Origin of the sequence: Collimonas rhizosphaerae, from assembly GCF_038896935.1 — a bacterium.
In the GTDB taxonomy this organism is placed as follows: Bacteria; Pseudomonadota; Gammaproteobacteria; order Burkholderiales; family Burkholderiaceae_D; genus Collimonas; species Collimonas rhizosphaerae.
Genome location: NZ_JBANDC010000008.1, coordinates 115,343 through 230,685, shown reverse-complemented (window position 1 = coordinate 230,685; position 115,343 = coordinate 115,343). Strand labels below are relative to the sequence as shown.

General features: G+C 59.0%; 103 protein-coding genes and 1 pseudogene (2 of these 104 running past the window's edge). 34 read left to right on the top strand and 70 right to left on the bottom strand.

Annotated features, from left to right (window positions below):
- Positions 1 to 564: the 3' portion of a LysR family transcriptional regulator gene (locus tag V8G57_RS13675; protein ID WP_342829860.1), read on the top strand. The gene continues 327 nt to the left of window position 1, outside the view; the window shows 564 of its 891 coding nt (coding positions 328-891); its start codon lies beyond the left edge, outside the window; it ends in the stop codon at positions 562 to 564.
- 46 nt (positions 565 to 610) lie between these two features.
- Here V8G57_RS13675 and V8G57_RS13670 read toward each other — a convergent pair whose 3' ends face one another.
- Complete coding sequence (locus V8G57_RS13670) at positions 611 to 1,465, bottom strand: helix-turn-helix domain-containing protein (RefSeq protein WP_092396106.1); 855 nt, start codon at positions 1,463 to 1,465, stop codon at positions 611 to 613.
- A gap of 138 nt (positions 1,466 to 1,603) precedes the next feature.
- On the opposite strand from V8G57_RS13670, the gene V8G57_RS13665 reads away from it, so the two are divergent.
- Entirely contained in the window at positions 1,604 to 2,560 is a 957-nt protein-coding gene (locus V8G57_RS13665) for a phytanoyl-CoA dioxygenase family protein (RefSeq protein ID WP_342829859.1), read from the top strand.
- Between the two features lie 15 nt (positions 2,561 to 2,575).
- Here the strand turns inward: V8G57_RS13665 and V8G57_RS13660 are convergent, their stop codons facing one another.
- From V8G57_RS13660 to gabT, 7 genes are all read right to left on the bottom strand, one after another.
- Positions 2,576 to 3,745: an MFS transporter gene (locus V8G57_RS13660; RefSeq protein ID WP_092396110.1), complete on the bottom strand. Its 1,170-nt coding sequence runs from the start codon at positions 3,743 to 3,745 to the stop codon at positions 2,576 to 2,578.
- Between the two features lie 243 nt (positions 3,746 to 3,988).
- On the bottom strand, positions 3,989 to 5,443 hold the full coding sequence (gene gabD, locus V8G57_RS13655; protein WP_342829857.1) for an NADP-dependent succinate-semialdehyde dehydrogenase: 1,455 nt from the start codon (positions 5,441 to 5,443) through the stop codon (positions 3,989 to 3,991).
- A 78-nt stretch (positions 5,444 to 5,521) separates the two neighbouring features.
- A complete protein-coding gene (locus tag V8G57_RS13650; RefSeq protein WP_092395785.1) occupies positions 5,522 to 6,355 on the bottom strand; it encodes an ABC transporter permease in 834 nt (277 codons plus the stop codon).
- A gap of 4 nt (positions 6,356 to 6,359) precedes the next feature.
- On the bottom strand, positions 6,360 to 7,649 hold the full coding sequence (locus V8G57_RS13645; RefSeq protein ID WP_342829854.1) for an ABC transporter permease: 1,290 nt from the start codon (positions 7,647 to 7,649) through the stop codon (positions 6,360 to 6,362).
- 83 nt (positions 7,650 to 7,732) lie between these two features.
- Positions 7,733 to 8,773 (bottom strand): ABC transporter substrate-binding protein, encoded by a 1,041-nt coding sequence (locus tag V8G57_RS13640; protein WP_092395787.1) that lies wholly within the window; start codon positions 8,771 to 8,773, stop codon positions 7,733 to 7,735.
- Positions 8,774 to 8,826: 53 nt separating this feature from the next.
- Positions 8,827 to 9,960: an ABC transporter ATP-binding protein gene (locus tag V8G57_RS13635; RefSeq protein WP_371326569.1), complete on the bottom strand. Its 1,134-nt coding sequence runs from the start codon at positions 9,958 to 9,960 to the stop codon at positions 8,827 to 8,829.
- A gap of 110 nt (positions 9,961 to 10,070) precedes the next feature.
- A complete protein-coding gene (gabT, locus tag V8G57_RS13630) occupies positions 10,071 to 11,393 on the bottom strand; it encodes a 4-aminobutyrate--2-oxoglutarate transaminase (RefSeq protein WP_342829853.1) in 1,323 nt (440 codons plus the stop codon).
- 107 nt (positions 11,394 to 11,500) lie between these two features.
- On the opposite strand from gabT, the gene pdxR reads away from it, so the two are divergent.
- A complete protein-coding gene (gene pdxR / locus V8G57_RS13625; protein ID WP_342829852.1) occupies positions 11,501 to 13,009 on the top strand; it encodes a MocR-like pyridoxine biosynthesis transcription factor PdxR in 1,509 nt (502 codons plus the stop codon).
- 20 nt (positions 13,010 to 13,029) lie between these two features.
- Positions 13,030 to 13,803, top strand: coding sequence for a transporter substrate-binding domain-containing protein (locus tag V8G57_RS13620; RefSeq protein WP_342829851.1), 774 nt, complete (start codon positions 13,030 to 13,032; stop codon positions 13,801 to 13,803).
- A gap of 21 nt (positions 13,804 to 13,824) precedes the next feature.
- Here V8G57_RS13620 and V8G57_RS13615 read toward each other — a convergent pair whose 3' ends face one another.
- From V8G57_RS13615 to V8G57_RS13490, 26 genes are all read right to left on the bottom strand, one after another.
- Positions 13,825 to 14,640, bottom strand: a complete 816-nt coding sequence (locus V8G57_RS13615; protein WP_254785007.1) for an SGNH/GDSL hydrolase family protein — start codon at positions 14,638 to 14,640, stop codon at positions 13,825 to 13,827.
- Positions 14,641 to 14,736: 96 nt separating this feature from the next.
- Entirely contained in the window at positions 14,737 to 15,543 is an 807-nt protein-coding gene (locus V8G57_RS13610) for a PPK2 family polyphosphate kinase (protein ID WP_342829850.1), read from the bottom strand.
- A 45-nt stretch (positions 15,544 to 15,588) separates the two neighbouring features.
- Complete coding sequence (locus V8G57_RS13605) at positions 15,589 to 16,029, bottom strand: CoA-binding protein (protein ID WP_144742529.1); 441 nt, start codon at positions 16,027 to 16,029, stop codon at positions 15,589 to 15,591.
- Between the two features lie 132 nt (positions 16,030 to 16,161).
- The gene (locus V8G57_RS13600) at positions 16,162 to 16,932 is read right to left on the bottom strand and encodes a basic amino acid ABC transporter substrate-binding protein (protein ID WP_342829847.1); all 771 of its coding nucleotides are present in this window, start codon (positions 16,930 to 16,932) and stop codon (positions 16,162 to 16,164) included.
- Positions 16,933 to 17,113: 181 nt separating this feature from the next.
- On the bottom strand, positions 17,114 to 17,539 hold the full coding sequence (locus tag V8G57_RS13595; RefSeq protein WP_041743818.1) for a F0F1 ATP synthase subunit epsilon: 426 nt from the start codon (positions 17,537 to 17,539) through the stop codon (positions 17,114 to 17,116).
- 80 nt (positions 17,540 to 17,619) lie between these two features.
- A complete protein-coding gene (atpD, locus tag V8G57_RS13590; RefSeq protein WP_092354792.1) occupies positions 17,620 to 19,020 on the bottom strand; it encodes a F0F1 ATP synthase subunit beta in 1,401 nt (466 codons plus the stop codon).
- Between the two features lie 50 nt (positions 19,021 to 19,070).
- Positions 19,071 to 19,943, bottom strand: coding sequence for a F0F1 ATP synthase subunit gamma (gene atpG / locus V8G57_RS13585; protein ID WP_092395801.1), 873 nt, complete (start codon positions 19,941 to 19,943; stop codon positions 19,071 to 19,073).
- Between the two features lie 17 nt (positions 19,944 to 19,960).
- Positions 19,961 to 21,502: a F0F1 ATP synthase subunit alpha gene (gene atpA, locus V8G57_RS13580; protein WP_092395803.1), complete on the bottom strand. Its 1,542-nt coding sequence runs from the start codon at positions 21,500 to 21,502 to the stop codon at positions 19,961 to 19,963.
- Between the two features lie 52 nt (positions 21,503 to 21,554).
- Positions 21,555 to 22,094: a F0F1 ATP synthase subunit delta gene (locus tag V8G57_RS13575; protein WP_092395805.1), complete on the bottom strand. Its 540-nt coding sequence runs from the start codon at positions 22,092 to 22,094 to the stop codon at positions 21,555 to 21,557.
- A 2-nt stretch (positions 22,095 to 22,096) separates the two neighbouring features.
- Entirely contained in the window at positions 22,097 to 22,567 is a 471-nt protein-coding gene (locus V8G57_RS13570; protein ID WP_092395807.1) for a F0F1 ATP synthase subunit B, read from the bottom strand.
- 66 nt (positions 22,568 to 22,633) lie between these two features.
- Entirely contained in the window at positions 22,634 to 22,879 is a 246-nt protein-coding gene (atpE, locus tag V8G57_RS13565; RefSeq protein WP_011872763.1) for a F0F1 ATP synthase subunit C, read from the bottom strand.
- Positions 22,880 to 22,970: 91 nt separating this feature from the next.
- A complete protein-coding gene (gene atpB, locus V8G57_RS13560) occupies positions 22,971 to 23,795 on the bottom strand; it encodes a F0F1 ATP synthase subunit A (protein ID WP_092395809.1) in 825 nt (274 codons plus the stop codon).
- The gene (locus V8G57_RS13555) at positions 23,792 to 24,136 is read right to left on the bottom strand and encodes an ATP synthase subunit I (protein WP_092395811.1); all 345 of its coding nucleotides are present in this window, start codon (positions 24,134 to 24,136) and stop codon (positions 23,792 to 23,794) included. Before V8G57_RS13555 ends, atpB begins: the two co-directional genes overlap by 4 nt.
- Positions 24,137 to 24,428: 292 nt before the next feature.
- The gene (locus V8G57_RS13550) at positions 24,429 to 25,325 is read right to left on the bottom strand and encodes a ParB/RepB/Spo0J family partition protein (RefSeq protein WP_092395813.1); all 897 of its coding nucleotides are present in this window, start codon (positions 25,323 to 25,325) and stop codon (positions 24,429 to 24,431) included.
- 123 nt (positions 25,326 to 25,448) lie between these two features.
- Positions 25,449 to 26,219, bottom strand: a complete 771-nt coding sequence (locus tag V8G57_RS13545; protein ID WP_092395815.1) for a ParA family protein — start codon at positions 26,217 to 26,219, stop codon at positions 25,449 to 25,451.
- Positions 26,220 to 26,240: 21 nt separating this feature from the next.
- Positions 26,241 to 26,876, bottom strand: a complete 636-nt coding sequence (gene leuE, locus V8G57_RS13540; protein WP_092395817.1) for a leucine efflux protein LeuE — start codon at positions 26,874 to 26,876, stop codon at positions 26,241 to 26,243.
- 19 nt (positions 26,877 to 26,895) lie between these two features.
- Positions 26,896 to 27,567 (bottom strand): 16S rRNA (guanine(527)-N(7))-methyltransferase RsmG, encoded by a 672-nt coding sequence (rsmG, locus tag V8G57_RS13535; RefSeq protein WP_342829846.1) that lies wholly within the window; start codon positions 27,565 to 27,567, stop codon positions 26,896 to 26,898.
- 69 nt (positions 27,568 to 27,636) lie between these two features.
- Positions 27,637 to 29,562: a tRNA uridine-5-carboxymethylaminomethyl(34) synthesis enzyme MnmG gene (gene mnmG / locus V8G57_RS13530; RefSeq protein WP_342829845.1), complete on the bottom strand. Its 1,926-nt coding sequence runs from the start codon at positions 29,560 to 29,562 to the stop codon at positions 27,637 to 27,639.
- A 199-nt stretch (positions 29,563 to 29,761) separates the two neighbouring features.
- On the bottom strand, positions 29,762 to 30,535 hold the full coding sequence (locus V8G57_RS13525) for a sulfite exporter TauE/SafE family protein (RefSeq protein ID WP_342829844.1): 774 nt from the start codon (positions 30,533 to 30,535) through the stop codon (positions 29,762 to 29,764).
- A 259-nt stretch (positions 30,536 to 30,794) separates the two neighbouring features.
- Entirely contained in the window at positions 30,795 to 31,766 is a 972-nt protein-coding gene (locus V8G57_RS13520) for a branched-chain amino acid ABC transporter permease (RefSeq protein ID WP_092396120.1), read from the bottom strand.
- A gap of 17 nt (positions 31,767 to 31,783) precedes the next feature.
- Complete coding sequence (locus tag V8G57_RS13515) at positions 31,784 to 32,668, bottom strand: ABC transporter permease subunit (RefSeq protein ID WP_144742540.1); 885 nt, start codon at positions 32,666 to 32,668, stop codon at positions 31,784 to 31,786.
- Positions 32,669 to 32,815: 147 nt separating this feature from the next.
- On the bottom strand, positions 32,816 to 34,024 hold the full coding sequence (locus V8G57_RS13510) for an ABC transporter substrate-binding protein (RefSeq protein WP_342829906.1): 1,209 nt from the start codon (positions 34,022 to 34,024) through the stop codon (positions 32,816 to 32,818).
- Between the two features lie 79 nt (positions 34,025 to 34,103).
- Entirely contained in the window at positions 34,104 to 34,853 is a 750-nt protein-coding gene (locus tag V8G57_RS13505; RefSeq protein ID WP_342829842.1) for an ABC transporter ATP-binding protein, read from the bottom strand.
- Positions 34,853 to 35,623 (bottom strand): ABC transporter ATP-binding protein, encoded by a 771-nt coding sequence (locus tag V8G57_RS13500; protein ID WP_342829841.1) that lies wholly within the window; start codon positions 35,621 to 35,623, stop codon positions 34,853 to 34,855. The genes V8G57_RS13505 and V8G57_RS13500 overlap by 1 nt, the downstream gene beginning before the upstream one ends.
- A gap of 201 nt (positions 35,624 to 35,824) precedes the next feature.
- Positions 35,825 to 37,453: a GMC family oxidoreductase gene (locus tag V8G57_RS13495; protein ID WP_342829840.1), complete on the bottom strand. Its 1,629-nt coding sequence runs from the start codon at positions 37,451 to 37,453 to the stop codon at positions 35,825 to 35,827.
- Positions 37,454 to 37,612: 159 nt separating this feature from the next.
- Positions 37,613 to 39,151 (bottom strand): CoA-acylating methylmalonate-semialdehyde dehydrogenase, encoded by a 1,539-nt coding sequence (locus tag V8G57_RS13490; protein ID WP_342829839.1) that lies wholly within the window; start codon positions 39,149 to 39,151, stop codon positions 37,613 to 37,615.
- A gap of 140 nt (positions 39,152 to 39,291) precedes the next feature.
- Between V8G57_RS13490 and V8G57_RS13485 the strand changes: the two genes are divergently transcribed.
- Together V8G57_RS13485 and V8G57_RS13480 are read left to right on the top strand one after the other, a co-directional pair.
- Positions 39,292 to 40,179, top strand: a complete 888-nt coding sequence (locus V8G57_RS13485) for a LysR family transcriptional regulator (RefSeq protein WP_342829838.1) — start codon at positions 39,292 to 39,294, stop codon at positions 40,177 to 40,179.
- Between the two features lie 823 nt (positions 40,180 to 41,002).
- Positions 41,003 to 42,304 carry an aspartate carbamoyltransferase gene (locus V8G57_RS13480; protein WP_342829837.1) on the top strand — a complete coding sequence of 434 codons (1,302 nt, stop codon included), beginning with the start codon at positions 41,003 to 41,005 and terminating at the stop codon, positions 42,302 to 42,304.
- 83 nt (positions 42,305 to 42,387) lie between these two features.
- Here V8G57_RS13480 and V8G57_RS13475 read toward each other — a convergent pair whose 3' ends face one another.
- On the bottom strand, positions 42,388 to 44,427 hold the full coding sequence (locus V8G57_RS13475) for an AsmA family protein (protein WP_342829835.1): 2,040 nt from the start codon (positions 44,425 to 44,427) through the stop codon (positions 42,388 to 42,390).
- A 247-nt stretch (positions 44,428 to 44,674) separates the two neighbouring features.
- On the opposite strand from V8G57_RS13475, the gene V8G57_RS13470 reads away from it, so the two are divergent.
- On the top strand, positions 44,675 to 46,681 hold the full coding sequence (locus V8G57_RS13470) for a DUF3300 domain-containing protein (protein WP_342829834.1): 2,007 nt from the start codon (positions 44,675 to 44,677) through the stop codon (positions 46,679 to 46,681).
- A gap of 125 nt (positions 46,682 to 46,806) precedes the next feature.
- Here the strand turns inward: V8G57_RS13470 and putA are convergent, their stop codons facing one another.
- Positions 46,807 to 50,487 (bottom strand): trifunctional transcriptional regulator/proline dehydrogenase/L-glutamate gamma-semialdehyde dehydrogenase, encoded by a 3,681-nt coding sequence (gene putA, locus V8G57_RS13465; RefSeq protein ID WP_342829905.1) that lies wholly within the window; start codon positions 50,485 to 50,487, stop codon positions 46,807 to 46,809.
- 250 nt (positions 50,488 to 50,737) lie between these two features.
- On the opposite strand from putA, the gene V8G57_RS13460 reads away from it, so the two are divergent.
- Complete coding sequence (locus V8G57_RS13460; protein ID WP_014008389.1) at positions 50,738 to 51,196, top strand: Lrp/AsnC ligand binding domain-containing protein; 459 nt, start codon at positions 50,738 to 50,740, stop codon at positions 51,194 to 51,196.
- A gap of 277 nt (positions 51,197 to 51,473) precedes the next feature.
- Entirely contained in the window at positions 51,474 to 53,195 is a 1,722-nt protein-coding gene (locus tag V8G57_RS13455; protein ID WP_342829833.1) for an alkaline phosphatase family protein, read from the top strand.
- Positions 53,196 to 53,214: 19 nt separating this feature from the next.
- Here V8G57_RS13455 and gntR read toward each other — a convergent pair whose 3' ends face one another.
- Positions 53,215 to 54,249 (bottom strand): HTH-type transcriptional regulator GntR, encoded by a 1,035-nt coding sequence (gene gntR, locus V8G57_RS13450; protein WP_092395845.1) that lies wholly within the window; start codon positions 54,247 to 54,249, stop codon positions 53,215 to 53,217.
- Positions 54,250 to 54,612: 363 nt separating this feature from the next.
- Between gntR and gntK the strand changes: the two genes are divergently transcribed.
- Positions 54,613 to 56,166 (top strand): gluconokinase, encoded by a 1,554-nt coding sequence (gene gntK, locus V8G57_RS13445; RefSeq protein ID WP_342829831.1) that lies wholly within the window; start codon positions 54,613 to 54,615, stop codon positions 56,164 to 56,166.
- Here gntK and V8G57_RS13440 read toward each other — a convergent pair whose 3' ends face one another.
- Entirely contained in the window at positions 56,167 to 57,132 is a 966-nt protein-coding gene (locus tag V8G57_RS13440) for a LysR family transcriptional regulator (protein ID WP_092395849.1), read from the bottom strand.
- 390 nt (positions 57,133 to 57,522) lie between these two features.
- Here V8G57_RS13440 and V8G57_RS13435 point away from each other — a divergent pair, with 390 nt between their 5' ends.
- On the top strand, positions 57,523 to 57,840 hold the full coding sequence (locus V8G57_RS13435) for a hypothetical protein (protein WP_342829830.1): 318 nt from the start codon (positions 57,523 to 57,525) through the stop codon (positions 57,838 to 57,840).
- 301 nt (positions 57,841 to 58,141) lie between these two features.
- On the opposite strand, the gene V8G57_RS13430 is transcribed toward V8G57_RS13435, so the two are convergent.
- A complete protein-coding gene (locus V8G57_RS13430; RefSeq protein WP_342829829.1) occupies positions 58,142 to 60,001 on the bottom strand; it encodes a phosphoenolpyruvate carboxykinase (GTP) in 1,860 nt (619 codons plus the stop codon).
- A gap of 430 nt (positions 60,002 to 60,431) precedes the next feature.
- Between V8G57_RS13430 and V8G57_RS13425 the strand changes: the two genes are divergently transcribed.
- Positions 60,432 to 61,424, top strand: a complete 993-nt coding sequence (locus tag V8G57_RS13425) for a D-2-hydroxyacid dehydrogenase family protein (RefSeq protein ID WP_342829828.1) — start codon at positions 60,432 to 60,434, stop codon at positions 61,422 to 61,424.
- Positions 61,425 to 61,428: 4 nt separating this feature from the next.
- Here the strand turns inward: V8G57_RS13425 and V8G57_RS13420 are convergent, their stop codons facing one another.
- The gene (locus tag V8G57_RS13420) at positions 61,429 to 62,184 is read right to left on the bottom strand and encodes an L-asparaginase (RefSeq protein WP_342829827.1); all 756 of its coding nucleotides are present in this window, start codon (positions 62,182 to 62,184) and stop codon (positions 61,429 to 61,431) included.
- A 154-nt stretch (positions 62,185 to 62,338) separates the two neighbouring features.
- Between V8G57_RS13420 and V8G57_RS13415 the strand changes: the two genes are divergently transcribed.
- From V8G57_RS13415 to V8G57_RS13400, 4 genes are read left to right on the top strand one after another with little or no spacing between them, the layout of a single operon-like run.
- Positions 62,339 to 62,953 carry a sorbitol dehydrogenase family protein gene (locus tag V8G57_RS13415; RefSeq protein ID WP_342829826.1) on the top strand — a complete coding sequence of 205 codons (615 nt, stop codon included), beginning with the start codon at positions 62,339 to 62,341 and terminating at the stop codon, positions 62,951 to 62,953.
- A gap of 2 nt (positions 62,954 to 62,955) precedes the next feature.
- Positions 62,956 to 64,557: a GMC family oxidoreductase gene (locus V8G57_RS13410; protein WP_092395859.1), complete on the top strand. Its 1,602-nt coding sequence runs from the start codon at positions 62,956 to 62,958 to the stop codon at positions 64,555 to 64,557.
- Positions 64,554 to 66,029 carry a c-type cytochrome gene (locus tag V8G57_RS13405; RefSeq protein WP_342829825.1) on the top strand — a complete coding sequence of 492 codons (1,476 nt, stop codon included), beginning with the start codon at positions 64,554 to 64,556 and terminating at the stop codon, positions 66,027 to 66,029. Before V8G57_RS13410 ends, V8G57_RS13405 begins: the two co-directional genes overlap by 4 nt.
- A gap of 12 nt (positions 66,030 to 66,041) precedes the next feature.
- On the top strand, positions 66,042 to 66,527 hold the full coding sequence (locus tag V8G57_RS13400) for an asparaginase domain-containing protein (RefSeq protein WP_092395861.1): 486 nt from the start codon (positions 66,042 to 66,044) through the stop codon (positions 66,525 to 66,527).
- 65 nt (positions 66,528 to 66,592) lie between these two features.
- On the opposite strand, the gene V8G57_RS13395 is transcribed toward V8G57_RS13400, so the two are convergent.
- The 6 genes from V8G57_RS13395 to V8G57_RS13370 all read right to left on the bottom strand — a co-directional run bounded on the left by V8G57_RS13395 (position 66,593) and on the right by V8G57_RS13370 (position 75,390).
- Positions 66,593 to 68,797, bottom strand: coding sequence for a M3 family metallopeptidase (locus tag V8G57_RS13395; protein WP_342829824.1), 2,205 nt, complete (start codon positions 68,795 to 68,797; stop codon positions 66,593 to 66,595).
- Between the two features lie 197 nt (positions 68,798 to 68,994).
- Positions 68,995 to 70,071, bottom strand: coding sequence for a porin (locus V8G57_RS13390; RefSeq protein ID WP_342829823.1), 1,077 nt, complete (start codon positions 70,069 to 70,071; stop codon positions 68,995 to 68,997).
- A gap of 118 nt (positions 70,072 to 70,189) precedes the next feature.
- Positions 70,190 to 71,281: an ABC transporter ATP-binding protein gene (locus V8G57_RS13385; RefSeq protein WP_342829822.1), complete on the bottom strand. Its 1,092-nt coding sequence runs from the start codon at positions 71,279 to 71,281 to the stop codon at positions 70,190 to 70,192.
- Between the two features lie 27 nt (positions 71,282 to 71,308).
- Positions 71,309 to 73,114 (bottom strand): ABC transporter permease, encoded by a 1,806-nt coding sequence (locus V8G57_RS13380; RefSeq protein WP_342829820.1) that lies wholly within the window; start codon positions 73,112 to 73,114, stop codon positions 71,309 to 71,311.
- Between the two features lie 73 nt (positions 73,115 to 73,187).
- Positions 73,188 to 74,288: an ABC transporter substrate-binding protein gene (locus V8G57_RS13375; protein ID WP_342829818.1), complete on the bottom strand. Its 1,101-nt coding sequence runs from the start codon at positions 74,286 to 74,288 to the stop codon at positions 73,188 to 73,190.
- A gap of 133 nt (positions 74,289 to 74,421) precedes the next feature.
- On the bottom strand, positions 74,422 to 75,390 hold the full coding sequence (locus V8G57_RS13370; RefSeq protein WP_092395871.1) for a Bug family tripartite tricarboxylate transporter substrate binding protein: 969 nt from the start codon (positions 75,388 to 75,390) through the stop codon (positions 74,422 to 74,424).
- A 198-nt stretch (positions 75,391 to 75,588) separates the two neighbouring features.
- On the opposite strand from V8G57_RS13370, the gene V8G57_RS13365 reads away from it, so the two are divergent.
- The 6 genes from V8G57_RS13365 to V8G57_RS13340 all read left to right on the top strand — a co-directional run bounded on the left by V8G57_RS13365 (position 75,589) and on the right by V8G57_RS13340 (position 81,151).
- On the top strand, positions 75,589 to 76,272 hold the full coding sequence (locus V8G57_RS13365; RefSeq protein WP_092395873.1) for a response regulator: 684 nt from the start codon (positions 75,589 to 75,591) through the stop codon (positions 76,270 to 76,272).
- Positions 76,269 to 77,771 carry a sensor histidine kinase N-terminal domain-containing protein gene (locus V8G57_RS13360; protein ID WP_342829817.1) on the top strand — a complete coding sequence of 501 codons (1,503 nt, stop codon included), beginning with the start codon at positions 76,269 to 76,271 and terminating at the stop codon, positions 77,769 to 77,771. Before V8G57_RS13365 ends, V8G57_RS13360 begins: the two co-directional genes overlap by 4 nt.
- 78 nt (positions 77,772 to 77,849) lie before the next feature.
- Entirely contained in the window at positions 77,850 to 78,161 is a 312-nt protein-coding gene (locus V8G57_RS13355) for a metal-sensitive transcriptional regulator (protein WP_342829816.1), read from the top strand.
- Between the two features lie 95 nt (positions 78,162 to 78,256).
- Positions 78,257 to 78,799, top strand: a complete 543-nt coding sequence (pilV, locus tag V8G57_RS13350) for a type IV pilus modification protein PilV (protein ID WP_342829815.1) — start codon at positions 78,257 to 78,259, stop codon at positions 78,797 to 78,799.
- The gene (locus tag V8G57_RS13345; protein WP_342829814.1) at positions 78,796 to 79,311 is read left to right on the top strand and encodes a pilus assembly PilX family protein; all 516 of its coding nucleotides are present in this window, start codon (positions 78,796 to 78,798) and stop codon (positions 79,309 to 79,311) included. The genes pilV and V8G57_RS13345 overlap by 4 nt, the downstream gene beginning before the upstream one ends.
- A 10-nt stretch (positions 79,312 to 79,321) precedes the next feature.
- The gene (locus V8G57_RS13340; protein ID WP_342829813.1) at positions 79,322 to 81,151 is read left to right on the top strand and encodes a pilus assembly protein; all 1,830 of its coding nucleotides are present in this window, start codon (positions 79,322 to 79,324) and stop codon (positions 81,149 to 81,151) included.
- A gap of 37 nt (positions 81,152 to 81,188) precedes the next feature.
- On the opposite strand, the gene V8G57_RS13335 is transcribed toward V8G57_RS13340, so the two are convergent.
- The 7 genes from V8G57_RS13335 to V8G57_RS13305 all read right to left on the bottom strand — a co-directional run bounded on the left by V8G57_RS13335 (position 81,189) and on the right by V8G57_RS13305 (position 88,179).
- Entirely contained in the window at positions 81,189 to 81,506 is a 318-nt protein-coding gene (locus V8G57_RS13335; protein WP_092395886.1) for a hypothetical protein, read from the bottom strand.
- Positions 81,507 to 81,723: 217 nt separating this feature from the next.
- Positions 81,724 to 82,746 carry a hypothetical protein gene (locus V8G57_RS13330; protein ID WP_342829812.1) on the bottom strand — a complete coding sequence of 341 codons (1,023 nt, stop codon included), beginning with the start codon at positions 82,744 to 82,746 and terminating at the stop codon, positions 81,724 to 81,726.
- 30 nt (positions 82,747 to 82,776) lie between these two features.
- A complete protein-coding gene (locus V8G57_RS13325) occupies positions 82,777 to 83,268 on the bottom strand; it encodes a hypothetical protein (protein WP_342829811.1) in 492 nt (163 codons plus the stop codon).
- 29 nt (positions 83,269 to 83,297) lie between these two features.
- A complete protein-coding gene (locus V8G57_RS13320) occupies positions 83,298 to 83,960 on the bottom strand; it encodes a hypothetical protein (protein WP_342829810.1) in 663 nt (220 codons plus the stop codon).
- A 2-nt stretch (positions 83,961 to 83,962) separates the two neighbouring features.
- Positions 83,963 to 84,580: a DUF4150 domain-containing protein gene (locus V8G57_RS13315; RefSeq protein WP_092395894.1), complete on the bottom strand. Its 618-nt coding sequence runs from the start codon at positions 84,578 to 84,580 to the stop codon at positions 83,963 to 83,965.
- Positions 84,573 to 86,051, bottom strand: a complete 1,479-nt coding sequence (locus V8G57_RS13310) for a DUF2169 family type VI secretion system accessory protein (protein WP_342829809.1) — start codon at positions 86,049 to 86,051, stop codon at positions 84,573 to 84,575. The genes V8G57_RS13315 and V8G57_RS13310 overlap by 8 nt, the downstream gene beginning before the upstream one ends.
- 13 nt (positions 86,052 to 86,064) lie before the next feature.
- On the bottom strand, positions 86,065 to 88,179 hold the full coding sequence (locus tag V8G57_RS13305) for a type VI secretion system Vgr family protein (RefSeq protein ID WP_342829808.1): 2,115 nt from the start codon (positions 88,177 to 88,179) through the stop codon (positions 86,065 to 86,067).
- 236 nt (positions 88,180 to 88,415) lie between these two features.
- Between V8G57_RS13305 and V8G57_RS13300 the strand changes: the two genes are divergently transcribed.
- The 3 genes from V8G57_RS13300 to V8G57_RS13290 all read left to right on the top strand — a co-directional run bounded on the left by V8G57_RS13300 (position 88,416) and on the right by V8G57_RS13290 (position 90,241).
- Positions 88,416 to 89,285 carry a hypothetical protein gene (locus V8G57_RS13300; protein WP_342829807.1) on the top strand — a complete coding sequence of 290 codons (870 nt, stop codon included), beginning with the start codon at positions 88,416 to 88,418 and terminating at the stop codon, positions 89,283 to 89,285.
- An 11-nt stretch (positions 89,286 to 89,296) separates the two neighbouring features.
- Positions 89,297 to 89,677: a hypothetical protein gene (locus tag V8G57_RS13295; protein WP_342829806.1), complete on the top strand. Its 381-nt coding sequence runs from the start codon at positions 89,297 to 89,299 to the stop codon at positions 89,675 to 89,677.
- A 126-nt stretch (positions 89,678 to 89,803) separates the two neighbouring features.
- Positions 89,804 to 90,241, top strand: a complete 438-nt coding sequence (locus V8G57_RS13290; RefSeq protein ID WP_342829805.1) for a pilin — start codon at positions 89,804 to 89,806, stop codon at positions 90,239 to 90,241.
- Between the two features lie 578 nt (positions 90,242 to 90,819).
- On the opposite strand, the gene V8G57_RS13285 is transcribed toward V8G57_RS13290, so the two are convergent.
- From V8G57_RS13285 to V8G57_RS13275, 3 genes are all read right to left on the bottom strand, one after another.
- Positions 90,820 to 91,044 carry a hypothetical protein gene (locus tag V8G57_RS13285; RefSeq protein ID WP_342829804.1) on the bottom strand — a complete coding sequence of 75 codons (225 nt, stop codon included), beginning with the start codon at positions 91,042 to 91,044 and terminating at the stop codon, positions 90,820 to 90,822.
- A gap of 214 nt (positions 91,045 to 91,258) precedes the next feature.
- Positions 91,259 to 91,396, bottom strand: coding sequence for a hypothetical protein (locus V8G57_RS13280; RefSeq protein ID WP_342829803.1), 138 nt, complete (start codon positions 91,394 to 91,396; stop codon positions 91,259 to 91,261).
- A 45-nt stretch (positions 91,397 to 91,441) separates the two neighbouring features.
- Positions 91,442 to 92,110 carry a DUF2076 domain-containing protein gene (locus V8G57_RS13275; protein WP_342829802.1) on the bottom strand — a complete coding sequence of 223 codons (669 nt, stop codon included), beginning with the start codon at positions 92,108 to 92,110 and terminating at the stop codon, positions 91,442 to 91,444.
- 280 nt (positions 92,111 to 92,390) lie between these two features.
- On the opposite strand from V8G57_RS13275, the gene V8G57_RS13270 reads away from it, so the two are divergent.
- The gene (locus tag V8G57_RS13270; protein WP_144740739.1) at positions 92,391 to 92,597 is read left to right on the top strand and encodes a hypothetical protein; all 207 of its coding nucleotides are present in this window, start codon (positions 92,391 to 92,393) and stop codon (positions 92,595 to 92,597) included.
- A 135-nt stretch (positions 92,598 to 92,732) separates the two neighbouring features.
- On the opposite strand, the gene V8G57_RS13265 is transcribed toward V8G57_RS13270, so the two are convergent.
- Positions 92,733 to 92,930, bottom strand: coding sequence for a hypothetical protein (locus tag V8G57_RS13265; protein ID WP_342829801.1), 198 nt, complete (start codon positions 92,928 to 92,930; stop codon positions 92,733 to 92,735).
- Between the two features lie 322 nt (positions 92,931 to 93,252).
- On the opposite strand from V8G57_RS13265, the gene V8G57_RS13260 reads away from it, so the two are divergent.
- The gene (locus V8G57_RS13260) at positions 93,253 to 94,611 is read left to right on the top strand and encodes a hypothetical protein (protein ID WP_342829800.1); all 1,359 of its coding nucleotides are present in this window, start codon (positions 93,253 to 93,255) and stop codon (positions 94,609 to 94,611) included.
- A 604-nt stretch (positions 94,612 to 95,215) separates the two neighbouring features.
- Here the strand turns inward: V8G57_RS13260 and V8G57_RS13255 are convergent.
- From V8G57_RS13255 to rpmH, 7 genes are all read right to left on the bottom strand, one after another.
- Positions 95,216 to 95,704, bottom strand: coding sequence for a hypothetical protein (locus V8G57_RS13255; protein ID WP_342829799.1), 489 nt, complete (start codon positions 95,702 to 95,704; stop codon positions 95,216 to 95,218).
- A 114-nt stretch (positions 95,705 to 95,818) separates the two neighbouring features.
- The gene (locus V8G57_RS13250; RefSeq protein WP_342829798.1) at positions 95,819 to 96,082 is read right to left on the bottom strand and encodes a hypothetical protein; all 264 of its coding nucleotides are present in this window, start codon (positions 96,080 to 96,082) and stop codon (positions 95,819 to 95,821) included.
- A 139-nt stretch (positions 96,083 to 96,221) separates the two neighbouring features.
- Positions 96,222 to 97,619, bottom strand: coding sequence for a tRNA uridine-5-carboxymethylaminomethyl(34) synthesis GTPase MnmE (mnmE, locus tag V8G57_RS13245; protein WP_342829797.1), 1,398 nt, complete (start codon positions 97,617 to 97,619; stop codon positions 96,222 to 96,224).
- Between the two features lie 116 nt (positions 97,620 to 97,735).
- Entirely contained in the window at positions 97,736 to 99,415 is a 1,680-nt protein-coding gene (yidC, locus tag V8G57_RS13240; protein WP_342829796.1) for a membrane protein insertase YidC, read from the bottom strand.
- A gap of 19 nt (positions 99,416 to 99,434) precedes the next feature.
- Positions 99,435 to 99,719: a membrane protein insertion efficiency factor YidD gene (gene yidD, locus V8G57_RS13235; protein ID WP_342829795.1), complete on the bottom strand. Its 285-nt coding sequence runs from the start codon at positions 99,717 to 99,719 to the stop codon at positions 99,435 to 99,437.
- Positions 99,720 to 99,816: 97 nt separating this feature from the next.
- Positions 99,817 to 100,218, bottom strand: coding sequence for a ribonuclease P protein component (locus tag V8G57_RS13230; protein ID WP_256381567.1), 402 nt, complete (start codon positions 100,216 to 100,218; stop codon positions 99,817 to 99,819).
- 28 nt (positions 100,219 to 100,246) lie between these two features.
- On the bottom strand, positions 100,247 to 100,381 hold the full coding sequence (gene rpmH / locus V8G57_RS13225; protein ID WP_061535510.1) for a 50S ribosomal protein L34: 135 nt from the start codon (positions 100,379 to 100,381) through the stop codon (positions 100,247 to 100,249).
- A 447-nt stretch (positions 100,382 to 100,828) separates the two neighbouring features.
- Between rpmH and dnaA the strand changes: the two genes are divergently transcribed.
- From dnaA to V8G57_RS13200, 5 genes are all read left to right on the top strand, one after another.
- Positions 100,829 to 102,268 carry a chromosomal replication initiator protein DnaA gene (dnaA, locus tag V8G57_RS13220; RefSeq protein ID WP_342829793.1) on the top strand — a complete coding sequence of 480 codons (1,440 nt, stop codon included), beginning with the start codon at positions 100,829 to 100,831 and terminating at the stop codon, positions 102,266 to 102,268.
- A 293-nt stretch (positions 102,269 to 102,561) separates the two neighbouring features.
- Positions 102,562 to 103,668 carry a DNA polymerase III subunit beta gene (dnaN, locus tag V8G57_RS13215; RefSeq protein ID WP_092395924.1) on the top strand — a complete coding sequence of 369 codons (1,107 nt, stop codon included), beginning with the start codon at positions 102,562 to 102,564 and terminating at the stop codon, positions 103,666 to 103,668.
- A 113-nt stretch (positions 103,669 to 103,781) separates the two neighbouring features.
- Positions 103,782 to 106,265 carry a DNA topoisomerase (ATP-hydrolyzing) subunit B gene (gene gyrB / locus V8G57_RS13210; RefSeq protein ID WP_342829792.1) on the top strand — a complete coding sequence of 828 codons (2,484 nt, stop codon included), beginning with the start codon at positions 103,782 to 103,784 and terminating at the stop codon, positions 106,263 to 106,265.
- A 157-nt stretch (positions 106,266 to 106,422) separates the two neighbouring features.
- Entirely contained in the window at positions 106,423 to 106,860 is a 438-nt protein-coding gene (locus tag V8G57_RS13205; protein ID WP_342829791.1) for a very short patch repair endonuclease, read from the top strand.
- A 76-nt stretch (positions 106,861 to 106,936) separates the two neighbouring features.
- Complete coding sequence (locus V8G57_RS13200; RefSeq protein ID WP_342829790.1) at positions 106,937 to 108,097, top strand: phospholipase D family protein; 1,161 nt, start codon at positions 106,937 to 106,939, stop codon at positions 108,095 to 108,097.
- 487 nt (positions 108,098 to 108,584) lie between these two features.
- On the opposite strand, the gene V8G57_RS13195 is transcribed toward V8G57_RS13200, so the two are convergent.
- From V8G57_RS13195 to V8G57_RS13180, 4 genes are all read right to left on the bottom strand, one after another.
- Positions 108,585 to 109,916, bottom strand: coding sequence for a DNA cytosine methyltransferase (locus V8G57_RS13195; protein ID WP_342829789.1), 1,332 nt, complete (start codon positions 109,914 to 109,916; stop codon positions 108,585 to 108,587).
- A gap of 1 nt (position 109,917) precedes the next feature.
- Positions 109,918 to 111,186 (bottom strand): DNA cytosine methyltransferase, encoded by a 1,269-nt coding sequence (locus tag V8G57_RS13190; RefSeq protein WP_342829788.1) that lies wholly within the window; start codon positions 111,184 to 111,186, stop codon positions 109,918 to 109,920.
- Between the two features lie 318 nt (positions 111,187 to 111,504).
- Complete coding sequence (locus V8G57_RS13185; RefSeq protein ID WP_342829787.1) at positions 111,505 to 111,630, bottom strand: hypothetical protein; 126 nt, start codon at positions 111,628 to 111,630, stop codon at positions 111,505 to 111,507.
- Positions 111,631 to 111,780: 150 nt separating this feature from the next.
- Positions 111,781 to 112,563, bottom strand: a complete 783-nt coding sequence (locus tag V8G57_RS13180) for an SDR family NAD(P)-dependent oxidoreductase (protein ID WP_342829786.1) — start codon at positions 112,561 to 112,563, stop codon at positions 111,781 to 111,783.
- Positions 112,564 to 112,701: 138 nt separating this feature from the next.
- Between V8G57_RS13180 and V8G57_RS13175 the strand changes: the two genes are divergently transcribed.
- Complete coding sequence (locus tag V8G57_RS13175) at positions 112,702 to 113,037, top strand: helix-turn-helix domain-containing protein (protein WP_342829785.1); 336 nt, start codon at positions 112,702 to 112,704, stop codon at positions 113,035 to 113,037.
- 69 nt (positions 113,038 to 113,106) lie between these two features.
- Here the strand turns inward: V8G57_RS13175 and V8G57_RS13170 are convergent.
- Positions 113,107 to 113,668: pseudogene (locus V8G57_RS13170) on the bottom strand (helix-turn-helix domain-containing protein); the annotation flags it as partial.
- 194 nt (positions 113,669 to 113,862) lie between these two features.
- Here V8G57_RS13170 and V8G57_RS13165 point away from each other — a divergent pair.
- Complete coding sequence (locus V8G57_RS13165) at positions 113,863 to 114,714, top strand: restriction endonuclease (protein ID WP_342829784.1); 852 nt, start codon at positions 113,863 to 113,865, stop codon at positions 114,712 to 114,714.
- 254 nt (positions 114,715 to 114,968) lie between these two features.
- On the opposite strand, the gene V8G57_RS13160 is transcribed toward V8G57_RS13165, so the two are convergent.
- Positions 114,969 to 115,343, bottom strand: the 3' portion of a protein-coding gene (locus tag V8G57_RS13160) for an ATP-binding protein (RefSeq protein ID WP_342829783.1). Its footprint extends 186 nt past the window's final position; 375 of the gene's 561 nt are visible here — the last part of the coding sequence; the start codon falls outside the window, past its right edge; the stop codon is at positions 114,969 to 114,971.

The following is a 115,343-nucleotide window of genomic DNA, read 5'->3' as shown; positions in this document are numbered from 1 at the left end:
TGCGCGGAGCTGGAACGGCGTTTCCCGCAGCTGCAGCTGGAATTGTTCCGCCCCACCAGCATCGACGCCACCGACCTGATGCGGCGCGGCTTGCTGGATATTGCCATTGCAGTCACGGTCGATCCCATGCCCAGCGACTTCAACGCCTGCTCGCTGGGCCAGCTGCAATTCGTGCCGGTGGCGGCAGCCGGCCATGCGCTGAGCCGCCTGCCGCAAGTGCATAACGGCGACCTGGCGCAGCACCGGCAATTGCTGGCTTCCAGCCGCGACGGCGGCGACGCATCCATCTTCGGCCGCTACAGCGAAATCATGTGGCGCATCGAAAGCCCGGAATTGCTGCTGGACCTGCTCAGGCGCGGCATGGGCTGGGCCTTCCTGCCGCAGCACGCAATGCAGGAAAACGGCGTGCGCGAGGGCTTGAAAATCCTGGCGCATGAATACCAGGAGCCGGCTTTCCTGAAAAGCGTCGACCTGATCTGGAGCAAGCAGGAGCAGCAAAGCGAAGCTGCGCGCTGGCTTAGCAGCGATCTCGAATGGGCTCGCTCAGCGATACCCGCCGGCTAGATTCATGAACATGAAGTAAGTGCCTGCACTCAGCCATAGATAGCTGTTATCTGTATCTTTGCTTGAATTCGCGTGGGCTGACACCCTTGGCCGCGCGGAACTGGCGGTTGAAATGGGCCAGGTTGCGGTAGCCCGCTTCCTGCGCAATCACCCCTATCGCCTTGTCGGTCTGGATCAGTTGCTGGCAGGCGCTGCCTATCCGCAGCTGGGCCAGGTAAGCGGTTACCGTCAGCTGCGTGTGGCGCTTGAAGAAGCGGTGGAAAGCCCCTACCGACAGCGCCGCGCGCTCGGCCAGCAGCTCTACCGGCAGCGCCGCCTGGAAATGGGCGTGCATATAGTCCAGCACCCGTCCCATGCGCTGGCGCTGCGTATCCACCGCGATCGCGGCGGAAGCCACCGAAGCCAGCGGCTGCGCCAGTTCGTCTTGCGCCAGCAGCAGCAACAACTCCAGCAAGATGGGCAAGCGCTGCGCCGGCGCCAGTTTTTCCATGCGCAGCATGAGCGGCCTGGCGCGGGCCGCGGTGGCGGCGGAAAACTGCAATCCCCTGTCGGCCCGCTTGCCCAGCTGCAGCAGGCCGGCCAGTTCTGGCAAGCTGGTTTGCAGCTGGACCAGCCAGTCGCGCGAAAACCAGACCACCACCGCCAGCATCTGCTGCGCCGGCGCGATCCGCTCGCTGGCCGACCAGGTGTGCGGCAGGTTCGGCCCCAGCAATATCAGGTCGCCATCGCCGAAATCGGCCAGATGGTCGCCTACGTAACGCTGGCCGCGCGCGTTCAAGGTCAGGGTCAGCTCGAACTCTGGATGGTAATGCCAGAGAAACGGCAACTCGGGCAATTCGCGCCACAACAGCTGCCAGGAATGGCCGGGAGACAGGGTAAGGTGCTCATATTGCGGTCGCATTCTGACCTTCCGATGGATAATTACATCAGGATAGTATCAATAAGCGGCAGTTGCGGCGAAATCGGCTGGCGTCCGACGGCAGAGAATCGAGCTGCAATCAAACCAGGCCCAGCCGACAACACCAACCCGGAGACCTTCATGAACCAGCCTTACGCTGCCGCCAAGCAACCTCTCAGCAATCCATCCGTGCTCTACCCCGACCAGGAGCAGCTGCGCGACATACGGAAAACCCTGCCGCTGCGGGTATTGTCGGCCGCCGATTTCCAGCACTGGCAAACCTATGGCTACGTCATCGTCAAGCAGGCTGTCAGCGCCGAACAGGTACAGCGCACGGTCGATTTTTTGTGGGAGTTCCAGGAGCTGGACCGCAACGCGCCCGACACCTGGAACCGCGCGCAACTGCGCGACCATGAAATGAAAGAGCTGAACGGCTCCGGCATGGTCGAGGCTTATCACCACCAGGCGTTCTGGGACAACCGCCAGACGCCGCGCATGGTCGACGCCTTCGTCGACATCTGGGACCGCGAAGACCTGTGGGTAACCATAGACCGCGCCAACCTGAACACGCCGAACCAGGGCGCGCGGCGTTTCGGCGGCTTCATCCACTGGGATGCCGACACCTCGCTGGAGCCGCTGCCGGTGAATGTGCAGGGCGTGCTGGCGTTATCGGATACGACGCCGGAAAGCGGCGGTTTTCAATGTATTCCTGAGCTGTTCAAACATTTCGCCGAGTGGCGCAAGACTGCGCCCAAGGATCGCAACCCGTGGCGCCCGGATGTGGAATCGCTGCCTTGGCAAGTGCGGTTCGTACCGATGCAGGCGGGCGACCTGCTGATTTTCAACAGCCTGCTGGCGCACGGCATCCGCCCCAACACCTCGGCCGACCAGGTGCGGCTGGCGCAGTACATCGCGTTTACGCCAGCGCGCGAGGAAGAAGCAGAATTGAGAAATTGGCGGGTAGCAAGCTGGACGCAGCGGACGCCGCCGGACAGCTACGCCTTTCCCGGCGACCCGCGCGAATGGGAGAAGACCCGCTATCCCTTGGCGCAGCTGAGCGAGCTGGGCGAGAAGATCCTGGGCAAGAAACCCTGGTAAGAACAGGGCCGGCGCTTATTCGCTAGGGGTCATCGCCAGGCCGTTGTTGCGCTCGATCGAAGCCGACCACAAGGTCAAACCCAGCGCCGCGACCACTACCACCACGCCGACGTAAGGCAAGGTGGTCAGCTGGAAGCCGGCGCTGATCGCCATGCCGCCGAACCAGGCGCCGCTCGCATTGCCGAGGTTGAAAGCGCCCTGGTTCAGGGTCGAAGCCAGGTTAGGCGCGGCGCTGGCGCGTTCCACCACCAGCATCTGCAGCGGCGGCACGATCGCAAACGCCAGCACGCCCCAGATGAAGATCGTGATCACCGCCGGCAGCGGCGTGCGCATGGTCAGGGTGAATACCGTCAAGACGATCGCCAGCGCCACCAGGAACCAGATCAGCGACTGCATCAGGCGCCAGTCGGCCAGCTTGCCGCCAAGCGCGCTGCCGACTGTCAGGCCGAGGCCGAACACCAGCAGCACCAGCGTCACGGCATGCGGCGTCAGCCCGGTGACGTCTTCCAGGATCGGCGTGATGTAGGTGAATACCGAAAACAGGCTGGCCGACGCCAGTGCGCTGATCGCCAGCACCATCAGTACCTGCTTGTCCTTGAGCACCGCGAATTCCTGCAGCAGGCTGGTCTTTTGCATCTCGATTTTCTTCGGCAGCCACAGCGCCAGCGCAATCGCCGCCAGCACCCCGATCACGGTCACCGCCCAGAACGTCGAGCGCCAGCCCAGCTGTTGCCCGAGGGCGGTGCCGAACGGCACGCCCAGCACATTGGCCAGGGTCAGGCCGGCAAACATCAGGGCGATCGCCTGCGCGCGCCGGTTCGGCGCCACCAGTCCGGCCGCCACCACCGAGCCGATGCCGAAAAATGCGCCGTGGCAAAACGCTGTCACCACGCGCGCCAGCATCAGCACCACATAATTCGGCGACAAGGCGCACAGCACATTGCCGATGATGAACAGGCCGATCAGGCTCAGCAGCGCCGTCCGGCGCGGCATGTTGGCGGTGGCGATGGCCACGATCGGCGCCCCTATCGTCACGCCCAGCGCATAACCGGTCACCAGCATGCCCGCCGCCGGGATCGTCACCCCCAGGTCGCGTGCGACATCGGGCAGCAAGCCCATGATGACGAACTCCGTCGTACCGATGCCGAAAGCGGCAACAGCAAGGGCAAACAGGGGCAAAGACAGCATGATGATCGTCCGGAAATGGAACCGCCGAACAGCAGGAAAGCGCGGCGGTCAAAGGCGCGCACCGGGGCCATGGTGCGAAGCAACATTATATCAACGGCGATTTATTTGTGTTAGCGCTACCAGATTCCGGCCTCAAAATGCGGCTGCCGGTTGGGAAAGTGTTGGATTTTTGCGAAACGCCGTGCCTGGGAGGCACGGCTTGCTGGGCGCAAATGCATGCAAGGCGACGCGCGGGTAACGTCAGATCCCGCCCATGCACAGGTACTTGATCACCTGGTAATCTTCGATCCCGTATTTCGACCCCTCACGCCCCAGGCCCGATTGCTTGACGCCGCCGAACGGCGCCACTTCATTCGAGATCAGGCCGGTATTGATGCCGACCATGCCGCTTTCCAGGCCCTCGGCGACGCGCCAGATGCGGCCGATATCGCGCGAATAGAAATAGCTGGCAAGGCCGAATTCGGTGTCGTTGGCCAGCGCCAGCACTTCGTCGTCAGTCTTGAAGCGGAACAGCGGCGCCATCGGACCGAAAGTCTCTTCGCGCGCCACCATCATGTCGGAAGTCACATCGGCCAGCACGGTCGGTTCGAAGAAACTCTGGCCGAGTGCATGGCGCTTGCCGCCGGCCAGGATGCGCGCGCCTTTCGCCACCGCATCAGCGATATGCTGCTCGACCTTGGCGACCGCCTTCTGGTCGATCAGGGGACCTTGCGTGACGCCCTCTTGCTGGCCGTTGCCGACCTTCAGCTTAGCCACCGCGGCCACCAGTTTTTCAGCGAATGCATCGTAGATGCCATCCTGCACATACAAGCGGTTGGCGCAGACGCAGGTCTGGCCGGCGTTACGGTATTTGGAGGCCATTGCGCCTTCGACGGCGGCATCCAGGTCGGCGTCGTCGAACACGATGAACGGCGCATTGCCGCCCAGCTCCAGCGACAGTTTCTTGATAGTGGCCGCGCATTGTTCCATCAGCAAACGGCCGACGCCGGTAGAACCGGTAAAGGTGAGCTTGCGCACCACCGGGTTGCTGGTCATTTCGGCGCCGATTTCACGGGCAGAGCCGGTCACCACGCTGAACACGCCGGCCGGGATGCCTGCGCGCTCGGCCAGCACCGCCAGCGCCAGCGCCGAGAACGGCGTCGATTCGGCCGGCTTGAGCACCATGGTGCAGCCGGCGGCCAGCGCCGGACCGGCTTTGCGGGTGATCATCGCGGCCGGGAAATTCCATGGCGTGATCGCCGCGCAAACGCCGATCGGCTCTTTCACCACCACGATCCGCGAACTCGGCGACGGCGATGGAATGGTGTCGCCGCCGGCGCGCTTGCCCTCTTCCGCGAACCATTCGATGAACGATGCGGCGTAGGCGATTTCCCCTTTGGCTTCAGCCAGCGGCTTGCCTTGCTCGACCGTCATGATCAGCGCCAGGTCGTCCAGATTGGCCAGCATCAGGTCGTTCCATTTGCGCAGCACGATGCTGCGTTCCTTGGCGGTCTTGCGCCGCCACTGGCGCCAGGCTTCGTTGGCTGCGGCGATCGCGCGCCTGGTTTCGGCGGCGCCCATCAGCGGCACGCTGCCGATGGTTTCGCCGGTGGCCGGATTGGTCACGGGATGCATGGCGCCGCTGTCGGCGCCGCACCACTCGCCGTTGACATAGGCTTGCTGGCGGAACAATGAGGGATCTTTTAATTGCATCATGGGGTGACTCCTATGAACATTGAAGACACGCATACCAGGTTGCGATATGCGTGCTGAGAAGCAGTGCTCTGCAAGCGGCTAGAATTTGGCGAGCGCCTTGTTGCGTCCGCGTATCCATTCCAGCACCAGCAGCAGGCAGGTGGAAAACACGATCAGGATGGTGGCCAGCGCAGCGATGGTCGGGCTGATGTTTTCCTTGATGCCGGTAAACATCTGGCGTGGCAAGGTGGCTTGGCCGGGGCCGGCTACAAACAAGGTTACCACTACATCGTCGAACGAGGTGGCGAAGGCGAACAAGGCGCCGGAAATCAGGCCCGGCGCAATCACCGGCAAGGTAATCCGGAAAAAAGTGGAGAGCGGATTGGCGCCCAGGCTGAGGCTGGCGCGCACCAGGTTCTGGTTGAAACCTTGCAGCGTCGCCAGCACCGTGGTCACCACGAAAGGCGCGCCGAGCGCCGCATGCGCCAGGATCAGGCCGGTATAACTGTCGGACAAGCCGATCTGCGCAAAGAACAGATACACGCCGACGCCCACCACCACCACCGGCACCACCATCGGCGAGATCAGCACCGCCATCAGCAAACCCTTGCCGTGGAAATCCGCCTTGTTCAGGCCGACCGCCGCCAGGGTGCCGAGTATGGTTGCCAGCACGGTCGCCAACGGCGCCACGATGAAGCTGTTTTTCGCGGCGCTGACCCATTCTTCCGAATGCACCAGGTTCTGGTACCAGCGCATCGAAAAACCGTGGATCGGATACACCAGGAAAGTGCTGTCGCTGAACGACAGCGGAATGATCACCAGGATCGGCAGCAGCAGGAACAGCAGCACCAGCAGGTTGAAGCCGCGCGAAAAGAAAAACCAGGCGCGTTCGGCCAGCGAGACGTAAGGAGGAAATTGTGGAAGCAGTTTCATTTTCTTATCCCATCGCCACGTCGTTTTTGGTGAAGCGGCGGTACACGCCGTACAGCACCAGCGTCGCGGCAAACAGCAACGCGCCCAGCGCACACGCCATGCCCCAGTTGATGGTGACATTGGTGAAATAAGCGATGTAATAGCTCACCATCTGCTCATTCGGCCCGCCCAGCAGCGCCGGCGTAATGTAGTAGCCGACCGACAGGATGAACACCAGCAAGGCGCCGGCGCCGATGCCAGGATAGGTTTGCGGCACATACACGCGCCAGAACGCGGCGAACGGATGGCTGCCGAGCGACACCGCGGCGCGCAGGTAGGTTGGCGGTATGGCCTTCATCACGCTATACAGCGGCAGGATCATGAACGGCAGCAGGATGTGGGTCATGGCGATATACACGCCTATGCGGTTGAACAGCAGTTCCAGCGGCGCCTGCGTCAGGCCGGTCGCCATCAGCGACTTGTTGACCAGGCCTTCCGACTGCAGCAATACGATCCAGGCCGCGACCCGCACCAGGATCGAGGTCCAGAACGGAATCAGCACCAGGATCATGAACAGGTTGGCGCGCCGTTCCGACATGGCCGACAGCCAGTACGCCAGCGGATAACCGAGCACCAGGCAAGCCAGCGTGGCGACCAGTCCCATCCAGAACGTGCGGCCGAAAATCTTCTGGTATACCGATGCGCTTGGATCGGCTTTTTCGATATGGCCGAACGCGTCCTGCTTCAGGTCCAGCGCCGCCAGCAGGTAGTACGGCGAATATGGCGCGCCGTTCTTGGCGATCGCCTGCCAGTACGGCAGCTGGCTCCATTGCTCATCGATGTCGATCAGCGCCTGCTTGATTTGCGCAGGCGGCAACGGTTTGCCGTCGGCATCCAGCAAAGGCAAGGCGCGCGCGGTTTTCATGATGATGGAACGGGCGCCCGAGATTTCCGAATTGAGGCGGCGCGCCAGCGAGCCGGCCGAACTGTCTTCCCTGGCGCGCAGCAGGTCGCTGGCGAGGCCGGCGTAGGCGGCGTCCGGCGGCGCGCTCTTGCGGTCCCAGTTGCTCAGCGCGGCCACGGTATGCGGCAGCGTGGCGGCGACTTCCGGATTTTCCACAGCGCGCTTGAGCAGCATCGCGATCGGCACCAGGAAAGTCAGCAGCAGGAAAATCGCCAGCGGCGCGATCAGCGCCAGTGCAGCGGCGCGCTTGCGGAACTGGGCCTGGCGCAACTCACGCCTGAGCTGGGAATTCTGCGGTGATGCGGGCGGCGTCATGACAGGACTGACGCCGGCAGATGCAATAGAAGTCATGGTGTTCCGGGTGCGCTAGATGATGAATTGCAAAGAACCGCCGCAAGCCGTGGACAACACAGCTTGCGGCCATGCCAGTCTGCTTACTTGGCGGCCCAGGCCGTGAAACGCTGCTCCAGTTCTTCACCATGGTCGGTCCAGAACGACAGGCTCAGTTGCAAGGCGTCCTTGGCATTGGTCGGCGAGGTCGGCAGGTTAGCCAGCGTTTTCGGATCGAGCAGCTTGAGCGCCTGGTTGTTCACCGGACCGTAGGAGATATTGCTGGCGTAAGCCTTTTGCGAATCCGGCTTGCTGGCGAAGGCAATGAATTTCTCGGCGTCGGCCTTGTTCGGCGTGCCCTTTGGAATCACCCAGAAATCAAGCGTGTAGATGCTGCCGATCCAGCTCACCTTCAGATTCTTGCCTTCCCGTTGCGCGGCGTCGATACGGCCGTTGAATGCGGTCGACATCACGACATCGCCCGCCACCAGGAATTGCGGCGGCTGGGCGCCGGCTTCCCACCACTGGATATTCGGCTTGAGCTCATCCAGCTTCTTGAAGGCGCGGTCGACGCCGGCTTTGGTGCCGAGCAGCTTGTAGACGTCTTTCGGCGCCACGCCATCGGCCATCAGCGCAAATTCCAGCGTGTACTCGGCGCCCTTCTTCATGGCGCGCTTGCCGGGGAATTTCTTGGTGTCCCAGAAATCGGCCCAGGTTTTCGGCGCGGTCTTGAGCTTGTCGGCATCGTAGGCCAGCACGGTCGACCAGACGAAAGCGCCGACGCCGCATTCATGGATGGCGGCAGGGCTGAAATCGGCCTTGTTGCCGATCTTGCTGAAGTCGATCTTTTCCAGCAAGCCTTCTTCGCAGGCGCGGCCGATATCGCCGGCATCCACTTCCACTACATCCCAGCTGACCTTCTTGGCTTCGACCATGGCTTTGACCTTGGCCAGCTCGCCGTTGAATTCGACGACCGTGATCTTGTCGCCGCTAGCCTTGGCGTAGGGATCGATGTAGGCCACTTTTTGCGCCGCGCCGTTGGCGCCGCCGAAATTGACCACCGTCAGGGCTGCCGCCTGCGCCATGCCTACTGCAGCCAACGCCAGTACAACGCTGCTAAAAACAGGTTTGAATATCGACTTCATCACGTCTCCTCGGGATTTAAAAAAAAGCAAATGCGAACAAGTGCGGAAAATTTTCAAATGAAAATGCGCAGGTGCTTGGGATCTATGTCCAATGCAACCTCTGTACCTTCGTACAACCCGGCCAGCGCCGGATCGTTCAGGGAAAGCTTGACGAAACAGTCGTCCTGCTGCGGGATTGCGCAGCGCACCCGCACGTGATCGCCGAAATAGATCAGACTGCTGACGCTGACGCGCAAAGCCTGTTCCGGCGCATCGGCCAGCGGCAGCAGGTGGATCCGTTCCGGCCGGATGCAGGCGACCACCTGCCGGCCGACGCCGGCGTCGTTGGCGTTGAGCCCGCTCAGCAAACCGCCATGCGGCAAACGCACCGTGCCGTTGGCGCCTTCGCTGGCCGCCAGCACGCCGTTGAAACGGTTGTTGTCGCCGATGAAACCGGCCACGAACTGGTTTTCGGGATATTCGTAGAGACGGTCGACCACCGCCAGCTGCTGGATGATGCCCTGGTCGAACACGGCGACGCGGTCTGACATGGTCAGCGCTTCGCTCTGGTCATGGGTGACGTAGACAAAGGTCACGCCGAGCCGCTTGTGCAGGGCTTTCAGTTCGAGCTGCATATGTTCGCGCAGCTGCTTGTCGAGCGCGCCCAGCGGCTCGTCCATCAGCACCAGCTTGGGATCGAACACCAGCGCCCGCGCCAGCGCGATGCGCTGCTGCTGGCCGCCGGACAGCTGGGCCGGATAACGGTCGCCGAACTTGCCCATCTGCACCATGTCCAGCGCTTTCTTGACCTTGCCGGCCCGTTCGCTGCCGCTGATGTTGCGCACCCGCAGCGGATAGGCGACGTTTTGCGCCACGGTCATGTGCGGGAACAGCGCATAGTTCTGGAACACCATGCCGATGTTGCGTTTATGCGGCGGCACCTTGTTGAGCAGCTGGCCGTCCAGGCGGATTTCGCCGCCGGTGGGGAATTCGAAGCCGGCCAGCATCATCAGGCAGGTGGTCTTGCCGGAACCGGACGGCCCGAGCAAGGTCAGGAACTCGCCGCGCTGGATATCCAGGTTGAGGTCCTTGACCACCAGGTTCTCGCCGTCGTAGGTTTTCTTGACGCCGGAAAACTGCACCAGGATATCCGGCGCGCCTGGCTTATCGGCAACTTCCTTGGACACCAAGGGCAAGTGGGTGGCGATATTTTCTTGCTTCAACTCATTCTCCCGACAAGTTTCAACCTAGAATTAAACGAAAGATAAACAGCGCTCATAGGGCTTTTCAGGCCCAAATGAGCGGTCAACTGCCGAATCTAGGTTTTAGCGGCTGCAACAGTGCGCATCGATGCGCTCAGGATGGCCAGCGCCTCATCCATCAAGTTATCCTCTATGGTCAGCGGAAACAAGAAGCGGATCGCATTACTGTAGACCCCGCAGCTCAACAACAGCAAGCCGTTTTTGAGCGCCTCGGCCTGGACCTTCTTGGTGAACTCGGCATCCGGCAGGCGCGTGCCGGGCTGCAGGAATTCCACCGCCACCATCGCCCCCAGGCCGCGGATGTCGGCAATCTGCGGGATCTCGGCACGCAAGCCTTCCAGTACCTGTTTCAGCTTGGCGCCCAGCAAGTTGGCGCGCTCCACCAGTTTTTCTTCTTCGATCACATCCAGCACGGCCAGCGCGGAAGCCACTGCCAGCGGATTGCCGGCGTAAGTGCCGCCCAGGCCGCCAGGCGCCGCCGCATCCATGATCTCGGCGCGGCCGCACACAGCCGACAGCGGCATGCCGCCGGCCAGGCTCTTGGCCATCGTCATCAGGTCCGGGATCACGCCGGAATGCTCTACCGCGAACAGCTTGCCGGTGCGGGCAAAACCGGTCTGCACTTCGTCCACCACCAGCAGGATGCCATGCTCGTCGCACAAGGCGCGCAGCGCCTGCATCAAGGCCGGCGGCGCAGCGTAGAAACCACCCTCGCCCTGCACCGGCTCCAGGATGATGGCGGCGACCCGCTTGGGATCGACGTCGGCCTTGAACAGCGCCTGCAGTGCGGCCAGCGAACTCTCGACGCTGACGCCATGCAATTCCATCGGGAACGGCACATGGTAGACCTCGGCCGGGAACGGGCCGAAACCGACCTTGTACGGCACCACTTTGCCGGTCAGCGCCATGCCCATCATGGTGCGGCCGTGGAACGCGCCGGAAAACGCAATCACGGCGCTGCGGCCGGTGGCGGCGCGGGCGATCTTGACGGCGTTCTCTACTGCTTCGGCGCCGGTCGAGAAGAAGGTGGTTTTTTTGGCATGGCCGCCAGGCGTGATGGCGTTGATGCGCTCGGCTAGTTCGACATAGCTGGCATAAGGCACGATCTGGTAGGCGGTATGGGTGAACTTGCCGAGCTGTTCCTGGATCGCCGCGACCAGTTTCGGATGGCGATGGCCGGTGTTGAGGACGGCGATGCCGGCCGCGAAATCGATGAAGCGGCGGTTTTCCACATCCCAGATTTCGGCATTCAAGGCATGCGAGGCGTAGAAATCGCACATGACGCCGACGCCGCGCGGCGTGGCGGCATTTTTCCGTTGATGCAGTGCAGCGTTGGTGGTTGCCGCTGCCGCGGCTGCGTGGTATCCGTCGTTTTTCATCTTGGCTCCTAGAATCGATATGCGTTTTTTGTACAAGCTTTGATGCATACTAAGGCCGAGCTGGATCTATAATATAGTGCCACTTTCAGTTTTCTAATGGAGCCACTTTGCGCATCGCCTCGCTCACCGATTTTTTGCTGATGCGCATGGAACGCGGCGTCGACGGCGCCAAGGCGGCCAAAGGGACAGGCGCGCCGCTCAACCGGCAGATCTACCAGGCCATCCGCGAAGCCATCCTGTCGCAGCTGCTGCCATCCGGCTGGCAACTGCCGTCTTCGCGCGACCTGGCGCGCGAACTGGCCATATCGCGCAATACCGTGACCTATGCCTACGAACAGCTGATCGCCGAGGGTTACCTGGAAACCCGCGCCGGCGCCGGCACCTTCATCGCCGACACCACGCCCGACCAGATTCCCGAAGTCCGCCTGAACACCCCGCCGCTGACCGACCCCAGCGGCCAGTCGGAACTGTCGGCCCATGGCGCGGCGCTGATCCGGCAAGCCGGCGTCAGCGATTTGCAGTGGGGCGCGTTCATGCCGGGCGTGCCGGACGTCACCCTGTTCCCGAACAAGATCTGGAGCCGCCTGCAAAACAAGCACTGGCGCCGTTCGCGCGCCGAGCTGCTGACCTACGGCGACGCCGGCGGCTACCTGCCGCTGCGCGAAGCGGTTGCCGAATACCTGCGCATCGCGCGTTCGGTCAACTGCAACGCCAGCCAGGTGATCATCACCACCGGCATCCACCAGTCGCTGGACATCGTGGTCAAGCTGCTGGGCGAGCATGGCGACAGCGCCTGGGTCGAAGATCCTTGCTACTGGGGCACACGCAGCGTGCTCAACTCGCTTGGCATCAAGCCGGTGGCGATCCCGGTCGACGCCGAAGGCATGCGCATGCGCCTGGCCAACCTGCGCCAGCCGCCGCGTTTCATCTGCGCCACGCCGTCGCACCAGTATCCGCTGGGCATGGTGATGAGCTTGTCGCGGCGGCGCATGCTGCTGGAATATGCAGCGACCCGCAAGGTCTGGATCATCGAAGACGACTACGACAGCGAATTCCGCTACGGCAGCCGGCCGCTGGCGTCCTTGCAGGGCATGGATACCGACGACCGCGTGCTGTACATGGGCACCTTCAGCAAGACCATGTTTCCCAGCCTGCGCATCGGTTTCATGGTGGTGCCGGAATCGCTGGCGCCGGCGTTTGCGACCGGCGTCTCCGAGCTGTATCGCGGCAGCCAGGTTTTCATGCAGGCGATCATGGCCGATTTCATGACCGAAGGCCATTTTGCCTCGCACATCCGGCGCATGCGGGTCTTGTATGCGGAGCGCCTGCACCTGCTGCAGGCTGCGATCGAACGGCATTTCGGCGACCGCATCACGCTCACCGGCGGCGAAGCCGGCCTGCACCTGGCGCTGGGCTTGCCGCCGCAATGCGACGACCTGGCCATCAGCCGCGCCGCGCGCGCCGAGGGAATCGTGGCGCGGCCGCTATCGCGCTATTTCATGAACGCCGGCGCCAGGCACCAGGGTTTGCTGCTGGGTTATGCCTGCGTGCCGAATGAACAGATCGCACCGGCTTTCGACAAGCTGGCGGCGATCATAAAAACCCACTGGAAATGATTTTTAACCAAGGAGATTGCATGAAGACGTTGATTTTCTCGCTGGTGCTGGCGCTAGCCGCAACAGCCACCTCGGCCTCCGCCCAGACCGCGCCGTCGCGGCTCGACGAAGTCGTCAAATCCGGCAGCCTGCGGGTGTGCATGACCGGCGACTACAAGCCGTTCACGTTTTTCAAGAGCGACAACAGTTTCGAAGGCATCGATGTCGACCTGGCGCGCTCGCTGGCCAAGGCGCTCGGGGTCGAAGCGCGCTTCGTCAAGACCAGCTGGACCAACCTGACCAGCGACTTCCTGGAGAAATGCGATATCGCCATGGGCGGCGTATCGGTGACGCTTGAGCGGCAAAAGAAAGTCTCGTTTTCGGCCCCGCACATGGTGGATGGCAAAGCGGCGATCGCGCGTTGCGCCGACGCCGCAAAATTCCAGTCGCTGGCGGCGATCGACCAGCCGGCCACGCGCGCCATCGTCAACCCGGGCGGCACCAATGAACGATTCGCCCGCGCCAACTACAAGCAGGCGCAGCTGATCCTGCACCCGGACAATGTCACCATCTTCGACCAGATCGTGCAGGGCAAGGCCGACGTGATGGTGACCGACGCCAGCGAAACCCTGTGGCAGGCCAAGCTGCATCCGCAGCTATGCGCGATCCGTCCGGACCAGCCGCTGCAATTCTCGGAAAAGGCGTTCATGCTGCCGCGCGGCGATGTGCCGTTCAAGGAATTCGTCGACACCTGGATGCACCAGCTGAAAGCAACCGGCGACTACGACCGGGTGCTCAACCAGTGGCTCAAGTAAGCCGTACAGGAAGTCGCCGGCTCAGCCCTGCTTGCTGGCCGCCTGCTGCGCGGCCAGCTTGCTCTTCTTGATCGATTTCAAATGGGCCGCGACAGCGGTCGCCAGCTGGCGCGCCCACAGGGAGACGCCGCTGGCGGACGGATGATAGCCGTCGGACGCCATCAGGGCGTGGTCGTTGATGTCGATCAGGATAGGCACCCGCGTTACCCGCAGCTGGCCGAGGTCTGCCGGCAGCTCGGCAATCAGCTGTTCCACCGTTTCATCCAGCGCCTTGGCTTTCAAGCCAAGCACATAGCGCAGGGGTTCCGGCAGCGCCGGGAAGGCGTGGATGGGCGGAATCCCGGAAATCACGATCAGGCGCGGGTCCAGGTGCGCCTGCAGGTCGCGCATCAGCTGCAGCAGCTCGGCCCGGTAGCGGTTGCAGGAGCGGAATGCGGTGGTGTCGTTGACGCCGAACGCAATCAGCACGATATCCACCTTTTGCGAGGCCACCTGGGGCAGCATGGTCTTGACGGCGTCGCTCAGGGTGGCGCCGTTTTCGCCGACCGCCTGCCAGGTCACGGTACGCTGCAAGCGCATCGCCAGCGCAGCGGCAAACTGACCGGTGATCGCTTCGTAATGGGTGGCGACGCCGACTCCAGCCACCGGCGACTCGCCGATCGTCAGCAAAGCCAGCGGCCGTTGCGGCGGCTCCGTGCTGCCGGCGATCTGGGCCTGGCCGATGGTCGGTCCCATCGCTTCCGGCAGGCGTGGCGTAATGCGGCGCGTGCGACGGCCTTGTATGAGCAGCCATGGCAAGAGCGGTAATGCGATCAGTTCCGGCAACCAGCGGCGCACGTCATGTCTCCTTCATTTTTGCTAACGTCACGGATCAAACTGTTTATATGATTTTTTCTTAACAGCAAACAATTATAGTGGTTGCCGCCGTTAAATTCATTCTATCTTCAAGCCTTTTAATTCAGGTTTGGCGGGCGGCGGCTTCAGTTTCAGGTCAGTCAGGGTTTCCAGCAGGATGCTGGCGATCGCCAGGTTGCGGTGCGTCTTGGAATTGGCCGGGATCACATACCAGGGCGCGTGGTCGGCATCGGTGGCATCGATCGCCTTGCCAAACAATACCTGGTATTTGTCCCAGCTTTTGCGCTCTTCCAAGTCTTGCATGTCGAATTTCCAGTGCTTGGCCGGATCGTCGATGCGTTCCTGCAAGCGGTTGCGCTGCTCGTCTTTGGAAATGTGCAACAGGCACTTGATGATGGTGGTGCCGGTTTCCGCCAGCATTCTCTCGAAATCGCGGATCTGGGCATAGCGGCGTTCGCATTCGTCCTCGTCGATCCAGTCGTGCACGCGGGTGATCAGCACGTCTTCATAGTGGCTGCGGTTGAAGACCACGATCTCGCCCTGCTGCGGCACCTGCTGGTGCACCCGCCACAGATAGTCGTGGGCGCGCTCGATGGTGCTGGGGGCCTTGAAGTTGGCAATCTGGATGCCTTGCGGATTGATCAGGTTGAACACCCCTTTTACGGTGCCGTCCTTGCCGCTGGTGTCGGTACCCTGCAGCACCACCAGCACCTTGTGCTCCTGCGCGGCGTACAGCATTTCCTGCAGCACGGCGATTTCCACCGCCAGCGCCGCTACCTGCTCCCGGTCCTTGAGCTTGTCGCCGCTGGAGAGCGGTTTCTGTTCGGCGTCGGCATCCTTGATATTGGTCTGCTTGCCGGCACGGAATTGCTTGCATGCTTTCATTGTTCTCTCCGATATCCCTTGCCGGGACGATATGGCGGTTGCTGCTTACAGGATGCCGTGCAGGTTTCCCAGCGCATGTTCGATCTTGATGCAGCTATCCATTTCCACCTGCATGCCGTTGGCGCGCGCCTTGGCGGCTGCCGCTTCGTTGACGATGCCGAGCTGCATCCAGACACAGCGGGCGTCGATCATGATCGCTTCGCCGACGATAGGCGGAATATCTTCCGCCTTGCGGAAACAGTCGACGATGTCGATCTTCAGCTGGTCTGCGGCCAGTGCTTTCGCCGCGTCGTACAGGTTTGCGTAGCAAGGCTCGCCGAGGATGTGAGCGCCAGCATGCGTGGGATTGACCGGGATGATCCGGTAACCGCGCTCCTGCATGTAGCGGGCTACGCCATAGCTTGGCCGGTCCGGTTTGGAAGAAAGGCCGACGATGGCGATGATCGGGTTGGCAGGATTGGACACAGGAGCGGATGTGGTTGGCATGGGTTCGGATATCTACTTGTCGACGTAAGGGAAATCCTCGTGAGCTTGAGAATCTTTCTGTGATATTACCGCGAGAACCCGCTGTTCTGCCAGCGAGCGCAAGGCGGGCTGCGCGCCCGCCCTGCCCCAGGCTTACTTGGAGAAATAGCTGGCGTAGATCTTGTCGTAGCTGCCGTTGCCGTGCAGGGCTTTCAGCGCGCTGTTGATCTTGGCCATCAGCGCGGTATCGGCCGGCCTTACCGCGATGCCATAGTATTCTTTTTCAAACTTGTCGCTTTCGATCAGCTTGAAGCCCTTGTCCTTGTTGAATTTCAGGTGATTCTCTACCGCGCCGTTGTCGCCCACCGCGGCGTCGACCCCGCCGTTATCCACTTCGTTCAGCAGCAGCGGCAGGCTTTCGAAGCGCACCAGGGCGTTGTTGTTCTTGCCTAGCATTTTCTGCATGATGGTGTCGGCGCTGGTGCCGGCGGTGACGCCGACCCGGTTCGCCTGCTTCAGGTCGTCCGGGCTGCTGATCTGTTTGCCGGGCGCCACCAGGATCACCTGCTTGGCCTCGAAATACGGATCGGAAAACAGTATGCTTTGCTTGCGCTCATCGGTAATCGTGACGCCGGAAGCGATGATGTCGATGTCGGCGTTGGCCAGGGTGGAGAAAATTCCTTCCCACGGCGTATTCACCCAGACGATCTTGATGCCCGCCTGGTCCGCTACCGCCTGCATGATGTCGGCGTCGAAGCCGACGATCTTGCCGCTGGTATCTATGGAGCCGAACGGGGCGAACGCGGCGTTCATGCCGACCCGGTAAACCTTAGGAGTGGGAGCCGTGTCGGCTGGCCTCTCGCAGGCGCACAGGCCGATTGCCAGCAGAGCGGCGGTCAGAAAATGCAGCAGCCGGATTTTCATTTGTCGTCTCCATTTATGCGCGCAACGGGGACCTGCGCTTTTCATCCATCTTAGTGGAAGATCAGCGGCGGCGTCATTAAAAACGCGATGACAAATGATAAAGACTGTTGCTGCAGGCAACAAAAAAGCAGCCGAAGCTGCTTTTTCTGGTTGCCATCCGAATTAACGGCGTTTTACCGGATCAACGTCCTTTTTGACGCAATTTCGCAATCGCTGCCAGTTGCGCAATCGCTGCCGACAACTCGGACTGTGCTTTTGCGTAATCGATCAGGGATTCTTTATTGGTCAACGCTTCTTCGGCACGGCGCTTGGCTTCGCTAGCCTTCGCTTCGTCCAGGTCGGCGCCGCGGATGGCCGTGTCAGCCAGAACGGTAACGTGATTCGGCTGCACTTCCAGCAAACCGCCGGCAACGAACACGAACTCGTCCTGCGCCTGGCCTGCCACCTTGATCCGTACCGCGCCCGGCTTGATGCGCGTGATCAGCGGGGTGTGACGAGGATAAATCCCCAGCTCGCCCGACTCGCCCGGCAACGCGACGAATTCGGCTTCGCCGGAGAAGATCATCTCTTCCGCGGAAACAACGTCTACGTGAATAGTGTTTGCCATCTTAAACCCTTTGTTGTCCATGAAGTCACTAACGGAAAGCGCCGGAGCCGCTCAGCTGCGGCGGCTCCGGCGCTTGCCGGTTAGCCGATCTTCTTGGCCTTTTCGATTGCTTCTTCGATCGTGCCGACCATGTAGAACGCTTGTTCCGGCAGGTGATCGAGTTCGCCGCTGGCGATCATCTTGAAGCCCTTGATCGTGTCCTTCAGCGAAACGTATTTACCTGGCGAACCGGTAAACACTTCAGCAACGTGGAAAGGCTGCGACAGGAAACGCTGCATCTTACGTGCACGCGCCACCAGCAGCTTGTCTTCCGGAGCCAGTTCGTCCATGCCCAGAATCGCGATGATGTCGCGCAATTCCTTGTAGCGTTGCAAGATGCCTTGCACAGCGCGGGCAGTTTCGTAGTGCTCCTGGCCGACCACTTGCGGATCCAGCTGGCGCGAAGTCGAGTCGAGCGGATCAACCGCAGGGTAGATACCCAGCGAAGCGATGTCACGCGACAACACAACGGTGGAGTCCAAGTGAGCAAACGTGGTTGCAGGCGACGGGTCGGTCAAGTCATCCGCAGGAACGTAGACGGCCTGGATCGATGTGATCGAACCGGTTTTTGTCGATGTGATACGTTCTTGCAGCTGGCCCATTTCCGAAGCCAGCGTTGGCTGGTAACCCACGGCGGAAGGCATACGGCCCAGCAGCGCGGAAACTTCGGTACCGGCCAGTGTGTAGCGGTAGATGTTATCGACGAAGAACAGCACGTCCTTGCCTTCATCGCGGAAACCTTCAGCGATGGTCAGGCCGGTCAGCGCAACGCGCAGACGGTTGCCTGGCGGTTCATTCATCTGGCCGTAGACCATGGCGACCTTAGATTTTTCCGGATGTTCCAGATCAACCACTTTAGCGTCAGCCATTTCGTGATAGAAGTCGTTACCCTCGCGAGTACGCTCACCGACACCGGCAAACACGGACAAGCCGCTGTGCGCCTTGGCGATGTTGTTGATCAGTTCCATCATGTTCACGGTCTTGCCCACACCCGCGCCGCCGAACAGGCCAACTTTACCGCCCTTGGCGAACGGGCAAACCAGGTCGATAACCTTGATGCCGGTTTCCAGCAGTTCTTGCGATGGCGACAGTTCGTCGTACGCAGGAGCCTTGCGGTGGATAGAGGCAGTGGTTTCGTGGCTTACCGGACCGCATTCGTCGATCGGGTTGCCCAGCACGTCCATGATGCGGCCCAGTGTTGCTTTACCGGTCGGCACCATGATTGGCTGGCCTGTGTTCTTGATTGTCATGCCGCGGCGCAAACCGTCGGATGTACCCAGCGCAATGGTGCGGACTACGCCGTCACCCAGCTGTTGTTGTACTTCCAGCGTCAGTTCCGAGCCATCCATCTTCAAGGCGTCGTAAATCTTAGGCATCGCGTCACGTGGGAATTCAACGTCCACCACAGCGCCGATACACTGAACGATTTTGCCATCAGCCATTTTCGTTCCTTCAATATATAAAAATAAGTTTCTGTTAAGCGCGTAGCGCGCTAGACGGCAGCCGCACCGGCAACGATTTCCGAGAGTTCTTTGGTAATCGCAGCTTGACGCGTCTTGTTGTAGACCAGTTTCAGTTCGCCGATCACGTTACCCGCGTTGTCGCTGGCCGACTTCATCGCCACCATGCGCGCCGACTGCTCGGACGCCATGTTTTCTGCGACAGCCTGATAAATCAGCGCTTCCACGTAACGCACCAGCAATTCATCGATGACGCTTTGCACATCCGGCTCGTAAATGTAGTCCCAGGAATGCGAACCTTTTTTATCAGCCTCAAGACGATCGCTCGACAGCGGCAGCAGTTGCTGCAGCATCGGCTCTTGCTTCATCGTGTTGATGAACTTGGTGTACACCAGATAAACCGCGTCCAGGCGACCTTCCTGGTAAGCATCGAGCAGTACCTTGACCGGCCCGATCAGCTTGTCCAGATGCGGCGTATCGCCCAGCTGCACGGCATGCGCAACGACCTTGGCGCCGATCCGGTTGAGGAAACCCAGACCCTTGTTGCCGATCGCTACCGCCTGAACCTTGTTGCCTTGTCCTTCCAGCTCACGCAGTTTCGAGGTCAGCAAACGCAAGGAGTTGGTGTTCATGCCGCCGCACAGACCTTTGTCTGTGGTGACGACGATGAAACCAACGTTCTTGGAGTTGTCCTGCTTCACCATGAACGGGTGCGTGTACTCTGGATTGGCTTGCGACAAGTTAGAAGCGATATTACGAATCTTGTCACTGTAGGGACGTGCCGCACGCATCCGGTCCTGCGCCTTGCGCATTTTGGATGCGGCGACCATTTCCATCGCCTTGGTGATCTTCTTCGTATTTTCTACGCTCTTGATCTTGCTGCGTATCTCTTTACCTGTAGCCATTCCGTGCTCCAGTTAAATTAAGCCACGAACGATTTTTTGAAATCAGCAACGGCGGTAGACAATGCAGCTTCACCATCTTTGTCGAGTTGCTTGGTTTCTTCGATCTTTTGCAGCAAAGGCGCGTGGCTGGTCTTCATGAAGTTGTGCAGGCCGCTTTCGAACGGCAGTACCTGCTTGACTTCGATGCTGTCCAGGAAACCCTTGTTGACCGCGAACAGAGTCACAGCCATCAGCGAGATCGACAACGGCGAGTATTGCGCTTGCTTCAACAGCTCGGTAACGCGTGCACCGCGGTCCAGCTGCTTGCGGGTCGCTTCGTCGAGGTCGGAAGCAAACTGCGCAAACGCAGCCAGTTCACGATACTGCGCCAAGTCGGTACGGATACCGCCGGACAGGTTCTTGATTACCTTGGTCTGGGCAGCGCCACCAACGCGCGACACCGAAATACCGGCGTTGATCGCAGGACGGATACCGGCGTTGAACAACGAAGTTTCCAGGAAGATCTGACCATCGGTAATCGAAATCACGTTGGTCGGAACGAAGGCGGAAACGTCGCCAGCCTGGGTTTCGATGATCGGCAAGGCAGTCAGCGAACCAGTCTTGCCCTTGACTTCACCCTTGGTGAAATCTTCGACGTACTTTTCGTTCACGCGTGCCGCGCGTTCCAGCAGACGGCTGTGGAGGTAGAACACGTCGCCAGGATAAGCTTCACGGCCTGGCGGACGGCGCAGCAGCAGCGATACCTGACGGTATGCAACAGCTTGCTTGGACAGGTCGTCGTACACGATCAGCGCATCTTCACCGCGGTCACGGAAATATTCGCCCATTGCGCAGCCGGAGTAGGCCGACAGGTATTGCATCGCAGCCGACTCGGAAGCCGATGCAGCAACAACGATGGTGTATTCCATGGCGCCGTGTGCTTCCAGCGAGCGCACGATGTTCTTGATCGACGATGCTTTTTGACCGATAGCGACATAGATACATGTCACGTCCTGGCCCTTTTGATTGATGATCGCATCGATCGCCACAGCGGTCTTGCCGGTCTGGCGGTCACCGATGATCAGTTCGCGCTGGCCGCGGCCGATCGGCACCATCGAGTCGATCGACTTGATGCCGGTCTGCATTGGCTGCGAAACGGATTGACGGGCAATAACGCCTGGCGCGATTTTTTCAATCGGCGCTGTCAGCTTGGTGTTGACCGGACCCTTGCCGTCGATAGGCTGGCCCAGTGCATTCACTACACGGCCGCGCAGTTCCGGACCGATAGGCACTTCCAGGATACGGCCGGTACATTTAACTGTATCGCCTTCGGAAATGTGTTCGAAGTCACCCAGAATAACGGCGCCGACAGAGTCGCGCTCGAGATTCAGCGCGAGGCCGAATGTGTTGCCTGGGAATTCCAGCATCTCACCTTGCATCACGTCAGACAGACCATGGATACGGCAGATACCGTCGGACACGGAAATAACCGTGCCTTGATTGCGAATTTCAGCAGTATCGCCAAGGCCTTGAATCCGGCTCTTGATCAGTTCGCTGATTTCAGACGCGTTGAGTTGCATGTTAACTCCTAAAATTTTTCTCGTTGCTCAGTTACGCAAATACGCAGGGGTCTCAGGCAGCCAAGGCAGCGTGCAGCTCTTGCAGCTTGGCGCGTACCGAGGTGTCGAACACTTCGTCGCCGACCACTACGCGTACGCCGCCGATCAGCGAGTTGTCCACAGTGACCGATGGGTTCAGCTTGCGGCCGAATTTCTTTTCCAGCGTCGCGATCAGATCCTTCACTTGCGCTTCGGTCATTTCAAAAGCACTGGTGATCTCGGCATCGGCGGCGCCTTCTTGTGCATTCTTCAGCACTTGAAATTGCTCGGCGATTTCCGGCAAAGCAACCAGGCGGCCGTTGTCAACCAGCGTCGCGACGAAGTTCTTGGCTTCGGCGTTGGCCGCCTGCGGCGATTTCAGCAGCGCCAGGAACGTATCCGCGATTTGCTGATGCGAGACGGCCGGATTGTGCGCCAGCGCCTTCACATCGGAATGGACCGCTACCTGGCCCATTTCGGCAACCAGATTCGCCCACGCAGCCAGGTCTTGCGACTTGGCTACACGGAACAGCGCTTCTGCATAAGGACGAGCAATCGTTGCAAGTTCAGCCATGATTACAGCTCTGTTTTCAGTTGGTTCAGCAAGTCGGCATGCGCCGCGCTGTTGACTTCGCGCTTGAGGATCTGTTCGGCGCCTTTGACCGCGAGGGTCGCAACTTCGCCGCGCAGAGCTTCGCGTGCCTTGGTCATTTGCTGTTCCGCTTCGGCTTTAGCGTTAGCGATGATGCGGGCAGCTTCTTCCGAAGCCGTTTTCTTGGCTTCGTCGACGATCAGCTGGCCGCGCTTTTCAGCTTCGCCAATGCGCTTTTGACCTTCGTCGCGCGCGGTCGCCAGTTCTGCCGAAGCGCGCTTTTCAGCGGCTGCCAGATCTGCCTTGCCGCGATCAGCGGCTGCCAGGCCGTCCGCAATCTTCTTGGCGCGCTCATCGAGCGCCTTGGTCAGTGGCGGCCACACGAATTTCATCGTGAACAGCGCCAGGACAAAGAAGACCACGAACTGAGCAAACAATGTTGCGTTTAAGTTCACGGTAATTTCCTTCTCAGAATAACGTGTGCTGAAGTGACTCAGCAGATTCGGTTACGCTTGATTAAATTACTTAGCGATGAACGGATTTGCGAATGCGAACAACATGGCGATACCAACACCGATCAGGAACGCAGCGTCGATCAGACCGGCCAGCAGGAACATCTTGGTTTGCAGAGTGTTCATCAGTTCTGGTTGACGTGCCGATGCTTCGAGGTACTTACCGCCCATGATTGCGATACCGATACAAGCACCGATAGCGCCCAAACCGATGATCAAACCACAAGCCAAAGCAACAAAAGACAGATCAGTCATGACAATTCCTTCAAAGTTAAGTGAATACAAAAATTAATACAAAAAAACAAAACCAAAACAAGAACAACTACTGATTCAAATCCGGCGCCGGTTAGTGCGCCTCATGTGCCTGGCCGATGTACACCAGCGTCAGCATCATGAAAATAAACGCTTGCAGCAACACGATCAGGATGTGGAAGATCGCCCAGATCGAGCCGGCCACGACATGTCCGACAAAACCAAACGCGGTGGCGGTCGAACCGAGCAGCGCGATCAGCAGGAACAACAGTTCGCCGGCATACATGTTGCCGAACAGCCGCATCGCCAGCGACACAGTCTTTGCAGCAAATTCGATCAGGTTCAGCAGCAGGTTGGCAGGAGCCAGCCAGATGCCGAAAGGCGCTGCCACCAATTCGTGCAGGAAACCGCCAAAACCCTTGATCTTGAAGCTGTAGTACAGCATCAGCACCAGCACGCCGAGGGCGATGCCCATGGTGCCGTTGAGGTCGGCGGTCGGCACTACGCGGTGGTGGGAAATCAGGCCGTCCAGGCCGACCAGCTTGAAGAAGCTGGAGAACAGGTCGACCGGCAGGAAGTCGAGCGAATTCATCAGGGCGACCCAGATGAACACTGTCAGCGCCAGCGGCGCGATGAAGCTGCGGTCGCCGTGGACGATGCCCTTGGCCTGGTCGTCGACCATCTCGACCACCATTTCGACGAAAGCCTGGAAGCGACCCGGCACGCCTGCAGTCGCTTTACGCGCGGCAAGGTACATCAACAGGCAGCCGACCACGCCAGCGAACAGCGACCAGAAGATCGTGTCGATATTGATGATCGAAAAATCGACTATCTTGGATTGATGGCCAGTTGAAAAATGTCCAAGGTGATGGACAATATACTCTGAGGGGGTTAGTGCGTCGCTTGAAGCTACAGTCATGATCGATGTCTAAAAAGTAAGATTATGTAACTTTTAAGTACCACGATGAAGCTGACGATGAATGCCGGCCAATTCAAATCGTGGTACAACCATACGACCGCGCCAATCAGCGCAATCGTTGTAGCAATTTTGACAAACTCTCCGATGAAAAAAGACATCGGGTTGGCGCCACCTGGTTTGCGCGCGCTGATGTAAAGACGGAGAGCGAACAGTCCGTTGGGAACCGCGCAGCACACACCACCTAAAAGCGCGGAACAGAATCCGGATACGCCGGCCAGTAAACCTGCCACACTTGCCAGCACGACCGTAGTAACAAATTGCATAAGCACGATGCGCAGCATACTGACCCAATATTGTGCGAAGCCGCTCTTGCAACGCAGTTGACGAACGCGGCTGATACATCGCAGTTAATGCGCGCAGTTAAACACGTAACTAAGGCAAGTCCACGGCTGATTTAGAAGCCCGAGGATTATAAAGGCTGGGCGCGGCTTTCGTCAAACTTTTGCTGCCGAATCATAAGCTTATGCAACAGATCCACTTGCCTGCGGAAGCCCGTTTTACGGGCCGTGCAACCGTACCGACAATCATCCTGATTGTGATCTGTGCACCAATAATGTGAAGTGTCCCGATTTTCTATTCGGCGCCTTTGAGCCGCGCGATCAAACCGTCCAGCGTATCCAGGTCCGAAAAATCGATGATCAGCTGGCCGCGATTCTTGGCGGCGGTCTTGATCGTCACCTGGGTTGCCAGCAAATCCGACAATTCTTCTTCCAGGCGTGCGATATCGCGCGACTTTTCCTTGTTCTTGGCCGGCCGGCCTGCGCCATCGGCTTCGGTAGTGGCGCGCACCACCAGTTTTTCGGTATCGCGCACCGACATCCGCTTGGCGACCACCTGGTTAGCCAGCGTGATCTGGGTTGCGGCGTCCACCGCCAGCAGCGCCCGTGCGTGCCCCATGTCGATATCGCCCGCCATCAGCATGGTCTGCACCGGCTTGGCCAGGTTCAGCAGGCGCAGCAGGTTCGAGACCGCGCTGCGCGAGCGCCCTACCGATACCGCCGCCTGTTCGTGGGTGAAACTGAAATCGGTGATCAGGCGATGGATACCCTGCGCTTCTTCCAGCGGATTCAGGTCCTCGCGCTGCATGTTTTCGATCAGCGCCATCGCCGCCGTGGTCTGGTCGTCGACATCCTTGACCAGCACCGGCACTTCGATCAGGCCGGCCAGCTGGGCCGCCCGGAAACGCCGCTCGCCGGCGATGATTTCATAATGCTGGGCGCCGTTGTGCAAGGCGATCGGCCGCACCAGGATCGGCTGCAGCAAGCCCTGCTCCTTGATCGACGCCGCCAGCTCAGCCAGCGCGCCTTCGTCCATGCGGGTACGCGGCTGGTATTTGCCGGCCTGCATGACTGTCACGGCCAACACCGACGGCGCGCCGGCAATGGTCGGCACTGCCTCGGTGATGTCGGTCGATCCGCCCAGCAGCGCTTCAAGGCCGCGGCCCAGTCCTTTTGATTTCTTCGTGACCATCTTTTTCCTACCGTAGATTACTGTTTTACTGATAACGTTGTGACAGGCTGTGGATAACCCTGTGAATAAACCTATGGATAAGCCTGTGATTAAAGCTGTATAAGGCTGTACATAAGCTGTGCATTACATGGTCTTGATGCGCTCCACCATTTCTGCGCCAAAAGCGATATAAGCCTGCGCGCCCTTGGATGCAGCGTCAAAGCTGACGCCCGGCATGCCGTAGGAAGGCGCTTCGGCCAGCCGCACGTTGCGCGGGATCACGGTCTTGAACACCTTGTCGCCGAAATGCTTTTCCAGTTCGACCGACACCTGTTGCGACAAAGTCATGCGCGGATCGAACATCACCCGCAGCAGGCCGATGATCTTCAAGTCCGGGTTCAGGTTGGCGTGCACCTTCTTGATGGTGTTGACCAGGTCAGACAAACCTTCCAGCGCATAATATTCGCACTGCATCGGGATGATCACGCCATGTGCCGCGCACAAGCCGTTCAGGGTCAGCATCGACAGCGCCGGCGGGCAATCGATCAGGATGAAATCGTATTCGTCGGCAACGGCGATGAACGCATCTTTCAAACGCTTTTCGCGATTCTCCAGCTCGACCATTTCCACTTCGGCGCCGGCCAGTTCGCGATTCGCCGGCAGCACATCGAAACCGCCGGTCTCGGAGGTCTTGCGCACCGATTTGATATCGGAGATACCCAGCAATACTTCATAAATCGTGGCAGACAATGTGCCCTTGTTGATCCCCGCCCCCATGGTGGCGTTGCCTTGCGGATCGAGGTCCGCCAGCAGCACCCGCTGGTTCAGTTGCGCAAGGCCGGCGGCCAGGTTCACGGCGGTAGTGGTTTTACCGACCCCGCCCTTTTGATTGGCGACACAAAATATTTTTGCCATGTATTGGTGTAAAGGTCGTGATTAGTTAGTCGTTAATTTGATGCCAAAGCCGATCAGGAAAATGCCCGCGGCCTTGGAAGCGAATGCAGCAATACGGCGATTGTGTCCCAGGCGCTTGGCCGCGGTATTCCCGAGCAGTACCAGCAGACTACCGTAAAACAGCGCGCAACTGGAGATGATTGCAGCCATGGTAAGGAAGGTCAGGCTGCCGCGCTGTGCCGCCGGATCAATGAACAAAGGGAAGAACGCCATATAAAACACGATCGCCTTGGGATTGATCAGCGTCACCAGGAAACCGCGGGTGAAATTGCTGACGCCGGCGAAACCCACGGCAGCGCTGGCGCCCTCGCTCTTCCTGGCGAACAGCAGTTTGCAGCCGAGGTAAGCCAGGTAGGCCGCACCCAGGTATTGCACGCCCTTGAACACCAGCGGATTGGCGGTCAGCAGCGCGGCCACGCCTATCGCCGCCAGGAACATCAGCACCGCATCGCCCAGCATGATGCCGAACAGCGAGGCGTAACCGCCGCGCACGCCTTCCCTGCCGGCGCTGGTCAGGATGCAAAACGTGCCGGCGCCGGGCAGCGCCAGGAACACCATGGTTGCAACGATCAGTTGCCAAACGTCGGTAATGCCAAGGGCGTGGAAAAATGCAGTCATGATGGAATTGCTCCCGCTGTTATTTGCGTTTGATAAAAATCAGGTGACGTTCCGCATCCAGCCCCGGCACCGCCAAGGGCCTGATTTCGGTGACTTCCCAGCCGGCCGGCAGGCGCGCGATTTCCTCATCCGGCCGCACGCCTTTCAGCGCGATGAACTGGCCGTCATCGGTCAGCAAATGCGCCGACCAGTTGATAAAATCGGCCAACTCCGCAAATGCCCGCGAAGTGATCACGTCAAATTTCTGCGCTACCTGCAACTGCTCTACCCGGGCGGTGTGAACGCTTACGGTGCCCAGGCCCAGCTCGGCTTTTACCTGGGTCAGGAATGCCGTTTTCTTGTGCACCGTGTCGACCATCGACACCCGCATCTGCGGCCTGGCCTTGCCGGCCCAGATCGCCAGGATCATCCCCGGCAGGCCGCCGCCGGCGCCTACGTCGAGCACATTCTTTGCCTCGGAAAAAGCCGGCACTACCGCCAGCGAATCCAGCAAATGGTGGGTCATCATCTGCGCCGGTTCGCGGATCGAAGTCAGGTTATAAACCTTGTTCCACTTTGCCAGCAGGTCCAGGTAAGCCAGCAGTTGCTGCTGCTGCTCCTGGTCCAGCGTGATTCCCAGTGCTGACGCACCTTGCTGCAGGCTCGCTTCCAGCGCTTGTTTTGCCGCCGGCGCGGTCTGCGTTGAACTCATGTTGCCACTCCTCGATTATCCCGGCAATTACCTTGATGGTAGTTGATCAGATAGTTGATAACTAAACAATCAGGCAGCCTGATCGTCTGCATTCAGCCGCTTCATGCCGCCCTTTTTCAGGTGCACCAGCAAGAGCGACAAGGCGGCCGGCGTAACGCCGGAAATGCGCGAAGCCTGGCCGAAGGTCTCCGGCCGGTGCAGATTCAGCTTCTGGCGCACTTCGATAGACAGCGCCTGCACGTCCATGTAGTCCAGGTCGGCGGGCAGCTTCAGGTTTTCATTGTGTTCATGGCGCTCGACTTCCTTCGCCTGGCGGTCGATGTACCCGGCGTACTTGACCTGGATCTCGACCTGCTCTTTGACCGTGTCGTCCTGCACGCCCGGACCGCCCAGGTCCTGGCCATCGAGACCCTTGAGCGTCATCAGTTGATCGTAAGAAACGTTTGGACGGCGCAGCAGGTCGACCAGGGAATATTCGCGTTCGATGGCCTTGCCCAGCAAGCGCTCTGCCTCGGCTTCGGCCACGATGCGCGGGTTGACCCAGGTTGAGCGCAGGCGCTCCATCTCGACCGCAACCGCTTCGCGCTTTTTCTCGAATTGCGCCCATTGGGCATCGCCGACGCAACCCAGCTGGCGGCCGATCTCGGTCAGGCGCAAGTCGGCATTATCTTCACGCAGGCTGAGGCGGTACTCGGCGCGGCTGGTGAACATGCGATAAGGCTCTTGCACGCCCTGGGTAATCAGGTCGTCCACCAGCACGCCAAGGTAAGCTTCGTCGCGGCGCGGTGTCCAGGCATCGCGCTCCTGCGTCTGCAGCGCGGCGTTCAAGCCGGCCAGCATGCCTTGGGCGGCTGCCTCTTCATAACCGGTAGTGCCATTGATCTGGCCAGCAAAATACAAGCCCTGGATCGACTTGGTTTCCAGCGAAGCCTTCAAGGCGCGCGGATCGAAATAATCGTATTCGATTGCATAGCCGGGACGCAAGATGTGGGCGTTCTCCAGCCCGCGCATCGAATGCACCAGGGCCAGCTGCACATCGAACGGCAGGCTTGTCGAAATACCATTGGGGTAGAACTCGTTGGTTGTCAGCCCTTCCGGCTCCAGGAATATCTGGTGCGAATCCTTGCCTGCAAAGCGGTGGATCTTGTCTTCTATCGATGGGCAGTAGCGCGGCCCTACTCCTTCGATCACGCCGGTATACATCGGGCTGCGATCTAGGCCGGCGCGGATAATGTCATGTGTTTGCTGGTTGGTATGGGTAATCCAGCAAGGCAGTTGGGCCGGATGCATGGCGGTATTGCCCATTACCGAGAATACCGGCACCGGATCGAGATCGCCCGGCTGTTCCTGCATCACGGAAAAATCAATAGTGCGGCCGTCGATGCGCGGCGGCGTGCCAGTCTTCAGGCGGCCTTGCGGCAGTTTCAATTCTTTCAGGCGCGCAGACAGGGAGATTGCAGGCGGATCGCCGGCACGGCCGGCGGAGTAGTTGTTGAGGCCGACATGGATCTTCCCATCCAGGAAAGTACCGGCGGTCAGCACCACTGCCCTGCTACGGAACTGGATACCGACTTGCGTAACGGCGCCGACCACGCGATCACCCTCCACCAGCAGGTCATCCACCGCTTGCTGGAACAGCCAGAGATTTTCCTGGTTTTCCAGGCGCGAACGGATAGCTTGCTTGTACAGGATACGGTCAGCTTGTGCGCGGGTTGCCCGTACTGCCGGCCCCTTTGAGGAATTCAGGATACGAAACTGGATGCCCGCTTCGTCGGTAGCGATAGCCATTGCACCACCCATCGCATCAACCTCTTTTACCAGGTGGCCCTTACCTATCCCGCCGATTGAAGGGTTGCACGACATCTGGCCCAGGGTCTCGATATTGTGTGTCAACAATAGAGTCTTCTGGCCCATGCGGGCAGACGCCAGCGCGGCTTCGGTGCCGGCGTGGCCGCCGCCGACGACGATTACATCAAAATGTGTAGGAAAAAGCATAGTGCGCCTCTTGGAGACGATGAAAAACAGTGGGCTGAGGCGTGATTATAAAGCATGCAGCTATCGCTTACACCCTCCCGCACACAGTGTCGCGATTGTTTCACGTGAAACATTGAACAAACCGGAGTTATCGCGCCCAAAACAACAACGGCGATTGTTTCACGTGAAACAATCGCCGTTAGTGGTGGCGTCGAGGAAATTATTTAAGGAAGGCGTCGTAACCCGTTTTCAAGATCAATACCGACACCACCAGCAAAAACAGCTTCCGTACAAAACCACTCCCATGCTTGAGCGCCAGCTTGGTGCCAACCAGGGAACCACCAACATTACAGATAGCCATTATCAATCCAAGCTGCCAGATGATATGCCCGCTATATCCAAACCACAGCAAGGCGGCCAGGTTGGTCGCCACATTGATAACCTTGGAGACGGCGGAGGCCGCCAGGAAATCGAAACCGAAAAATCGCACAAACAGGAAAATCAGGAAGCTACCTGTACCAGGGCCGAAAACACCGTCATAAAAACCAATCCCACCGCCGATCAGCACCGCAAGCAGCTTCTCTTTCGAGCCGGTATGCAGAGGAGCATGAATACTGCCGAAATCTTTCTTCTTCACCGTGTATATCGCGACCGCCAGCAAAATGAACGGCAGCGATTTGCGAATCGCCTCAGTCGGTATATGGGTTACGGTATATGCGCCAAGGAAGGCAAACAGGAATGCCGCTCCTGCTGCGGGCAATGCCGCACTCCATGCCAGCTTGACACGTTTGGCGAAATTGACCGCAGCGGCGCCGGTGCCAAATATCCCGGCCAGCTTGTTGGTGCCGAAAACGGTAGCCGGCGCGGCATTGGGCAGCATCGAGAACAAGGCCGGTATCTGGATCAAGCCCCCTCCTCCAACCACGGCGTCGATCAGGCCGGCGACAAAACTGGCAAGGGCAAGGATAAGGAAGTCGGGAAATAACTCAGGCATGATGAACCAGGCAATATTAAAGACACGCAATTTTACGTGCCTGCGCCTGGGTGAGCATGCCAGGCAGCTATGTTATTTAGTCATAGCTATCCAAGTAATTCGATTAGCTGAACAGGATGGAAAAGTTCAAGCAAGCAACTTAATTAACTTCGGCACGACTGCTTAATATTTAAGCAGTCCAGATATCCCTATCCCCTAAACAAAAAGCCCGTACCAGCCAAGCTGGGTACGGGCTTTTAAAGATACGGCCGGGACTACGTCATCTGGCGCCGGAACGCTTGAGCAAGGCCGAGATTTCACCGACAATCCCGCGCCGGAACGCCAGCACGCAGACAATGAAGATAAAGCCAGTAACGATAGTGACCGACTCGCCAAGTCCACTGAACCATTCGATATGCGTCACCGAGGCCAGCCAGTTACCGATATCGCCCAGCTTGTTCTCCAGCACGATGATGATCAGCGCACCGACGATCGGTCCTATAATCGTGCCCAAACCACCCACCAAGGTCATCAGCACCACCAGCCCCGACATGGTCCAGTGCACGTCGGTCAGCGTTTCAAAACCCAGCACCAGGGTCTTGGTAGAACCGGCCAGGCCTGACAGCGCGGCCGACAGGACAAAGGCCAGCAGCTTGTAGCGGCTGACGTCGTAGCCGAGCGAAATGGCGCGCGGCTCGTTTTCCTTGATCGCTTTCAGCACCTGGCCAAACGGCGAGTTCACGGTGCGCATGATCAGCGCGAAGCCGGCCACTGCAATCGCCAGCACCACATAGTACAAAGTCAGGTCGTTGCCGAGATCGATAAAACCGAACAGATGCCCGCGCGGCACACCCTGCAAGCCATCCTCGCCGCCGGTGAACGGCATCTGCAGGCAAACGAAATACAGCATCTGCGCCAGCGCCAAGGTAATCATCGTGAAGTAGATGCCCTGGCGGCGGATCGCCAGGCTGCCCATTACCAGGCCGATCAGGGCGCCCGCCGCAGTCCCTGCCAGCAAGCCCACTTCCGTCGGCAAGCCGAGCTTGGTCAAGACATAACCTGCGATATAGCCGGCGCCGCCGAAGAATGCAGCATGTCCAAACGACAACAATCCAGTAAAGCCGATCAGCAGGTTGAACGCGCAGGCAAACAGCGCGAAGCAGATGATCTTCATCAGGAACACCGGATAGATGCCGAACGGCGCCGCCAGTGCCGCAGCCAACAGCAAACCGTAGCCTATTTTCTTGTTCATGTTCATAGCCGCTCCGCTCATTTCTCTTTGCCGAACAGGCCTGCCGGCCGGATCATCAGCACAATCGCCATCACGATGAACACCACCGTGGCCGACGCTTCCGGATAAAACACGCGGGTCAATCCCTCGATCACGCCCAGCGCCAGGCCGGTAATGATGGAACCCATGATGGAACCCATGCCGCCGATCACCACAACCGCGAATACGACGATAATCAGGTTCGAACCCATCAGTGGCGAGACCTGGATCACCGGCGCCGCCAGCACCCCGGCAAAGGCCGCCAAAGCGACGCCGAAGCCGTAGGTCAAGGTCACCATCAGCGGCACGTTGACGCCGAATGCTTCGACCAGCTTCGGATTCTCGGTGCCGGCGCGCAGGTAAGCGCCCAGCTTGGTCTTCTCGATCACGAACCAGGTCGCAAAACACACCGTCAGCGAAGCCAGCACCACCCAGGCGCGATAGTTCGGCAGCACCATGAAACCGAGGTCGGTGGCGCCGCTCAGCAGTTCCGGCACCGAGAACGGCTGGCCGGAAACGCCATAGAACGAACGGAAGATGCCTTCCACCATCAGGGTGATGCCGAAGGTCAGCAGCAAGCCGTACAAGTGGTCCAGCTTGTACAGCCAGCGCAGCATGGTCTTCTCGATGATGACGCCGAACAGCCCCACCAGCAGCGGCGCCAGGGCCAGCATCACCCAGTAGTTCAGGTTGAAATAGGTCAGCCCGATCCAGGCCAGGAAGGCGCCCATCATGTACAGCGCACCATGGGCGAAATTGATCACGTTGAGCAAGCCGAAGATCACTGCCAGGCCGAGCGACAGCATGGCGTAGAACGAGCCGTTGACGAGCCCCAGCAGCAGCTGGCTCATCAAGGCTTGAAAGGGAATGCCGAATATTTCCATGGCAATGTCATCAAAAGGTCACTCGTGCGAGTGAAGGACTATCGAACAGCGCGCCACGCAGCGCAGGAAAAAATCCTTGCACTGCGCGGCGCGCCAGGCATATCGTCAGCATCGGGCCGCATCCTCAGCAGAGGCGCGGCAGCCTGGTTACTTCCACAAGGCGCACTTGCTCTCGGCCTTGGTCGTGAAAGCCTGTTCGCCCGGGATGGTCTGGATCTTGGTCAGGTAGTCCCAAGGATATTTCGATTCAGCCGGTGTCTTGACCTGGTACAGCGTCATGTCGTGCACTACCCGGCCATCCGCACGCAGATAAGCGTTCTTGGCGTACATGTCGTTGAACTTGGCCTTGCGCAGCTGCTCCATCACCTTGTCGCCGTCGTCCGTGCCGGTGGCCTTGACTGCAGCCAGGTATTGCATCGCCGACGAGTAATCCGCGGCCTGCAGGCTGGACGGTTCCTTTTTCATCTTCTCGAAATAACGCTTCGCCCATTTGCGCGATTCGTCGTTCTGGTCCCAGTACCAGCTGTCGGTCAGGTACATGCCCTGGGTCTGCTTCAGGGTCAGCGAATGGATGTCGTTGATGAACACCAGCAGGCCGGCCAGCTTGGCGTTCTTGGTGACGCCGAATTCATTGGCGGCCTTGACCGAGTTGATCAGGTCGCCGCCGGCATTCGCCAGGCCGATGATCTGCGCCTTGGACGACTGCGCCTGCAGCATGAAGGAAGAAAAATCAGAGGCGTTCAATGGATGCTTGACCGCGCCGAGCACGGTACCGCCAGACGCTTTCACTACCGCGGTCGTATCTTTTTCCAGCGACGCGCCGAAGGCATAATCGGCAGTCAGGAAATACCAGCTCTTGCCGCCCTGCTTCACTACCGCCGAACCGGTGCCATGCGCCAGGGCGTAGGTATCGTAGGCATAGTGCACGGTATAAGGTGTGCATTCTTCGTTGGTCAGGCGGGTGCTGCCGGCGCCGATTTCAAAGAACGGTTTCTTCTTTTCCGCTGCAATCTTCGCCATCGCCAGCGCGGTGCCGGAGTTGGTGCCGCCGATCAGCACGTCCAGGCCTTGCTGGTCAAACCACTCGCGCGCCTTGCTCGATGCGATGTCGGCCTTGTTCTGGTGATCCGCCACCACCAGCTCGATTTTCTTGCCGTTGATGGCGCCGCCCATGTCGGCGATCGCCATCTTGATTGCTTCCGCGCCGCCGGGGCCGTCGATATCGGAGTAAACGCTCGACATGTCCGTGATGAAGCCGATCTTGATGACGTCGCCGGAAATCTGCGCCGAAGCCGGCGCGGCAAGGCCGAGGGCGACAGTACTGCTCACTGCGGCTGCCAAAATCTTTAACTTGATATTCATTGTCTTCTCCATTTTTTAAACCACCCGTTATCCCGCGGCTGCATCCGCAGCAAGCGGAACTCCCCGTCCAGACCTACACACCCAACAAAGCATTCAACACCGGCATTTTCTGTTCCAGCTGCGACGACGCAAACGACTCCACGATCTGCCCGTGCTCCATCACGTAAAAACGGTCCGCCAGGGGCGCCGCAAACCGGAAGTTCTGCTCCACCATCACGATCGTGTATCCCTTGGCTTTCAAGGTGGTGATCATGCGCGCCAGCGTCTGCACGATCACCGGCGCCAGGCCTTCGGATATCTCGTCCAGCAACAGCAGCCGCGCGCCGGTGCGCAAGATGCGCGCAACCGCCAGCATCTGCTGTTCGCCGCCCGACAGGCGCGTGCCCTGGCTGTTCCTGCGTTCTTTCAGGTTGGGAAACATGTCGTAGATTTCGTCGACGGACATCCCCTTTTCGGTAGTCGACAGCGACGGCGGCAACAGCAGGTTTTCCTCGGTCGACAAGGAAGAAAAAATGCCGCGTTCTTCGGGACAATAGCCGACGCCGTGATGCGCAATCTTGTAGGTCGGCAGCGCGATCGTCTCGACGCCGCCGATCTTGATCGAGCCTTTGCGGGCGCCGGTCAAGCCCATGATCGCACGCATGGTGGTAGTGCGGCCGGCGCCGTTGCGGCCCAGCAGCGTCACCACTTCGCCCTTGTTCACGCTGAGGTTGACGTTGTGCAGGATATGCGATTCGCCATACCAGGCTTGCAGGTTTTCGATGGCCAGCGCAGCCGTGCCTTGGGCTGCGGCGCTGACGCTTGGAGATTGGACAGCGGACATCAATGCGCTCCTGCCAGTGCCTCGGTGCTGGTGCCCATGTAGGCTTCCATCACCAGCGGGTTCTTGGATACTTCATCATAGCGGCCTTCGGCCAGCATGGCGCCGCGCTGCAGGACGCTGATCTTGTCGCAGATGCCTGACACCACGTTCATGTTGTGCTCCACCATCAGGATGGTGCGGCCGGCGGAAACTTTCTTGATCAGCGCCGTGACGCGGTCGACGTCTTCATGCCCCATGCCCTGGGTCGGTTCATCCAGCAGCATCAGTTCCGGCTCCATGCCCAGGGTAGTCGCAATCTCCAGCGCCCGCTTGCGGCCGTAAGGCAGGTCGACGGTCAGGGTATCGGCGAACTCGGTGAGGTCGACTTCCGCCAGCAGTTCCATAGCGCGCTGGTTCAGCTGCGCCAGCGATTTGCCGCTTTTCCAGAAATGGTAGGAAGTGCCCAGTGTACGCTGCAAGCCTATGCGCACATTCTCCATCACGCTCAAATGCGGAAACACGGCGGAAATCTGGAAGGAACGGATAATGCCTTGGCGCGCGATCTGGGCCGGCGCATCGGTCGTGATATCACGGCCGTTGAACAGGATCTGGCCGGAAGTCGGCACCAGGAATTTGGTCAGCAGATTGAAACAAGTCGTCTTCCCTGCCCCGTTGGGACCGATCAGCGCGTGGATATGGCCGCGCTCGACCTGCAGGTTAACGCCATTGACGGCCGTGAACCCCCTGAACTCCTTGGTCAGGTTTTTTGTCTCCAAGATGATGTCAGTCATCCGGTCTCCTATGCATGTTGCCTTATCGGAACCGCTCGCAGATGGTATTGCAAGCGCCTTATCAGCCTTATATTTTTTTACGGATACTAACCGTTGCCGCTCTGCCGGGGCAATACGTAGAAATACTATACAAAAACTTTGGATAAATTAGCCATGTCTTACAAAATATCCTGAACGGCGCCCAGGACCAAGCCCTTATTTTCATTTGCCGGCGCCCTCTTTGATGAATTTTGCCGCCATTTCCGCAATCATCAGGGTCGGCGAATTGGTATTGCCGGAAGTGATGGTCGGCATCACCGACGCGTCAACCACGCGCAGCGCCCCTACACCCTTCACCCGCAGCTGGCTGTCCACCACTGCCATCGGATCGTCGCCACGGCCCATCTTGCAGGTCCCTACGGGATGAAAGATGGTGGTGCCGATTTCGCCGGCGGCTTTGATCAGTTCTTCCTCGGTCCGGTATTGCGGGCCAGGCTTGAATTCTTCCGGCGCATATTTCTGCAGCGCCGGGGCGGCGGCAATCCTGCGCGTCAACAGCAGCGACGCTGCGGCAACCTTGCGGTCCTCCTCGGTATCCAGGTAATTCAGGGTAATTTTCGGCGCCTCCCCGGCCACGCCGGAAGCGATCCGCACATGGCCGCGCGAACTGGGCCGCAGGTTGCAGACGCTGGCGGTAAAAGCCGGGAAAGCATGCAGCGGATCGCCGAATTTTTCCAGCGACAGCGGTTGCACATGATATTCCAGGTTGGCCGTGGCCTGCCCCGGATCGGACTTGGCGAACGCCCCCAGCTGCGACGGCGCCATCGACATCGGGCCGCTCTGCATCAGCAGGTATTCCAGGCCGATCCTGGCCTTGCCTAGCCAGCTGCCGCTCATGGCGTTAAGGGTTTTGACGCCGCTGACCTTGAACGCCATCCTGATCTGCAAATGGTCTTGCAGATTCTCGCCGACACCCGGGGTATCCTGCACGACTGGGATCTGGTGCTGCTGCAGCAGCGCCGCCGGACCGATGCCGGACAACTGCAGGATTTGCGGAGAACCGACAGCGCCGGCGCTCAGCAGGGTTTCGCGACTGGCCTCGGCATGCCATTCCTTGCCGCCGCCGGAAAACTCGACGCCCTTGCACACCAGTCCCTGCTCGCCACGCTCAAGCGACAGGCGCTTTACCTGGCAGCCGGTCATGATCGTCAGGTTGCCGCGGCCGCTGGCAGAACGTAAAAAAGCCTTGGCCGCATTCCAGCGGATGCCGCGCTTTTGGTTCACGTCGAAATAACTGCATCCCTCATTGTCGCCGCGGTTAAAGTCATCAACCTTGGGGATGCCGGTTTCGGCCGCAGCATCGCGGAAAGCATCCAGGATCTTCCAGGACAAGCGCTGCTTTTCAACCCGCCATTCGCCGCCGGCGCCGTGGAATTCACTGGCGCCGTTATAGTGGTCTTCGCTCTTCCTGAACAATGGCAGCACCTGCTCCCAGCGCCATGCAGGATCACCGGTGAGTTCTGCCCACTGGTCGTAATCCCGGGCCTGGCCACGCATGTAGATCATGCCGTTGATCGACGAACTTCCGCCCAGCACCTTGCCGCGCGGATAAATCAGGCTGCGCCCATTCAAGCCGGCATCAGGCTCAGTCCGGTACATCCAGTCGGTACGCGGATTGTTGATGCAATACAGGTAGCCGACAGGGATATGGATCCAGATGTAATCGTCCTTGGCGCCTGCTTCTATCAGCAATACCTTAACCGAACCGTCCTGTGTCAAACGATTCGCCAGCACGCAGCCGGCGGTCCCCGCACCGATGATGATGTAGTCGTACTTGCCTGCTGATTCCATGCGTCTCTTTCTGTTTTTTTGTCTTGTGCAAACCTGCTTTGCCGCCTGATTCTCAAAATCCCATTCTGCGCTTCTCAAAAAAATGAAACATCACAGAACGAGATCTGTATAGAACATGAATATTATTTATACCGTTTTTAAAATAATTATTTACACCATTTATTTAGCGACCGGCATGGTGAATTCCGCGCCTTTTGAAATGGTCTGCGGCCAGCGCTGCATGATCGATTTATAGCGCGTATAAAACCGCACTCCTTCTTCTCCGTATGCATGCGTATCGCCAAACAGCGAGCGCTTCCATCCGCCGAAGGAGTGCCACGCCATCGGCACCGGAATCGGTACGTTGATGCCGACCATGCCGACCTCAATGCGCCGCGAAAACTCGCGCGCGGTATTGCCGTCCGAGGTGAACAGCGCTACGCCGTTGCCGAATTCGTGGGCATTGACCAGGTTCACGGCAGCAGCAAAATCAGGCACCCGGACGATGCAAAGAACCGGTCCGAAAATCTCTTCCTGGTAGATTTTCATTTCCGGCGTCACCTGGTCGAACAACGATCCGCCAAGGAAAAATCCCTGCTCCAGTCCCGCAACTTTCAGGCCCCGGCCATCGACCAGCAGCCTGGCGCCGGCAGCAACGCCGCCTTCGATATAAGCTTCGATCTTTTCCTTGTGCACGGCGCTGACCACCGGCCCCATTTCCGCATCGGCTTCCATGCCGTTCTTGATCTTCAGCGCTTTCACGCGCGGAATCAGCGCTTCTATCAATTTGTCGGCGACATTGCCGACGGCCACCGCCACCGATATCGCCATGCAGCGTTCCCCGGCCGAGCCGTAAGCAGCACCCATCAACGCATCCACCGCCTGGTCCAGGTCGGCGTCCGGCATTACCACCAGGTGATTCTTGGCGCCTCCCAGCGCCTGTACTCTCAGTGGATAAACGCCTTTGCGCTTGGCGCCCTCCTGGTAAATATATTCCGCGATAGGCGTAGATCCGACGAACGACACCGCCTTCACATCGGGATGCTGCAACAAGGTATCCACTGCCAGCTTGTCGCCTTGCACCACATTGAATACGCCATCCGGCAAACCGGCCTGGCGGAACAGGTCAGCCATCATCAACGACGGCGACGGATCGCGCTCGGAAGGCTTGAGGATAAATGTGTTGCCGGTCGCAATCGCCATCGGCGCCATCCACAACGGCACCATTACCGGAAAATTGAATGGCGTGATGCCGGCGGTGACGCCCAGCGGCTGGCGCAGGTTCCAGTTATCGATGCCGCCGCCGATATTGTCGGTAAATTGCGTCTTCAGCAGATGCGGAACACCGCAAGCAAATTCGACGATTTCCAGGCCGCGCGTCACTTCGCCCTTGGCATCGGAAAACACCTTGCCGTGTTCCCGCGTAATCGCCGCCGCCAGCGCATCGTGATGCTGCTCCATCAATTCCTTGAACCTGAACATCACCCGCGCACGCTTCAGCGGTGCGGTATCAGCCCATGCCGGCGCAGCTGCAGATGCGGCGGCAACCGCGGCGTTGACTTCTTCCACGCTGCCCAGCACAACCCTGGCCGAAACCGCGCCGGTGGCCGGGTTGAACACGTCTTGCAAACGGCCGCTGGCGGATTCTGTCAGCTTGCCGTTGATGTAATGTTGAATGAGCGGAGTCGGGCTGGGCGTCGAATTGAATTCGGTAGTCATAAGGATTCCTTTTGGTAAAACCGGGTTCGGTTAGCGTTTTCCCAGAATATCGCTAGCTTTGCCAACAATCCAATGAGTTATGATCAATATCAATATAAGCAATGCTAATAATAAAACCATCCTGATTAAAGATTAAGCACATGGACATTACCCAGCTTCGCGCCTTCCTCACCGTCGCCAGGGAGGGCAACTTGACACGCGCAGCCGAACTCCTGCACGTCACGCAACCAGCGGTCAGCCTGCAAATCAAGTCGCTGCAGGCCAGCCTGAACCTGCAACTGTTTACGCGCATCCCCAGCGGTATGGCTTTGACCGACGAAGGCATCAAGTTGCTGCCATTTGCCGAACGTGCAATCGCCGCCATGGCGGAAATGCGCCAGCAGGCAGAAAGCCTGCACTCTGACAGCTCGGAAATCCTGAGCGGAAAACTGGCGATCGGCACCATTCTCGATCCTGAATTCATCCGGTTGGGCGCTTTCCTGCAGCGCCTGGTGGAAAGTTATCCCCAGCTTTCTACACAGTTGCAGCACAGCATGTCTGGCGATGTACTACAGCAAATCAAATCCGGCCATCTCGATGTCGGTTATTACCTCGGTACGCCCAACAAAAACTTTCACCGGCTCACACTGACACAATTTACTTACTGCGTGCTTGCACCATCCGGCTGGAAAAGCCGGGTTTCCGGAAAAGACTGGCCGGCTTTGGCCAAACTGCCCTGGATCTGGACTCCACCCGAGTCAGCGCATCATCGTTTACTCAGCAAAACTTTTGCTCAATACAAAGTCACGCCAAACAAAGTTGCGCTGGTCGACCAGGAACCTTCGATGCTTGACCTGGTGAAATCCGGAGTCGGCTTGTCTCTGGTGCGGGAGTCAATTGCATTACGTGAAGCACATGCCCACGGATTGGTGATTTCCGATACGGTCAATTTATCCACCGAACTTTCGTTTATCACCCTGGAAAAACGCAAGGACGAACCGGTCATCGCTGCAATTTTTGCGATATTGCAGTCAATCTGGAAAAACTGATGCTTCAAAAGCATCTTTTAGAGAAGAAAACTCGTCCTTTTTGCAAATCCAGCTTCTTCAGCTTTGTATTTAAAGATTTATATATATAAATAGTAGTAGTAGTTAACCACCTGCTTTTCTGTGGATAACTATAAATTTGACTATTCATTCAATAACTTACGGCTTGGATAAATGCTGAGTAAACCTTGTATCTGGAAAGAACATTTCTTGGATAAAAATGACGGTCTGACGCTTGTCCTGGTTTATTCACATTGGATTCCACTAGTTATCCAAAGACTTATCCACAACCCTCGTTCTGGATCTCTTCTTTTCTACCGTTGAAATAGATGCATTTTTTGAATCAAGGAAAGAAGGTTTTTGAAAAAAAGCTTTTTTTATTTCTTTTTGTTAAATATTTTTTTAAAAGCAACTTCAAAAGAAAAGGTTTTTCGGTTTTGTATTTAAAGATTTATATATATAAATAGTAGTAGTAGTTAACTAACTGCTTTTCTGTGGATAACTGCCTATTTGACCATTCATTCAAGTACTTATGGATTGGATAAAGCCTGAGTAATCGGTGTATCGCAAAAGAATAGTTCTTGGATAAAAAGATGGCTGTGGAAAACTATCTCAGATATCCACAATTGAAAAACACAATATCCACAGCTTTATCCACAAAATCCGAAAATCGGGCTGTTTGCCTGGGTTTTTGAGCCTCTTGAACCTGTTTTCAAGAAAATTTTTCTCTTGCCTAAATAATGAGCAGCATGAAAGAAGGAAAAAAGCCTGGACAGGATAAATCCAAACCTTTAATGTACGCTTAGCGTATATAAAGGTGGCGAGAATGAGTGATCAACAAACTTTCCTGCGCGACGCCATGCGTCGCCTGAACCTGACCCGGGACAATTTTTCCGACCGCATCGGCATTCGCAAGCGTGCGTTGGACACCTGGCTGCTTCCGGAAACGTCCAGCGAATTCAGGGTCATGCCGGACATTGTCAGCAAATTTGTCGGCGAAATCCTGGCTGCCGAATTGCTTAAATCTGCTTCAACGCAGAGCGTATATGTCAATAAAACAGATGCGCCGCTCCGCGAGCAGATTTCTTATAACGGCAGGCCCCAGCTGCTGTCGGTCGACCAGTTCTCACGCGATTCACTGGAGCAGCTGTTCCGCGTGACAGACATCATGCAGCCCATTGCAAGGCGCCAGAAGGTCTCGCGCATCCTCGAGGGGGCGGTGCTAGCCAATTTGTTCTTTGAAGCCAGCACGCGCACGCGTATCAGCTTTGGCGCGGCTTTTTGCCGGCTGGGAGGTTCGGTGTGCGACACCACCGGTTTTACCTTCTCTTCGATGACCAAGGGCGAGTCGATCTACGACACCAGCCGCGTCATCAGCGGTTATGCCGATGCGCTGGTAGTCAGGCATCCGGAACAGGGAGCGGTGGACGAATTCGCCCGCGCTACGAATATCCCGGTAATCAACGGCGGCGACGGGCCGGGTGAGCACCCGAGCCAGGCGATCCTCGACCTGTACACCATACAGCGTGAGTTCTCGCGCCTGGGGAAACTGGTCGACGGCGCCCATATCGTCATGGTCGGCGACCTGAAGTACGGCCGCACCGTGCATTCGCTGATCAAGCTGCTGGCCCTGTATCGGGGCCTCAGGTTCACCCTGGTGGCGCCGCCGACGCTGGAGATGCCGGCCCATATCCTGGAACGCATCGCCCGCGGCGGCCACACGGTGGAGCAATCGGCCTCGCTGGCGCAGGGATTGAAGGGGGCTGACATCGTGTACGCAACCCGGATCCAGAAAGAACGCTTCGCCGACGAGGCGATAGAAGGCTACACCCCCGATTTCCAGATCAACCAGGCGCTGATCGACGCCACCTGCGGCGCCGGCACCATCGTCATGCATCCCCTGCCGCGCGATGGCAGGCCGGGCGCCAACGACCTGAGCACGGATCTCAACCACGATCCGCGCCTGGCGATCTTCCGCCAGACTGACAACGGCATTCCGGTGAGGATGGCGATTTTCGCCACCCTGCTAGGCGTGGAAAACCAGGTGCAGCATTCGATGCGCGACGTCAGCTGGCGCTCACCGCACTATGTCGGGCCGGATGACGCGGTATTTGATGGGGTCGCCTAGACGGGGTCGCCAGGATGGTGGGATCGATTGAAATTTGCGGGCCGGACCAGCCGGTCCGCCCGCATACTGCAGGAAAAAAAGGCCTAGTGCGTTTTCTTTAGGCGCAAAGTCTTGCCGGGCGGCGGCGCCACCGGCTTTTCCTTGGCCAGCGCCAGCAGGCCGGCGCAATCGCTCTGCTGGTCCGGGCTGATATTGATCAATGGCAGCACTGCCGCCACCGGAGCCAGCACGCCGAGCGCAATCGCACCGCCAGCCTTCAAGGCCAGCACACCCTTGTCCACCCCTACGTCCGGGTTCTTGAAGCTGCCTGTGACGTGCAGCGGCGACCTGAGCGAGAAGATGCGCAAGCCCTTGGTCTTCGGATTGATGGTCAGCGCCAGCGACTCCTGGGCGAGATTGACCTGGCCTTCGACATTGATGATGGCGTCGTCGGTATCCATCACGAAGGTGCGGGCGTCCATCACGCCGTTGGTCACGGCAAAATCGCTGGCCAGGCAATTGAGCTTCACCTGCTTGTCGCCGAACAGCTTGGAAATCACCACATTGCCGATGTTCAGGCCAGCCGCCTCCAGCAAGAACTTGCTGATGGTGCCCTGGTTGATCAGGGTTTTCAGTTCGCCGTTCGAGCTGGCCAGCAGGCTGGCCACCGAGTTGCCGACAGCGGACAGAGAGGCGTCGCCGTTTATTTCACCCAGGCTGGCCTGGGCTGACGCCAGCGTCGGGAACAGCTGCTTGATTTTCAGGTGGCGCGCCGATATTTTCATTTCCGCCTTGATCAGCTTGTTGCTGCCGTCGAGCTTGATGTTGGAAACCAGGTTGCCGCCGGCCACGCCAAAGTTCAGCGGCGTCAACGACAGCACACTGTCCTTCAAGTGCAGGTCGGCGACCAGGTCCTGGATCGGCAGGTCCTTGTCGCGGATAATCTTGCGGCCGGTGAATTTGACATCGGCATCGATGCTGCCCCAGCGCGCGGTATCGAACTGCTCCACCGGCAGCACCTTGTTGCTCGGCTGCGCCACGCCGTCGCCGCGATTGGCCTTGCTGGCGTTCGAGTCGGCGCCGATCAGCGGCGCCAGGTCCTGCAGCTTGAGCTGGTTGGACAGCAGCGAGCCTTTCAGCAAAGACCGTGGTTTCTGCGCGATGTATTCCAGCGTGCCGGACAAGTCGCTGGAGCCGACGCGGCCGCTGAATTTATCGTAGGTCCAGTCGCCGCCGGCGCTGTTGAGCTTGCCGATCAGCCGCCCTTCAGTGGCGAACGGCGGCGTCGCCGGCAGCACGATGCCGGTCAGCGGATACAGGTTGGACATGCTGGCGCCCGACAGTTTCAAACGCAAGTCCAGCGCCGCCAGGTCGCTCGGCTTGGTCAGCGTGCCCTGGATGGCAATCGCGGTCTTGCCGATATTGACGCTGGCCTGCAGCGGATAGGGCGTGGTGGAATTTTGCAGCGACAGCACCGCGCCGGCTTTGCCGCTGCCGCTGACGGCAGCCTTGTTGAACGTGCCGCCGACCTTCCAGCCGATGCCGTAACCTTCGGCGCTGGCTGCCGGCAAGCTGTCGATGTCAGCCTTGATATTGAGCTTGCTGATGGGGTCCAGCAACCTCACCGTGCCTTTCGCCAGGGCCAGCTTTTGCAGTTCCAGCTGCCAGGCAGACGGTCCGCTGGATTTGAACGTCCAGTTGTTGTCGCCATCCGGCTTGCGTTCCAGCGCGATGCTTGGCGTATCGAGCTCCAGCGACGGTATCACGATACGGTGCGCGAGCAAGGGCAAAGGACTCAATGAAAACGTCAGCTGGCCGATCTCCGCCATGTGCGGGCCGGTCTTGGCCCAGTCGGGATTGTCCAGCACGATATCCTTGGCGCTCAGGCGCGGCCAGGGCACCCAGCGGCGCCAGCTATCGAGGTCGGCCTGCGATTTTTGCCAGGTAAGCACCAGGTCGCCGCGAATCGCGAAATTGCGTCCGGTGGCCTCGCTGACCCGCTGGTTCAGCCAGGGTTTGGCGCGGTTCCAGTCGAATGTGAGCAGCAGCGCCACGCAGAGGGCGATCAAAGCAATCAATGCCGCAATCGACCATAACAGCCATCGAACCGGGCGCCGCAGCGAGGGAAATGTAGAGGCAGTCATAAGGTTGTGAGGTAAGTCGCGATGAAAAAGTTCAATTTGACAAGTGTCCGGATTGCCGTGCTTGCCGCTCTAGCAATAATAAACTGATGAGAGTGTATGTCATCGAGACCCGGTGATGAGGCGTTATCTAGAGACTGACCCCCTGCATTTGTGTGAGACATGCAAGCGTTTGTAACCCGGTGTTGCGTAGCCAAGTTGCCGTGCTAGCGTGTAACTACCGTCCATTCCTCGTAGTCTGGAGCAAAAAATGAGCAATAATAAAAATACTTCGATGTCGCTGATGCTGAGCGTCTGCGTAGCGGTGCTGCCGCTGGCAGCCTGCGACAAAAAGCCGGACGCTGCGCCTGCCGCGGCCGCGCCGCAGGCGCCGCAAGCACAGGCGGCTCCGGCCTATGTGCCGCCAACCGCGGACCAGCTGTATCAGCTGGTCGGGCCGATCGCCCTGTTTCCCGACAAGCTGGTGGCGCAAGTACTGGCGGCATCCAGCTATCCTGACCAGATCACCGCTGCCGACAACTGGCTGGCGCAAAACAAGAACCTGAAAGGCGCCCAGCTGCAGGACGCAGCCAACCAGCAACCCTGGGACGTCAGCGTAAAAGGCTTGACGCAGTTTCCCAGCGTGCTGGACCAGATGGCGCGCAACATTCCGTGGACTTCGGCCCTTGGCGATGCGTACGTCAACGATCCGACCGATGTCATGAACGCGATCCAGGTAATGCGCCAGCGCGCCGCCAGCAGCGGCAACCTGAAGGACACCAGGCAGCAGCGGATCGCCGTACGGCCGCGCGTGCAGCCGGCTCCGCCCAGCGACTATGCACCGCCGCCCGGCGAGCCGCTGGTCTACGCCGGACCGGAAATGATCCCGCCGCCGCCGGAAACCATCGTGATCGAACCGGCCGAGCCTGACGTGGTGTACGTGCCGGCCTACAACCCCGGCGTGGTCTATGGCCAGCCGCTGCCGGTCTATCCCGGCTATGCCTATGAACCTCCTGCTCCCTATTACCCGCCTGGCGAGATAGTGACTGCCGGCGTGATTACCTTCGGCCTCGGCATTGCGGTCGGTGCGGTGATCAGCCATCACGACTGGGGCTGGAATTCCTGGGGCGTGCACTGGGGCGGCGAAGGCGGCGGCGGCAACTGGCGCGGCGATGGCGACCGCGATCATGGCTGGCACCGGCCAGCGGTTGTGTATAACAACAATACCTATGTGTCGCGCTCCACGACCATCGTCAACCGCGTGACCAACAACTACAACAACACCTACAACAACAGTACGGTGAATAACAACAACACGATCACCAACACGCGCAATAATTTTGGCGGCCCCGGCAACAACAATCCTGCCGTGGCCAACGGCGGGCGCCCCCCCGGCCAGCCGGGCGGCGGCGCGGCCAATTTCTTCAATGCGCAGCGGCCGAATCCGGCAGTGCAAGCGAATCCTGCACAGCCGCAGCCGCAAGCGCAGCAGCGTCCGAACCAGAATGCCGCGCCATTTGCCGGCAATCCGCGGCAGAATCATGGCCAGCCGGATTTCAGCCACATGAGCCGGCCCGACTTCGGCAAGGTCCCGCCGCAAGCCAACGGCGCCGTGCCTAACGCCAATCAACTGGCGCGCCCGGGATTCATCCGGCCCGCTCCAGGCCAGCCGCAGGCCGGCGAACCGGGACATCCGGCTACCGGTCAGCCGGGACAGAACCCGGTGCCGAACCAGCTACAGCAAAACGCGCAGAACCGGCATCCGGTCCAGCCGAGGAACCTGGAAGCAGAAAGCCCTGTGAACCTGCACAAGAATCCTTTCAACGGCAATGTGCCGCGACCCAACGCCAATCGCCCTGCCGCGCCGGAAGCGGCAAGACCGCAGCCGACGCCGCAGCCGCAATTCCAACCCCAGCCTCAGCCGCAAAACCTGCCCAACCGGCAGCCGGAACAGGCCCAGCACCCTGCCCAGCAGATACATCAGGAACCGAACCGGCCGGAATGGCGGCCGCAAGCACAGCAGCCACGGCCAGAGATACAGCAGCCAAGGCCGCAACCTCAGCCGCAGGCACAGCAACCACGGCCAGAGGCACAGCAGCCACGGCCACAGCCACCACAACCACAGGTGCAGCAACCGCGACCGCAGCCTCAGCCGCAAATGCAGCAGCCACGGCCACAACCGCCGCAACCGCAGGCCCAGCATCCGCCTCAGCAAAATCACGAGCAGCCTCATCCCAACAATGTCCATCCGCAAAAAAAGGATGACGAACATAAATGAGTGCATCGCAAAAATGCCGTTAGGGCGAGCCGCGGCAAGCATCACGGCGCAATAAAAAAGGCTGGCTGAACACAGGGTTCAGCCAGCCTTTTCATTTACGGCGGACGCTGTCGGGTTTGCTGTGCCTAAGCTTGCAAGGTCATCAGGCTGGCGTTGCCGCCGGCGGCCGTGGTGTTGACGCAAACCGCACGTTCGGCCAGCAGGCGCCACAGGGGAATCGAAGCGTATTCCGACGTTTCCAGCAAAGGCACCAGTGCCCCGCTTTGTTCTCCGAGCGCAGTCAGCAAAGGACGCAGGCGCGCTGTGCCGGCGCCGTCGACCAGGGCCAGCTGCAAACGCGTGGCGTGGTCGTTGCCGGCAAGCTGGTCGACCACGCGGATCGCGGCGCGCACCGCGCGCGGCAAACCTTCCGGAATCATGGCGGACGCACTGGCTTCCACCACCGGCAGGTTGCCGGTAGCGAACACCGCCGCCAGCTGGTTCAGCATGGCGCCGACGTTATCCGCGCTGCACAGGATCGCGCCGCGCGGCGCAAACGACAGGCTGTTGCGTTCGCCGGTCGGACCCGGCAGCACCAGCGAAGTGCCGAGCCAGCTGGCGTGCATGTATTCCTCGCCCAGCGCCGCGATGCGTTGATGGCCATGCGTCCTGGCCCAGCTCAGCAAGGCTTGCAGCACCGGGGTGGCGTTCGCAGCTTCCGGATTCGGCGCATGGATCGTGTGCGCTCCCAGCGACACCGCGGGATTGCGCTGCAGGCGTTTCAGGTACAAAGGTCCGCCGGCTTTCGGCCCTGTGCCGGATTTTCCTTCGCCGCCAAACGGCTGCACGCCGACCACCGCGCCAACGATATTGCGATTGACATAGATATTGCCGACATGAGCGTGAGCGACGATGAAATCGATGGTTTCGTCGATGCGCGAGTGGATGCCCAGGGTCAGGCCGTAACCGCTGCCGTTGATGGCGTCGATCAGTTGCGGCAGCTCATTGCGCGCATAACGCAGCACGTGCAGCACCGGGCCGAATACCTCGCGTTTCAGCTCCGACATGGAACCGATTTCGATCAGCGTCGGGGCAACGAAGGTGCCGTTGCTTTGCTCGGCCGGCAGCGGCAGCTGGTAGAAATCTTTCGCCGTGGCGCGCATCTTTTCAATATGCGCCAGCAGCTGCCCTTGTGCATCGGCGTCGATCACCGGACCGATGTCGGTAGCCAGGCGGTCCGGATTGCCGATCCGCAGTTCCTGCATCGCGCCCTTCAGCATATGCAGGGTGCGGTCGGCGATATCATTTTGCAGGCACAGCACGCGCAAGGCGGAACAGCGCTGGCCGGCGCTGTCGAAGGCGGAATTCAGCACGTCTTGCACCACTTGTTCCGGCAGCGCGCTGGAATCGACGATCAGGGCATTCTGGCCGCCGGTTTCAGCGATCAGCGGCAAGTCCACCGACTCTGCCAGCGAACGCTTGGCCAAGGTGCGGTTGATGATCTGCGCGACCTCGGTCGAACCGGTGAAGATCACGCCCTTGACGCGCGCATCGGCGGTCAGCGCAGCGCCGACGGTCTCGCCCTGGCCCGGCAGGAATTGCAATGCTGCCTGCGGCACGCCGGCCTCGTGCAGCAATTGCACCGCGCGCGCTGCGATCAGCGGCGTCTGCTCCGCCGGCTTCGCCAGCACCACGTTGCCGGCGGCCAGCGCAGCGCTGACCTCGCCGATGAAAATCGCCAGCGGGAAATTCCACGGGCTGATGCATACCACCGGCCCCAGCGCCAAGGCATTCTGGACATGCCGTACCTGCGCTGCGTAGTAGCGCAGGAAATCGACCGCTTCGCGCACTTCGGCGATGGCGTTCGGCAATGACTTCCCTGCTTCGCGGATTGCCAGTGCGATCAGTTCCAGCTGATGGACTTCAAACAGGGCTGCGGCGCGTTCCAGCTTGTCGGCGCGCTCCGCCGGCGGCAGGGTTTGCCAGTCCATGGCGTAGACGCTGGCGGCATGCAAGGCTTTGTCGACATCGGCCACGCTGGCTTCGACGACACTGCCCACCACGTCGCGCTGGTCGGCCGGATTCAATACCGGACGCGGGGCCTGGCTGTAGGTTTGCGGTTCGGCGAGCATTGGCGTTGCGTGCCACTGCTGCTTGCCGAATACGCTGAAGGCGTTGTCGATCTCGCGCAGTACTTCCTCGTTGCTCAAGTCAAGGCCAGCCGAATTCTTGCGCTCCGCGCCGTACATGGCTGGCGGCAGGGCAATCTGCGGATGCGGCTCGCCGCCGAGCTGTTGCGCGGCTTGCAGCGGATCGGCGATGAGTGAATCGATGGTCACGCTCTCATCGACGATCTGGTTCACGAACGAAGAATTGGCGCCGTTTTCCAGCAGGCGCCGCACCAGGTAAGCCAGCAGCGTCTGGTGCGAACCGACCGGCGCATAGATCCTGCAAGGCTTGTCCAGCATGTCCTTGCCGACCACCTGGTCGTACAGGGTTTCGCCCATGCCGTGCAGGCACTGGAATTCATAATCGGTGATGTTTTTTTCTTGCGCCCAGCTATAGATGGTCGCCAACGTATGCGCGTTATGCGTGGCGAACTGCGGATAGATGACATCGGTGGACGCCAGCAGTTTCTGGGCGCAGGTCAGGTAGGAAACGTCGGTATACACCTTGCGCGTATAGACCGGGAAGCCAGGCAGGCCGTCGACTTGCGCGCGCTTGATTTCGGAATCCCAATACGCGCCCTTGACCAGCCGCACCATGAACTTGCGGCCGCTGCGGCGCGCCAGGTCGACCAGGTAGTCGATCACGAAAGGACAGCGTTTCTGGTAGCCCTGCACCACAAAACCGATGCCCTCGAAGCCGGCCAGGTCGGCGTCGAACGCCAGCGCTTCCATCAGGTCCAGCGACAGTTCCAGGCGATCGGCTTCTTCGGCGTCGATGTTGAGGCCGATGTCGTATTGCTTGGCCAGCAGCAGCAGCTGTTTCAGGCGCGGCAGCAACTCTTCCATGGTGCGCTGGCGTTGCGCGCGCGAATAACGCGGGTGCAGCGCTGACAGCTTGACCGAGATGCCCGGCCCTTGCTTGATGCCGCGGCCGTTCGATGCCTTGCCGATGGCATGGATGGCGTCTTCATACGAGCGGTAATAGGCGGCCGCATCTTCTTCGGTTAACGCCGCTTCGCCCAGCATGTCGTAGGAATAGCGATAGCCGCGTTTTTCATTGTCGCGGCTGTTGCTGAGCGCTTCGGCGATGGTCTGGCCGGTGACGAACTGGTTGCCCAGCATGCGCATGGCGACATCGACGCCCTTGCGGATCAGCGGCTCGCCGCCGCGCCCGATCAGCTTGGTGAGCGCCGAACCCAGTCCGCGTTCGCTGTTGGTGGCGACCAGCTTGCCGGTGATCAGCAAACCCCAGGTAGCGGCATTGACGAACAGCGACGGCGATTCGCCCAGGTGGCTGCCCCAGTCGCCCTTGCTGATCTTGTCGGCGATCAGGCGGTCGGCGGTCTGGTGATCCGGGATGCGCAACAGCGCCTCGGCCAGGCACATCAGCGCTACGCCTTCTTCCGACGACAGCGAAAATTCATGCATCAAGGCATCGACGCCGGAGGCGCGCGTGCGTTTTTCGCGCACCGCCTGCACCAGCTTGCGCGCCAGCGCCTGGCTGGCGGCATGCGAGCCGGCGCTGGTCTGCACCTGCGCCAGCAGCCATTGCACGGCCAGGATTTCATCGCGCCGGTAAGCGGCGGTGATGGCGGCGCGCAATGGCGTTGGGCCGGTCATGACTTCCTGGTGGAAGACGGTAAATGCGGGGCTGAACATGGCGGGAGAAGTAGTGTCGGGCTGGGATGACGGCTGTAGCGGCGGCATGGCGGTTGTCTCGGTGAGGATATTGGTTTTGTTAATTTCCGGAGAACATTATTCACGACGACGTGTTTAATTGTTCAGGAAAGTGAAGTTGTTCGATTGTAGGCGGCATCGGCATGGATTAATTCTGGTAATAATGGCCGCTATCAAAATTTTGTTATTGGTGAGAAAATTTAACCGAATAAAATTTTTCGGAAGATAGTGCATGCTTGACAAGATTAGTAAGAAAATCCTGGCCGAACTGCAGAACGATGGTCGTATCAGCAATGTCGATCTGTCTGCTCGCGTCAACTTGTCACCCGCCGCTTGCCTGGAGCGCGTGCGCAAACTGCAGGAAGCCGGTTATATCCTGCATTACACCGCCCAGCTCAATCCGCAGCTGCTGGACGTCGCCCTGCTGGTGTTTATCGAAGTGGTGCTGGACCGCACCACGCCGGAAGTTTTCGAGGCGTTCAGCCAGAGCGTGCAGATCATCCCCGAGGTGCTGGAGTGCCACATGGTGGCCGGCGGTTTCGATTACCTGGTCAAGGCGCGCGTCAAGGACATGAACGCCTACCGCGAGTTTCTCGGCAAGTCGCTGCTGCAGCTCAAGGGCGTGCGCGAGACGCACACTTACGCGGTGATGGAAGAGGTCAAGCACACTACAAAGCTGCCGATTCGCTAAGAATCGGCCCAGGCCGCCAGCGCTCGCCGCATGGTTCCTGCCTGCTGGAATAAAGGAAGCAGAGTTGAATTTTCCCCGGTGGATATTTGACTCTGCTTCTTTTTTTTACGGCCCTTTTTTATTCCAAAAACACATCTGCGGCACGGCTGCATGCGCCTTTGACAAGCATTCAAAAATATTGCCGCACGTAATTGTCTGGTCACATACGAGGCTTATGCTTGACGTCGAGTTTCTTCATTCCAGTTTTTTTCACTATCCTCCCTATAGGAAAATAACTATGCAAACCTCGAAAAAAATCACCTTGGCGCTGATGCTTTCTTTCTTCGCAAGTGCGGCGACGTTGAGCCATGCCGACGAAACGGATGCTAAAAAACAGCCGGCCAAGCATGTCCTGCTTATTTCAGTCGACGGCATGCACCAAGCCGACCTTGACTGGTTTGTTACCGCGTATCCGCAATCCACCCTCGCGCGCATGGTGCGTGAAGGCGCCAGCTATACCAACGCCAGAACCCCCTTCCCTTCGGATTCATTTCCAGGCATGGTCGGCCAGCTCACTGGCGGCAATCCAAAAACCACGGGTATCTATTACGATGACGCCTACAGCCGAGGGCTGCTGCCTGCGGGAACAACCAGCTGCGCGGGAGCGAAACCGGGGGCGGAAGTTTACTACGCGGAAGTCAGCGCAAAGGACATGAACCGCTTGGACAGCGGCCAGCAGATTCCCGGTTTGTATTCCGACTTCACAAAAATATCTCAGCTGACTGGCCATGCACAAGATTTGCTGGATCCGAAAACATTGCCGGTAGATCCCAAAACATGTTTGCCGGTGTATCCGCATCAGTATCTTCAAGTGAACACGATTTTTGAAGTAGCGAAGCAGCATCATTTGCGTACAGCATGGTCGGACAAGCACGCAGCATACGACATTCTCAATGGCCCGTCCGGCAAGGGAATCGATGACTTGTTTGCACCTGAAATCAACAGTTCAGTCACCGATCCGTCGGCACCCGCCGGTCCCGGCGACGACTGGACCAAGGACAACACCAATACCCAAAAATACGATGCCTTCAAAGTTAAGGCCGTCGTGAATTGGGCCAAGGGCTTGGATCACGCCGGCAATAACTCGCTGGGCGTTCCCGCCATTTTCGGCATGAACTTCCAGGCTGTCTCCACCGCGCAGAAACTCAACAAGTCGAACTACTACATCGACCCGGAAAACCCCAGCACCATCATGACCAACGGCCTGGGTGGCTACACCTTGAATGGCGCGGTGCCAGGGCCGGTATTGCAAAGCGCATTGACTTTTGTGGACGGCCAGCTCAAGGCCATGGTCAGCGCGCTTGATCTCAGCAAAACGGTGGTGGTGCTCTCCGCAAAACATGGCCAGTCGCCACAAAACCGCGCGGCGCTTACGATCATCCATGACGGCGACATGATTGACGCATTGAACTGCGCTTGGGAAAACAATAGTGCAGGCTGCAAAGATCCCGCCCAAACCCATCTGGTTGCCCATGCAATCGATGACGACGGCATCCTGATGTGGCTCACCGACCGCTCGGTTAAAGCAACGCGCTTTGCGAAGAAATTCCTGCTTGCTTATTCGGGCAACGGCATCGGCTCGGACGCTTTTGGCAACAGCACCCCCAAGCCATTTACGCAAGCTGGCGTCACAAGAATCTATGCGGGAGAAGAGGCGGAAGATTTATTCGGCGCCAGGCGTGGCGATGAACGTGTTCCCGATGTAGTCGGTATCGCGCAGCAAGGAGTCGTCTGGGCCGGCGGCAAGCTGTCCAAGATCGCCGAACACGGCGGCAACGCGCATCAGGATAGGCATGTGCCTATCGTGGTATGGGGGGCCGGCATCGCCCACCAATCGAATGACGATCATGTCGAGACTACGCAGATCGCCCCGACAATCCTGTCATTGCTGGCGCTGGATCCGAAGGAATTGCGGGCTGTGCAAATTGAGCGTACCAAGGCTTTGCCGGATCTGCATTGATCGGAGTCCTGTTTGCTGCTCAGGTGCTGCTGCGTATCGCCAGCTTGAAGCCGAGGTCGACGCTGGTTGTTTCCAGCGGTTCGTGCCTGAGCAGCTTGATCAGTAACTGGGCTGCGGTAAAGCCGATGTCGTAACGCGGCGTGACTATCGTGGTGATGCCCGGATTGGCGAACGCTGACCACGGCAAATCGTTGAACCCTGCGATCGCCATCTGGCCCGGCACCGACAGGCCGCGCCGCTGGCACTCGAACAAGACCCCCAGCGCCAAATCATCGTTACAGCAAAACACGGCATCGCAAGCCGGCGCCTGCTGCAGGATCTGGCCCAGCATCTTGGTGCCGAGTTCTACCGTCGACGGCACCGGCGTCAACACTTCCACCTCAGGGTTCATGCCTGCTTCCGACAATGCCTTGCGAAAGCCGTGCCGGCGTTTCATCATGCGCGGATCGAGCTGGGCGCCGAGAAAGCCGGGCTGGCGGTAGCCGCGCGCGATCAGGTGGCGGGCGATGCTGTAACCCGCTTCTTCATGCGAAAAACCAACCGTGACCTCGCTGTTTCCGGGATTCAGGTCGAACATGCGCACGGCCGGCACATTGTGCGTTGCCAGCTGTTCGCGCAGCGCATCCTGCTGTTCTATGCCGCTCAGCAAAAAGCCGTCCGGCGCATGCGCCAGGTACGTGCTGATCAGCTGGCTTTCCTTGTCCGGCGAATAGCTGCTTTCGCCGATCAGGAATTTGTAGCCGTGCTGGTTCAGGCTGTCGCGGATGCCGGTCAGCGTATCCACGAACACCGAGTTGCTGAGCGATGGCACGATCACGCCGATCACTTGCGATTTGGCCGAGGCCAGCGTGCTGGCGGCCTGGTTCGGCACATAACCGAGCTGCTTGATCGCCGCTGCAATCCGGTCGCGCGCTTCCAGCTGCACCAGCGCGGGGGTTTTCAGGGCGCGCGACACAGTCATCGGGCTGACCCGCGCCAGGCGCGCAACGTCGACGATGGTTACCCTGCCGCTGGCGCGGCTATGGCGTTGTGGCTTGAGTTCCGGGCTGGTCATGGTAACGATGGCATTTTATGGGTTCTTTGCATTTAGCTCGCTGTTGCAGCCTGTTCATTATTCCGCCTGGTCCTAAAGATATGTGACTGGCAATGGAATCTTGTTCATTTGGCTAGCGCGACCAATGTTACACGCAAGCCATGCCGTATTGTTATAGTTTCCTTGGAGTAAGGATACTAGCAGTCTGCAATATCACTTTCCGTTGCGTCAAGAGATGCGATGTTAGCGCTAACATCTGGTGTATTATTGCAGCCACTCGCCGCCGCCGGCAAGTACTACAATGAAGCGGGCGCGGCGGACGGCTGTCCAGGCAGGATAGCTGCCCATTACCAGTCGCTTACTCATTTCATCACGAGGTAGTTCATGCAACACCAGCCAGAATACATGCTCGGCGTAGATATCGGCACCACCAGCACCAAGGCGGTGCTGTTCACCACCGAGGGACAAGTGGTGGCGCAGCACGCGGTGGAATATCCCCTGCTGTGCACCACGCCGGGCATGGCCGAGCAAGATCCGCTGCAGATTTACGAAGCCGTGCTGAGCGCTATCAGCAACGCCGTCGGCAACAGCCATGTCGAGTCCGCGCAGATTGCGCTGGTGTCCTTCAGCGCCGCCATGCATAGCGTGATTGCAGTCGGCCCGGACGGCGAATTGCTGAGCAACAGCATTACCTGGGGCGACAACCGCGCCGGCGCATGGGCCAACCGCATCCGCGACGAACTGGGCGGCCATGAAATCTACCTGCGCACCGGCACGCCTATCCACCCGATGTCGCCGCTGTGCAAGATCATGTGGCTGCGCCACGACCAGCCGCAGTTGTTTGCGCGCACCGCGCGGTTTGTCGGCATGAAGGAATATGTGCTGTACCGCCTGTTCGGCGAATGGCTGGTCGACCATTCGATCGCCTCCGCCACCGGCATGTTCAACCTGCAGCAGCTGGACTGGGACCAGGGTGCGCTGGAACTGCTGGGCATCGGCCCGCAGCAATTGTCGAAACTGGTGCCGACCACCCATTACCTGAGCGGCCTGGCGCCGGCCATGGCGCAGCAGCTGGGCTTGTCGCCGGCGACGCCGTTCGTGATCGGCGCCAACGATGGCGTGCTGTCCAATCTCGGCGTCAACGCCATCGGCCCTGGCCAGGTGGCCGTCACCATCGGCACCTCGGGAGCGATGCGGACCGTGATCGACAAGCCGCTGACCGATCCCTCCGGCCGCACCTTCTGTTATGCCCTGACCGCCAAGCATTGGGTGGTCGGCGGCCCCACCAACAACGGCGGCAGCATTTTCCACTGGGTACGCAATGAGCTGGCCACCGCCGAATCGGCCGCCGCCAAGGCCGCCGGACTCGATCCTTACGATGCGTTGACCAAGATCGCCGAGGGTGTCAGCGCCGGCGCCGAAGGATTGCTGTTCCATCCCTACCTGGCGGGCGAACGGGCGCCGCTGTGGAACGCCGATGCGCGCGGCTCCTATTTCGGCCTGGCCACGCACCACGGCAAGCCGCACATGATCCGGGCCGCGCTGGAAGGCGTGATTTTCAGCCTGTACAGCATTTTGCCGGCGGTCGAGGGCCTGATCGGGCCGACCACCCACATGATGGCGACCGGCGGCTTTGCCCGTTCGGCGCTGTGGCGGCAAATGATGGCGGATATTTTCGAGCGTGAAGTGGTGGTGCCGGAAAGCGTCGAATCGTCCTGCCTCGGCGCCGCCGTGCTGGGCCTGTACGCGCTGGGCAAGGTCGATTCGCTGGATGTCATCGGCGCCATGGTCGGTTCTACCCACCGCCATGTGCCGATTGCGGAAAACGTCGCGCTATACCGCCGTCTGTGGCCGATCTATGCGGCTATTCCCAAACTGCTGGAGCAGCAGTACCGGCAGCTGTCGCAGTTCCAGCGCGAGACTGCCGCCCGCGATTGATCAGTCTTCGTCTTCGGGATCGATCAGGCTGAATTTCTCGTGCGCGGTTTCGCTCAGGTGGCCGCGCAGCCATTTATGCGCCGGATTGCGCGCATCCCGTTCGTGCCACAGCATGTCGACGTGCACCGCCGGCGTCGGGAACGGCAGTTCGCGCGCCACCAGGACATCGGTCATGCCGGTCGCGCCGATCAAGTGGCGCGGCAAGACCGTCAGCAAATCGGAACTGGCGACCACCCGGCCGGCGGTGAAGAACTGGTTGACGGTCAGCAGGATGCGCCGCTCGCGCCCCATCGCCGCCAGGGTTTCATCGATCAAGCCATGCGCCCGGCCGGAAAAACTGACCAGCAGGTGATGCGAGGCGCAGTAATTGTCCAGGGTCAGCACCTGGCTGGCCAGCGGATGGTCCTTGTGCATCACGCACACGTATTCGCCGGTGTACAGCCGTTCGTGGTGGATCGGCGAGGCGCTGGTAGTCTGGCCGCCGGCCAGCTGCGCCGCGACGCCGGGGAAAAAGCCGACCGCCAGGTCGACGTCGCCGCGCAACAGCATCTGGCGCGGATCGCGGGTGGTCAGCGGCACCATGCGGATATTCATTTGCGGCGCATTGCGCTCGATGGTGCGCACCAGCGCCGGCAGCCACAGCGCCGCGGTGGCGTCGGCCATCGCCATCTGGAAAGTAGTGTGGGCGCGCGAGACATCGAAAGTTTCCGGCGTGATCGCGGTTTCCAGGTCGGTCAGCGCGCGCCTGACCACCGGCCACAATTCTTCGGCATGCTGGGTCGGCTTGACGCCATGCGCGGTACGGATCAGCAGCTCGTCGTTGAGGGTGTCGCGCAGGCGTTTCAAGGCATTCGACACCGCCGGCTGGGTCATTGCCAGCCGGCTGGCGGCGCGCGTCAGGTTCTGCTCGGTCATGACGGCGTCGAAGACACGCAGCAGGTTCAGGTCAAGCGTCAGGAAGCTCATGGTTGGATCTATCGTTAATTATTTTTAATGGAATATTGCGCCGGCAAATTTAGCTGAAAGCAACATTCACAGATTCTATAACTGTTATATGAAAGCGCAATGACAGATTTCAAGTGGCGTGAAAATATTGCGCCACAACATAAAACGCATATCAATCTGAATTATGTCTTAGATGCGCAACTATTGCCGAGTCGAAACTACGCCAGGCCGCCCGATGCCCGCCGTGCTTTATCTTACACATAATGCATTAACGACGACATGGAAGACATTCTTCAGCCGCATCAGGACATTATTCGTCGAACACATAACTGATATCCAAAATCAGAATTGGATAGCACGCTAAGTAGTGAATATACTGCAATGCAACATCACCATGAAAGAGTCGTTGCAATGTCTTTATTCGCTTTTGCCCTGCCAGCTGAAATCGCCTTGTTCGACGCATCGGCCGTGCTTGCTGCCGCTGCCGCCGCACTGCGGCCATTGCTGGGCCTGGGAGCGCTGGCGACCTTGATGGTGTATTTCAAACCGCTTTGGATGGGGATCTTGCGCGCAGCATTGATGCTGATCAAGCCGCGCAAATCGCTGGAGCAGCGGATTGCCCGCAGCAAGTTCAAAGGGCAGCAACTGATACGCCGCATGGCTAACGACCATGCCTCCAGCCAGCCTAGCCTGGCGGCGGAGCTGCGCTTGCTGGCCGGCCGCGACTGATTACGCGCTTGACGACAATTAACCACGAGGAGTTTGCCATGCACCAATACATTTACCATGACGAAGACGGCTTCCCGACTTTCGCAGTGCTGCAATGGCTGCGTGCCGTGGCCACGCGTGTTCTGGCCTGGATGGGTTTGAACGGCCTGTAACAGCTGTCATCTGAATTTCTGACGTCTCCTCTTTCCTGCGATGGAAGGATTCACCCCGCCGGCCTAGCGCCGGCGGGGATTTTTTTTGCCCGCACATAAAAAAACGCCCGCAAGCAGCGGGCGTTCTGTTTTGCGATGCAAGCCGGGCCTTACTCTGCCAGCTGCTTCTCCAGCGCCAGCCTGACCTCGGCCAGCTGCTTCGGCAAACGATGTTTCAGCTTGTCGAACAGTTCCGTATGCAGCGCGGTTTCCGCTTTCCAGGCAGCCTTGTCGATCGCGGTGATGCGCTCGAACTGTTCTTCGCTGAACGCCAGCCCTTCCCAGTTCAGGTCGGCGTAACGCGGCGTCACGCCGAACAGGTGCTCGACGCCGCCCTGCTTGCCGTCGAGCCGGTCCAGCATCCAGTTCAGCACGCGCATGTTGTCGCCAAAGCCCGGCCAGACGAACTTGCCGTCGGCGCCGGTGCGGAACCAGTTGACGCAGAAGATCTTCGGCAATTCGGCAGCGCCTTGCTGCGCCAGCTTCTCGCCCAATGTCAGCCAGTGCTGGAAATAGTCGCTCATGTTGTAGCCGATGAACGGCAGCATGGCGAACGGATCGCGCCGCACCACGCCTTGCTGGCCGGCCGCGGCCGCAGTGGTTTCCGAACCCATGGTGGCTGCCATGTACACGCCTTCCACCCAGTTGCGGGCTTCGGTTACCAGCGGCACGGTGGTGGAGCGGCGGCCGCCGAAAATGAAGGCAGAGATCGGCACGCCGGCCGGATCGTCCCAGGCGGCGTCGATGACCGGATTCTGGGTTGCGGCTACGGTGAAACGCGCATTCGGGTGGGCTGCCTTGGCGCCGGTTTCCTTGGCGATGGCCGGCGTCCAGTCCTTGCCCTGCCAGTCGATCAGGTGCTCAGGCGCCGTGCTGCTCATGCCTTCCCACCAGACATCGCCGTCGTCGGTCAGGGCGACGTTGGTGAAGATGGTGTTTTCGCGCAGCGAAGCCATGCAGTTGTAGTTGGTCTTGTCGTTGGTGCCGGGAGCGACGCCGAAATAGCCGGCTTCCGGATTGATGGCGTACAGGCGGCCGTCGGCGCCCGGCTTGATCCAGGCGATGTCGTCGCCGATGGTGGTCACTTTCCAGCCCTCGAAACCTGCAGGCGGGATCAGCATGGCGAAATTGGTCTTGCCGCAAGCGGACGGGAAAGCCGCCGCAACATAGTGTTTCTTGCCTGCCGGCGATTCGACGCCGAGGATCAGCATGTGTTCCGCCAGCCAGCCCTGGTCGCGGCCCATGGTCGAGGCAATGCGCAGCGCGAAGCATTTCTTGCCGAGCAGTGCGTTGCCGCCGTAACCCGAACCGTAAGACCAGATTTCACGGGTTTCCGGATAGTGGACGATGTATTTGGTCGGATTGCAAGGCCAGGCCACGTCTTTCTGGCCGGCCGCCAGCGGTGCGCCGACGCTGTGCACGCAAGGCACGAACTCGCCGTCGCTGCCCAGCACGTCGTACACGGCCTTGCCCATGCGGGTCATGATGCGCATGTTGACGGCGACGTACGGCGAATCGGACAGTTCAACGCCGATGTGGGCGATCGGCGAACCCAGCGGCCCCATCGAAAACGGCACCACATACATGGTGCGGCCTTGCATGCAGCCGTCGAACAGGTCGTGCAGCGTCTTGCGCATTTCGGCCGGATCGGTCCAGTTGTTGGTCGGGCCGGCGTCTTCTTCTTTTGCCGAGCAGATGAAAGTGCGGTCTTCGACGCGCGCCACATCCGACGGATTGGAGCAAGCCAGGTAGCTGTTCGGGCGTTTTTCCTGGTTCAGTTTTTTCATGGTGCCGGCCGCCACCATGCCGCTGCACAGGCGATCGTATTCGGCCTGCGAGCCGTCGCACCAGTAGATGCGGTCAGGCTTGGCCAGGGCGGCGACTTCAGCCACCCAGTTGATCAGTTTCTGCTGCTTGACGTATGCCGGGGCGTTGATTGCAGCAATGCCGCCCATAAGGGGTTGATTCATGAAAACTACCTCCAATACCAATAAAGAAATCTGCGTCTGGCCTTCCTTTGCCAGCGGCCTGCGCCTGCCTGGCGCGCCGTGTCGGTCGGCTGAATTCTGGTGCGTTTGCTGCGGGCTCTTTGCGCATCGCCGCGGGCAGCAAAAAATGAAATAATGGGCCGGGATTTACTGTCGGCTACAAATCTACAGGCATCGTGCGGGTTTTACTGCGGCGTAGGCCGCACACCATGGTCGATACTGCTTGTCCGGTCCGGCAAACGGCATTTTTCCTGGAAAAAGTGGGCCGATTGTACACCCGATTTGTAGTGAAAATGACCAACTATTGTAGTAAGGTATTTCCCGTTTTCCGGATGCTGTTGCTTTATTACGTGACGGCGGTTTTCCTCCACTTTTTTGCACGCATTTACTTTCCGTAAAGCCAGAAACTCCTATGAAAATTGCCATACTCGATGATTATCAGGACAGCGTCCGCCATCTCGACAGCTTCAGCATGTTGGAGGGCCACGAGGTGAAAGTGTTCAACAATTCCGCGCGCGGCGTTGGCCAGATGGCAATTCGGCTAGCCGATTTTGAAGCGCTGGTATTGATACGCGAACGCAGCAGTTTTTCCAGGGCGCTGCTGCAAAAACTGCCCAAGCTGAAACTGATTTCGCAGACCGGCAAAGTGAGCGGCCATATCGACGTCGAAGCCGCTACCGACTGCGGCATCGCCATCGTCGAAGGTGTCGGCGACCCGACCGCGCCGGCCGAGCTGACCTGGGCCCTGGTCATGGCCGCCAGCCGCCGCATCCCGCGCTATGTCAGCAACTTGCAGCAAGGGCAATGGCAATCGGTGTCGGCGCTGCCGCAAAACGATGTCATCGGCACCGCGCTCAAGGGACGCACGCTGGGGATCTGGGGTTACGGCAAGATCGGCCGCATGGTTGCGGGATACGGCAAGGCGTTCGGCATGCGGGTGCTGGTGTGGGGACGCGAAGCCAGTTTGGCCGCGGCGCTGAAAGACGGTTATGAAGCCGCGGCATCGAAGCAGCAGTTCTTTGCCGAAGCCGACGTGCTGTCGCTGCACCTGCGCCTTAATGACGCTACCCGCGGCATCGTCGAGGCAGCCGACCTGGCCTTGATGAAATCCAGCGCCATCTTTGTCAACACCAGCCGCGCCGAACTGGTCGCCGACGGCGCGCTGCTGCCGGCCTTGCAGCAGGGCCGGCCTGGTTTTGCGGCGCTGGATGTATTCGAGACCGAGCCGCTGCCGCCGGATTCGCCGCTGTTGCGGATGGAGAATGTGCTGGCCACGCCGCACCTGGGTTATGTCGAGAAGGATGGTTACGAGCTGTATTTCCGTGCAGCGTTCCAGAATCTGCTGGATTTCGCCGGCGGCACGCCCAAGAATGTCTTGAATCCGGGCGCGCTATCGCAGAAGTAAATCGTCAGTCGTCGTCGCCGGCGCCGCTGGGCAGGATCAGCTTGTTCAGGCGCGCTGCCGGCGCCGCCAGCGTGGTATCGCGCCACATGCCTTGCCAGCCGGGCGGCCATGGCAGGGCAGGGCCGCTGTATTCGGGCACGTTCTTGCGCACCGGGATCACCGGCAGGCAGTCCGGCATCGGGCCTTCGCTCCAGCCCAGGCTGAAGGCGTAATCCGGCAGCAAGGCGTCGCATACCTTGGCAAACCATGCGCTGTGGTCTTCATCGCGTCCCAGGGCTTGCGCCAGGCCGTGCGGGTCGAACTGCGCCAGCGCCCTGGCCAGCTCCGGGATCGACGCTCCCGGCTTGTCGCCCCAGCCCAGGATAGGATTGAAATTGTAGTCGGCGCCCGAACCGTACCAGCCTTCGCGCCGCGCCCTCTCCATCCAGCTGCGCCGGCCGCAGAACAGGTGCCAGCGCCAGTGCAGGCCGGACGGCTTGGGCCAGCTGTACAGGTACAGCCGCTGGTAACCGGCGCGATGCAGCTCGCGCACCAGCGCCATCAGGCGCGCGTGCGGCATGCGGTCCGGCGGCGCGTGGCGGAACAGGATCGGCTCGCCATCGGCGTGCTGGACCTCGTCGGTCGACAGGTTCAGGTCCAGCGTCCGCTTCTCGCTGCCGAAACGCGCAGCGATCCAGCCGGTCAGCAAGTTGACGGACGTGATCACGCCATAACCGCGGAAGCGGTGGAAAATAACGGTGCCGGGTGCGATGGGTTTCATGAGTCGGGATTCTTGTCAAAGAGGTGCGCGCTGAAATCAAATGTTACCAGTGTAGTCGCTGCGCGCCGTTTTCATAGGGTCGGCAAAAGACGCAGCAGCTATCTGCCGGGCTTAGTATAATCAGGCAACCTACCAGGCAGAAAGGACTAGCCATATGCAGCAACGTCCATCAGTTACAGGCGAGCGATCAAGCGACCAGCCCATCACAGCAGCGCCCGGCCGCGAGGTGTTTTCCGCCAGCAGGCGCAATCTCATGCTGCTGGCCGGCGTCAGTTTCGCGATGATGAGCATTCCTCGCTGGCTGCAGCAAGCCTCAGCCCAGACCGTCACCCCCGCCGCACCTCCCCCCAGCAGCCAGCAACAGGCAAATTTCATGGCATTGTCGGCCTTGCTGACCGGGGCGCCGAAACTCAATCCGCGCATAGGCGCAAGACTGTACAGCGCGCTCAGCAAGCAAGCGATCGAGTTTGAAAAGCAGGCCGCAGCGTTGTGGCAGTACAGCCTCGATCACAAAATCAAGGACGTCGATAACCTGGCGGCCGCGGTCGGCAGCGACAGCGCGCTGTCGCTGGTGCTGCACCGTATCGTCAGCGGCTGGTACCTGGGCGTGGTCGGCGACGGCGGCGTCACCGGCAACGCCAAGGTCATCGCCTTCGAGCAGGCGCTGATGTTCGACCAGGTGCGCGATGCGGTAGTCGTGCCGACTTATTGCCGTGCCGCTCCCGGTTATTGGGTTACCCAGCCGGCAGTGTTGAAAGCGAGGGCTTGACCATGGCTGATAACCTGTCCGCAGATGTTGTAATTGTCGGTTCCGGCGTCGCCGGCGCCCTGGTGGCGCATCAACTGGCCTTGTCCGGCGCTTCGGTGCTGGTGCTGGAAGCCGGGCCGCGGCTGGAACGCTGGCGCATCGTCGAGAATTACCGGAATACGCCGAGCAAGGACGATTTCATGGTGCCCTACCCGTCCACCAAATATGCGCCGCATCCCGAATACACGCCCGAAAACAATTACCTGATACTCAAGGGCACGCATAAATACAATTCGCAATACATCCGCGCGGTAGGCGGCACTACCTGGCACTGGGCCGCCGCGGCCTGGCGTTTCCTGCCCAACGATTTCAAGATGAAAACGCTGTACGGCGTCGGCCGCGACTGGCCAATCAGCTACGACGAGCTGGAACCCTACTATTACCGCGCTGAAGTCGAGCTGGGCGTGTCCGGCCCCAACGACGGCACCGACCTCGGTTCGCCGCGCAAGCAGCCGTATCCGATGGACCACTTGCCGCTGTCCTGGAACGACCAGCGCTTCAGCGCCGTGGTCAACGGCGCCGGCCATAAGGTGGTGTCGGAACCGGTGGCGCGCAACAGCCGCGCCTACGATGAACGGCCAAACTGCTGCGGCAACAACAACTGCATGCCGATCTGCCCTATCGCCGCCATGTATAGCGGCATCATCCATGTCGAGAAAGCGGAAAGAGCCGGCGCCAAGGTGCTGGCCGACGCCGTGGTGTACCGCATCGAGGTGGACGCCAAGGAGCGCATCAGCGCCGTGCATTACAAGGATCCGGAAGGCGTCACGCATCGGGTCACCGGCAAATATTTCGTGCTGGCCGCGAACGGCATCGAGATTCCGAAACTGATGCTGATGTCGACCGACGACAAGCACGGCAAGGGCGTAGGCAACAGCTCGGACCAGGTCGGCCGCAACCTGATGGACCATCCCGGCACCGGCGTCACTTTCCTTGCCAATGAAGATCTGTGGCCAGGGCGCGGCCCGATAGAAATGACTTCCATCGTCGACATGCGCGACGGCGCTTTCCGCGCCGAATACGCAGCCAAGAAGCTGCACCTGAATAACATGGCGCAAACCAACCACGCTGCGCAGACCGCCTTGAAAGACGGCCTGGTCGGCGTCAAGCTGAACCAGGAAATCCGCCGCCGTGCGGCGCGCACCGTGAATATCAACAGCTTCCACGACATCCTGCCGGATCCGGAAAACCGCATACGGCCCAGCACGGAAAAGCGCGATGCGCTAGGCATCCCGCAGCCCGAGATCACGTATTCGATCAACGACTACGTGCAGAAGAGCGCAGTGCTGACGCACCAGGCCTATGCCAGCATCGCCGCCATGTTCGGCGGCACCGAAATCAAGTTCGACGACGATTTCGCGCCGAACAACCACATCATGGGCGCCACCATCATGGGCGGCGATCCGCGCGATTCGGTGGTCGACGCCCATTGCCGTTCGCACGACCACGAAAACCTGTTCATCGCCAGCGGTTCGGTGATGCCGGTGGCAGGCACGGTGAATTGCACCTTGACCATCGCGGCGCTGTCCTTGCGCATCGCTGACACCTTGAGGACAGTGCTATGACGGCCCGCGCTCAACTCGTTTGCCGGTTTTCCCGCTGGATGGGCAGCATGGCGCTGGCCGCCGGGCTGGCGCACGGCGCGGCGTTTGCCGCCGCTGCCGCTACCGTGGCTGCAGCTCCTGCTGCTGCCGTTCCGCCTAATGCCGACCAGATCACGCGCGGCGCCTACCTGGCCAAGGCGGCCGACTGCATCGCTTGCCACACGGTCGATCCGGCCAAGCCGTTCGCTGGCGGATATCCGCTGGCCACGCCGTTCGGCACCATCTATGGTCCCAACATCACGCCGGACAAGGAAACCGGGATCGGCAGCTGGAGCGACGAAGATTTCATCCGCGCGCTGCATAACGGCATCGACGACGAAGGCAAGCATCTGTACCCTGCTTTCCCCTATACATCCTTCACCAAGCTGTCGCGCGACGACGTGCTGGCGATCAAGGCTTACCTGTTCAGCCTGCCGCCGATCCAGCAAAAAAACCTGGAAAACAAATTGCCGTTCCCGCTCAACCAGCGCTGGATCCTGGCCGGCTGGAACCTGTTCAATTTCAAGCCAGGCGAATGGAAGGACGATGGCGGCAAGAGCCCCGAATGGAATCGCGGCGCTTACCTGGTGGAAGGCCTGGCCCATTGCCAGGAATGCCACACGCCGCGTAACCTGACCATGGGCGTCGACCTCAAGCGTTCCTTCGGCGGCGCCCAGCTGGGCGGCTGGACAGCCTACAACATCACGCCCGATCCGGTCAGCGGCATCGGCGGCTGGAAGGAAGAAGAAATTGTCCAGTACCTGAAAACCGGCCTGGTGCCGGGCAAGGCGTCCGCTGCCGGCGGCATGGCGGAAGCGATCGAGCATAGCTTGCAATACCTGAACGATGCCGACCTGAAGGCGATCGTCACCTATGTGCGCAGCGTCCCGGCCATCAACGACGCCGCAGACAAGAAGCCGCGCTACGCCTGGGGCCAGGCCGCGGACGACGATGCCGAATTGCGCGGCGTGGCGGCAGTGTCGGTCAGCAGCAACGCTTCCAGCGGCGCTGAACTGTTCAGCGGCAACTGCGCCAGCTGCCACTCGGCCAGCGGCAGCGGCGTGGTCGGCGGTTATTACCCGTCCCTGTTCAGCAACAGCGTGGTGGGCGCGCGCGATCCCGGCAACCTGCTGATGGTGATACTCGATGGCGTACAGCGCCGCAGCAAGGATGAGCAGACTTTCATGCCCGGGTTTGCCAATCACCTCAACGATAGCCAGATCGCCATGCTGGCCAACTATGTGGTGAAACAATACGGCCACGCCGATACGCCGCCGATCACGCCCGAGCAGGTCAAGGTCCAGCGCCAGGGCGGACCGGTTTCGCCGATGCTGGCTTTGTTGCCATGGGGACTAGGCGCGGCAGGGCTGATCGTGTTATTTATACTATTTTCACTCATCATGCGTCGCGGCCGCAAGCCTGGTCCAGCCAAGGACGGCGCGGCTTCATCATAGGAACATTTACCCATGGCTCTACGCATCATCGCCACCGGCGGCACTTTCGATAAACATTACGATGAGATCGCCGGCAAGCTGACTTTCGCCGCCAGCCACCTGCCGCAGGTGATCCAGCGCGCGCGCATCACCACCGAGATCGCGCTGGAAGAACTGCCGCTGCTGGATTCGCTCGACATGCAAGACATCGACCGCCGGCGCGTGCTGGCTTCCTGCACGCATGCGGCGGAACAGGCGATAGTGATCATCCACGGCACCGACACCATGCGCGAGACCGCCGCGGTGCTGGGCGCGGCAGCGCTGGAGAAGACGATCGTAGTCACCGGCGCGATGATTCCCTACGCGATAGCCAATTCCGACGCCTTGTTCAATTTCGGTTTTGCCTGCGGTGTCGCGCAAGCCTTGCCGCACGGCGTGTACGTGGCGATGAACGGCAAGATTTTTGCGTGGGACAAAGTAGAAAAGAACCGCGCCGCCGGCGTGTTCGAGCCTTTGTAATACCTTTTCTCCAGGCGAAAAAAACGGGGCAGGTTTTCTGCCCCGTTTTCATATCCAGTCCGCAATTACTTGGTGACGCCGCCCAGGCCGCGCGCTTCCAGCAGCGGCCCGACTTCCGGCCCGCGTCCGTAGAAATCCTTGAATAGCGCGCTAGGATCGGCGCTGAAGCCGCGCGACAGCACCTTGGCCCGCAGCAGGTCGCCGTTGGCGCGTTTCAGGCCGCCGTGGGTATTCACCCAGTGCTCGGTATCCTTGGCCAGCACGTCGCTCCAGATATAAGCGTAATACCCGGCTGAATAGCCGCTGGCGAAGATGTGCTGGAAGTATTGCGTATGGTAGCGCGGCGGCACCACATAACCGTCGCCGCTGCTGGCCGCCTGCAGCGCTTTCGCTTCAACCGCCATCACATCCTTGGCCGCCGGCGTCTGGCCTGCAGGCAGCTGGTGCCAGGCCTGGTCCAGCATGGCCGCCGACAGGTATTCCGAAGTCTCGAAACCGGCATTGAACTTGCGCGCCGCCAGCACCTTGCTGACCAGCGCTTGCGGCATCGGCTTGCCGGTCTTGTAGTGCTTGGCGTAGTGCGCCAGGACTTGCGGATTGTGCGACCACATTTCATTGAACTGCGACGGATATTCGACGAAATCCGGCGGCACCGAGGTACCGGAGAACATCGGGTACTGTACGTTGGAGAACATGCCGTGCAAGGCATGGCCGAACTCGTGGAACATGGTGTTGACTTCGTCGAACGTGAGCAGCACCGGCTTGCCGGCAGGCGGCTTGACGATGTTGATATTGTTGGACACGACCGGCTTGGTCCCGAACAGCCGCGATTGCGAGACGTAGCTGTTCATCCAGGCGCCGCCCTGCTTGGTGTCGCGCGCGAAAGGATCGAACAGGAACAGGGCCATCGGCGAACCGTCCTGGTCAAACACTTCGAACACCCGTACATCCTTCTGGTACACCGGCAGGTCGGTGCGTTCCTTGAAGCGGAGGCCGTACAGCTGCTGGGCAGCGTAGAACACGCCATTCTGCAGCACATTGTTCAGCTCGAAGTAAGGCTTGATCTGGGATTCGTCGAAGTTGTAGCGCGACTTGCGCACCTGTTCCGCATAAAACGCCCAGTCCCACGGCTGCAGCTTGAATGGCTTGGCATGGCTGGCCTTGGCCTGGCGGTCTATCACCTGCTGCATGGCGGCGGCTTCCTTGCGGGCGTTGGCGGCGGCGGCCGGCGCCAGCTGTCCCAGCATGCGGTTGACAGCGTCCGGGGTGCCGGCGGTTTCGTCTTCCAGCACATAGGCGGCATGGCTTGGATAGCCCAGCAGCGCGGCACGCTGGGCACGCAATTTGACGATCTCGGCGACGCCGGCGACGTTGTCGTCGCTGCCGCCGTTGGCGCGCGTGACGGAGGCGGTGTAGAGGCGTTCGCGCAGCTGGCGATTCTTGAGTTGCGCCAGCAGCGGCTGGTCGGTGGTGTTTTGCAGCGCAATCAGCCATTTGCCGTCCAGCTTGCGGCTGCTTGCAGCCTGCGCCGCGGCGCTGATCTGTTCCGGCGTCAAACCGTCCAGGTCGGCTTGGCGGTCGACCACTACCGCGCTGTCGTTATTGGCTTTCAGCAGGGTCTGCTGGAATTGCGTGGTGAGCGAAGAAATCTGCTGGTTCAGCTTGCGCAGCTGGTCCTTGTCGGCGGCCGACAGGCGGGCGCCGGCCCTGACGAAATCGGTGCGATAGCGCTCCAGCAAGCGCAGCGATTCAGGATCGAGGCCGAGGCTGGCCCGTTGCTGGTACAGCTGCTCGACGCGCGCAAACAATTGCGGATCGAGGTAAATGGCGTCCTTGTGGTCGGCCAGCTTGGGAGCCATGTCTTGCTGGGTCTGGTCCAGTTCCGGGCTGGTGTTGGCGCTCACCAGGTTGAAGAATACATCGCTGACGCGGGTCAGCATCTGGCCCGAGCGTTCCAGCGCGACGATGGTGTTGTCGAAACTCGGCGCCGCCGGGTTGCCGGCAATTGCGCGCGCTTCCTGGCGCTGCTGCGCCATGCCGGCTTCGAATGCCGGCTTATAGTCGGAATCCTTGATCCGGTCGAACGGCGGCATGTTGTAAGGCAAGCTGCTGACCTGGGCGAAGGGGGAATTTGCAGCGAGCGCCGCGGTGGCGGCTGAGGCTTGCGATGCCTTGGTTGATCCATTGTCAGCTGTGGTGCAGCCCGTCATACCGGCGATTGCCGTCAACATCAATCCGCACAGCGTGATACGTCGTGTAGAAGCTTGCATCAATTCTCCTTGGGTTGGTACTGGATTATTTTTTTGACGAAACATTTTACGCCAGCATTCAAGCTACAGGGAATCGTGCCTGTTTTGATAAAAACCGGGTTTGCAAAAAAACACGGAAGACAACTGCGCGTGTAACCGCGCATGTCTTCCGTGGCAAAAGACGGCACGGCAAAACAGCCGCCGCGCCGTTACCGGTTTTAGAAGCGGTGCTGGATGCCGGCGATCACGCCGGTCTGGCTGCTGCCGTAGGCGAGGTCGTCACGCGACAAGCCGACCAGCTGCGAGTTCTTCGCCTTGGCATACGCCGCGCTCAGGTACAGGTCGGTGCGTTTCGACAGGGCATATTTGCCGCGCACCGAATACATGATCGGATCGGCGTCCTTGCCGCTGGCGACGTTCTTGATGTTCTGGTAATAGATGGCGCCGATCAGCGTCACCACCGGCGTCACCTTGTAGCTGGCGCCGCCCCAGAAGAAATCGCTGCGCAGGTCGGCTGCATTCGAGGCCAGCGTCTTCTTGTAGTTGCGATAACCCAGGCTCAGGATCAGGTCGCTGCCGAGCTGGTAGCTGCCCGCCAGGTGGATGCTGGTGGCTTTGTCGTAAGCGCTGTTGGTGGCGCTGATAGCTGCGCTGTTGACCCGGTCAAATGTGGCGGCGATGCGGAACGGGCCGCTTTCGTAACCCACGCCCAGGTCGTATTTCGCGCTGTCGCTGGTGCTGCCGGCCGTCTCGCCAAAGCCATAGGTGGCGCCCAGCTTGAAGTCGCCGAACTTGCCCTGGTACTTGACGATGTTCTGCAGGTTGGTCGGCATGCCGTCCTTGCGCCCGCCGGTGGCGCCGGCTGACGTCACCCATGAATACTGGGCCGAATAACCCATGGGGTCGAACGGCAGGATGAAATCATACGTGGTGGTGAAAGAGCGGCCCAGGACCACCCGGCCGAAACTGCCTTCCAGGCCGACATTGGCTTGCCGGTTGAACAGCACCCCGGCGCTGTCGAACTCGCCGGTATCGGTCTTGAAGCCGTTTTCCAGCTGGAATACCGCCTTCAGGCCGCCGCCCAGGTCCTCGGTGCCGCGAAAGCCGATGCGCGAGGTATTCATGGCGCCGGAGCTCTGGCGCAGCAGGCTGTCCTTGTTGGCGTTGGCATTGTTCACATACTCGATCCCGGTATCGACGATACCGTAGACGGTGACGCTGGTTTGAGCGTAAGCGCCGGATGCCAGCGTGCCGAGTGCGGCGAGCGTTGCCGCCGCCAAGTACTTTCTTTTCATTGGTGTTCCTCCGTTGTGTAATATTTTTTTGTTGGCTGTGCGGTTACGGCTAAGCTGCACAAAGGCTGTTGCGTGATGCGGATATAACTCCCCCTTTTTGTCGTCTCGGAATCTTTGCTCAGAAGGCCCACAGCGCTTCCTGCGGCAGCTGCAGCCAGTACTCTCCCGGCGCCAGCCTGTGCCGGGCGTAGGCGCGCAGCACGGTGCTGTCGGCGCCGCTGGCGGCGCTGTTGCGGAACACGCATTCCCAGCGGTCGCCCAGGTACATGCAGGTCGACAGCGGCAGCCGGATGGCGTTGTCCACCTGCGTATCGGAAATGTTGACCTGCTCGACACGGATGATTGCGACCGCATCCTTGTCGCCGCTGCAGATGGTCGGCCCGCGCAGCGTTGCCTTGACGTCGCCGCCTTCTACCTGCAGCAGGGCCAGGCCGCCGTCGCGCTCCAGGACCTTGGCCGGCAAGCGGTTGTTGCTGCCCATGAATTCCGCGGTGAACAGGGTGTCCGGGGTTTCATACATGCTTTGCGGCGTGCCCTGCTGCTCGATCTTGCCGTTGTTGAGCAGCAGGATGCGATCGGAAATCGCCATCGCCTCGGCTTGGTCATGGGTCACCATCAGCGCCGACAGGCCGAGCCGCACGATCAGTTCGCGCAGGAAAGCGCGCGCTTCCTCGCGCAGCTTGGCGTCGAGGTTGGACAGCGGTTCGTCCAGCAGGATCACCGGCGGGTTGTACACCAGCGCGCGGGCAATCGCGACCCGCTGCTGCTGGCCGCCCGACAGCTGGTGCGGGAAACGGTCGCCCAGGTGGCCCAGCCCGAGCTGGCCCAGCACCGTCTTGACGCGGGCGGCGATGTCGCTGCTGCTCATCTTGCGCAGCTTCAGGCCGTAGCCGACATTGTCGGAAACGGTCTTGTGCGGCCACAGCGCATAGGACTGGAACACCAGCCCCAGGTTGCGTTCTTCGGCCGGGATCTCCAGCTTGCGCTGGCCGTCGAACATGGCGCGCTCGCCGATCTGTATGCTGCCCGATTTCGGCGACTCCAGGCCGGCCACCGCGCGCAGCAAGGTTGTCTTGCCGCTGCCCGAAGGCCCCAGCAAGGCGACCACTTCGCCGCGCTGCAATTCCATCGACACGCCCTTGAGGATCGGATTGGCGCTGGCGCCGCTGCCGTAGTCGAGATGCAGGTTATTGACACTTAATTCGCTCATGATGATTTCCTGATTGTGTGGTGCAACTTAGTCGTGGAGCTTGACCCCGAAGCGCAGTGCAATGCCGAGGCCGATGGCCACCAGCGTGATGTTGATGAAGGAGAGAGTGGCGACCAGGTCGACCGAGCCGGAAGCCCACAGCGAGACGATCAGCGCGCCGATCACTTCAGTGCCGGGCGACAGCAGGTAGACGCCGGTCGAGTATTCGCGTTCGAAGATCAGGAACACCATCAGCCAGGCGCCCAGCACGCCGTAGCGCACCAGCGGCAGCGTGACGTCGCGCGTCACCTGCGCACGGCGGGCGCCGACCGCGCGCGCCGCCTCTTCCAGTTCCGGCCCGACCTGCAGCAGCGCCGTGGTGATCAGGCGCAAGCCATAAGCCAGCCACACCACCGAGTACGCCAGCCACACCGAGAAGATGGTGGAGCGCAGTTCGCGCAGTTGTGGAATCAGGTGTTCCACCAGCCATTGCGCGACTGCGTTGTCATAACCTTTCAGCATGCTGTCGAGGAACGACGGCACGAACAGGAACACCCACAGGAACGACAGGCCGGCCAGCAAGCCCGGCACGGCGCGCGGGATCAGCACGCTGTAGTCGAGGAAGCGGGTGATGCCGTCCGATTTGCGATGCATGGCCAGTGCGATGCAGCAGTAGCAGGCCACCGCGATCGCACCGCCGATGACACCGATCAGGATGGTGTTGACGATGCCGCGCACTAGCGCCGGCTGGTCCCAGATATCGCGGAAGTGCTGCAAGGTGAAGGTGTCTATCAGCGATACGCCGTAACCCCAGTGCGAGACAAATGCGCGCAAGGCGATGCCGGACAGCGGGATCACGATGGTGAAAATCAACCAGGCCGCGATCAGGCTGAACGCCAGCCATTTCCACTTGCCCAGCGGCAGCGCCTTCTGGCGCGCGCCTTTGCCCTTGATCGACACATACTTGTTGGCCGAACGCAGCAGCCAGCGCTGGATCATCACCAGCGGCAAGGTCACCGCCACCAGGCACACCGCTACCGCCGCCATCAGGTGGTACGACGGCGTCCCGAGCTTGTTGGTCAGCTTGTACAGGTAGGTCGGCAGCACCAGGTGGCCTTCCGGGTCGCCCAGCACCAGCACCAGGCCGAACACTTCGAAGCCGAGGAAAAACACCAGTACGCCGGCATACGCCAGCGCCGGCATGATCATCGGCAGTGACACATTCAGCGCCACCTGCAGCGGCGAAGCGCCGGCCACGCGGGCGGCTTCCTCGACATCGGCGCCAAGGCTCTTCAACGCCGCCGAGGCGTACAGGTAAACATGCGGCACATGGGTCAGGCCGGCGATGATGACGATGCTGGGGAAGGCATACACATTCCACGGCGTCGCTTCAATCCCGACCAGGCGCAGCAGGTCCTGCATCCACACTGTATAGAAGCCGACCGGCCCCATCGCCACCACATAACCGAAGGCGATCACCATCGGCGAGACAAAAATCGGCACCAGCAGCATCGGCGCGATCCAGTTGCGGCCCGGCAGGTCGGTGCGCACCATCAGGAACGCCAGCATGCCGCCCAGCGGCACCGCGATCAGGGCCAGGCCGCTGGCCAGCAGCAAGCCGTTGATGAACGCCTGGCGGAAATCCGGATCGTCGAAAATGAAGCGGTACGGTTCCAGGCTCAGGGCCTTGACCGGCGCGAAAAACGGCGCCGACAGGAAACTTTGGTAAAAAATCAGCACCAGCGGCAGGAAAATCGCCACCGCCGCCAGCGTGACCACCAGTCCGCGCGGCCAATTCAGGCGCGCCAGCCGGGAACGGCTGGCCAGCGGATGGGGAGAAGAAATGGATGACATAGTTGTACCTTGCAGAAAAACCCGGGTCTTGAAAATCCGCCATCCCCGCGCGGGCGGGGATGGCATGCTTGCCTTATTTCTTCCCTGCGGCGGCTTTCCACTGCTTCAGGAACGCCAGGCGCTTGGTCTGGTCCAGGTATTGCAGCAGGGCCGGCGTGATCGCGATCGGCTTGAGCGCGCTGCCAAGCTGGGTGGTCAGGCTGCCCAGCGTGTTGTGGCCGCTGACATCCGAGCGCAAGGCGTACAGCTGGGATTCGTTGGAGATGATGGTCTGGCCGCGCTTGGACAGCAGGTAGTCGATCCACAGCTTGGCCGCGTTCATGTTCTTGGCCGACTTGTTGATGAACACCACGCGCGACAGCACCAGGTTGTAATCCTTGGTGAAGGAGACGCCGATCGACGGATCCTTGGCGGCGCGCGCTTGCGCGTAAGAGCCGATCACGTTGTAGCCGATCAGGTTCTCGCCGGAGGAAATCCGTTCCAGCATGGTGCCGGTCGAGGATTGCACCCGGATGCCGACATCGCCGAAGGTTTTGGCGAGGTCCCAGAATTGCGGATTGATCTGCGCATCCTCGGTGATGAAGGAGAAGCCGACGCCCGATTTTTCGATGTCGTAGGTGGTGACCTTGTTGCGGAACTTGTCAGCCTTGGCGGTCAGCAGCTTGACCAGGTCGGCATGGTTGGCCGGCACTTCGTCGGCGCTCACCAGGCGCTTGTTGTAGACGATGGCCAGCGGTTCGAAAGTGGTGCCGTAAGCGCTATCCTTGTAGTTGGCCCAGGCAGGAATCGCAGCGGCTTCCTGCGATTTGTACACGGCGGCATAACCTTCACTGGCCAGCTTGAACTGCAAGTCCATCGCCGACGACCACAGCACGTCGGCGGTAGCGCCGCCGGCGGCCGCTTCCGAAATGAAGCGGTTGTACACCTCGGTTGAATTCATGTCGTTGAACTCGACCTTGACGCCCGGATAGAGCGCGCTGAAATCCTTGATCAGAGGTTCCGCGGCTTTCGAGTCGGTGGCGCTGTAGATCACCAGCTTGCCTTCTTTCTTGGCGCCGTCGATGACCTTTGCATAGTCGGCCGGATAACCTGCCGGCGCCTGCGCCGAGGCGTTCAGGGCCAGGCCCAGCGATACGGCGGCGATTGCGCTTGCCAGGGTTTTTTTGATAAGCATGGATGTCATCTCCTGAGTGTTATGGGTGCAGCTACTTTTAAAAAGGCGCAGGCGAGCCGGTGCCAGCCGGGGATTCGGCTGCCATCTGGCATTGCTTGCGGGGTTTTTGCCGGGCCTCTTGCCGCGGCGGGATTTATCTGATCAAGCCAAGCTGGTCCGATTGTTTGCGATAGTCTTCAACGGTTTTTTTAATGTATGCAGTCAGCTTGTCGCCGCTCAGCGCAAACGGATACAGTCCGTTGCGGGCGCGCAGCTGGTCGAATTCGGGAGTCGCCATCATCTTGTCGAAAGTGCCGACCCAGCGTTTATAGTCGGCGTCGCTCACCTGCGGACCCATGTAGACGCCGCGGATGATCGGCCAGCTGACGTCCATGCCTTGTTCGCGGGCGGTTGGCACATTGGCCAGTGCGCCCTGCAGGCGCTGTTCGGACAGCACCGCCAGCACGCGGATCTCGCCGTCCAGCGAATGCAGCGTGGCTTCCGAAGCATCGCCGGAAACCACCTGCACATGGCCGGCGCGCAAGGCGGTAAAGGCTTCGCCGCCGCCTTCCAGCGCGACGAAGCGCAGGTTCTTGGGATCGATCTGCTTGAGCTTGGCCAGCCTGGAAATTTTCAGCCAGTCCTGGCTGCCTACTGTGCCGGCGGCGCCTATGGTGATTTTCGAGGGATTTTTCTTGAGGGCGTCGAGCAGTTCGGGCAAGGTCTTGTACGGCGAATCGCTGCGCACCGCGATCATGCCGTAGTCGACCCCGAGGGCGGCCACCCAGCGCACGTTGTCGACGTCGGCATCGCCGTATTTTCCCTGGGCCAGGTTCATCAGCGAGCCGCCGGAAAACGCCACCAGCGTATCGGCTTCAGCGCGGCGCTGGGTGACAATCGAGTTCCAGGCCACGGCGCCGATGCCGCCCGGCAGGTAGCTGATCTTGACCGGATGCTCTTGCCCGGCTGGTGATTGCAGCTGCAGGCCCTTCTGCACCAGCTTGCAGGTTACGGCCATGCCGCCGCCTGGCTTGGCAGGCGCAATGCAATGCACCGGCGCCGCGTGGGCGCCAAGCGTGACACATGCACTGAGTGCAGCAATCCAGTTGATGACGGAATTCATTGTCTCCTACCCATTCTGTTGTTGTTTCACCCGCAATGCAGATGCGAAACCCAGGGCTTTAATCGTTTTTTTACATCATAACGGCGGCAGTCTTTCATTTTCCTTTCACTAACGGCCCCTCAAGATTTTGCCAAGCAAGGTTTTCTGTGTGAGTATTGACGGCCCGTTTTCGAATTCTAGCCACTAGTTGCCATAGCCATGCGGATTTTACTGATTGAAGACCATGTCGAGCTGTCGCGCTGGCTGACCAAGGCGCTGCAGGATGCGCACTGGTCGGTCGAGTGCGCCATGAACGGCGCCGACGCCGACAGCCTGCTGCACACGCAGCAATATGCCTTGGTGATCCTGGACCTGAGCTTGCCGAAAATGGACGGCCTGGAAGTCCTGAAGCGTCTGCGCGCCCGAGGCAGCAAGACCCCGGTATTGATCCTGACCGCGCGCGGCGGCCTGCAGGACCGGGTACAAGGCCTGAATCTGGGCGCCGACGACTACCTGGCCAAGCCGTTCGAGCTGGTCGAGCTGGAAGCGCGCGTCAAGGCCCTGCTGCGCCGCGCGCAAGGCGGCGAAGCGCCGGTCTACAGCTGCGGCGCCTTGCAGTTCGATACGGTGTCGCGCATGTTTAGCTATGGCAACACCGTGCTGGCGCTGACGCCGCGCGAACATGCGGTGCTGGAAGTGCTGATCAGCCGCGCCGGCCGCGTGGTGTCCAAGGAAAAACTGTTCGACGAAGTGTTTTCGCTGGTCGACGACGCCAATCCCGATGCGATTGAAATCTATATCCATCGCTTGCGCAAGAAACTGCAGCGTCCCGACGCCGAAGCGGTCGCCATCACGACCTTGCGCGGCCTGGGTTACCTGCTGGAAGTCGCCGCCGAAAAATGACAGCGCCGCCCACCGATCCGGCCGCCGCAGGAGCCAAACCTGCAAAGTCCCTGGGAAGCCTGCGCAGCCAGTTGCTGAGCTGGCTCCTGGTGCCTTTGCTGCTGGTGGTGGCGCTGGATGCATTTTCGGTCTACCGCAATGCGCTCGATGTGGCCGACCTGGCTTATGACCGCGCCCTGCTGGCGTCGACCCGGGCGCTGGCGGAACGTGTATCGGTAGTCGATGGCAAGGTGGTCGCCGATGTGCCGTATGTGGCGCTGGACAGTTTCGAGACCGATACCCTGGGCCGCATCTATTACAAGGTCACCGGCACGCGCGGTGAATTTGTTTCAGGCTACGAAGACCTGCCGGCCTTGCCGCCCGACGTGCCGCGCTCGGAAATCTATCCGGCGCTGGTGCGTTTTTACCACGCCAATTACCACAACCAGGCGGTGCGCATCGCCGCCCTGTACCAGCCTGTGTACGACGATTCGATGCGCGGCATCGCGCTGATCCAGGTCGGCGAAACCATGGATGCGCGCAGCGACCTGACCCGCAAGATCCTGTTCAGCACCTTGTGGCGCCAGGGTTTGCTGGTGACGGTGGCAGCCTTGCTGGTGTGGTTCGCGGTGCGTTTTGTGCTGCGTCCGCTGATGCAGCTGAAAGCCGCGGTGGAAGCGCGCGCCACCACCGACCTGGCCGATTTCGAGGTCAACCAGGTGCACAAGGAAGTACGGCCGCTGGTGGTCGCGATGAATGGCTACATGGGGCGCTTGCAGGCGCTGATCACCGGCCAGCGCCGTTTTATCGCCGATGCTTCGCATCAGCTGCGCACCCCGCTCACCGTGCTCAAGACGCAGGCTGAACTGGCTTTGCGCGAGCTGGACCGCAATCCTGACGATGTGCGCGCCTGGCACAGCCTGCGCGAAATCGTCGCCAGCATTGCCGGCACCACCGACGCCACGGTCCACCTGGCCAACCGGCTGCTGACGCTGGCGCGCGCCGAGCACGGCGCAGCCGAGAGCGGCAATGAACCGGTCTCGCTCACCGACGTCGCGCGCCAGGTGGGCCTGGAGCAGGCGCGCGCGGCGGTGAAGAAACAGATCGACCTGTCGTTCGATGCGGCCGACCAGTTGATCGTCAGCGGCAATGCCTTGCTGTTGCACGAACTGGTCAGCAATTTGCTCGATAACGCGATTCACTACACGCCGGCCGGCGGCAGGGTTGTATTGCGCGTGCAACGCGACAGCACGGCGCAGCGCGCCCTGCTGGAAGTGGAAGACAGCGGCATGGGCGTGGCCGAAGAAGACCGGGAGCGCGTGTTTTCCGCCTTTTATCGCGCGCCCTCCGCGCAGCAGCAAAACCCCAGCGGCGCCGGCCTCGGCCTGTCGATCGTGCGCGATATCGCCTCCTCGCATGGCGCCCGGATTACGCTCTCTGCCGCAGACGACAGCAAAGGCCAGGCTCCCGGCCTGAAGGTGACGGTCAGCTTCCCCTTAGCGTTATCCCTTGATTCCTGATAGCGTTAGGCATCCCGGTAACTTGCGCCGGCCCGGCAAACGGCTGTGCGCGGTGTTTCAACTTCAAGGAGACAGGCTTTGAGCGATACGCCTATCAAGATAGTGCATGGCACGGCCCTGAGCGACGAACAGAAGAAAGACCTGCTGCACCGGCTGGCGCGGGTCGAAGGCCAGATCCGCGGCGTGCAGAAACTGATCGCCAACGCCGCGGCGCCGGCCGATTGCGAGGGCGTCGCCCAGCAGCTGGCGGCGGCCCGCAAAGCGCTCGACCGGGCTTTCATCACCTTGCTGACAGGCGCCATCGTGACCCATACCGCGGCTGCCGCCAATCCCGCGGAAGCGGAAGAAAACGCCAGGAACCTGGCAGCCTTGCTGGATAAATTTGCCTGAGTTTTGACTGGGATTTTTTAAGCGCGCCGGCTATTCCCTCGCCAATCTGCGATTCCTATAATTCTTTCCAGACGAAGATTGAAAAGAGGAAGCGCATGATCTCAGCCGGCAATCACGCCGCCACGCAAACCGGAATCGGCATGATAGAAGTGCTGGTGGCGATCGCCATCAGCGCCTTCGCCCTGTTTGCCCTGATGGGCATGCAGACCGCCGCCCTGCGTTATCAGAAGACGGCTCACTTGCGCGCCACGGCCAGCCAGTTCAACGCCGACCTGGCCGATCGCGTGCGCGCCAATATCCGCGGCGCGCATGGCGGCGCTTACAACCTGCGGCGGCAGGCTTATCCTGACATCGGCGAGTCCGCGCCGTCCTGCCTCGGTTCCAGCGGATGTACGCCCCAGGAATTGGCGGCAAAGGATATCCACGAGTGGCGCACCGGCCTCAGCCAGGCAATGGCCGGCGGCTGGGGCGAGATCGCCGGCTCGGTGGCGGAGGGATTTATGGTCAAGGTGTATTTCCTGGATTCGCTTACCGCCGGCGATGCGCGTAATCAGCTTGCGAAACATTGCCGGCCCGGCGCCGCCGACCTGGTCCTGCACAAGGATGTGGTTTGTTTCGCCACCGCTTTTTATCCATGAACACTTCTTTGCGCCAGCGGCGCCGGCAATCGGGCCTGGTCCTGCCCATGCTGCTGCTTTGCCTGCTGGTGATGCTGCTGCTCGGGTCGAGCGCTTTGCGCGCCGCACTGCTTGAAGAAAAAATGGCGGCCAATGCGGGTAACCTGCAACTGGCTTTCCAGGCTGCCGAGCACGCCCTGCGTTTTTGCGAAAACCAGCTGCAACTGTCGCCGATCGTCATCCCGCTGCTGGAGCAGGGACCGGTTGCAGTGGGTGATAGCCGCAAACCCTACTGGGAAATCGCGGACAGCTGGCGCAACGGCGAAGTCTCGGTAGCCGTGCCGCGCACGGCCGGCGAAGGGTTGCAGCCTGCCGCACCGGCGCGCTGCCTGGTTGAACAGCTGCAGTTCGACGCCGACCTGCAGTACCGGCAGCACCTGCAGCCATCGCGGCCGGCATTCAGGATTACGGCAAGAGGCACAGGCGCCAGCAGCGCCTCGGTGGTGCTGCTGCAAAGTTATCTGCTCTTATGAGGCGCAAGCCATGAAGACGATCTTGGCCTGTATCTGTGCGCTCACGCTGATTTCCGTGTCCGCCTGGGCGGCGGATACGCCGGGCGAGCCACCGTTCATCTATACGGCAAGCCATGAAGCGGCAACCTGGCAAGGCCATGTCAAAGCCTATCCGATCAGCGCCGCCGGCGTTTCCGAAACAGCACAGTGGGACGCCGCCGATCTTGTTCCGGCGTGGCAGCTGCGCCATATACTGGCCGCGGGCGATGGCGGCGCCGCTGTTCCATTCGAATGGCAACAGCTCGACGACCGGCAACGGGCCGCCTTGTCGTCCGAGGAGATACAGGAATACCTGAGAGGCAATGCGGCGCTGGAAATCCGGCACGGCGGCCGGCTGCGCGACCGCAAGGGCAAGCTGGGCGACATCATCAATTCCGTGCCGCTATATGTCGGCTGGTCAGATTCCGCTTATCACCTGCTGCCGGCAGCCGACGGCGGCGACAGTTACCGGCGTTTCGTCAGCAGCAAGAAACAACGCCGCGCCATGCTCTATGTCGGCGCCAACGACGGCATGCTGCATGGTTTCGATGCGATCGACGGTGTCGAAAAATCGGCTTTCATTCCACGCGCGATCTTTGACGGTTTGCCGGCATTGAGCGAAGCCGGTTATGTGCACCGGCTGTACGTCGACGGCCTGCTGACGGCTGGCGACGCCCATCTCGGGAATGGCGGGAGCGCCGGGTGGAAGACCATCCTGCTTGGCGCAACCGGCGCCGCCGCAAGGAGCTTGTTTGCATTGGACATCAGCCATCCCGACGCCTGGCCTGGCAATCCTTTGCTGTGGCAGAAAAGCGCGGAAGACGACGGCCATGGCGCGCCGGATGACGACATGGGTTACCAGCTCGGCGAAGCTTTTGCAGTTCGCCTGCGCAACGGCAGCTGGGCCGCGATATACGGCAATGGTTATCAAAGCAAAAAGCAGCGCGCCGTGCTGTACCTGGTTGAACTTGCCAGCGGCAGGCTGGTCAGGAAACTGGTTGCCGGCGCTGGCGGTCCGCAAGCGCCCAACGGCTTGTCGACGCCTGCCCTGGTCTTTGACCGGCAGCGTCACATAAACGCAGCCTACGCCGGCGACTTGCACGGCAAGCTCTGGAAATTCGACCTGAACGCCGGTACGGCGCAGCAGTGGCAAGCTGCATTTGACGGCCAGCCGCTGTTTACCGCTGCCGATGGCGGGCACAAGACGCAGTCCCTGATGCAGCAACCGCTGCTGGAACATCATCCCAAGGGTGGCGCCCTGGTCATGTTTGGCGCGGGCGGAATGGAAGACGGCGCCGGCCTGGGTAAGCCGCAAACCGCAAGCCTGTACGGCATCGGGGAAAAACCCGGCGCCGCTCCCGTTGCAGGCCGGGGGCAGTTGCAGCAACAGACGCTGGTTGAAGACAAAGACGGGAAATGGCAATTGAGCGGCAATACCGTCAACTGGAGCAGGCAGCGCGGATGGTACATCGACTTGCCGGAAAAAGTCGGCCGGGTGGTCGGAAAACTGCAGGTCATCGATGGCGTGCTGTGGGTGCTGACATACTCCGCCGCCGATGGAAAATCGTATCTGATCGCCATCGACTACACCACGGGCGGCGCCACGGCTGGCGCCGCGTTTGCCGATTTCCCGAGAACCGTCTCCATGATCGAAGTAGCGCCGTCAACCGTCACACCCGCCGCCATCACCTTGCCGGACGGTCGCCGGCAGCTGGTGATCAAGGACCGTGCCGGCAAGCCGCATGCCATACGCCTGAATTTACAGGAACGGCGTCCGCTAAGAACCTGGCGCCAGTTGCCGGCGCCGGCGAATCGGGAGTAGCCGAAAAAAAGCCCGCGGGCAGCGGGCTTGGCAGGATTTAATCGTCGTCGTGATGATGGCGATGCTCGCGCCATCCTTCCCGGCGCCGCCATTCTTCACGGCGCCATTCGTCGTCGCGGCGTTCCCGCCATTCGCGGCGCTCGCGCCAGCCCGGATCCACATAGACTTCCTGCGGCGGGTAATACACCGGCGCCGGGACGTAGCGCGGTTCATATTGCACAACCGGCGGGTAATACGGCCGTACCGGCGGATCGACATAAATACCGACGCCGACATTCACGCCGCCGGCCACGGCGCTGCCGCAAGCACCTGCGGCAATGGCGCTGAACGCCAGATATGCTAAAAGTTTTTTCATTTCGTTTCCTGTATGCCAATACTGCTGTATGCGGCGATGTCGCCCGATGTCGTCATTCTGTGACTTCAGTGTAGAGGCAAGCGCTAATCTATGTTGGTCTGCGGGGCAACAAGTGTAACGCCAAGTAACAGACTGTGGCAAAAATTGGACATCAAATGACATTCGGCAGGATTGGATTGCCTGCTTTACCTGCGTACAGTGGCGTTTCCCGTTGAATTCAGGATGGGGTTTTCAAAAGAGGAGATTCCAGCAGTTCAACCGCATAATAGGAATGGGCGGCAACGCGGATCCGGTTGACACGCTGCTCCATGACGCTGAACCCTACATGCAGCATGTATTCCGGCAGCTTCCATACGTAATAACCGGTCAGCTCGTCGGCCTTGCCCGTTACCGGATAACTGCCTACTTTGCCGACGACGATTTCAGGCGTGTCTGAAAAAAGCAGGCCCTTGGGCAAGGCGCCGTCAAAGCCGGCCGACGCATAGAGGCCCTTGCGGATATAGCGGGCGCCCGACAGGATAAAAAACGCTTCGCCGCTCTTCTGCGAGCGGCGAAAATACAGTTCGATACCGCGCGTTAGCAGTTCATCCACTTCATGCGAATTTTCGTCATCAGGCGCAGCGTCGGCCAGAGCGGAAAAATCCGCATCTTGCAGGCTGGGATGCTGCGCGACCTCATTCCAGCGCAGTTCCAGCAGGGATTGCAGGGTGTGGATATCCGGCTGTTCGATTTTCGGCAAGACGGACAGCGCCGGCTGCCCAGGCCGGAGTCCGATCTCTATCATGCGCAAGGCGGACATGTCCTCGGTATAAGAAACCAGCAGCCAGTGGTCGGGAAAATCCCAGCGCTCCAGCTTGAATGGGGCGACAAACGGAAATGTCCATTGCGAACTTCCCAGTTTTTGCTGCAAATCCTCGCGGCTGTCCGCAAAGCTGAGTGCGTGCGGCAGCGAAGATGCGTAGCGGGCGTGGTCATAATAATCGTCGCCGGAATACATCTGGACATTGGTAATGATCGCCGGCGCTCCGGTTTGCGCAGCATCCGCATGATAAAAATCCGGCGGGCAGAATGTGATCGAAAATCCCAGGCGCTTGAAAAATATCCCGCCTATCGGAGAGTGCTCCGGGAGCTCGAAATCCGGTTTGTGCGCATACCGGAATACCGCCGCCTCTATGGATTCAACGGGTTTTCCCAGGTGCTGCAGGAAGAGATCAGCGGTCGGCGGCGTAGTTTGGTCCATTGGGCATCACTGCTCTGGCAGTCGTTTCTCTTAGCGGAATTTGATTTGTACCGGTTTGAAGGTAATGTAAGCGCAATGCTTTTCATCGGCCGTCAATACGATGCCGATTTGCAGCTCCTTGAAATTGTTCCACAACAGCGTCCTCTGGGATGTGCCAGGCTCATCTTCAAAACCGGGCTCTCCCAATGTCTTCTTGATGTCATCGGGACCTTGCTCAAAATGCAGCCCAAAAGGCAACTTGCCCAGGTAAGGCTGGAAATCGTCGGCATTTTGCGGGCCGTGCAAGCGGATGCCGCTGAAAATCATGTCCCCGGCGGCATCGGTCGCACCGTAGAGCCGCGTGTATCCGTGCTTGGCGCGGAACATCAGGATATAACCTTGCTCGGTTTTGCTTAACCACTCTTCAGGATTCTCGTCGAATTCCGGGCGCTCTTCTATGCCGAGAATGGTTAAGTAAGCATCAACGGATTTGTCTATCGGTGACAAGCCAAACAACTTCACCGCATCTTCAATAACTAACATGTGATTTCCTTGTGAAAATTAAAAATGCATCACTGTTTCGCAATGACATCTTTAATCAGCTTGGTAAGGTCCTTGATATATTCGGCATGCGTTTTCTTGCGAATCTGCTCTGCTGCTTTTTGATATTTCTTCAAGCATTCGTCATCCATTTCTTTGCCTTCGGCATCCTCAATCGTTTTCGTGTCTTTTTTTGCCGCTTCCTGCAGCTCATCGGAATCCGTATCGATCTTTTCCGGATTGTTGCGCCGGCCATAGGTATCGCTGTGCTGCTGATGGTCTTTTTTGGGAATCGCTATCGCCTGGCCTTGTTTCGCGATCAATCCAGGATCGCTGCCCGATCCAAAAAGCGCTTTTCGCCCCGCATCGGTGAGTTTTTCGGCGAGCCCAGGCGTCTCGTCGATGATTTTCTGAGCAGCTTCCTTTAATGCCGCCTTCGATGGAACGTGATCGCGGTCAAATTTATTATCTCCGCTTTTTTTCAGCAGATCTTCATAGCTTCCATTGTCTCCGCAATCCAGCTTTCCCGTACCGACAATTGTAGTGGTTTCGGTCGTGGCCGGCGCTTTCTCCTGGGTGGCTTCATGCAGCACCACCGCACCGCCGGTGACTACGGTGGCGCCAAACAGGATGTGCCATATGGTAATCCCGCCCTCGATCACGACCTCGCCAACCGGGATAAGGATAGCGGCCATGCTTAGCCCTTCTTGCCGGGAATGAAAGCGGTACACGGCGCCAGCACCACGCCAGCCTGGCCGGCAATGGCTGCCACCGCCAATACCTTGCCGGTATTGATGTTCGGGCCGAGCGCCGGCGCCAGGGCGTTGCCTTGCCGGGACAGGAAGGCGCTCTCCGCTGGCGTTTCCGGCAGCACCGGCGGGCTGCTCTGGGTCGGCGCGGCGGGCGGCGGCAGGCTGCCTGGCGGATGCGGCATCTGCGTGGTGATATAGATGCCCGGATTATTGCCGCCGTTCATGACATTGCTGTCCCCCTGGCGCACTACGTAGTGTCTTTCCGCCTTGAAGTGGCTGGCGGCCCCGGTCGGTTTCACATAGCCGTTGACGGTGCCGGACTTGACGCCGTTGGCGGTGCCCGGATCGTCGCCGCTGCACTTCGGTTGTTGCGCCATGTTGAGCACATAGGCCGGCTTGCCGTTGAAGTGGACGCTGTCGGCTACCGATGCACTGTTCGACAGGTCTTGCGTGGTCGGATAAGGCAAAGGCGGAGTGCTGCTGCCTACCGGCGTTTTATTGATGGAGGGTGCGGTGGATACGGCTTTTAAAATATCGCTTTGGCGCGCGCCTATCTTACCCATGCTGCAGCTCCCGTTCGACGTTGCTGCCGGCGCGTCCCAATGACTTCTGCTTGCGGGCGCCTTCTGCTATCAATTGCATGAATCCGGCCTCGAATTCGCAGTGCTGGCGCAAATCGACAGCGCGGATGTCGGCATCCTTGGCGATGACGGCGCGCCATACCAGGCTGACGGCGCCCTGCTCCGGTTCGATCAGCAGGGAGTCGATGTGCATCGGGTGCAAGAACATGGCGCCGTCCTCCATCCGCATCAGCAGGGTGCAGGCATGGCCGGGCAAGGCCAGTTCCAGGCAGGTATTGCCTTGTGCGTCGATGGTGGCCCCGGGCGCGTCCGGGGCGCACAGGTTGATCAGCTCAATCCTCTCGTCGCCGGCGAGATAGTCGATTTGCTGGTCCGGCGGCGCGCAGTTCCAGATCGCAAAGTCGAAATCCTGCGGCAGCCAGGCGTCGCTGCCGATGAATGCCTCATCGACGGTGCCCAGCAATGCCCGGCGCTGCGGATGCGCCTTGGCGCGCAGGCCGAGTCCGGCCGGCTCAAACGGCCGCGGCAGCGTGCCGGCGTCCGTGAACTTTCCTCTGAGCGACTGCCAGAACAACCTGGCGGATAGCGGCGCATCGGGGTGTTCGATGCGTGGCGCCGGAACAGATTTCATGCCGCTGGCGCGCAAAAACCATGGCTCGGCAAAACCGCGGCCCACCAGGTTCTGTTCGCATGTGCGGTGGGCCACGGGCTGCAATGCCGGCGCTGCTTCGCGGTCCGGGTGGCCGGCCAGCCCGGCTGGCGTCAGGCGGTATTTTTTGCCGATGCGCCTGGCGCCGCGGTCGCCGGCGTTGACGCGGCATTCGCCGCCATACGCGTATTCATGACGCAACGGCATCTCGGTAAAAGCCCGGGGAGAAGTCAGCCGCCAGGGATTGGCTTTGATCAGTCCCAGGGTGCCCCACCTGGCCAGCGTGGCGGCCAGCCGCAGCGGCCAGGCGCGCTGCCGGAACACGCGTTCTCCGGTGACAGCCAGTTTCTTTTCCAGCAGCACCGCGCCCGGCACCCTGGTGCGTTGCGCGTGCGCAGTAGCGATGCGCCAGGCTTCCATCTCGGCCTGCGATGGCGAAGTGAAGGGGTTCAATCCTTGCGCGGCGGCCGGCGGCGCCATCTGCGTATCGGCCCGCTTGATCCGCACCAGCACCTCGAAGTGCTGGGCCGGCTTATGCTGCGGGGCGTGCGCGGTGGCGTTGACGATGACGTCGCATTTCGGCTTGTACTGGCACAGGTCGCTTTCCTGGCGCAGGCTGCTGCGGTTCATCTCGCCAAAGAAAGTATCGACCTCGCAAAGCGGCGCTTGCGTGCCGGCGTACTCCAGCCGGCCGGAACAAAATGTCAGCGTCTGGCGCAGCACGGCCACATGGAAAGATTGGCCGTGCTGGTCTATGCCTTCAAAGGCCAGCGCCGGAAACGAGGTCAGGTTGCGGAATTCCATGGGGCGGCCCGGCTTAATTGATGTCCACGTCTTTGCCGTTGATCTTGACCGGTCCGCTGCCGGAAATTTCCAGTTTGGCGCCGTTGATCACTATGCTGCCGTTCGATTTCATCACCAGGCTAGACTTGCCGACATGGATGGCGAATTCGTTGCCCGCATTGATCGAGAATTTCTTGCCGACCATGACGCTCTTGTTAAGCCCCACTTCTTCAAACTGCGCCAGTCCTACTGCCGTATTCATCGCGCCGGCTACCGTCACCGCATAACCCGCCCCCACCGTCAGGGCCTTGGCCAGCCCCACGCTTTCGGTGGCGGTCAGCGCAATGACGACGTTTTCCATGCCGTTGATGGTTTCCGTATGGTTGCCGGTGATGTGTTCGGTGCGGTTGCCGCCGACATCGAGGGTTTCGTTGGCGCCGACTTTTTCCGTCCGGTTGACGCCGATGGTGATCGTTTCGTTGTTGTCGACCGTTTCGGTCCGGTCATGCTTTACGTGCGTGGTTTCATCGTGGTCGATGTTCTTGCTGCGGTCATTGCCCACCCAGTGCGATTCGTCGTGCTCGACCTCGATGCGCTGGTCTTTTTCGGCATGCAGCCAGACTTCCTCCGCGCCCTTCTTGTCCTCGAAGCGGAAGGCATTCGCGTTGGCCGCCGTCGCACCCTTGGAGGAGCGGGTCAGGATGCCGCTCTGGGTCTTGTTGGCCGGCAGGTCCCAGGGCGGCAGGTTCTCGCCGTTGTATACCCGGCCGACGATGATCGGCCGGTTGGGCGAGCCGTCCATGAACGCCACGATCACTTCGTCGCCTATGCGCGGGTGCTGGATGAAACCGAAACCGCCGCTGGCCCAGAGCTGCGAGACGCGTACCCAGCAAGAGCTCTTTTCGTTCGATTCGCCGTCGCGGAACCATTTGAACTGCACTTTCACCCGGCCCATGGCGTCGACATAGATTTCCTCGCCGGACGGCCCCACCACGACCGCGGTCTGCGGCCCCGGGATCATCGGCATCGAAGCGCTGTGCGGCGGTCGGTGCGGGATTTTCTTGCGGATGCAGGTGAAGCTGTTCCAGTACTCGCCGCCGCCTTCTTCGTTAGCGTAATTATTGCTGCCGGCATGCTTGATCGAGGTCACCAGGAATTGCCGGTCTTCCGCTGAACCGGCATCGTGGTCGTAATGGCCGACCAGTTCGAAACTGTTGGCCACCGCCAGCGCGCGGCAATTGCTCTTGCCGTTGAAGACCTTGCCCTGGGCTTCGATGCGCTCCAGGCGGCGCTTGGCGATCTGGTCGGCTTCGTCGGCGTTGGCGAAACCGTATTGCCCCAGGTAGTCGAAAATCTCGTAGCGCTCGACTTCGCCCTGCTGCGCCACGGTATCCATTTCCGTCATCATCGGCGCGCCCGGCGATTTATAGTTGCCGCTTTTCAGCGTGACCTTGCCGGATTGCAGTTCCCGGGTCGCGGCCCAGCTGACGATCGAATCCTTGCTTTGGATCGCCTGCGTATTGTGGAAGCGGATCTGCGGCTGCGCCTTCAGTTCCGGCAGCTGCGTGCTGTCGTCGGTGATGACCAGCTTGTGCGAATCCTTGGTGTATTCGAAATAGCGGGTCCAGCCCAGCTCGTCCCACATGCGCGACAGGAAATTGAGGTCCGATTCGCGGTATTGCACAAAATAGCTATACGGTTTGGGCGGGGCATGGCGCAGCCGGAATTCAAAATCGGGCAAGGTGCCGAACTTGGCAAACACCGCACGGGTGATGTCTTCCGGGCCCTTGTCCTGGAAAATGGTCGAATCGTAGCGTTTTCCCAGCACCCACAGCCAGGGCCGCAGCACTGCCCGGTACATGGCGTAGCCGCCGTCCGAGCCGGTATGGGCAAAAGCCGTCACCAGGCCGTTAAGGTAGCGCGGATCGCCGTCCGACATGGCGATTTCCAGCGCCACCTTCTTGCCGATCATCTGTTTCAGTTCAATGCCGGGGTCGTTGGAGAGCAAATCGCAATCGAACTCGAACAGCTGGGACAGCGTTTCGACCCCGCCAAAACTGCGCAGCAAGAGTTCTTGCGAGCCCTGGGTCGGGCCGTGCCATACGATAATGCGTTGATTCTGCAGATCAAGCAGGTTGGACTCTGACACGATGCACTCCTTGTCGCTCTCGGTTTAGCGGCGCTGGACTCGGTGGTTGCTGGTATTGACGTGCTGAAACATTATCCTAGCGTAAACTTTAGGGGCTTTTTAAAACGCCTGTAAGTTGTTGAAGTAAAAGGGTTTTTTGCAAATAAAGTGCAATAATTCCTTGCCGGAAGACAAGTCAAACTTGGCGCAATTGCTGTTCAGCGGCTATGCTTACGCGGTCGACGGGAGCTGAAACAATGGGAAACAAAGCGTTCTATCCTTGCACCGCAGAAGACCCGCTTGGTCTTGGGCCGCAGCCGGGCCTGCTCGGCGCCGGCATGGCATCCGACATTGCCCGCCGGCCAGCGCCTGGCCAAGGCATCACCTACAGCCAGGCCGTCACCGCTTCCGAGCTGGTCAATATTCCGGTCCCGGTCGGCGCCAACCTGGCTTGGGACAGTTATTGGCGCGCGGTCTACGACAAGGCCAACAAGCTGATCCAGCAGCAAGCTAACCAGCTTTTACAGCGCGGCAACGTGACCGCGGAAGAAGCCAGGGAACTGATCGAAGTACAGCGCAACCGGCTGGTGATTGAAATGCGCAAGCCGCTGACGCCATTCGGCCGCTTTTATTCCGAAGTGCTGAAGCCGGAAAAAGACCTTCCGACCCTGGAACAGCTGCTCAAGAAAAAAGGCAGCATCGAAGCGGTGCTCAACAGCGTCGGCAAGACCCGTGCGTTTACCAACCGGCTAGCGATCATCGGCCGCACGGCGGGGCCGGCCGGCATCGTGCTGGAAGTGGTAGTGGTCGGCGTCGTCATCGAAAAGGCTGACCCGCACGAGCGGGCGCGCGTCGCTACCGAAGAAATAGGCGGCGCTGCCGGCGGTTTCATGGGCGGCCGCTACGGCATGCTCGGCGGCGCAGCGGCCGGCGCAGCCTGGGCCGGCACCTGGGCTTCGCCGACCTTGCTGATTCCGGTGGTGGGTGAAATCACCGAAGGCGGCGCGGTGCTGGTCGGCGGCATCGTCGGCGGCCTGCTGGGCGCCTGGGTCGGCCACGATGTGAGCAAGGAGGCGGTGCACCAGGCGTGGATGTTATCGGAGTTCTACTGGAAAACGGATAAATAGGAATTTGCCTTATGCTGATCGAACGCCTCCAGGCTTGGCTGATCAACCGCCTGCCCTCGCGCCGGCTTGCTCCCAGGCTTAGCCTGACAGAACAAGGCTTGCTGGCTGAAACCGCCGATGCCAGGCAAGAAGTGCGATGGACGCAAATCGATGAAATCGTGGCGGTCCGTGCTGACCAGTTTGTCGGCGACAGTTTGCTGCTGCTGATTCGCTTTGACGGCGATCAAACCTTGAGCATTCCCGAGCAAAGCGAGATATGGGCGCAATTGACCGAGCAGATTCCCTTGCATCTGGACGCTGCCCTGCAGCACCAGGACTGGGCGTTGCGGCTGATAGGCGATGCCCAAGCCACGCCGGTGACGGTTTACCGGAAAGCCAGTCCGCTTGGCTGAGTCCGCGGAAGTACCTCTCCGCGGATCGTTAGCTGTTCCAAGGCAACCCATCTTGCATAAGCGGTAAGAACAAAATCAGGTTCCTGCGCTCTAACCGGAAGCTTCACTGAATCCGGGAGTGCAAAAATGAAAATATCACACCATCCGCATGCCAGGACCGGCCAGGGTTTTACGCTGATTGAGTTGATGCTGACCATAGCGATCTTCGGCATCCTGGCGGCGGTTGCCATACCCGCCTATCAAAACCACCTGAAGAAAGAAAAATTCGCTGAAGTGATTGCGGCAAGCGCCACGGCTAAATCTGCTGTCGAGGCCTGCATGCAACATTTGAACGCCGCGGCAGGCTGCGACGGCGGCAGCAATGGAATTCCTGCCGACCTGACCGCAAATGCCGGCAACCGCGTTGCCGCGGTCAGCACCAAGAACGGCGTCGTCACAGTTGTCCCACAGGAAAAAGACGGCATTCTTGCCTCCGACACCTACGTGCTGACACCGACTCCCGGCAATCCGATCCAGTGGTCCAGCGCCGGCAGCGGCTGTCGCGCGACGGCATTGTGCAAATGACGGAACCTGCCTTCCGATATGCCTGTCAAAATTTTTATCCCATTTAAATGCATGGATCATTTGTAATGAAAGCGGCAAGAACAGCTGCTTGAAGCCATGGATTAGGTAGCTGAATTTCAAGAGGCAAGCATGTACGGCGAGGTAGACTGGAAGCATGCGCCGAAAGGTGCACGATGGTGGGCAATGGACTCAAGCGGCCATGCCCATTGGTTCATGGAGCCAACACACAAAGTCAAGGCGCATTTCTGGTACGCGCAGGAAGTTCACGCGCCAACCTTCGCTTATTCTGGCGATTGGCGCGAGAGCTTGACCGAACGGCCAGACCAATTCAGGTGAACCAGTGAACGATAAGCAGGTTTCGGCATCGAAACAGGTATCGTCAATGACCTGGGGCCTGCCATGAAACATCTTGCTATCTTGTTGGGTTTGGCAGTGCTGCTCAGCGGTTGCGTAGTTGCGCCGTATGGGGAGAGAGATGGCGGTTACAGAGGAGATCGCGGCGACTGGCATGATCACCACAACGACAGAGACGGCGACCGCCGCAGAGATGACAACCCTAACCGTTACTAGCAGCCGTATCAGGTCCTGGTTCGGCCATTCTTCCTGTGGACGAGCCAGCCTGCCACCAGCAGTACTTTCAGGATGAGCAGAGCGCCTATCCCCACCACGCCAAGCTTGAGAGTGGCGCCAATGATATAGGCAATCCCCACTGTCAGGCCCTTTACCAGGGCAAACAGTACGACTATGCATAGCAGGCCCGCATAGAGCGGATTGTAGCGATGAAGGGTTGAGAGCTGTTTCATACGTCCCTTTGTCAGGAAGGCTTTACTGGCAATGTACTCTTTTCATTTGCCGTTTCCCATCCCCCGGATAAAAAAAAGCCCGCCAGCCTTGCGGCAGCGGGCTAAATCCAAAACTTAGGGAGAGTTGGAGGAGACCAATTCAATATTGTGCTGCCCAACCGGTTTTCAATACCCTTTTTCATTATTTATTCCCGGCAAAAATCGCGAGGGAAAACTAAAAACTGGTGCCGGTACGGCAGCTTGCGAACGAAGCGCCATTGGTTGCAGCGGCGCCGCAGCCGAACAGGCTGCATCCACCGACAAGGAAAACCACGGCGGCCAGAGTGGGGATCAGGAGGAAACGACGTCGCATGAAGGCTCCTTGGATTTATTCCATTGTACCGGCGCCCGCGAAAACCTAGATGATCGAGGAATCGTCATCGCCGCTCATGTCGTCGGCAAGCGTGTCGTCCGTGCTTGTGCTGTCATCCTTTGCCGTATCGCCATCGTAATAATTGTTGACGGTGGTGTTCTCGGTCGATGTGGTTGACGGCGCCATGCCGGACTGGTTCATGAATCCCGCGGCGCCGCTGCTGCTGCCTGGATGCATCAAGTGTTCGATACCCTGGAACAGGAACGCACCGCCTGCCACCCCGGCAGCTGTAGCCGCAACCGTGCCGAGCGCGCTCCCGACGCCACCGCTAAAAAAGCCCGGCGACGCCGCCGGCGCCTGACTTTGCATGGACGGGGCAGGCATTGCCGCCGGCATGCTCGCCATCATTGGAGGCGCTGCCGGGCGCGGCGCCGTAGCTGAAGTATTGCCCCATGCATTGGGATCGAAGAAGCTGCGCGACGGCGCGGCTTGGGTTGCCTGGACCTGGCTCTGCAGCGACGCAATCTGCATTTTGGCGGTGGTAAGTGCTTGCTCCATCAACAACGCGCGCTGGACCAGCAGGTAAGCAGCGTCCGGTTGCTGCGCAACGGCGCCGGCAATCAAGGCATCGGCTTGCGGATCCTTGGCTATGCCGCGCACCTGGATGAGTTGATTCAGAAAATCTTGCAGCGATTGGGTTTCTTGCGGGCTCATGAATATTGCTCCTATAGCAAGGTGAAAAAAATAATCTGGCAAAGGCCACGTATGTGGCCTGCATAAATCCGCCATTGGTTTAACACGGCATTACATGGGGCCAAGGGACGTAATTCCTCTGATTTTTTTGTATCCGTTTGAAAGCGAACGTAATTTTTTGGAAAGATGACATAAGAAAGTTGCCCAGCCGATTCGAGTGAACATTCGGGAAAAAACGCCAGATTCGTAGCGAAACCGAAATATTTCCTTGCTACTATGGAATTTCCATGGGGAGGGCGATATGTCTACAGTTCATGAAAGCCGCAGCGTCAGCCTGTCGCAGAAGGACATCGAGGTCCTGGAATCGGTGCTGAATGAACGGATTGCATACCTGTCCCAGATACTGATGACCAGATCGCGCAGCGCCTATGGCGATCATCATGTCACTGCATTGAAAAACGCGATTGATGCGAAATCAGCGTTGAATCTGGGCCGAAGCACGCTATAAAACTGCCTCACCGGGCCAACGAAGCGTGCGGGCGCAAAAAAGCCCCGAACCGGCGAAGGTGCGAGGCTTTTAATCGATGGCTCGGATTGCTGGCTGTTCCAATACAGAAGCGAGACAGCGCTCAGCTATCCGCCATCAGGGTTTAGCGGGCGCGCTGGCAGCGTTGAGCGCCTCCATGGCGGCTTTTCTTGCCGCCTGAATATCCTTGCTATCGACGGTAGTTGCAGCAGCTGGGGCTCCCGCCTCGGGCGTAGCGACAACGGCTTTTGGCTCTTCTTCTTTTGAACAAGCCAAAACAGCAAAAAGAAGCACCAATGCAGCGACTGTTTTCATCTTTTCTCTCTCCTCGAATTAGACGGTACGGCAAATCATTGTGTGCATTCTACAATGTTGCCGAAAAACATCGTGGCTTTTACTTTTGGCGATATGCGGAATATCTGATGTAAGCAGAGCTGTCGTTAAAATACAGCCCCAAACTTGATTGCTCAAGGGGCAGGCCAATATTACAGGGGGCATTGGCCATGGGTGTAATCAAAGAGCGCCTAGAGAAGTATGCGGACGTAAAAAAATCTACCGACGACAGTGGGGAGATGGTGTCAAAATCCGAGTTGAGTAAAATAGCCAGTTCCAAGAAGCGGATCTACATATAAAAATAATGTCCATACCAAAACTATCGATTGCCCTAATTTTGGTTTTCATATCAGGGATGGCGTCACATGCTCATATACCGATTTTCGAGCGGGACCTGATCAAATATAAAAACAAGGATGCAGACGAATCTAAGGTAATGAATGCTTTTATCAGCTATGGACAGTCTTGGCGGTCTCAGTCGCAACCAATTGCGGGCGATAATCTTATCGCAGACGATAAACAGCCACTTGCATTTGCACCTAAAGCCAAAAACACAACTACCTTGCTGCCGGCAATTAGCTCTCCATGGGTTGCTGACCAATACGGTGACCTGGAAGCATTGAACTGGAAAAATACGGTTACCGGAAGCCCGAATAATGCTGCTGGAAACATCGGAAATATTTCTGCACGCTCACTTGTTAAACTGAGCAAGAGGGATGGTTACTCGCCTTTTCAAGTCGTCGATTTTGGCATGGCATATCCCGCATACACCTGGCAGCAACTCCGGCCAGGTACAGAACAGTGGCAAGTGCTGCTAAATGCCATAAACAAAATCAAAGCGATCAATGAGTCAAATGGGAAAGCGATCCGTTGGCTAGGCGTTGGCTGGACGCACGGTGTTTTTTCTCCTGCCGACAATTTCGACTATTACGTTCAACTCAAGGAGATGGTTGCAGCGTTCGATAAATTGGCCTTGAACAATGGCGATGGAGGAACGAACAAACCATTGCACTACTTTACCGACATGTTCGCCGGCGTTTCCGACATGGTTGTTCAGTCGCCAAATACATTACGGCAATTAGACTTTGCAATTGCGAACTCGTCTCGCGTCCATCTTGTCAATCCTCGTTATCCTTACCCAATTGCTGCTGGCGATAATGTGCATCACACCGGTATCGGTTATGCCCAATACGGTGAAGCCGAAGGATTGGCCAAGTTCCATACCTTGGTAGAAGGGAAAAATTGGGAGCCATTCAGAATCGTATCAGGTGCGGCCGAAGGCTCGAAAATTTCGCTGAAAGTATCGGCGCCAATGGCTGGCTTCGGAAAGCCAGAGATCGATATTTCGCAAATTGAGCAGGCATCACAATACGGATTTCATGTTAAAGCCAACGGCGTTGAAGTCCCGGTAAAAAGCGTGTCATTCCCCAATTCGACGACTATTACGCTGGATCTACCCTCGTTAACTTCAGCATCATCAAAGTTCGAAGTCTCGTACGCATGGTACGGCCCCGGCGCTTCCTTCGGAACGCATGTTGGAGTTTGGGGAAACATTAAACGAAAAGGCCCGCCATCTGTCTTGTTCCAAGGGAAAACCATTGATTTATGGCTTTGTAACTATATCGGCGTTATTGAACGTGCTCCAAAATCAAGTTTGAGCTGAATTTTCCGCCTATTCCTATTTTTAGGGTAAAGAACTGATGGGGAAAACGCGAAAAATAAGTCGTTGGTGGTCAGTCATTACTGCGGGAGCGATACTCGGAATAGCATCAATACTGATCTATGCAGGCAGCATGTTGCACCCCGCAGTCGCGCCAGTTTGCCAAGTATCGTCTTCTGGGTATGCCAGTCCCACGCGAGTAGTAAGCGGATCGTTATTGAGGATAGGCGGCTCAGACATAGTGCGCAATGATCGAAACCAAAATATTCAAATTGCGGTTTGTGGCAAAGGTGGCTGCATTGGGCCTGCTCGAGAGTTAGAGCAGGTCAAGAGTGGCACATTAGTGCGCGCCGAATATTGCGCCAAAATGATTACTCGTGTGTACGCTAGCGATGTCGAAATCTACAACAGAGTACCTCCAACACAGAAATATTTGGATCAACAAGCTGCGGCCAGTCGTGGTTTTGTTTTGAAGATGTTTGCATTTTCATGCGGCTTGCTATTGTTTGGAATAATGGGAGTGCGACGGAAAGTCGATGTCTGATCTTGGCCGACAGGAGGTCATCCAAACAAAGAGAACAACGCCACGACTGAACGTGTGACGTTGTTAAATCGTACCGCCAATCTTGTACCTTTCCAGTTCTCTCCGAAGCCGGGTTTCGAGTATGGTTTTTTTGGATGAATCAAACAGGCACAGAGTAATCATCACACCGCATACCAATAACACTGCCAGTGTCGGGAGTGCTGTTAGGCGCCTATCGATTGCTGTGCCGATGTGCAGTAGCCACAAATTCAGTAACGCCAAAATACAGCCTCCTAACAGGAGCGTGAGAAACAGACTTCCGGGGACTGTGTATAACCAATTCGGGCGCAAAGAAACAAATCGATCTGATACCGGATCAATCCAGGCGACCAGCGAGTGTTTATCGCCATTCTCGAACGCACCGATGGTCTGCTTTCCGGAAGATAGCTTTCTCACTCCGGGAAAGAACAATCCATAGAGAGGAACCGTGTCAACCCTGACGCTGGCCCAGATGCCTGAGCGATCATAGGCCGTATCGAAAATTTCGAGATCTTGTATCGGCTCAAATATCATGTTTTATCAGTTCGAAAAATTGTCTGTGCATCGCTGACAACTATGGCATGTTTGAATCACGCGGAGCTCCGCCGGCAATTAAAACATGTGAAAGAGGACGAGGAGTAAGAGGGATCAGCGATAGTGAGCAACCACGGCAATGCTAATCCCGAAAACCAGTAGTACGATTAGCAACATACCGAACTCTTTGCGCGTGCTTGGCAAATTCATCGTGCCACCACCGCCAAAGATGGCAAGAATAATAACAATGAGGATGGCAGCGCCCTTGGCCACTTGAGTTATCGCTTTACAGACGACGTCAACAAAACTTGACCATCCAAATCTGCGGTACGGCTTAACTTCTGGTCGGCGAAATTCTGGTTGCTTGTCGAAAATCATGGGAGTACATATTCCTAAAGCTGATACGGAAAAATGGTGTGCTGTTTCTCCTCGCTTGTCGTCTAGTTTTACCGTCCTGATTCCGTATGACGCACACATTGGGGCGGTGTATTACCCTCGAACGAGATCCATTGGTTGACTATTTACCAATGCAGAACCTGGAAAAGATCACCCCCAGCAAATCATCCGGCGTAAACGCCCCCGTAATGCTGCTCAGCCTGTCCTGCGCCAGCCGCAATTCCTCCGCAAACAGATCCAGCGACTGGTCGTTGATCCGGTTGTCGAGCGAGGCATGCTGGTCGGCGATCTCCAGGTGGTCGCGCGCCGCCTTCAGCGCAATCAGGTGACGCTCGCGCGCCAGGTAGCGCGATTCGCCGGTTTGCTGCCAGCCGGCGATGCGCAGCAGTTCCGCGCGCAGCAGGTCGATGCCGAGATGGTCGGTGGCCGACAGGTAGATATGGGTGGCGTCGTTCATCACATCGACCGCGGGTTTGTGGCCGGACTGGTCGATCTTGTTCCAGATGCGGATGATCGGCGCGCTGTTCGGGAACCGCGCGACGATTTTTTCATCGGCCAGCGAGGGGCCGTGGTTGGCGTCCAGCATGTGCAGGATGACGTCGGCGTTCGCCACCGCGGCCCAGGTGCGTTCGATGCCGATCCGCTCTACTTCGTCGTTGGCGTCTTCCGCCTCGCGGATGCCGGCGGTGTCGATGATGTTGAGCGGGATGCCTTCCAGCTGGATCGTTTCGGTAACCTTATCGCGGGTGGTGCCGGCGATCGGCGTGACGATGGCGACATCGGACCCGGCCAGCACGTTCAGCAACGACGATTTGCCGACATTCGGCTGCCCCGCCAGCACGATGTTCAAACCGTCGCGCAGCAAGGCGCCCTGGGCGGCCTGGCTGAACACATTGTCCAAGGTGCTGCGGATAGTCGCCAGCTGGCCGCGCGCATCGGATTTTTCCAGGAAGTCGATTTCCTCTTCCGGGAAATCCAGGGTAGCTTCAACCAGCATGCGCAGGTTCGTGACCTGCTCCACCAGCGCATGGATCACTTTGGAAAACGCGCCCGACAGCGATTCCGAAGCCGATTTGGCGGCCGCCTCGGTAGACGCCTCGATCAGGTCCGCCACCGCTTCCGCCTGCGCCAGGTCGAGCTTGTCGTTGATGAACGCGCGCTGCGTGAATTCACCCGGCTCCGCCATGCGCAGGCCGATATCCTGGCCGGCCGCCAGGCAGCGGCTCAGCAGCATCTGCAGCACCACCGGCCCGCCGTGTCCCTGCAGCTCCAGCACGTCTTCGCCGGTATACGAATGCGGGGCCTTGAAATAGATCGCCAGGCCCTGGTCGATGACGCTGCCGTCGGCATTCTTGAATGGCAGGTAGGTCGCGTGGCGCGGCGCCAGCTTGTTTTCCGGGATGCCGCAAACGGCTTCGATCAGCGGGCCCAGCTGTTTGCCGGAAATGCGGACTACGCCGATGCCGCCGCGTCCTGGTGCGGTGGCGATCGCGGCGATGGGGGAAGAATCGAAAGACATGGAATTATTCTACGAGGGTTGTTTGATAATAGAAACATCGGCAAGCAGCCGGCCACAAAAAAGCCCGTGAATCGAACATTCACGGGCTTTTTTACGACACTCGCTCAACGGCGATATTAAGCCTTGGCCGGACCTGCGCCCATCTTGCGGGTGATCACCCATTGCTGCGCAATCGACAGCACGTTGTTGGTGACCCAGTACAGCACCAGGCCGGACGGGAAGAAGAAGAACATCACCGAGAAAATCAGCGGCATGAACATCATCACCTTGGCTTGCATCGGATCAGGCGGCGTCGGGTTCAGCTTGGTCTGGATGAACATCGAAATCGCCATCACCACCGGCAGGATGTAGAACGGATCCGGTGCGGCCAGGTCATGGATCCAGCCCAGCCATGGCGCATTGCGGATTTCCACGCTGGCCAGCAGCACCCAGTACAGCGAGATGAACACCGGGATCTGCACCACGATCGGCAGGCAGCCGCCGAGCGGGTTGATCTTCTCGGTCTTGTACAGCTCCATCATGGCCTGGTTCATCTTCTGCGGTTCGGATTTGAAACGCTCGCGGATCGACGTCATCTTCGGCGTCACCAGCTTCATCTTGGCCATGCTGCGATAGCTCGCTGCCGATAGCGGGAAGAACGCCAGCTTGATCAGCACGGTCAGGGCGATGATGGTCCAGCCCCAGTTGCCGAGCACTTTGTGGATCTGCGTCATCAGCCAGAAAATCGGCTTGGCGATGATGGTCAGCCAGCCATAGTCCTTGACCAGTTCCAGGCCAGGCGTAATCGCTTCCAGGTCAGCCTGCACTTCCGGACCCGAATACAGGCGCGCATCCATGGTCACGCTGGCGCCGGGAGCCATCGTGCCCAGCGGCAGGATATTGCCGACGGCATACAGGTTGGTGGCGATCTTCTTGGTGAAGATTTCGCGCGGCGCCTTGTCTTGCGGGATGAACGCCGAGACAAAGTAATGCTGGATCACTGCAAACCAGCCGTCATCGGCCTTGGTAGCGTGTTCAGCCTTGCCGCCTTCGATCTTGTCGAACGGGAATTTCTGGAACTTGCTCGCTTCGGTATAGACCGAAGCGCCGGTGAAGGTGTGCACGAAACGCTGTTCGCCTTCAGGCGCATTGCCGTCGCGCACCAGCTGCAGGTACAGCGAAGGCGAGACTGGCGCGCCGCTGTCGTTGGTCACTGTGTGCTTGACGTCGATCGAATAGTCGCCGCGCTTGAAGGTGTAGGTCTTGGTCAGCTTGACGCCGCCTTCGGTCGATTCCAGCACCAGTTGCACCTGGTTGCCGTTGTCCAGCGTACGCACGCCGGGCAAGGCCGTGAACGGCGACTTGTGGTTAGGGAACGGACCGCCGATCAGGCCGGTTTCAGCCAGGTAGGTGCGGGTAGCGCTGGAGTCGAACAGCACCAGGTTCTTGGTCGGGTCGACCGTGTCCTTGTGCTTCAGCAGTTCCAGGCGCTTCAGTTCACCGCCGACGGTATCGATGTCAGCCTTGACCACATCGGTGGTGATGGTGATGACTTCGCCCTTGGCGTCAGCGGCGGTGGCAGGCACCGCGCTGGCCGATGCGGCGGGCGCGCCGGCGATAGCCGAAGCTTGCGGCACCGAGGTGCTGGCGCTAGCCGATGCAGCGGCGCCGGCAGGACCGGTGGCAGCGGCAGGAACAGTCGGGTTGGCGCTTGGGAAGAACAGCGACGGCTGGCCGTTATGGCGCTGCCACTGGTCCCAGAGGAACAGCAGCGAGACCGAAAATACAACCCACAGGACGGTACGTTTGATATCCATAAGAGTATTTATCTATGATTCAGGAATGGCCGCAACCACACGATCGGTTAGCCGATGCGGGTTTGGTTGCAGATGGAGATGTGGATGACTGTTGCGGCGGCACCGGATCGAGTCCGCCTTCATGCCAGGGATGGCATTTGCACAGGCGGCGTCCGGCCAGCATGCTGCCCTTCAGGGCGCCATGCGTGCGGATCGCTTCGGCTGCGTAATCGGAGCAGCTGGGATAAAAACGGCAATTCTGTCCCAGAAACGGGCTGATGCCCAGTTTATAGAGGCGCAACAGGAACAGTAGAGGCATTTTCATGACAGCTTTTTTCCCTTCTTCTTCCGGCCCCGGCTATGTGTGGCCAGGCTGGAACAATACAAGCCGCGGATACAAATAAGCCGAAACTTACGCGAACTTACGACTTGTCAGCCCGTTGCGATGCGAACAGCTGCTTCAGTTCGCCATGCAGCTCTCGCTTCAGGCGCGCAGTCGTGGCCGGGCCCGCCTTGGTGTTTACCGGTTTCGATAAACGCACAACGCAGTCGATTGGCGGCAGTGGCGTCAGACGAAACAGCTCGCGCGTAACGCGTTTGACCGTGTTACGCGTAACAGCGCGCGGCGCCAGCCGTTTTGCCGCCACCACGCCCAGACGGGCATGCGGCAGCGCATTAAGGCGGGTGTACAAGACGAAGTGCGCCGTTCTATACACAGGGCGCAAACGAAAAACGGATGAAAACTCATCCGTTTTAACGATGCGCCGGTCACGTGAAAAGTCCTGGACGCTGTTCTGGGAACGGTCGCCGAGTTGATCTGTCACGCAAGCAACGCTGCTGCGTCCGGCTGGATTAAGCTGCCAGACGCTTGCGGCCTTTGGCGCGACGTGCATTGAGCACAGCGCGGCCACCGCGGGTTGCCATACGGGCGCGGAAGCCGTGAGTACGCTTACGGCGCACGACGGAAGGTTGGTAAGTACGTTTCATGTTGGTCTCGCTAATCAGCAAAAATAAATCGGATCTTCACACTCAGAGCGCTGGGTTTCTACCCTTTCGCGATTCGATCTGGACCAGGCTGCCAAGGCGTCGGAGGACGAAACCGGGGCAAATACAAACAAGTACAAGGGACAGTCAACGCACAAACTGGCAATTCAGCGGACAGTGAACCTTGAATTAGAACGCATTTTCTGCTTGTTTGTCAATCACTTAGGGTGCTTTTCCACAAGGTCTTTTTGCGCCCGGCAACCGGAATAATTGGCCGTGCCTGTGGATAACTTGCGCCGGCAAGGGTAGAATAGCGGCTTATGTGTGGCACGCCCGCCAGTTATGCATTGCTCAGTAGTACGGAATCCATTACTGAACCCAGCGTGCAATAAGAACATCAAGCCAGGGCGTAAAGAACCTCACCCCGCACACCTTCACTTAGAACGATTCATGGAAAATTTCTGGCAGAGCTGCTCTACCCAGTTGGAGCAGGAATTGACGCCTCAACAATTTAGCGCGTGGATAAAACCGCTGACGCCACTCGATTACGAGGACGGACGATTGCGCATCGCTGCGCCGAATCGCTTTAAGCTGGACTGGGTAAAAACGCAGTTCGCCAGCCGCATCACGACCCTGGCGCACCAATATTGGGAGGCGCCGATCGAAGTGGTGTTCGTGCTCGATCCGCGCAAGTCGGCCCCGGCTCATGCCAGTTCCAGCATGCCGGTAGCGGTCAATAACAATGGCGGCAATAGCGAGCAGGCCGGCGCGCAGGCGTCCGCGGCCGGCGGCGGCAGTTATGGCAACAGCAACTTCGATCGCCTGCCGGAAGTGCAGACCGAGAACAGCGCCGTCAGCGCCAGGCGCGACCAGTCGCGCATCAACACCGCCCTCAGTTTCGACAGTTTCGTCACCGGTAAAGCCAACCAGCTGGCGCGCGCGGCAGCGATCCAAGTCGCCAATAATCCCGGCGTTTCCTACAACCCGCTGTTCCTGTACGGCGGCGTCGGCCTCGGCAAGACCCACCTGATCCACGCCATCGGCAACCAGCTGCTGGCCGACAATCCGAACTCGAAGATCCGCTACATCCACGCAGAACAGTACGTTCGCGACGTAGTGACTGCTTACCAACGCAAGGGTTTCGACGACTTCAAGCGCTACTACCATTCGCTCGACCTGCTGCTGATCGACGATATCCAGTTCTTCGGCGGCAAGAGCCGCACCCAGGAAGAATTCTTCTACGCCTTCGAAGCGTTGATTGCAGCAAAGAAGCAAATCATCATCACCAGCGACACCTATCCGAAAGAAATCACCGGCATGGATGACCGCCTGATTTCGCGTTTCGACTCGGGTTTGACGGTAGCCATCGAGCCGCCGGAACTGGAAATGCGGGTAGCGATCCTGCTCAAAAAAGCGGCATCGGAAGGCGTCACCTTCTCCGACGACGTCGCGTTTTTTGTTGCCAAACATTTACGTTCCAACGTCCGCGAGCTGGAAGGCGCACTGCGCAAGATTCTTGCTTACTCCCGTTTCCATGGCAAAGACATCAGCATCGATGTGGTCAAAGATGCATTGAAGGACCTGCTGTCGGTACAGAACCGCCAGATCTCCGTCGAGAACATCCAGAAGACCGTGGCCGACTTTTTCAACATCAAAGTTGCCGACATGTACTCGAAAAAACGGCCGGCCAATATCGCCCGTCCGCGCCAGATTGCGATGTACCTTGCCAAAGAATTAACCCAGAAAAGCTTGCCGGAAATCGGCGAACTGTTCGGCGGCCGCGACCACACCACGGTATTGCACGCAGTCCGCAAAATCGCCGGCGACCGCACCAAGAACCCCGAATGCAACCACGAATTGCATGTGCTGGAACAGACCCTGAAGGGCTGATATTGGTATTTCGGGCGATTGTGCACGTTGCCTGCGGCCCTGTGGATAAGTTTGTATAAGGCAAGTTTGGAATTAGGCGGCGACTGTGGTTTTTTTGTCGATTGTGTGAAACGCGGAAGCTTGCCGATTTGTTAACTAACAATCGCAAAAAAGCCGGAAAGCGGCGCAGATTTAAGCGCCGGATGGGTCCGTAGAGGGTCGATTTAAGTTACATTTACAGACTGCTTGGAAGTATTCAAACGCGTCATCGAGCTGGCAGCAATATTTGATTTTTAAATAACAAGGATATAGCTATGCAATTGGTCAAAACCAACCGAGATACCCTTCTCCGGCCACTGCAGATCGTGAGCGGTATTGTCGAGCGTCGGCACACATTGCCGATTCTGGCCAATATCCTCATTCGCAAAGAAGGCGAAAAGGTCTCTTTCCTGTCGACTGACATCGAAGTGCAAATCACCACCAACGCCAACGTCGGCAGCGGCGGCGAAACCGCGGCGACGACCGTTGCGGCACGCAAGCTGCTAGACATCCTGCGCGCCCTGCCCGACACCGGCGAAGTCTCGCTCACCCTCAGCAACAAGCGCATGACCGTGCAGTCCGGCAAATCGCGTTTCGCCCTGCAAACCCTGGCCGCCGAAGAGTTCCCGACGGTAGCCCAGGCAGACCATTACAACGCCACCGTCACCCTGCCGCAAAAGACGCTGAAGCACCTGTTCAACATGGTGCACTTCTCGATGGCGCAGCAGGACATCCGCTATTACCTGAATGGCCTGCTGCTGGTCCTCGACGGCAAGAACGTGATCGCCGTGGCCACCGACGGCCACCGCCTGGCGTTTTGCCAGGTCGCCACCGAACAAGAGTTCGCGCGCCAGGAAGTCATCATCCCGCGCAAGACCATCATCGAACTGCAGCGCCTGCTGGAAGAAACCGACGAACCGGTCCAGCTCGAAATCGCCAACAACCAGGTCAAGCTGTCGTTCGCCGATATCGAACTGATCTCCAAGCTGGTCGAAGGCAAGTTCCCCGACTACACCCGCGTGGTGCCGAAGGGCTACAAGAACGATTTCACCATCAGCCGCGACCAGCTGCTGCGCTCCCTGCAACGCGCCGCCATCATGACCAGCGACAAGTTCAAGGGCGTGCGCTGGGTAGTCACCCCAGGCAGCCTGAAAATCAGCTCCACCAACGCTGACCAGGAAGAAGCCATCGAAGAACTCGAAATCGACTACGGCGGCGACAGCGTCGACATCGGCTTCAACGTCACCTACCTGCTCGACGTCCTCAACAACCTCAAGGGCGACAACATCAACATCGCCCTCGGCGACGCCAATTCCTCGGCACTGATCACCGTGCCGGAAAACGCTGACTTCAAATACGTCGTCATGCCAATGCGGATCTAGTCTGCATAAAAAACAGGGCGGAAAGCTTCAAGCTGTTCCGCCCTGTTTACTTGTAAAAATAGCACTCAGCCCCAATATAAGCAGTTCCGAAGTAAGTTTTTCAGAAGGTAGCCATGTCATCAGCCCCTCAAGACAACACCAATCAGCCGCAACCCAATGCATACGGAGCGTCCTCGATCCAAATTCTCGAAGGCCTGGAAGCGGTACGCAAACGCCCCGGGATGTACATCGGCGACACCTCTGACGGCACCGGCCTGCACCACCTGGTGTTCGAAGTGCTGGACAACTCCATCGACGAATCGCTGGCCGGCCACTGCACCGAAATCCACGTCACCATCCATTCCGACAACTCGATCTCGATCACCGACAACGGCCGCGGCGTGCCGACCGGCATCAAGTTCGACGACAAGCACGACCCGAAACGCAGCGCAGCCGAAATCGTCATGACCGAGCTGCACGCCGGCGGCAAGTTCGACCAGAACTCGTATAAAGTATCCGGCGGCCTGCACGGCGTTGGCGTCTCTTGCGTCAACGGCCTGTCCAAGCTGCTCAAGCTGACCATCCGCCGCGACGGCAAAGTGCATTACATGGAATTCGTGCGCGGCGTGCCGCAAAACCGCGAAACCGAAATGCAGGAAGGCGTGCTCGTCTCCCCGATCAAGGTCATCGGCGACACCGACAAGCGCGGCACCGAAGTCCATTTCTGGGCCGACGAAGAAATCTTCACCCACGTCGAATTCCACTACGAAATCCTGGCCAAGCGCATCCGCGAACTGTCCTTCCTCAACAACGGCGTGCACATCAAGCTGACCGACCAGCGCACCGGCAAGGAAGAAAATTTCGCGTTCGAAGGCGGCACCCGCGGTTTCGTCGAATACATCAACAAAGCCAAGAGCGTCCTGCACCCGACGATTTTCCAGGCCACCGGCGAAAAAGACGGCGTCAGCGTCGACGTCTCCATGCAATGGAACGACGCCTACAACGAACAAGTGCTCTGCTTCACCAACAACATCCCGCAACGCGACGGCGGCACCCACCTCACCGGCCTGCGCGCGGCGATGACGCGCATCCTCAACAAGTACATCGAAGAACATGACTTCGCCAAGAAAGCCAAGGTAGAAACCAGCGGCGACGACATGCGCGAAGGCCTGACCTGCGTGCTGTCCGTGAAAGTGCCAGAGCCGAAATTCAGCTCGCAAACCAAAGACAAGCTGGTCTCCAGCGAAGTGCGCCTGCCGGTAGAAGAAATCGTCGCCAAGACACTGAACGACTACCTGCAAGAACGCCCGAACGACGCCAAGATCATCTGCGGCAAGATCGTCGAAGCCGCTCGCGCCCGCGACGCCGCCCGCAAGGCGCGCGAACTGACGCGCCGCAAAGGCGTGATGGACGGCCTCGGCCTCTCATCGAAACTGGCCGACTGCCAGGAAAAAGACCCGGCGCTGTGCGAACTCTACATCGTCGAGGGTGACTCCGCGGGCGGTTCCGCCAAGCAGGGCCGCGACCGTAAATTCCAGGCCATCCTGCCGTTGCGCGGTAAAGTACTCAACGTCGAAAAAGCCCGTTTTGAAAAGATGCTGTCGTCGGAGCAGATCACCACCCTGATCGCGACCCTCGGCACCAGCATCGGCGCCGACGAGTTCAACGCCGACAAGCTGCGCTACCACCGCATCATCATCATGACCGATGCGGACGTCGACGGCGCCCACATCCGCACCCTGCTGCTGACCCTGTTCTACCGCCAGATGCCGCAACTGGTAGAGCGCGGCCACATCTACATCGCCCAGCCGCCGCTGTACAAGGTCAAGCACGGCAAGGACGAGCGCTACCTCAAGGACGACGCCGAAGAAGTCTCCTACATGATGCAGGTCGCCCTCAACGACGCCGCCCTGGTGCCAAGCGAAGGCGCGCAGCCGATCAGCGGCCCGGCCCTGGCCGAGCTGGTGCGCCAGTACAACATGGCCAACGCCATCATCACGCGCCTGACGCGCGCGGTAGACGGCGCCGCCCTCACCTCCATCATGACCGGCGTCACCCTCAAGCTGGACACCCTGGCCGACGCCCAAGCCTCGGCCCAGGCCCTGCAAGAGTCGATCAACGAGCCATCGGTGCAAGTCATCGTCAAATCCGACGAACTCTCCGACAAGCACGCCCTGCGCATCCAGCGCCGCTACCACGGCAACATCAAGGTCAGCGCCATCGACAGCGACTTCGTCGCCAGCCCGGACTACACGGTGCTGGTCAACGCCGCAGAAACCTTCAAGGGCCTGATCGGCCCAGGTGCAGTCATCCGCCGCGGCGCCGGTGAAAAAGTCAAAGAATCAGCCATCATCGATTTCCACCAAGCCATGGCCTGGCTGCGCGACGAAGCCGAACGCGGCGTCAGCAAGCAGCGCTATAAAGGTCTGGGCGAGATGAATCCTTCGCAGCTGTGGGAAACCACGATGGATCCGACAGTGCGCCGGTTGTTGAAGGTGCAGATTGAGGATGCTATTGCTGCGGATCAGATCTTTATGACGCTGATGGGGGATGATGTTGAGCCTCGGCGGGCGTTTATTGAGTTGAATGCGCTGCAGGCGGGGAATATTGATGTTTGATTTTTTCTGTGGCAGGAACGATATCATGAGATTTTGGGAAGCATCCGTTGAGACATGAATGCACCTTGATAGCTCGGCTTCCCACCGTTAGACCGGCCCGCGCAGATACGGATTGACGGTAACGTCCCAAATAGTGCGTCTCGTGCCGGAGGTTTGAATGGGTCTCCACACTCCTGCCAAGCCACATCAGTGGCCCGGTACTTCGGCTCAAGTAAGCGCTCGAATGGCGAGGGTGCGGGTAAAGGGTACCGAGCCAGAACAACGTCTTAGTCGGTTCCTTATCGGCCAAGGTTTCGAATTTTTCGCAAACGTTTCATCTCTTCCCGGAAGTCCAGACGTCGTATTTGCGAATAAAAAAGTTGTTGTCTTTGTACACGGATGCTTCTGGCATGGCCATGCAGGATGCCGGCGCGCGACAATTCCGCAGAATAACCGTGAGAGATGGGTTGCAAAGATTCAAGCCAACGTCAGGCGAGACCGCAGGGTAAGCAGAGCACTTCGCAATGAGGGATGGAGCGTGCTGACAATTTGGGAATGTCAACGGTCTGAGAAGGACTTGCACAATTTCCTTCGAAGACTACTCAGGAAAATGTAATTGCTAAGCAACGGTTCGGGCGTGTGCTTGGACCCGTGCGTTAAAAATATGTGCAAGTTCTCTTTAGGAGGAACGGATGTTTATCGCTCAACCGACGCATGGTTTTGGTCACCTCATTTGTGAAGAGATGCTCTCCGAGCAATCTGGCTACCTCCGATGGCACACCGTAGAGTTTGCTGTTGCATGGGCCAATTACTCCGGTATGAATAAGGTATTTGACTCGGTGCAGAAGTTCCTCTCTGAAGGTGGCCGTGTACGCGTGACGGTTGGCCTTGACTTTGGGAGTACAACCTACGAGGGTTTAGGGCGTCTCCTGGAGCTGGAGCATGATGCCGACATCATTACACATGTGTTCTTTGACGAAAATCCAGCGTGCACCTTCCATCCAAAAGTATTCCTTTTCAGCAACGATGAGGAAGCGTGCTTACTGGTCGGCTCGAACAACATGACGGGTGCGGGGTTAAAAACAAACATCGAGGCTGCACTGCGCTTCTCGGGCGCTTTACGCGATGAGACAATTTCAGGTGCTCATCATGCATTAGCTGCTTGGCGCGATGAAGGTGGGGATTCAAGGATTCGACGGTTGACACGAGAGCTTCGTGAGCAGCTTCGGGACCGTCGGTATGTCCTAACCGAAGAGGAAATCCGTACTCGTCGCAGGTCCGAGGACGGGCTTAGGGCAGCGACGGAGTTACCGCTCTTCGGGAGGAGCTCGATACGTCCGCTGAGACCCGGGCACCGGACAAATGGGCACGCAGAGGGTGTTGGACGTACAACTGGTTCCGGTCTCGGGGAAGTGCTGCTTATGCGTGTGAGGCCGCGTCGCGATGGAAAGCAGGTCCAAATCTCCATGAGGGTTCTTGCGGCCTCGTTTATGAACGGCGTCGAGGAAGTCGTTTCGGTCGATGGCACTATGCAAGAAATCGGCTTCAACATGACGAGTGGGGTTCGGAACACAGCGCGATTCGAAGCCCCAGAGATGAGGGACATGCAAAACCCGGTCGCTCGATTCCAATGGGTGAATGCTCGACGCCCTGAGCGCGAACCAACTAGAGTCTTGCAGTACGAGATTTTCGATGCGGAGAATGACGATGAGGGCCTCACCATCCTCAGAAAGCTTGAGGAAGGAATTGCGACTCCCCCCTTGACCAAACTAGAGGAATTGAGTCACGAGGAGACCGTCCTCTCGAAGTCAAAGCGGGCCATTGCCCAGTGGTATCGGTTGGACTCAGCTTGAGGGAAGGCGGAATTGTCTTGTTGATGGCTTGAAAGGTGAATGCCCCGGCTTTCAGCGATTTCACTACCGTCGGATTTACCCGGCATGTCAGAGCAGATGGGCCATCTACTCAGATTATCGCGTGGATAAGTGGTTTTCAGCCCCAACTTCCTTCGGGAGCTTTGCTAGGGTCGCGCGGCCGCCGCGGTACATGTCCTAAAAACTAGTTTGAAAACTCCTTTGGCTTGCAATGCTCAGTCAAAAATTTAGCTGCGGTTGGAATTTTTTCTGCCCGAGGCATCGCTTAGTAGCAGATTCTTGCTCGAAAATCGGTTGCTTCGGAGTTATTAAACTGGCTGTAAGCAACAGCCGTGTTTCTGGCTTCTTTGTGGGATGGCAGGGGCGGGCCGAACGAATGGTCTCGTTGTCGCTAGACCTGCTAGCCTCAGTTCGCTGGCTGAGCTTTAAGAAGACCGTTGCGATTTGAGTGCTGGTCGATACTACTTCGTCAGGCGGTCTCCAACTGAGGCTGAATTCGGCCACGCTTTCTTGGCGCCTTGCTCGTCGCTGATGAGGCGGCAACCATCATTCGGCAAATCTTCTCAATCAGGTATGGAGGCACCGACTCCCCGATAACTTCGGCGATTTGGGCAGTGCTAATGTTCTTGCCGTTGATTTGGAATGCGTACTCGTAGCGATTGATGGTTTGAAGCACCATTGCTTCGTAGACAGAGAGAACGCGATTCTGAACGGGGTGAATCTTGTTGTCGGAAGCCTCGTAGATGAAGTTCTGTGTAAGCGTGCGGGCTGGCTCGTCCCATTTCATTCGTCGATAGGCGGAGTGAAAGCCACGCATCAGCCTCGCTTTGCCTGCTTCTACTACGTGAGGGCGGGGAAGAAGGTGTCCACACTCGTGGCAATGGATCGGAATCTCTTTTGACGAGACCCACTTTCCGTTTACTTGTACGTCTCTGTGGCCAGGGTTGGTTGTACTCCCACAGTCGGCGTTGATGCACTGGTTATTGAACGCAGTGTTGCCCTCTTTGGTGTGTTGAACCCAGTGATATTTCAGGTCCGTCATCACCGGGACATAGTGATACGGGTGGAACCAGCGTGCCTCGTTGTGCCCAGCCTTAGCATCGAGTGGAGGAGCGGACCCGATGGCGTCTCTGAGCGTTACGCGCGACTCTTTCATGTCGGGCGAGAAGAAGCTCCCGCCGTTACTCTCGTAGAACCTCTTGCCGATAACGTCCCGGGTAAAGATTGTTATTAGTCGCTTGCGACGCTGAGGCACTCCAAAGTCGTCGCAGGCGATGACTTGGGCTCCCCCCATGTAGTCGCGACCGAGGCGCCTTCGTACGTAGGAGATGATGTTTTCCGACCGGTCGCCATTGGTGCGAATCTCGGTCGCTTCCATTCCAGGAACGTTCTCGAGCAGAAGCCACCGAGGCCTCAGGGCAACTGCGACATCTATCGCCGGAATTACGAGTCGGTTACGCTGGTCCTCATGATTGCGTCGGCCCGAAGCCACTTCAGACTTGAGCTTACCCATTCCATTGCTTGACATACCTTGACAAGGTGGCGTCGCATACAGGAGGAAGAGCTCCTCTGCACCCAATTGAGTGCGAGTCCGCTCGATGAATTCGTTCTTCTTTTCGGAGATGTCGCCTTCGAGCATCTCGTGGGCGAAGTTGGCCCGGTAAAGCGCCGCGCGCGCAGGAAGTAGTTCGTTTGCGAGAACGATGTCTAATCCGGCAGCTTCAATACCAAGCTCGCCAATGCCGGCAGACGAGAAAAGGCTTGCCGCTTTTAGGTGCGATGTGCAGCGTTTGAGAGGCATATCAGTACTCGCCGATTCCTTGGGCATCCAGCAACCGCTCGATGATGGGAGCAAACGCCTCCCCGAAAAGAGGGGGAACAGCGTTTCCAATCTGGGACGCAATATCGGTCTTGCTTCCAGCGAAAAGAAACGAATCGTCGAAGGATTGGAGCCGAGCGGCTTCTCTAGGGGTGATTGCTCTGTCGTCGGTTGGATGAATGCACTTGCTTGATGCTGGCGAGGTGAACTTGACCGTGATAGTCGTGGATGGTTCATCCGATGCCAGGCGCGAGTAGCACGAACTGTAACCGCTGCTGACAAGCCCCTTCGGCAGTGCGTGAATGCTCGCGCCAGCGTGCTTTATGACCTCGAGCATCTTCGTGTTATGCGATGCGGCCTGGTGAAGCGTAAGGGCGGAGTTATTGCCTCGGCGTCGAGCCGCTTGGTAGCTGGTTAGTGCGACCGTCCGGTACGAGGTACATGACTCGCCGGACTTCAGGATTGGTAGGTCAGAGATGGCGTCCCAAACGGTTACGGGTGGGAGCCCGGAATTTTGGTTGACCACGTACCGGTCTTTCAGTCTCGTGCCGATAACTTTCCCTGCAAACCGATGCGTGGGAACAGGAAACTCCGGCAAGACTCGGGCCCCAAGATTTTTCCGAACACCGAGAAGAAAAAAGCGCTCGCGCTTCTGGGGGATTCCAAAGTTGGCGGCGTTCAAGACTCTCCAGTCGACCTCATAGCCGGCGTGCTGAAATCCAGCGAGCATTTCGGCGACCAGTATCCCTTCGCCCGCCGTCAGCATTCCAACCACGTTCTCCAAGAGGAAGACACGCGGCCTCAGCCTGCGCACGTACTTGACGAATTCCATGTAGAGGGAGTTCCTAGGGTCATCAAGGCCAGCCCCGCGACTTGGGCGTAGAGAGGAGAAGCCTTGGCAAGGTGGGCCACCGACGATGACGTCGATGGCGCCCACTCCTGAAAGCGCGAGCATCTCCTCCGGCAAAAGAGTTTCGATTCGCGCACACCTTATTTTCGCATTGGGATGGTTAAGGGCCGCCGTTCGCGCAGCGGCTTGGTCAGCATCAATTCCGCCAACCGTTCTCAATCGTCGAGAGGCAGTTTCGAGCCCGTACGACAACGCACCTGTGCCGCAGAACAGGTCAAGCATGTTGTGCGTCGAGTTCACTAGTGAACTCGACGCACCTGTGGTCTGTTCGCTAGTGGACGAAGGAGAGGTAGCCAGCACTAAAGCAGTCGTATCTGTGGGGCTTTCGTTGAGTTTCATCATATTTGTATCAGCTGTGCAGTGAGGCGTCGTCGGCGCCCTTAGATTCGTGCTCCGGGACGAGCCCATGCTCTTCGCAATACCCTAGAACCAGGTGCTCGACCATGTTCGCCATGCTTCGGTGTTCTAGGCGAGCCGCCGCCTGCAAGGCCGCCTTGAGCTTGGGGGACACCCGGAGGTTCAACGTCTGACTCTTCTGCTCAACACCACTCATGCTACCTCGACATACTGAGTTTGCGATGCATTCCATTATACCTTGCACAGACAGATGCGTTACATTAACTTTGCAACGATGCATTATCATGCTGGTGAGGTCAAGCGTTAGCGGCACACCGCATTGGCATAACCAGCCGCGCCTGGCCTTGGCGCATAGGAGGCCGTGATCCAGAAGGGGCGGCTGGTGCGGACGATGTGGTGATAGGTATGTTCGGGGTCACTGTTCAACATAGCGTGTCTTCAATTAAGAAACGGCTGCAGAGTGGGCGGGCATTTCACGGCGCTAATGCCTGGCGATAAAGCGCTTGGTTACCCCATCAATATTATCTTTTGGATAATGTTAATATATTAGTACGTGGTTTTTGAAAAAGCAGGTCCGTTTTACTTAAAAGAGTGGCCGGAGTTGATGACCAACTCGCTGCTGGTGACAAAGCGTCCAGCGTCAGACACCAGATACAGGACACCGGCGGCGACATCATTGTTTGAACCCTTGGGTCCGGGCAGACGAATCTGCTGCATGTCGATGAACGTTTGCGTCAGATCACCTTCCTCGCGCATCGCGGCCTCCAGAACCGGTGGCCGAATCAGGCAAGGATGGATGCAATTGACGCGGATGTTGCGTGCGGCGTAGCGTTGTGCATCGATGTAGGCCATACGCAAAGCCGCCTTAGCCGCGAAATCCGCCGAAGCCTCCCGGCTGCCTGTCATGCCGCACGGCGACAGCACGTTGACGATAGCCCCGCCGCCAGCCCTGTCCATGGCGTCGGCCACGTGCTTGCTGCACAAGATGCAGCCGTTGACGTTGAGTTGCATGGCGCGCTGCCACTGCGCGATGGAAAGCCCCTGTGCAGGGGATTGGGCGACATTGACGCCCGCGCAGTTGATCAGGATATCAATGCGGCTGAAATGAGCCTCGATGGAGGTAATCGCCTGCCGAACCGCATTATCGTCGCTGACGTCGGCCTGCCAGAACCTGGCCTTGTCGTGCTGGCATCCTAGGCGATCGGCAGCGGCTATTCCTTCCTGCTCAGATGTGTCGACGATTGCAATGCGTGCATCGACTGCCGATAACGCATCCGCAATCTGGAAAGCAATGTCATTTACTGCGCCGGTAACCACAGCAACCTTACCTTTAAGAGAAAAGTAATCCGTGAGCTGTTTCATGCGGGCCTCCCATGCTAAACAAGTTTAGTTTCTCAAATTAACCCTAATACGTATATTTATTATAAATATATGTGTCCTAAGTTGTTATAAGAAACGTCTGAAGTTGATTAACTAGCCGAATCAACACGGGAGGAATGCATGCAAGATGTTCGGCGGCTAGTTGGCGAAAGAGTACAAATACTGCGCAAGCGAAAGGGTTTGTCACAGGAGGAGCTGGCGGGACGGATTGGGATTGAAACGAATTCGCTCAGCCGGCTGGAGCGCGGCGCCCACTACCCGTCGTTGGAGACATTGGATCGGATCCGGGTTGAGCTGGGAGTAGATCTGGCGAATTTCTTCGACTTTGGTGACGAGCCGTCGGCGGAGAGCTTGAGGGATTTCCTACTGAGAGCGGCAAACAAAGCAGACTATCCGACGCTGATAAAAATGGCGGCGGCAGTTCGTGTCATTTTGGACGAGCAGACTCCTGCATAGTGCAGCTTTGCATGACCATCCATTTCGTTGATGTATATAGAAAAGGCCATTTTCTATATACATCAACACTTACGCACCAACGGGCTCTACGATTCCATCAACCTCCCGCGCATAACGCGTCGGCGTCAATCCCACATGCTGGGTAAACGCAACGCTGAACGCGCTCGCAGAACCATAGCCAACCCGCTCAGCCACTTCAGCAACGCCTCCCTCCTTCCGCCACAGCAGATCCTTCGCCATGCGCCAGGCCAGCAGATAGGCCATCGGCGCGATGCCCACCGCGTGGCTGAAGCGCTCGAAGAACGCCGAGCGCGACAGCGCCGCCTCTTTCGCCAGCTGCGCCACCGTCCAGGGCCGGGTCATGCTTTCGTGCATGCGCCGTATCGCCGCCGCGAGGCGTTCGTCGGCAAGCCCGCGCAACAGGCCGGGCGAGGCTGCCGTCCCGGCCGCGGAGCGCTTCGATGAGCAGCACCTCCAACAGGCGCGCCAGGATGACTTCACGCCCGGGCCGCAGCGCGCAGGATTCGTCTCCTACCAGCTGCACGAGTGTGGTCAGCCTGTTGGTAAGCCTATCTTCGCCGCGCACGGGGGATGCAGGGTCAAGTCTTGCAATGATATATTCTGTATCGGGGTAATTATCGAATGCGTTATTGCAAGACTTGACCCCGAGCGGCTGCTTTGCCTGTGTTGATTATCGATCTTGCTTTAACCGTCAGAGATGAGGCACTAACACCAGCAGGGGTAACAAACTAAAGATTGGGAATCATGCCTGACATAACTCGCAAACGGACGGGAGAGCTTCTTAGAAAGCTTTTCGAAATACTCATGGCAGCACCAGACGGAATGGCTGCTCGAGATGCTCTGACTCAGCTTTCAAATTTGGTGACGTTGACGTCATACGAAGCCGGAACATACGAGTCCGGTGGTCAACGATTCGAAAAAATCGTCAGATTTGCCACGGTGGATTGTGTGAAAGCAGGCTGGATGCTTAAACACAAAGGGACATGGTTTGTGACCCCGGCCGGCACGCAGGCATATAAAGAGTTGGACGATGCTGAGCTATTTTATAAGTCAGCAGTCAAACTTTATCGGCAATGGAAACTAGCACAGCAAAACGGTCTTACGAATACGGCTGACGATGTCGTTGAAAATGTTACCGAAGCCGAAGTCGAAAATGATGCGGAGAAGGAAACAAGCTTCACCTACGAGCAGGCCGAGGAACAGGCGTGGGCTGAAATTGAGTATTACTTGCGGACGATGAATCCTTTCGATTTTCAGGATTTGGTCGCTGACCTGTTAAAAGCAATGGGGCACTACGTCTCATGGATATCTCCTCCTGGTAAAGATGGTGGCGTCGATATTCTTGCCTATACTGACCCTTTGGGTACCCGCCCACCTAGAATCAAAGTTCAAGTTAAGCGTGTTGCACAAAAGGTGACAAGCGATACGCTTCGCTCCTTCGTTTCTCTCATTGGAAATGGGGACGTAGGACTCTTTGTATCTACTGGAGGATTTACGAGGGATGCTGAAGAGCTAGCGCGCATGCAAGAAACTAGACGGATCACACTGATTGACATGAGTAAGTTGATTGATCTTTGGATCGAATTTTACGGAAAACTCGAAGACACTGCGCGTAGACGATTGCCACTTACGCCTATTTATTTTCTTACCCCATAAAAAACCAAACGTGATTCAGATCAGAACTTCCTATGAAACATCGTCCTTCATAGATGCTGTGCTAATTCGCCAGGCCAGCAGTGGTTTTCTATATCAGGAAGAACGCTCGGGGAGTTTTCCGTTTCAATTTGTAGACATCAGGTATTAGAATCTCTGCGGGAATTAAAGGTCTTTGAATAGATGCGAGGCCTCGCGGTACTTATATTCATTTTACCCAACGTGGATCGTATTGTCGGGGGGGCGCTCCCTGAGGTTTACATTGAAGATAGCAGGTGAATTGGAGCTGCTGCATTAAGTAGTCGCTTAATGGCATCTCGTAACAATGCTTCATCGGGCGACTCTATGACGATCAGAGGGATTCCAAGTGCGCTACAAACGTCATGTGCATGCTTCGCTTCTTCAGCCGCAAGTTCAGCAATTTCATCAGGGGCTGTTTTGTACCCGTCTCTATCAAACAGACGATTTGCAATAAGTTCGGGGCTATCACACAGGAGAATGACCCCGGACAGGCGAAGACTAGAAAAGACGTCTGCTGCTAATTTTACGAAATCACCTGCTGTGCTTCGAAGTACGAAATGCCCATCAAGTAATATATGAGATTCAGACTTGCGACGCCGATCAACTGCATG

Coding starts and splice junctions, on each gene's coding strand:
- V8G57_RS13670 (WP_092396106.1), bottom strand. CDS start 1,465: ATGCGACCGCAATATGAGCACCTTACCCTGTCTCCCGGCCATTCCTGG.
- V8G57_RS13665 (WP_342829859.1), top strand. CDS start 1,604: ATGAACCAGCCTTACGCTGCCGCCAAGCAACCTCTCAGCAATCCATCC.
- gabD (WP_342829857.1), bottom strand. CDS start 5,443: ATGATGCAATTAAAAGATCCCTCATTGTTCCGCCAGCAAGCCTATGTC.
- V8G57_RS13650 (WP_092395785.1), bottom strand. CDS start 6,355: ATGAAACTGCTTCCACAATTTCCTCCTTACGTCTCGCTGGCCGAACGC.
- V8G57_RS13645 (WP_342829854.1), bottom strand. CDS start 7,649: ATGACTTCTATTGCATCTGCCGGCGTCAGTCCTGTCATGACGCCGCCC.
- V8G57_RS13640 (WP_092395787.1), bottom strand. CDS start 8,773: ATGAAGTCGATATTCAAACCTGTTTTTAGCAGCGTTGTACTGGCGTTG.
- gabT (WP_342829853.1), bottom strand. CDS start 11,393: ATGAAAAACGACGGATACCACGCAGCCGCGGCAGCGGCAACCACCAAC.
- V8G57_RS13620 (WP_342829851.1), top strand. CDS start 13,030: ATGAAGACGTTGATTTTCTCGCTGGTGCTGGCGCTAGCCGCAACAGCC.
- V8G57_RS13610 (WP_342829850.1), bottom strand. CDS start 15,543: ATGAAAGCATGCAAGCAATTCCGTGCCGGCAAGCAGACCAATATCAAG.
- V8G57_RS13605 (WP_144742529.1), bottom strand. CDS start 16,029: ATGCCAACCACATCCGCTCCTGTGTCCAATCCTGCCAACCCGATCATC.
- V8G57_RS13600 (WP_342829847.1), bottom strand. CDS start 16,932: ATGAAAATCCGGCTGCTGCATTTTCTGACCGCCGCTCTGCTGGCAATC.
- V8G57_RS13595 (WP_041743818.1), bottom strand. CDS start 17,539: ATGGCAAACACTATTCACGTAGACGTTGTTTCCGCGGAAGAGATGATC.
- atpD (WP_092354792.1), bottom strand. CDS start 19,020: ATGGCTGATGGCAAAATCGTTCAGTGTATCGGCGCTGTGGTGGACGTT.
- atpG (WP_092395801.1), bottom strand. CDS start 19,943: ATGGCTACAGGTAAAGAGATACGCAGCAAGATCAAGAGCGTAGAAAAT.
- atpA (WP_092395803.1), bottom strand. CDS start 21,502: ATGCAACTCAACGCGTCTGAAATCAGCGAACTGATCAAGAGCCGGATT.
- V8G57_RS13575 (WP_092395805.1), bottom strand. CDS start 22,094: ATGGCTGAACTTGCAACGATTGCTCGTCCTTATGCAGAAGCGCTGTTC.
- atpE (WP_011872763.1), bottom strand. CDS start 22,879: ATGACTGATCTGTCTTTTGTTGCTTTGGCTTGTGGTTTGATCATCGGT.
- atpB (WP_092395809.1), bottom strand. CDS start 23,795: ATGACTGTAGCTTCAAGCGACGCACTAACCCCCTCAGAGTATATTGTC.
- V8G57_RS13555 (WP_092395811.1), bottom strand. CDS start 24,136: ATGCTGCGCATCGTGCTTATGCAATTTGTTACTACGGTCGTGCTGGCA.
- V8G57_RS13550 (WP_092395813.1), bottom strand. CDS start 25,325: ATGGTCACGAAGAAATCAAAAGGACTGGGCCGCGGCCTTGAAGCGCTG.
- V8G57_RS13545 (WP_092395815.1), bottom strand. CDS start 26,219: ATGGCAAAAATATTTTGTGTCGCCAATCAAAAGGGCGGGGTCGGTAAA.
- leuE (WP_092395817.1), bottom strand. CDS start 26,876: ATGACTGCATTTTTCCACGCCCTTGGCATTACCGACGTTTGGCAACTG.
- rsmG (WP_342829846.1), bottom strand. CDS start 27,567: ATGAGTTCAACGCAGACCGCGCCGGCGGCAAAACAAGCGCTGGAAGCG.
- mnmG (WP_342829845.1), bottom strand. CDS start 29,562: ATGCTTTTTCCTACACATTTTGATGTAATCGTCGTCGGCGGCGGCCAC.
- V8G57_RS13525 (WP_342829844.1), bottom strand. CDS start 30,535: ATGCCTGAGTTATTTCCCGACTTCCTTATCCTTGCCCTTGCCAGTTTT.
- V8G57_RS13520 (WP_092396120.1), bottom strand. CDS start 31,766: ATGAACAAGAAAATAGGCTACGGTTTGCTGTTGGCTGCGGCACTGGCG.
- V8G57_RS13515 (WP_144742540.1), bottom strand. CDS start 32,668: ATGGAAATATTCGGCATTCCCTTTCAAGCCTTGATGAGCCAGCTGCTG.
- V8G57_RS13505 (WP_342829842.1), bottom strand. CDS start 34,853: ATGTCCGCTGTCCAATCTCCAAGCGTCAGCGCCGCAGCCCAAGGCACG.
- V8G57_RS13500 (WP_342829841.1), bottom strand. CDS start 35,623: ATGACTGACATCATCTTGGAGACAAAAAACCTGACCAAGGAGTTCAGG.
- V8G57_RS13495 (WP_342829840.1), bottom strand. CDS start 37,453: ATGGAATCAGCAGGCAAGTACGACTACATCATCATCGGTGCGGGGACC.
- V8G57_RS13490 (WP_342829839.1), bottom strand. CDS start 39,151: ATGACTACCGAATTCAATTCGACGCCCAGCCCGACTCCGCTCATTCAA.
- V8G57_RS13485 (WP_342829838.1), top strand. CDS start 39,292: ATGGACATTACCCAGCTTCGCGCCTTCCTCACCGTCGCCAGGGAGGGC.
- V8G57_RS13480 (WP_342829837.1), top strand. CDS start 41,003: ATGAGTGATCAACAAACTTTCCTGCGCGACGCCATGCGTCGCCTGAAC.
- V8G57_RS13475 (WP_342829835.1), bottom strand. CDS start 44,427: ATGACTGCCTCTACATTTCCCTCGCTGCGGCGCCCGGTTCGATGGCTG.
- V8G57_RS13470 (WP_342829834.1), top strand. CDS start 44,675: ATGAGCAATAATAAAAATACTTCGATGTCGCTGATGCTGAGCGTCTGC.
- putA (WP_342829905.1), bottom strand. CDS start 50,487: ATGTTCAGCCCCGCATTTACCGTCTTCCACCAGGAAGTCATGACCGGC.
- V8G57_RS13460 (WP_014008389.1), top strand. CDS start 50,738: ATGCTTGACAAGATTAGTAAGAAAATCCTGGCCGAACTGCAGAACGAT.
- V8G57_RS13455 (WP_342829833.1), top strand. CDS start 51,474: ATGCAAACCTCGAAAAAAATCACCTTGGCGCTGATGCTTTCTTTCTTC.
- gntR (WP_092395845.1), bottom strand. CDS start 54,249: ATGACCAGCCCGGAACTCAAGCCACAACGCCATAGCCGCGCCAGCGGC.
- gntK (WP_342829831.1), top strand. CDS start 54,613: ATGCAACACCAGCCAGAATACATGCTCGGCGTAGATATCGGCACCACC.
- V8G57_RS13440 (WP_092395849.1), bottom strand. CDS start 57,132: ATGAGCTTCCTGACGCTTGACCTGAACCTGCTGCGTGTCTTCGACGCC.
- V8G57_RS13435 (WP_342829830.1), top strand. CDS start 57,523: ATGTCTTTATTCGCTTTTGCCCTGCCAGCTGAAATCGCCTTGTTCGAC.
- V8G57_RS13430 (WP_342829829.1), bottom strand. CDS start 60,001: ATGAATCAACCCCTTATGGGCGGCATTGCTGCAATCAACGCCCCGGCA.
- V8G57_RS13425 (WP_342829828.1), top strand. CDS start 60,432: ATGAAAATTGCCATACTCGATGATTATCAGGACAGCGTCCGCCATCTC.
- V8G57_RS13420 (WP_342829827.1), bottom strand. CDS start 62,184: ATGAAACCCATCGCACCCGGCACCGTTATTTTCCACCGCTTCCGCGGT.
- V8G57_RS13415 (WP_342829826.1), top strand. CDS start 62,339: ATGCAGCAACGTCCATCAGTTACAGGCGAGCGATCAAGCGACCAGCCC.
- V8G57_RS13410 (WP_092395859.1), top strand. CDS start 62,956: ATGGCTGATAACCTGTCCGCAGATGTTGTAATTGTCGGTTCCGGCGTC.
- V8G57_RS13405 (WP_342829825.1), top strand. CDS start 64,554: ATGACGGCCCGCGCTCAACTCGTTTGCCGGTTTTCCCGCTGGATGGGC.
- V8G57_RS13400 (WP_092395861.1), top strand. CDS start 66,042: ATGGCTCTACGCATCATCGCCACCGGCGGCACTTTCGATAAACATTAC.
- V8G57_RS13395 (WP_342829824.1), bottom strand. CDS start 68,797: ATGCAAGCTTCTACACGACGTATCACGCTGTGCGGATTGATGTTGACG.
- V8G57_RS13390 (WP_342829823.1), bottom strand. CDS start 70,071: ATGAAAAGAAAGTACTTGGCGGCGGCAACGCTCGCCGCACTCGGCACG.
- V8G57_RS13385 (WP_342829822.1), bottom strand. CDS start 71,281: ATGAGCGAATTAAGTGTCAATAACCTGCATCTCGACTACGGCAGCGGC.
- V8G57_RS13380 (WP_342829820.1), bottom strand. CDS start 73,114: ATGTCATCCATTTCTTCTCCCCATCCGCTGGCCAGCCGTTCCCGGCTG.
- V8G57_RS13375 (WP_342829818.1), bottom strand. CDS start 74,288: ATGCTTATCAAAAAAACCCTGGCAAGCGCAATCGCCGCCGTATCGCTG.
- V8G57_RS13370 (WP_092395871.1), bottom strand. CDS start 75,390: ATGAATTCCGTCATCAACTGGATTGCTGCACTCAGTGCATGTGTCACG.
- V8G57_RS13365 (WP_092395873.1), top strand. CDS start 75,589: ATGCGGATTTTACTGATTGAAGACCATGTCGAGCTGTCGCGCTGGCTG.
- V8G57_RS13360 (WP_342829817.1), top strand. CDS start 76,269: ATGACAGCGCCGCCCACCGATCCGGCCGCCGCAGGAGCCAAACCTGCA.
- pilV (WP_342829815.1), top strand. CDS start 78,257: ATGATCTCAGCCGGCAATCACGCCGCCACGCAAACCGGAATCGGCATG.
- V8G57_RS13345 (WP_342829814.1), top strand. CDS start 78,796: ATGAACACTTCTTTGCGCCAGCGGCGCCGGCAATCGGGCCTGGTCCTG.
- V8G57_RS13340 (WP_342829813.1), top strand. CDS start 79,322: ATGAAGACGATCTTGGCCTGTATCTGTGCGCTCACGCTGATTTCCGTG.
- V8G57_RS13335 (WP_092395886.1), bottom strand. CDS start 81,506: ATGAAAAAACTTTTAGCATATCTGGCGTTCAGCGCCATTGCCGCAGGT.
- V8G57_RS13330 (WP_342829812.1), bottom strand. CDS start 82,746: ATGGACCAAACTACGCCGCCGACCGCTGATCTCTTCCTGCAGCACCTG.
- V8G57_RS13325 (WP_342829811.1), bottom strand. CDS start 83,268: ATGTTAGTTATTGAAGATGCGGTGAAGTTGTTTGGCTTGTCACCGATA.
- V8G57_RS13320 (WP_342829810.1), bottom strand. CDS start 83,960: ATGGCCGCTATCCTTATCCCGGTTGGCGAGGTCGTGATCGAGGGCGGG.
- V8G57_RS13315 (WP_092395894.1), bottom strand. CDS start 84,580: ATGGGTAAGATAGGCGCGCGCCAAAGCGATATTTTAAAAGCCGTATCC.
- V8G57_RS13310 (WP_342829809.1), bottom strand. CDS start 86,051: ATGGAATTCCGCAACCTGACCTCGTTTCCGGCGCTGGCCTTTGAAGGC.
- V8G57_RS13300 (WP_342829807.1), top strand. CDS start 88,416: ATGGGAAACAAAGCGTTCTATCCTTGCACCGCAGAAGACCCGCTTGGT.
- V8G57_RS13295 (WP_342829806.1), top strand. CDS start 89,297: ATGCTGATCGAACGCCTCCAGGCTTGGCTGATCAACCGCCTGCCCTCG.
- V8G57_RS13290 (WP_342829805.1), top strand. CDS start 89,804: ATGAAAATATCACACCATCCGCATGCCAGGACCGGCCAGGGTTTTACG.
- V8G57_RS13285 (WP_342829804.1), bottom strand. CDS start 91,044: ATGAAACAGCTCTCAACCCTTCATCGCTACAATCCGCTCTATGCGGGC.
- V8G57_RS13280 (WP_342829803.1), bottom strand. CDS start 91,396: ATGCGACGTCGTTTCCTCCTGATCCCCACTCTGGCCGCCGTGGTTTTC.
- V8G57_RS13275 (WP_342829802.1), bottom strand. CDS start 92,110: ATGAGCCCGCAAGAAACCCAATCGCTGCAAGATTTTCTGAATCAACTC.
- V8G57_RS13270 (WP_144740739.1), top strand. CDS start 92,391: ATGTCTACAGTTCATGAAAGCCGCAGCGTCAGCCTGTCGCAGAAGGAC.
- V8G57_RS13265 (WP_342829801.1), bottom strand. CDS start 92,930: ATGAAAACAGTCGCTGCATTGGTGCTTCTTTTTGCTGTTTTGGCTTGT.
- V8G57_RS13260 (WP_342829800.1), top strand. CDS start 93,253: ATGTCCATACCAAAACTATCGATTGCCCTAATTTTGGTTTTCATATCA.
- V8G57_RS13255 (WP_342829799.1), bottom strand. CDS start 95,704: ATGATATTTGAGCCGATACAAGATCTCGAAATTTTCGATACGGCCTAT.
- V8G57_RS13250 (WP_342829798.1), bottom strand. CDS start 96,082: ATGATTTTCGACAAGCAACCAGAATTTCGCCGACCAGAAGTTAAGCCG.
- mnmE (WP_342829797.1), bottom strand. CDS start 97,619: ATGTCTTTCGATTCTTCCCCCATCGCCGCGATCGCCACCGCACCAGGA.
- yidC (WP_342829796.1), bottom strand. CDS start 99,415: ATGGATATCAAACGTACCGTCCTGTGGGTTGTATTTTCGGTCTCGCTG.
- yidD (WP_342829795.1), bottom strand. CDS start 99,719: ATGAAAATGCCTCTACTGTTCCTGTTGCGCCTCTATAAACTGGGCATC.
- rpmH (WP_061535510.1), bottom strand. CDS start 100,381: ATGAAACGTACTTACCAACCTTCCGTCGTGCGCCGTAAGCGTACTCAC.
- dnaA (WP_342829793.1), top strand. CDS start 100,829: ATGGAAAATTTCTGGCAGAGCTGCTCTACCCAGTTGGAGCAGGAATTG.
- dnaN (WP_092395924.1), top strand. CDS start 102,562: ATGCAATTGGTCAAAACCAACCGAGATACCCTTCTCCGGCCACTGCAG.
- gyrB (WP_342829792.1), top strand. CDS start 103,782: ATGTCATCAGCCCCTCAAGACAACACCAATCAGCCGCAACCCAATGCA.
- V8G57_RS13205 (WP_342829791.1), top strand. CDS start 106,423: ATGGGTCTCCACACTCCTGCCAAGCCACATCAGTGGCCCGGTACTTCG.
- V8G57_RS13200 (WP_342829790.1), top strand. CDS start 106,937: ATGTTTATCGCTCAACCGACGCATGGTTTTGGTCACCTCATTTGTGAA.
- V8G57_RS13195 (WP_342829789.1), bottom strand. CDS start 109,916: ATGCCTCTCAAACGCTGCACATCGCACCTAAAAGCGGCAAGCCTTTTC.
- V8G57_RS13190 (WP_342829788.1), bottom strand. CDS start 111,186: ATGATGAAACTCAACGAAAGCCCCACAGATACGACTGCTTTAGTGCTG.
- V8G57_RS13185 (WP_342829787.1), bottom strand. CDS start 111,630: ATGTTGAACAGTGACCCCGAACATACCTATCACCACATCGTCCGCACC.
- V8G57_RS13180 (WP_342829786.1), bottom strand. CDS start 112,563: ATGAAACAGCTCACGGATTACTTTTCTCTTAAAGGTAAGGTTGCTGTG.
- V8G57_RS13175 (WP_342829785.1), top strand. CDS start 112,702: ATGCAAGATGTTCGGCGGCTAGTTGGCGAAAGAGTACAAATACTGCGC.
- V8G57_RS13165 (WP_342829784.1), top strand. CDS start 113,863: ATGGCAGCACCAGACGGAATGGCTGCTCGAGATGCTCTGACTCAGCTT.